The following is a 107,187-nucleotide window of genomic DNA, read 5'->3' on the forward strand; positions in this document are numbered from 1 at the left end:
CGGCGGCGGCGCGGCGACGAAAGCCATCATCGTCGCCGGCGTCGGCAGCGCGTCGACCGCCATCAGCGGCACGATCACGAAGGCGCCGATCGCCACGACATGCGCGATGATCGACAGTGGCAGTGTGTACCACTTCCGTGCGCCCACCTGAATGGACGGGTTCGCGATTTCCCCAAACATCACCGGAGCCTTCTTCGGCGGTGCACCCTTTTTGGATGCAGCAGCGCCTGGTGGTGATGCCTTCGACGGCGGATTCGTTCTCTGCTGTGTATCAGCCACGGAAACGCCCTCCTGACCTGCTCAACGCACCTACGCCGATTTCCAAGGCGGCGATTATAGCAGGCCGATTGCCGGTGTCAACGACGCGGAACTCCTCATCCGCGCGTTCATTCTTCTTCGACACCGGCCAGCAAAAAATGGCCCCTCCACTAGTCGCCGTCACGTCCGCTACTGCATCCAGGCGACGACGAGGGGAGCAAAAATGACGGCCACGATCGTCATCAACTTGATCAGGATGTTGAGGCTCGGCCCCGACGTGTCCTTGAACGGATCGCCTACCGTGTCGCCGATGACGGCCGCCTTGTGCGGGTCGGAGCCCTTGCCGCCATGGTGGCCTTCCTCGATGTACTTCTTGGCGTTGTCCCAGACGCCGCCGGCGTTGGCCATCATCAGCGCCATCAGGACGCCGGTCACAAGCGCTCCCGCCAGCAGGCCGCCCAGCCCCGATATCCCGAGCAGGAAGCCCGCCGCGACCGGCGCGAGAACGGCAATCAGTCCCGGTATGACCATCTCCCGGATGGCGGACCGGGTCGAGATCTCGACGCAGCGCGCCGAGTCCGGCTCCGCATCCCCCGTCAGAAGGCCCTCGATCTCTCGGAACTGCCGACGCACCTCGCCGATCATGTCGTTCGCGGAGCGCCCCACCGCGTTCATGGTGAGCGCCGAGAAAAGGAAGGGCAGCATCCCGCCCAACAGCATGCCCAACAGGACGTTCGGGTTGTCCAGCGCGAGGCTTAGCAGGCGCGGCTCGAACGCCCCCGCGCCTCCTGCCGCCGCCACCGCACTGTCCGCCGTAGCGCGGAACGTACTGAAGAGCGCGAGCGCCGTCAGGGCGGCCGAACCGATGGCAAAGCCCTTGCCCATGGCTGCAGTGGTGTTGCCCACCGCGTCGAGTGCATCGGTCCGATCGCGGACGTACCCCTCGCAACCGCTCATCTCCGCAATCCCGCCCGCGTTGTCAGCCACGGGACCGTAGGCGTCAACGCCCAGGCTGATTCCGAGCGTGGAGAGCATGCCGACCGCCGCGATGGCGATGCCGTACAGCTCCGCCTGCGCGAAGCTGAACCAGATGGCGAGGCAGATCACGACGATCGGCAGCGCGCAGGACATCATCCCGACCCCGAGGCCGGCGATGATGTTGGTGGCCGGACCGGTCTCCGACTGCTGCGCGATCCGGTGGGCAGGCGCCTTGTCCTTGCCGGTGTAGTACTCGGTGATCTGTCCGATCAGTACGCCCGCCACTACGCCCGCCACCACGCACCAGACGATGGCCCACGGCATTTCGAACAGGGCGACCAGCACCATGGCGGCCACGATGACGATCGCGGAGGCGGCGATCAGTCCGTTGTGCAGCGCACTGCCGATCTTCGCCTCGTCGTTCGTCCTGACGGCGAACGTGCCCAGTATCGACGCGACGATACCGGCGCCCGCGAGCAGGATCGGGAACACTACCAGGTGCCCCTGCAGTGTTGCGAACGATCCCTCGTCGATGCCCCAGAGGGCACTGGCGGAAGCCGCGCTGAGCGCCCAGGCGAGCGCGATCGACGAAATAATGCTGCCGACGTACGACTCGAACAGGTCGGCCCCCATGCCTGCCACATCGCCGACGTTGTCACCGACGTTGTCCGCGATCGTGGCGGGGTTGCGCGGATCGTCCTCCGGGATACCCGCCTCCACCTTGCCGGAGAGATCCCCGGCCACGTCCGCCGCCTTCGTATAGATACCGCCGCCGACGCGCGCGAAGAGCGCGATGGACGACGCCCCCAGAGAGAAGCCGAAGAGCGATTCGACGGCGCTCGCGCCCGCACCTCCGAGGCCACCGTAGGCGTAGTAGAGCCCGGAGATACCGAGCGTGCCGAGCGCGACCACGGTCAACCCCATCACGGCGCCGGAAGAGAACGCCACCTGCAACGCCGACGCAAGACTCTCGGTCGCGGCATGCGTGGTGCGCACTGCCGCGCTGGTGGCCGTCCGCATCCCGACCCAGCCAGCCGATGCCGACAGCACGGCGCCGAGCAGGAACGCAATTCCGGTCAGCAGCGAATTCCCGGGCAGGAACAACACGAGCACCACGAACATCAACGCCACGAAGCCAGCCAGGACGGTGTATTCCGTCCGCAGGAAGGCCATGGCGCCGCTCCGGATCAGAGCGGCGATCCGCTGCATCCGATCCGTGCCGGGTTCGTGACTGTTGATCCGCCGAATCAGGAACAGGGCAAACAGGGCCGCGACCATCGGCGCACCCCACCCGAGCGCAAAGTACAACTGTTGTTCCATTTCTCCCTCAACGGGCACGGCAGGCGCCTTCCGCCTACGCGCAAACCCCGGAACCTAACTTGCCGCGGCGAAACGTGTCAAGGATCGACGGACGATTCCGATCCGCCGCCGCCCAGCTTCTCCCGCTCGGTTCTGAGTCGTTCGCCCAACGCCATCCCGCCGGTCAGGAATACCTGCAGCCCTTCCTGCACGGTGAGCGACGGGAAAGAGACGACCGACCGGGGATAGATGTGGATGTCGCCGAAATAGACGTGGTTCGTCGGCACGTAGACGGCTACATGCGTCCACGAGTCCCAGTCGTCGCCAGTCGCCTGTGAACCGGCGGCGGCCGGCGCCTCGTCTCCCTCCAGGCGGAACTCCTTCGTGAGGAAACCGAGCACCAGTCCCCGTTTCGGATCGTCCACCAGTACTACCCGCTTGAAGCCGACCTGGCTCTCCGGCGAGAACGCGGTGACGAGTTGCTTGACCGTAGCGTAGACCGTGCCGAAGAGCGGCAGCCGGAGCAGCCACTCTTCGCCCCTGCTCAGAAGCCGCCCGAGGATTACGTTGGTCGCCAGGGCTCCCACCAGGACCACAAGGGCCGCGAGAGTCAGCAGCCCCAGTCCCGGAATCTCACGTCCCAGCCAGCCGGAATAGATAGGCCCCATCACACCGTCGATCAGGCCGAACAGCCAGATGAACGCCGCCACGCTGATCGCGATCGGCACGATCACGACGATCCCGGTGATCAGGTTCCGCCGCAGCCACTGCATCGGTGGATGACCTCCAACGGTTTCAACAACGCCAAGTCAAGCCTCAGAACAGCCCCCGCACCAGCATGCCCCCCGCCAGCGCCAACCGATAGAACGCGAAGGGATCCAGGGAGTGCCGCACGACATAGCGCAGGAAGTACTTTATCGCGAGGTACCCGACGACCGCCGAGACGACGAAGCCGACAGCCATTGCCGCATCGCCGCCCGGGGGCATCCCCTCGCGTGAGAGTGCGGCCGCTTCGCGCGCCCCCGCCGCCAGGATTGCGGGAATGCCAAGCAGGAACGCAAAGCGGGCGGCGGACGCCCGCCCCAGGCCGAGGAACATCGCCACTACCAGCACGGCGCCGGATCGTGACACGCCCGGCACCAGCGCCGCCGCCTGGGCCATGCCGAGGACGATGGCCTCCCCCGCGGTGATGTCGGTCTCCTCCCGCCCGCCCGCAGCCACGCGTTCCACCAACAGCATGGCCCCGGCCCCGACGGCGAGTGCGGCGGCGGCCACCTCCAGGTTCCTGAGCGACATGGCGATCCAGTCCGCCGCGGAAAGACCCACGATCCCCACCGGCACCGTGCCGATGGCGATAGCTCGAAGGAGCGTGCTGGCGCCTCCGCGGTCCAGCCAGGTCCCGGGTGCAAGGGCGGCGCGAATCAGCGCGGAAACGTCCGTGCGGAAGTAGGTCAGCACTGCGGCCAGGGTGCCCAGATGCACCGCTACGTCGAACGCCAGTCCAAAGCGGGGGTCGACGGTCCAGCCGAAGACGCTGCGTGCCAGCAGCAGGTGCGCCGAGCTTGAAATCGGCAGGAACTCGGTCAACCCCTGGAGGATCCCGAGGAGCGCTGCCTCCAGCGCGGTCACTTAGGAGCAACGCCGTTCAGACGGGATGCATCGCCGCTCGAACGTAGCGGGGGTTTCACCACGGGCTGCTAGGACGCTCGCGCCTTGCGGCGCCGCCGGGACGAGCGTGTCGGGGACGCCGCAGGCGCTCCCTGCGCGGCGGGCGTCGCGCCCGCCTGCCGCGCCCGGGCGGCGCGCCGCTCGGTGATCGCGATGGCGATGATCGAAGCGACGAAGATCGTGGAGTAGGTCCCGCTCACCACGCCAACGAGCATCGTGAAGGCGAAGCCGCGCAGAACCTCGCCTCCAAGGACGTACAGCGCCAGCACCGCCCCGCCGGTCGTCCCTGACGTGATTATCGTGCGCACAAGCGTCTGGTTGATGCTGGTGTTCACCAGGTGAGGGAACGCGTCGCGCCGCATGACGCGGAGGTTCTCGCGCACCCGGTCGAAGACAACGATGGAGTCGTTCACCGAGTACCCGGTAATGGTCAGCATGGCAGCGACGACGTTGAGCGACAGTTCGTAGTCGAACACCGCCAGCATCGCCAGCGTGATCGCGATATCGTGGGCGACCGCGACCACCGCGCCGACCGCGAACGAGAAGCGGAAGCGGAGCCCGATGTAGACGAGGATTCCCGCCATCGCGAAGACGAACGCGTTTACGCCGCGGCGCTGGAGCTCCTCACCGATAATCGGCCCCACCAGCTCCTGGCTGATCACCTGGAACTCGCCCAGCGGGCTCGCCCGGAGCTCGGCCGCCACCGCGTTCGCCCCTTCCTCGAGACTTGCGCCCGATTCGGGGCCGGAAATCGGCAGGCGGACCAGCACCTGGTTGTCGCCCGGGACGCCGTACTGCTGAACGACTTTTTCCTCGATGCTGGCGAGCGCGTCACGTACCGCCCCCTCGCCGGTCGGCTGCTCGAACTGAAGCACCAGCAGCGAGCCGCCGGAAAAGTCGATGCCGAGGGGCAGGCCACCCCTGGCGACCGCCACCGCTGCGCCTACCGCAATTACGACCGCCGACAGCGCGAACGCCGCCCAGCGCAGGCGAACGAAATCGATGTGGGGGACCTTGAGAAGAGGCATCGTACTGCAGCGGCCTCAGATACTGAGCGTCGCCGCCCGGCGGCGCGACAGGATGGTCTCGAAGAGCGTCCGCGATACGAAGACGGCCGTGAATACGTTGGAGACGAGTCCGAAGAAGAGCGTGGTCGCGAATCCCCGGATAGGTCCCGATCCGAACTGGAAGAGGAACGCCGCCGCGATCAGGGATGCGACATGCGTGTCGATGATCGTGAGCAGCACCCGGTCGAAACCGGCCGCCATGGCCGCCTTGACCGTCTTGGCGGTGCCGAGCTCTTCCTTGATCCGTTCAAAGATGAGGACGTTCGAGTCCACCCCGATGCCGATCGTCAGGATCAGGCCAGCAATGCCCGGCAGCGTCAACACGGCGTCGATGTAGGCCATGCAGGCCATCAGGATCAGCAGGTTCAGCACGACGCCGACGACGGCGTTGATGCCCGCCAGACGATAGAACAGCAGCATGAAGATCGCGACCAGGATCAGGCCTGCAATCGACGCGGCTACGCCTGCGCGGATCGAGTCGGCTCCCAACGTGGGCCCGACGGTCCGCTCTTCGAGGTAGGTGAGCGATGCCGGCAGCGCCCCGGATCGGAGCGTGATCTGCAGATCCTCCGCCTCCTGCTGGGTGACGCCGGTGATCTGTCCGCTGTCGGTGATGCGCCCCTGGATGACGGGGGCCGTCCGAACCTGTTCGTCAAGGATGATCGCCAGTTGGCGACCGATGTTGGCGCTGGTGGTCTCCCCCATCCTGGCCGCACCCTCGCGGTTGAGCGTGAAGGTGACTGCGGGCTGGTTGAACTCGTCGAGCGACGGCCGCGCGTTCCGCAGGTCGCGTCCGCTCACCGCCGCGACCCGTCGCACGAGGTAGTAGAAGGGTTCGGTCCCACCGGTCCCTGACGGGCCCGTCAGAACTTCCATGTCGGGCGGGACGACGCCGTTCCGCGCCGCCAGCAGCGCATCGCGCGACGCCGCGGGGCCCTCTTCCACCATCTTCAGTTCCAGCAGCGACGTCGACCGGATGAGCGACTTGGCTCGGGCCACGTCCGAGACACCCGGCAACTGCACCAGGATCTGATCGCCGCCGATGCCGTGCGGCGCGACTATGGGTTCGCTGACGCCCAGTTCATTCACGCGCCGCTCGATCGTCTCGAGCGCCTGCCGCACCGCTTCCTCCCGAAGCGACGAGACGATGGGAACTCGCATCCGGAACGTATAGCTGCCGCCGGCGCCCGGCTCGCGGTCGTACGAGACGGACAATCGCTCGTCGGAGATCGTTCGGAATTCGGCGTCCCGCGGGGTCGGTACTCCCTCGACGCGAATGGTGGTCGGATCGGTCGCGATCGCCGTCACCGTGTCCATGCCCTGGAGCGACAACTGCTCGGCCAACTGCTCGGCCGCGGTCTCCGATTCCACCTGCAGCGCGTCATCGGTCTGCACCCGCAGCACCAGGTGGGCGCCACCCTGCAGATCCAGCCCCAGGCGGATCTTCTCGTCCGCCGGATAGACTCCCCACGCCGCCAGTCCGGTGATGGCGACAATGAACAGCAGCTTCCACTGCAGGTTCCTCTGCATGGCGGTCTCCTTCGGTGCGGCGCCGTCCCCGCGCTACGACGCGCTCCCGTCCTGCACCACCGGCTCCTGGCCCTGGTACCCGCCGATGGCGCTACGCGAGACTTCTATCCGCACCCGGTCAGCGATCTCCACCTGTACCGACTTGTCGTTCAGCTTCGTGATCGACCCGTAGATGCCGCTCGTCGTCACGATACGGTCTCCCACCTTCAGTTCCGACTGGAACTCGCGGATCTTGTTCTGCCGCCTCCGCATCGGCATCCAGATAACCACGTAGAAGATCCCGAGAATGAGGATTAGCGGCAGAAACTGCACGAGCAGGCTAGGTTGCTGGCCGGCCGGCGGCTGCGCCATGGCGAACAGCGTCACGATGTCGTCAAGGATCAACATGGATGATTGCGATGCCTGAATTCGGACCTACTGGAGCATGCCCGCGTACGCCGACGGCCCGCCGGCGTACGCGTGATGGAAGGCTTGCCGGAACCGTTCGAACCTGCCCGACCGGATAGCGTCCCTGATCCGTTCCATGGTGTCAAGGTAGAAGTGTAGATTATGCACAGTGTTGAGAACAGCACCGGTCATCTCGCCGGCCACCCGCAGGTGCCGAAGGTAGGCGCGCGAGAAACCGCGGCACGTGTAGCAGCCGCACTCCGCATCGACCGGCCGGTCATCTTCCGCGAACGACGCGCCCTTTATCGAAATCGGACCAGTCCGTGTGAACAGCTGGCCGTTGCGTCCGTTCCGGGTTGGCAGGACGCAGTCGAAGAGATCGACCCCGCGCGCAACGCTTTCCACCAGGTCGGGCGGGGTGCCCACTCCCATCAGATAGCGGGGACGGTCCTCGGGGAGGCACGTCGTCGTCGCTGCGGTCATGCCGTACATCGTGTCAATCGGCTCACCGACGCTCAACCCGCCGATCGCGTACGCGTCGAAGTCCAACGCCACGGTGGCGCGCGCGCTCTCCTCACGCAGCGCCCGGAACATACCCCCCTGCACGATCCCGAACTGCGCCTGGCCGCGCGTCGTCATCATCGCGCCGGCGCCAGCCGGCGAGCCCCGCAATCGTGCGTGCCTCTCGCGTGACCGTTCCGCCCAGCGCAGGGTCCGTTCCATCGACTCCCGAGCCACGGACTCCGTAACCGGCCAGGGCGTGCACTCGTCGAACGCCATCGCGATGTCGCTACCGAGGCGGGCCTGAATGTCGGCCACCGATTCCGGCGTCAGCGTCTGCTCGCTGCCGTCGAGATGAGAACGGAACCGGACACCCTGCTCGTCGATTACCCGTCGCGCCGCCAGGCTGAACACCTGATAGCCGCCGCTGTCGGTGAGGATCGGGCGGTTCCACCCCATGAAGCGGTGCAGGCCGCCCTGGCGTGCAATCAGCTCGTCGCCCGGCCGCAGGTGGAGGTGATACGTGTTGGCCAGAATGATCCCGGCGTCCAGATCGTCCAGATCGCGAGGCGTCAGCCCCTTCACCGCTCCGGCGGTTCCGACGGGCATGAACGCCGGGGTGTCGATGGCACCGTGCGGCGTCGTCATCCGCCCGCAGCGCGCCGCCCCGTCGGTTGCCGTCACCCGGAAGCCGAAAGCGCCGTCACCCACATCGCGACTCACGAGCGCGTATACTACAGGTCACCTGTGCAGCGCCTGCGCGTTGGCGTGATCTACGGCGGACGGTCGAGCGAGCATGAGGTTTCCCTGGCGTCGGCCGCATCCATTTTCAGTCAGCTCGATCCCGCGCGCTACGATCCGGTTGCCGTCTATATCGATCGCACCGGCGGCTGGACAGTGCCCGAAGAGCCGCCCGCCACGCGATCGGCCGGCACGGTGATCCGAACCGCGCGAGCCGGCGGGCCGGCGCGGGGGAACGACGCGCGGGACCGGGAAGGCTCCATCCTCGCGGAACTCGACCTCGACGTCGTCTTCCCTATCGTCCATGGCCCGGGAGGCGAGGACGGCACCCTGCAGGGGCTGCTCGAGACGCTCGATCTGCCCTACGTAGGCGCGGGAGTGCTCGGCTCGGCCGTAGCCATGGACAAGTCGGTCTCCAAGGTGTTGCTCGCGGCGCACGGCCTTCCGGTGGTGCCGTACGAAGTGGTTCTCGGGGTCGACTGGGACGCCGATCCGGACGCCGTCGTAGCGCGCCTCGAAGCCGCCCTCGACTACCCGCTTTTCGTCAAGCCGGCCAACCTCGGATCGAGCATCGGCGTCTCCAGAGCGCGGGATGCGACGGAACTGCGCGCGGCAATCGCGGATGCCTACGGGTACGACGACACGCTCGTGATAGAAACCGCCGTGCCTGACCCGCGCGAGATCGAGTGTTCGGTGATGGGCAACCACATGCCCGAAGCGTCGATGCCGGGCGAAGTTATCCCGGCCGGTGACTTCTACGACTACGAGGCCAAGTACCTCGACGACCGCTCACAGGTCATCGCCCCGGCGCAGTTGAGCGATGGCCGGATCTCGGAGATTCGGGCGATGGCGGTGGCAGCCTTCCGCGCACTCGGCCTCGCCGGCATGGCGCGAGTCGACTTTCTGCTCGACGAAACGGCGGGGCGGCTGTACGTGAACGAGGCGAACACGCTGCCCGGATTTACTACCATCAGTCAGTACCCCAGAATGTGGGAAGCTTCCGGCGTCGCGTACCCCGAACTGCTCAATCGACTGATCGGTTTTGCCCTCGACCGGCACGCGCGCCGGCGCCGACCCGGCCGCGCTCCCGCCCGCAGCGTGGGTCCGACTTAGCCCAACGGGCCTGCGCGGCCCGCGAAGACCGAGTCAGAAGCCGGCGGATTGGTTAGACTGACAGACCGTGCCAAAGATCCTGGTAGACCGGCACACCGAAACCCACGAAGCGCCTTTCCAAGCGACCCTTCAAATCAGGCCAACGGCACGCGTCGACCTTATCGACGTTCGGGGCAAGTTGCGTGACGAGTTCGGGAGCGAGTTCACGCGCTACCCGAAGGCCTTCTACATTTCAGACCACACGACGGCCGGTTATCTGGATCAGCGCCTGGCAAAGGCGCTCGATCATGACAGCAGCAACATTCAGGACTACCTCGAGGTCTTTCGCAAGTTGTTTCCGGCCGGTGCCGACTACACTCACGACAAGCTGCACCTCCGAACGGAGTTGTCGGAAGAACAGCGCGCCGTCGAGCCACTTAACGCCGACTCCCACCTGGCATTCATGGGAAGCGGCATGCGCAGCGCCACGTCGTACGAGCTGCACGGCGACGAACCGGTCTGGTTCGTAGAGCTGGATGGGGTCCACGTCGGTGGAACGCGCTACCGGCGCACGACGGTAGTCGCCTACAACGGCGAGGAAGACGTGGCGCAGAGCCAGGTGCAGGTGCCGGCATCGTCGCACTCCATCGATGCGCAGAACCTCCGCGACCCGCAACTCGGCTTGATCGCGCAGCTCGAAAAGCTGGCCCGAAAGCACCAGGTGTCTTTCGGTCGCTTCGATGTTTCTCTCGCCATGGAGGAGAACGAAGCAGGCCTGACCGTCAACGAGTACGAGACCCTGCTCATGGCCCACGACCTGCGTGACGTTCTGAAGAACCCGCTTCGGTTCGTGGCGCAGATAGGCAAGGAGGCGCTCCAGGCGCCCCGGGCCATACCTGCCAAGGCTCTCAACTACGCGCAGTACGACGCGGTGCAGGTGTTCAACCGGCTCATGGACCAGATCGGCGCCCGCCGTTCATTCGTTGAGCGGGTCGTGAACCGTGCGCTGGCCCTTCCCGTCTCGCACTTTCTGCGGATGAAGCGCGGCATCAGCCTCCCGGTCCTGGACCGGAAGGGCACGGGGGCGGGAGAGATTGGCTGGGGCGTCTACCAGAGCCCGATTCTCGTGCAGTGGAAGGGCGCCAGCGCCTCCACCCGAACCCTGAACGTGCGGCTGGTCAGGTTCGTCTAGTCGAAGCCATCCGCTGGGTCGGCGGAATCGTCCTCGGCGCCGCGGAACGGCTGCACTCCGTCCCACACCAGCACGCGGTCCATCCGATCGCCCTCTTCGATGGCGTCCGCCGCTTCCATTCCGGCAACCACGGTGCCAAGCACGGTGTAGCGGCCGTCGAACTGCGGCTGCGGCGACAACGTGATGAAGAACCGGCTTCCCCCGGTATCCACCGCCTCGCGCGCGATCCCGACCGTGCCCCGCAGGAACGGCCGCTGATTCAGTTCGTCGCGCAAGGTGTAGCCCGGACCGCCCGAGCCGTCACCTCGGGGATCGCCAGCATAGGCTACCTGGTGCCGCTCGACGCGATGAAACGTCAGGCCATCGTAGTAGCCATCCCGCGCGAGGGTCATGAAGCTCTCGGCCGCGAGCGGCGCGTCGAGAACCGCCAGCTCGATCTCGATCGTGCCGTGGCGTGTCTCGACGTAGACGTGCGGCGACACCTCGGGCGAAACGAGATGGGGAGCCGAGTAGTCCACCCGGCGCAGGCCGGGCGCAGGCCGGATCGCCGACTGGTGATCGCCGGTCGGATCCAGGCCTTCGAGTCCGGCCGCCGCGGCGACGCGGACCGCCCAGTCGCGGTCGGCAAGCGCCTTCCGCAGGGTTGCGACGGCACCTTCGCCGCCGCAGAGTCCGATGGCCCGAGCGATCGCCGCGCGCGCGACGTACGACGGATTCGATTCCGCCGCGGCGTACGCCTCCGCCAGCGCGCCGGCTGATCCCGCCGGACAACGCGCCCCGAGCAGGCGCGCCGCGGCCGCCCGAACCGTAACGTCCTCCGCCTGGAGCCGATCGATCAGCAACCCAGGCAGGTCAGGTGGATCGATCGCGGCCAGCGCCTCCAGCACCGACCGGACCACGCGCGCATCGTCGTCCTCCAGCATCGACCAGAGGCGCGGGATTGCCCCCGCCGGATCGACGTGGCGCAGGGCGTCCGCGAGCGCCTGCCGGACGCGCCAGTCGGAATCCGTGCCAAGTCCCGAGAGGACGAAAACGAACGACTGGGGGTCGGCAGCCGCCAGGGCGCGGACCGACGCTGCCCTGAGGTAGGGGGACGGATGGCCCAGAAGCTCGATGAACACCTCGATGGACGCCGTGGCGCCATGTCGGGCAAGCGCGTCTATCGCCGCGCGACGTAGCGGCTCGTCCAGGCGCCGGATCCGGACGAACCGGTCGAGCGCCTCGATCGCGTCGGGATGATCGATCGCACCCAGGGCGCGGACCGCGGCGGTAACCACCCTATGATCGCGCCGGTCGAGATCGAGCAGCTCGACGAGCGGCTCGATCGCCTCCGGATCACCCAAGGCGCCCAGTCCGTCGGCCGCCAGGGCCACACCGTGGCTTCCCACAACGCCCGAGAGCGTGGCCAGCGGCGACAGGGCGCGGTTGTCCCCGGTCCGGCCGAGCGCGTAGCTGACCGGCCACCACCACAGAACGGGCTGCTCCGCGTCGCCGATTACCGCGTCGGCAAGGGGCTCGTACGCGCCGAGCTCACCCAAGGCATAGAGTCCGCTGCGAAACGCCTCCACTTCGTCCGAGTGTGGATAGGCAAGGTCTTCCGGGTCCATCCCGAACGCGCCAGTGACGTACCGGCCCACCATCGCCCCGACCGCGGGCGCCGTGGCCGCGGCGCCGATCCTGGCGAGCGCGCGGGCGGCGCGCCCCTGCACCTTCGCCGAGACGTCACGCAGACTCTCTACGAGAGCATCGGTCGCGGTCGGATCGCCGATCAGCCCAAGCGCGAACGCAGCCATCTGCCGCACCTCCGGCTCACGATCGGCAAGACGCGCGATGAGGGGCTCCACCCCTTCGGCCTGGCCGACCCGGCCGACGGCGAGCGCGGCCCGACGGCGAACGTACGGCTCCGGCGCCTCCAGCAGCGCAAACAGGCTGGGCCGCAGCGGCGGTGGCGCGGGCGGCACCGCAGGAACTTGCGCTGCCCCTGAGTCCCCGTTGCCTTCGCCCTGGGGTCCCGGATCGGCCGGCGGTTCCGGCGGAGGCGGATCCTCGAGGCGGCGCTCGTCCTCCAGGCGGAGGATCCAGGCAACTTGGTCGGAGACGGAGGGCGGAGCGACTATTACCGGGGCGTCCCGCGTTGCACATGACGCCGTCCCGAGGGCGATCAGGATCGGAGGAAAGAGCTTCGCGCGGAGGATGAGCGACGCGCGCAACAGGAGGGATGCACGTCGGTCCCGGGACATCGCGGGCGCATGATAGCATGCGGTTTTGGCCCCGCCGGACGATCCTGTCGGCCGTCTCTTCGACCTCGAGCGTTTCGGCATCAAGCTGGGACTCGACAACATCCGAACGCTCGCGCGGGCGCTCGATCACCCGGAGCGGAGCTTCTCCTGCATCGTTGTGGCGGGCACCAATGGCAAGGGCTCGGTGGCGGCAGCGATTGAGCGCGGACTGCGGGCGGCGGGTTATCGGACCGGACTCTATACCTCACCGCATCTGAACGAACTGGCGGAACGGTTCGCCGTCGACGGCGAGCCCGTAGACGATGACGCGCTCGCCACCGAGGCGCTGACCGTCGTCGATACGGCCGATGCCCTGCAGGCGTCAGGCCGTCTGCCGCATCCTCCCACGTTCTTCGAAGCGACCACCGCGCTCGCGCTCGCGCTTTTCCGCCGGCGAAACGTCCAGGCCGCGGTTCTCGAAGTCGGACTCGGTGGACGCTTCGACGCGACGAATATCGTCACACCGGCGGCGGTCGCCATTCCCTCCATCGACATCGACCACCAACAGCACCTGGGGGAAACGATCGAGGCGATCGCCACGGAGAAAGCCGGTGTCATCAAGCCGGGATCTCTGGTGGTGACCGGAGAGACGAAGCCGGTAGCCAGAAGGGTTGTGGACGGCGCGGCGGCCAAATGCGGCGCACGCGTCATCGACATCGACGACGGCGTCACCGTGCGTTGGACCATCGACGATGCCGGCCTGACCCGCGTCTCTCGGCTCGCGACCCCGCTCGGCGACTACGGTCCGCTAACCCTCGCGCTTCGTGGCCGCCACCAGGTGCGCAACGGGCTGGTCGCCGTCCGCCTGCTCGAAGAACTGGGCGCGGCGGGCCTCCAGGTTTCGCGCGACGCGATCCTGTCGGCGCTCACGGACGTTCGCTGCCGGGGACGGCTCGAGCTGGTCGACGCCGCGCCCGGCCGTCGCGTGCTTCTCGATCCGGCGCACAACGTTGCCGCTGCCACGGCGCTGGCGGACTACGTGAGGACCCTGGCTCCGGCCGGGCTTCCGGCCGTCTTCGGCGCGCTCGCCGACAAGGACGTGATCGGCATGCTGCGCGCCCTGGGCCCGGTCGTGACCCGAGTCATCTGCGCCCCCATCGACAGTCCACGAGCCCGGTCCGTGGACGACCTGCAGGCCGCCGCCCGCACTGCCTGCCCCGACCTTCCGGTGAGCTCGGCGAACACGCCCGACGCCGCCCTCGATCAGGCGTGGCGCGATGGTCCACTCGCACTGGCCACCGGCTCGATGTACCTGGTAGGAGCGCTTCTGCCGAGGCTGACCCCGCGGGGCGAAGGGCCACGCGCGTGATACTGCGCGGGTACAATCGAGTGCAGTGGGCACAGTCCATCGACCAGCGTTCCTCGCGGCCGTAGCGGCTGTTCTCCTGCTTCCGGCGAGCGCCGCGGCGCAGCTCTTTCCGAACCTGCCGTTCGACTATCGCCAAGGGCACTACGAGGTGGTGAGCGGTTCACACCTCCGGCTCAGCGGCGATGTCCAAATCAACGGCGAGACGTTCGATCTCTCCGCCGACCAGGTCGACATCTACATCGACACCGAGGAAACCGGATCGGAGGGCGACGCCGTCGCGGAGGGCGAACCCGGCAGCGACGCGGAGGCGGATTCCGAAGGGCAGGACGAGGACGGCGGGGCGGGCAACCGCGAACCCGAGGACGACGCGGAAGAGGACGCCGAGCCTGTCGATCCCCTCGCCAACATCACCGCGCGACTCGTTGCCAGTGGCAGCGTCGTCTACAGCGGGCTCGACGCCCGCATTGCGGCCGACCGTCTGGAGTACCGGACGAAGGACCAGACGGCCGTATTCGAGAACGCCAGCGGATCGATCAACCTGGCCGACGAGGTGGACCGAAGCATGTTCGGGACGCAGGAACCCGACATGCTCTTCTACGGCCAGCGCATCGAGCGGCTCGCACCCCGCACCTACCGGATCACGAAGGGGGCGTTCACCAGTTGCGTGCAGCCGACCCCCCGGTGGGAACTTGTCTCCAGCTCGTTCACGATCAACCTCGACAGTTACGTCATGCTCCGGAACGCGGTGCTCAAGGTGAAGGGCGTGCCGGTCTTCTACATTCCGGCCCTTCCCTATCCCATCCCGGAGGAGGGGCGCGCGACCGGCCTCCTGATGCCCACCTGGGGCAATTCCTCCTACCACGGCAGCAGCCTCAGCAACGCGTTCTTCCTGGCTCTCGGCCGCAGCCAGGACGTCACGCTGTACAACGACTGGTACACGTCGCTCGGCGGAATGGGGTCGGCGGCGGAGTATCGCTACACGCGGGGGGGCGGGTCGCAGGGGAACGCACGGATCCACTACCTCAACGAGCACGAGGCGGAAGTCACGGGGCGGGGCGGCACGTTCACCCGGCAGGCGCGCAAGAGCTACCGCCTCACGGGTCAGACGCGGCAGGCGTTGCCGGCCGGATGGATGGCGCGTGGCCAGCTCAACTACTTTTCCAACATCGACGTGCAACAGACGTACAACCACAACGTGTTCGACGCGTCCAACAGCTCGCGCAGCATGTCCGGCAACGCGAGCGGCCAGATCGGCCGTTACCAGGTAAGCGGCACGTTCGACCGGAGCGAGACGTTCTTCGGCGGGACGCACTCGGCCGTCTACGGCGGGGGACCGCGCGTCACGGTTGGCCAGGGCAAGACGGAAATCCCCGGCACCCCCCTCTACTACTCGCTCGACACGGAGTACGTCCGGCTGCTCCGAGCCTCGCGGATCCGGGGCGCGACGGGCACGGACGTCGTCGACTCCGGGTTGAACCGGCTCGACGTCAACCCGACCATCCAGTTCCCGTTCACGCAGTGGCCCTTCCTTACATTCGACTCGAGCGCGCAGTTTCGCTGGACCTACTGGGACGAGAGCCTGGAGGACCGGCGGCAGGTGCCGGTGGGCGTCGGCCGCTCCTACTTCGAACTGGCGAGCACGGTGACCGGCCCGTCTTTCGTCAAGATCTGGGACACGCCGGGCAGCGGCTACTCCGAACGGATGAAGCACCTGATCGAGCCGTGGTGGGGCATCCGCCGCGTCAGCCCGATCGACGAGTTCGACAGGATCGTCCGGATTGAGGGTATCGACTCGATCGTCGGCGACATCTGGCAGTACCAGTACGGGCTGGACACGCGGCTGTTCGCGCGCGTGTACGAAGGTGGGCGGGGCGAGTCGGTAGCGCGCGAGATCCTGTCGGCGTCGATCACGCAGAGCTACTACACGGATGAGAACGCCTCGCAGTACGATCGGAACTTCCGGACCAGCTTCACCGGCGCCAGTCCGACCCACTGGTCGCCAATGTCGTTCGTGGTCCGGGCGGATCCGACCCGCGAGATAGGCGCGACGATGCGCGCCGAAGTCGATCCCACCTACCGGACGCTACGGTCCATTTCGGCCGAGGGGAGCTACGAACGGGGAGGCTGGTTCGAGGTGCGCGGCGGCTGGAGCCAACGTCGGTTCATCGCGCAGCTCCCCGGTTTCAACGACAAGAGCCGGCTGGATCACTACCTCAACGCGTACACGTCGCTGCGAACGCCGAACAACGTGGTGGGAGGGCTCTACTCGTTCAACTACGACTTCCGGCGCGGACACCACCTGATGCAGCGGCTGCTCGTCTACTACAACGCGCAGTGCTGCAATATCAGCTTCGAGTACCAGGTGTACAACTTCGAGGGGCTGGGCGCCCGCGCCTTCCTGCCGAACGACCGCCGAGTCAACGTCTCTTTCACCCTCGCCGGCCTCGGCCGCTTCGCCAACGTCTTCGGGGCCCTCGGGAGCGGCGTCAACTAAGTCAACCAGGAGCCGGGTCGCAGCGCGGGCAGCGACGGCTGCCGAATCGCCGCTCCGCAACCGAATCGATGCCCCACCGCGTTCTCGTCACCGGCGCCGCGGGTTTCGTCGGCCAGCACCTGGTCGCCGCCCTGCGGGCCGACGACGTCGTCGCACCGGTCACGGCCTGGCGACGCGCGGACGTCGACCTCGTCGAGGCCGGCGTCGTCCATCGCGCGGTCGCGGCGCTACGGCCCACCCACGTCTACCACTGCGCGGGCGCCGCCAGCACGGCGAACTCCTGGCGGACACGCGCCGCGACGCTCCGAACCAACGTCATCGGCACGCAACACCTGCTTGACGCGCTGCAGGCGCACGCGCCCGGCGCCCGCGTGCTGATCCCCGGATCCGCTTTCGTTTATCACCCGAAACCGACGGCCCTCACCGAGGACGATGCGCTCGGTCCAATCAACCCGTACGGGGTGAGCAAACTGGCGCAGGAAATGCTGGCGCGTCGCGTAGCCACCGCCGACGGGCTCGACATTATTCTGACCCGATCGTTCACCCACATCGGTCCGGGCCAGGGCACCGGATACGCCGCGTCCAGCTTTGCCAGTCGGATCGCGCGGATCGAGACGGGCGGCGTCGAGCCGGTCATCGACGTGGGCGCGCTCGACGCCCGTCGCGACATTCTGGACGTCCGCGACACGGTTGCCGCCTACCGGGCGCTGATGAACCGGGGCCGGGGCGGAACCGTCTACAACGTCTGTTCCAGCACGGCGCATCCCATGCAGACGGTGCTCGACCGGCTGCTGGCGCTCTCGGACCGTCCGATCGGTGTCCGGGTAGACGCCGCCCGCCTGCGGCCAAGCGACTACCCGCTCCTGCTGGGTGACAACGCACGGCTGACCGGCGCCACCGGCTGGCGCCCCACCGTCAGCCTCGACGAGGCGCTCGCCCGCCTGCTCGACGACTGGAGGGCGAGAGTGCGGAAAGAAGTAGCCTAGCAGCTAGGGAGCCTGGCGCCGGCGCGCCCGCAAGGGCGCGCTAGATCGTATTCAGCAGGGCCTGGACGCGCTGCTCAGTCGGCGGGTGCGTGCTGAAGAGAGACATCATTCCGCTCCCGCCGAAGGGCTTCATGATGAACATGTGCGCCGTTGCCGGGTTGGCGTCGAGCGGGACGCGCCGCGACGCCGCCTCGATCTTCTTCAGCGCGTTGACCAGACCGTAGGGACTCCCGACGATCTGTGCCGCAGCGCGATCCGCCGCGAATTCCCTCGACCGGGAAATCGCGGACTGAATCAGGGCCGCCGCAAGCGGCGCCACGATGATGGTGGCGAGCAACGCCAGGGGGTTCCCTCCCCGATCGTCCCGCCCCCCGAAACCGCCGAAGATCGCGGCCCATTGCGCCATGTTCGCGATCATCATGATCGTCGCCGCGATCGTCGCCGCGATGGAGCTGATCAGGATGTCGCGATGCTTGACGTGGGCCAGCTCGTGAGCCATGACCCCTTCAATCTCCGCATCGCTCAACACGCGCAACAGGCCTTCGGTCGCCGCCACCGCCGCGTGCTTCGGGTTGCGGCCGGTAGCGAAGGCGTTCGGCGAACCGTCCGGGATGACGTACACCTTCGGCATCGGCAATTCCGCGCGCTGCACCAGCCGGGACGTGATGCGATGGAGCTTGTGATCCGGTCCCACTTCGCTCGCGCGGTACATCCGGAGGACCACCTTGTCGGACCACCAGTACGACCCGAAGTTCATGACGACGGCGAACACGAAGGCGATCACCAGCCCGGTCGATCCGCCGAACCATTGCCCGATTACCAGCAGCAGGCCGCTCAGCAACCCGAGCAGCAGCGCCGTCTTGAGTGCGTTTCCCATTGCTTGCTTCTCCTGACTCGATCTTATCAGTCCGGCCGCTGGCGGCCCTTCATCAAGCCGACTCACCGCTCCCGACGCCGGACGGGGCGTCACCACAGGTTCCCAGACGATCGATCAGGCCGGCGACCAGCGCCGCCCGCCACGTCAGTTCAGCCGTCAGGAGGTGCTCGTCGAGCGCGTGCGCGCCGTCTCCCACGGCACCAAGGCCGTCCAGGGTCGGCACACCGAGAGCACCGGTGAAGTTGCCGTCGGATCCGCCGCCGGTCGTCCCCTCGCCCAGTTCCCGCCCCAGCTCGGCGGCAATGGCGCGGGCCGTCACATACAGTCGGGCGACGGCCGGCGTACGCTCGAACGGTGGCCGGTTGAAGCCGCCAGTCACCTCGAGCGCAGCGCCCTCGATGGTCGGCCGCAGCCCCTGCATCGCCTCCTCGATCCGGTGCGCGTCAGCCATCGTCCCGGCCCGCACATCGACGACCGCACGTGCGGAGTCCGCGACGACGTTGGGCCGACTGCCCCCCTCGACGATTCCCACGTTCAGGGTCACTCCGCGCTCAGGGCTGCGCAGCGCACCGATCGCGCCGATCTGAGCCGCCAGCTCGTCGATCGCGCTGGCGCCGCGCGAGGGGTCGATGCCGGCGTGCGCTGCAACGCCCTGGATGCGGAGCTCGAACTCGCCGCAGCCCTTCCTGCCGGTCTTGACGGCGCCGCCCGGCAGTCCCGGTTCGAGAACCAGCACGGCCCCGCACGGCCGGGCCTGATCTTCCACCAGGGTGCGCGACGTAGCGCTCCCCCGTTCCTCGTCCGCGGTCAGGAGCATGGTGACGCGACGTTCAGCGAGTCGCCCCGTCGCCGCCAGCGCGCGCAGGGCAAGCAGGCCGATCCCGATACCCCCTTTCATGTCGTACACACCCGGACCGTGCAACCGCCCCTCCACCTCGCGAATCGGCATCCGCTTCAGTTGCCCCACCGGCCAGACGGTGTCGAAGTGCCCCAGAAGCAGCATCCGATCGCCTGAGCCGCCGCCGAATCCGGCAACCAGGTGGTCGCCGCAGCCCTGCGAACGAACCAGCTCGACCTCTCCTCCCTGTTGCCGCACGAGCGCCGAGATCAGGTCGCCGCAGCGGTTGGCGGCGTCACGGTCGGTGGTGGGTGACTCGGCGGCGACGAGCGCGACAATCGTCTCCATCAACCAGTCGTAATGGGCGTCGCAGAACTGCCTGATGTCTCGCATTTAGGGCATAATACGTCTGTGACGCACGTCGATGCGGCGTCTCGGATTCTTCCCGCGCTGGGAGTAGCGCTCCTCGCCCTGATCGTCGTTGCGGACGCGGCCGAAGCGCAGCGGCGGCCGCTGGCGCCCCGCCCCTTTCCGACGGTCGGGGAGCCGGAACCCGAAGCGGCTACGTCACCCCAGGGAGCCGTAGCCTCCACCACCACGGCGCCGGCGCAACCATCAGGACTCGACGGTTCCCCGTCGGCGGCCGACGCGGCGATGTCCGGTCCGGAAGAACCCACCGAGGCGGAGCTCGGCGTGAACATCTTTCCGAGCGCACGGTACATTACGTCGTACGACGCGGGAAGGGGCCAGCGCTTCCACCTCTTCGGCGCCACCGTACCGTTCGTGGACCTCGTGGATTACTACTCCGTCATCCTTGACGAACGGGGTCGCCGCGTCTACGACCGTCCCGCGATTCACCAGTTCGAGACGGCCCGGTTTCGGGATCGGGAAATGGACTACCGCCCGAGCGTGACGATCAAGGACTACACTTGGAACGGGTCGCCCGGCTATCTGAACCCAGCGCCGGGCTCGGACCCTCCGGCGTTCCCGACGATCATTCAGATCACGACCCTTCCGAACTCGCCGGCCGCCACGGATCGACGCTAGCCGAGGAGCTTGCGAGCGCGTCCGCCAGGGTGCGCTGTTGCGCCAGCGAGACTTCCAGCGCGCCGGTAAGGGCGCGCGCACCGCGTCTACTTGGTCGGGACGTAGATTTCGCGCGCCTTGCGGAACTCCGTTGACTTCTCGTCGAAGCCCGCCTGCACCGCTGCCTGTTCATCGAGGTCCCGCTCGGCCGCGAAGTCGCGAATCTGCTGCGTGATCTCCATGCTGCAGAACTTGGGACCGCACATGGAGCAGAAGTGCGCTACTTTCGCGCCCTCGGCGGGGAGGGTCTCGTCATGGAACGCGCGCGCCGTGACGGGGTCGAGCGCCAGGTTGAACTGATCCTCCCAGCGGAACTCGAAACGCGCTTTCGACAGCGCGTCGTCCCACGCCTGCGCGCGCGGGTGGCCCTTGGCCAGATCGGCGGCGTGGGCAGCGATCTTGTAAGCAATGACTCCCGCCTTGACGTCGTCCCGGTTCGGCAGTCCAAGGTGTTCCTTCGGGGTGACGTAGCACAGCATCGCCGTTCCGTACCAGCCGATCATCGCGGCCCCGATCGCCGACGTGAGATGGTCATAGCCGGGCGCGATGTCGGTGGTGAGGGGACCGAGAGTGTAGAACGGCGCTTCGTCGCACCACGCCAACTGCTTCTCCATGTTCTCCCGGATCAGGTGCATGGGAACGTGGCCCGGCCCCTCATTCATCACCTGCACGTCATGCTCCCAGGCAATGCGCGTCAGCTCTCCCTGCGTTTGCAGCTCGGCAAACTGCGCCTCGTCGTTCGCGTCGGCGATCGACCCGGGACGCAGCCCGTCACCCAGCGAAAAGGAGACATCGTACGCCTGCATGATTTCGCAGATTTCACGGAAGTGCGTGTAGGCGAAGTTCTCCTGATGGTGCGCCAGGCACCACTTCGCATGGATCGACCCGCCGCGCGACACGATGCCGGTCACGCGCCTCCCCGTCATCGGGATGTAGCGGAGCAGAACGCCGGCATGGACGGTGAAGTAGTCGACGCCCTGCTCGGCCTGCTCGATCAGCGTGTCGCGGTAGATCTCCCACGTCAGCTCCTCGGGCCTCCCCCCGACCTTCTCCAGCGCCTGATAGATCGGCACCGTACCGACCGGCACTGGTGCGTTCCGAAGAATCCACTCGCGCGTCTCGTGGATGTCGGGACCGGTCGACAGATCCATGATCGTGTCGGCGCCCCAGAGCGTCGCCCACCGAAGTTTCTCCACCTCTTCCTCGATCGACGAACTGACGGCGGAGTTGCCGATGTTGGCGTTGATCTTCACCAGGAAGTTCCGGCCGATCGCCATGGGCTCGAGTTCCGGGTGATTGACGTTCGCCGGGATGATCGCTCGCCCGCGCGCCACTTCCGCGCGGACGAAATCGGGATCGAATCCCTCCCGCAACGCCACGAACTCCATCTCGGGCGTCACCTCGCCGCGGCGCGCGTAGCGCATCTGAGTGACAGCGTGCCGGCCGCGCAGGACGGGACGATGGAGCGACGCCGGTATCTCCACCGATCCCGGCGTCCGCTCCGTCCGCGCCGTTTCGGCCACGTCGCCGCGCGCCAGAATCCAGTCGCGACGAAGCGGCGAGAGACCGGCACGGACGTCGGCGTCGTGCGGGCCGCTCGTGTCGTAGACGCGGAGTGGCGGTTCGTCACCGCTCAGCGCGATCTCGCGCATCGGGACGCTTACCCGCTCACCTTCGGCATGCACCTTTCGCGAATTCGGGAATGCGTCGGCGAAACGGGCCGCGACGTCGGCCGTAATTGCAGAGGGAACGGCGGGGCTCGCCATGGTGTCTTGCTCCTCCGTCCGCGCGCGCTGGCACTTCCTGGCGAAAGCAGGGGCCGGCCAGGGGCGAAACTGCGTCGAATATAGCACGCGCCTCCCGGGGGCGCAGCCGGCGAGCGAGATAGTACAATCGCTGTATGCGCGTGGCGCTGGGGGCCGATCATGCCGGGGTTGCGCTCAAGGATCAGGTTCGGCGGGCATTTGGTCCGAACGGCGATGAGCACGCGGAAGACATCGCCGTCGATGTAATCGACCTCGGTGTCCACTCGACGGATCCCGCCGACTACCCCGACGTGGCCCGGAAGGTGGCGGCCGGCGTCGCGAGCGGTGCGTACGACCGGGGCATCCTGATTTGCGGCAGCGGCGTCGGCATGTCCATCGCCGCCAACAAGGTGCCGGGCATCCGCGCCGCGCTGGTCCACACGGTCGAAAGCGCCAGGCTTTGCCGCGAGCACAACAACGCGAACATCCTGGCGCTCGCCGGCCGATCGCTGGCCGGGAACGACGCCCTGACGATCATCAAGGCGTTCCTCGATACGCCCTTCGCCGGCGGACGCCATCAACGCCGGGTCGACAAGATAGCGGCGATCGAACGTCGCTCCTCACCATGACCGACACGCTTGACGCCCTCGACATCACTGCTCCACTCGCCGCGCGCGACCCGGAGATCGCCGCTGCAATCACCGACGAGGTCAACCGGCAGAACGACGGCCTTGAACTGATCGCCTCGGAGAACTTCACCAGCGCGGCGGTCATGGAGGCGATGGGCTCCGTCCTTACCAACAAGTACGCCGAGGGCTACCCGGGGAGACGCTACTACGGGGGCTGCGAGTTCGTGGATGTCGCTGAATCCCTCGCCATCGCCCGGGCCAGGGCGCTCTTCGGCGCCGAGCATGCCAACGTGCAGCCGCACTCCGGCGCGCAGGCGAACATGGCGGCCTACTTCGCGCTCATCAAGCCGGGCGACACCGTGCTTGGCATGAACCTCGCGCACGGCGGGCACCTCACGCATGGCCATCCGCTCAACTTCTCCGGCCAGCTCTACACCATCGTGCCGTACGGCGTGCGGCGCGACGACGAGCGGATCGATTACGAGGCCCTCGAGAAGCTCGCCCGCGAGAACAAACCGCAGATGATCATGGTAGGCGCCTCCGCCTACCCACGCGTTATCGACTTCGCGCGAATCGCGGCGGTCGCCTCGGACGTTGGCGCCACGGTAGTGACCGACATGGCGCACATCGCCGGCCTCGTCGCCACCGGCCTTCACCCGAGCCCGGTGCCGCACTCCGACGTCGTCACCACGACCACGCACAAGACGCTCCGCGGTCCGCGCGGCGGGCTGATCCTCTGCCGGGACACGCACCGTCCCGCGATCAACCGGGCGCTGTTCCCCGGGGTGCAGGGCGGGCCGCTCATGCACGTGATCGCCGCCAAGGCAGTTTGTTTCCGGGAAGCCGCGGAGCCGGCATTCGCGGACTACCAGCGGCACGTAGTGCGCAACGCGGCCCGCCTGGCGGACGCCCTCGCGGCGCAGGGCTTCCGAATTGTCAGCGGCGGTACGGACAACCACCTGCTGCTGGTCGATGTCTATTCGCGCGGCCTGACCGGGAAGGTGTCGGAGGAGGCCCTCGGCCGGGCCGGAATCACGGTCAACAAGAACGCGATCCCGTTCGACGAGCAGCCACCGATGGTGGCAAGCGGCATCCGGTTGGGAACCCCCGCGCTCACGACCCGAGGCATGACGGAGCCGGAAATGGAAACGGTCGCGGAGCTGATCGGCCGCGTGCTTGCCGATCCCGAGGACGAGCGCGCCGTCCGCATGGTCCGGACCGAGGTGGAAGCGCTATGCCAGAGGTTCCCCCTGTACCCGACGACGGCGTCGAGCCCGAGCGGGAACTGACGGTCGAACCGGACGCCGACGCTCAGCCCGACCCCTGGGCGGACGCGGAGTTCGAGATCCAAATCGACAGTGATCTCGATTCCGATCCCGGCTTCGATCCTGACGCCGGCCGTGCCGAGGGAGCGGGGGACGCCGCGACGGATCTGCCGCGGCGGGTGATCGAAGCGCTGGCTGACGACGGGCCCCTCGCCCGCGCCATGCCGGGCTTCGAACCGAGGCCAAGCCAGCGCCGGATGGCGGGCGCGGTCGCGAACCTGCTCCGAACCGGCGGCGTGCTGCTCGCCGAGGCGGGAACCGGCACCGGCAAGACCCTCGCCTACCTGGTGCCGGCCATCCTGAGCGGGGAACGCGTGGTGATCTCGACCGGCACCCGCAATCTGCAGGATCAGATCTTCTACAAGGACCTGCCCGAACTGCGCGACGCGCTCGGGATCGACTTCAGCGCCACCTACATGAAGGGACGCGGCAACTACCTGTGCCTGCACCGCTTCGAAGCGGCGCGGACGGAGGCGCAGATCCGGCTGCTGCCCGCCGCGGAAAACGACATGCTCGAGCGGATCGCCGAGTGGGCCGGGCAGACCGAGACCGGCGATCGGGCGGAAATCGAGGACCTGCCGGACGACCTGCCGATCTGGAACGACTTCGCCGCAACGTCCGAGAACTGCATCGGGATGGACTGCCCTCGGTACCGCGACTGCTTCATCACGACGATGCGGCAACGGGCGGCCGAGTCGGACCTCGTGATCGTCAACCACCACCTGCTCTGCGCCGACGCCGCGGTGCGCCACCTGGCTGCCGGCGCCGGCAGCGTCATCCCGGATTGTGCGACCGTCGTGATTGACGAAGCTCACCAGTTGGAGGACGTCGCGACGCAGTCGTTCGCGAACACCATCAGCAACTTCAAGCTGGCCGAGCTCGACGCCGATGGCCGGCGGCTGGCGTCGGGCGCAACCGCCGGGGCGACGCACGCACCCTCCCCCGGGGACGGGACCGACGGCGAACGGACGGCGACCGCCGACGCCCTGAGCGACGCGGACGCTCGCGAGCTGCACCGGCGGCTCGACACCGTCAGGGCCGACGCGCGCAATTTCTTTGCCCTGCTCGAACCGCTCGCTCCGGGCCACGACCGCATCCGGGTTACCGCCGACATGCTCGCCCCGGCCACCGAAGCCGGCCGGATGCTCGCCCGCGGTCTTGGCGATCTGGCCGACATGCTGTCGAAGGCGGCCGCGCCGACGGAGGATGCCGAGCTCGCCAACCTCGGACGCCGGGCCGATGGACTCCGCGAGCAGGTCGAATTCCTCGTGGCGGCGGACGATCCGCGCTTCGTCTACTACCTCGAACGGCGTCGCCGCGGCATCTTCCTGCGCGCCGCACCGATCGATGTTTCCGACATCATCCGGGAACTGCTGATAGAACGGATGCGTGCGGCGCTCTTTACCTCGGCCACGCTGACCGTGGATGAATCGTTCGGGTACGTTCGTGGCCGCCTCGGCATCGATGACGCGACCGAGCTGCAGGTGCCCTCCGAGTTCGACTATCGTCGCCAGGCGGTGCTGTACCTGCCGCGCCGCATGCCGCCGCCGGGCGACCGTGGCTTTGCGGAAGCGGTTGCCCGCGAAGTTCGGGAGTTGCTGGACGTTACCGCCGGGCGCGCCTTCGTGCTCTTCACCAGTTATGCCAACCTGGAGGCGGTCCGCGCCCGGATGGAGCCGGCTTCCCGATATCCGCTCCTCGTGCAGGGAACCGCGCCTCGCAGCGTCCTCCTGCGCGAGTTCCGAGCGACTCCGAACGCCGTGCTGCTTGCCACGTCGAGTTTCTGGCAAGGAGTGGACGTCGTTGGCGACGCCCTGAGCTGCGTCGTGATCGACAAGCTGCCGTTCGCCTCCCCCGGAGATCCGCTCGTCGCCGCGCGAGTGGAACAGATCAACGACGATGGCGGGAACGCGTTCGCCGACTATCAGGTGCCGCTCGCCATCCTGACGCTGTTGCAGGGCCTGGGGCGCCTGATCCGTCATCGGACGGACCGCGGGGTTCTCGCCCTTCTCGATCCCCGTCTCCGGACCCGGGGCTACGGCCGGCGCTTTCTGAAGTCGCTCCCCCCGGCCCGAGTGACGCACGACCTGGCCGACGTAGACCGCTTCCTGAACAGCGATAGACTGGAACCATGATCCGATGCAACGGCGCGGCGCTCGCCGTCCTCCTCTGGGCCGGCGCGGCGCTCGCCCAGGCGACGGGCGCTGTCCAGGGCGCCGTGGCCGACGCCGATGGCGCTTCGATCGAGGGCGCGTTGGTGATCCTCCTCCCGATGCGCGAGGGGAGTGAAGCGATCGAACTCGAAACCGGAGCGGACGGCCGGTTCGCTCACCCCGACGTCCCGTCCGGGTTCTATACCGTCACCGCGGCCTTGGGGGATCAGCGGAGCGAGGTCTATCGAATCCAGGTTCGCGACGGCCGCGTGGCGGACATCCGCTTCATCCTAGAAGCGGGACGTAGCGCCACGCCCTGGCTCGGCGCCGGCGGCGACGAGTCGGAACTCGATTCGCTCTTCGATGCGGGCGTCGCCGCGAACCGGAATGGCGCGTACGCCGAGGCGATCACCTACTTCAATCTCGGCGCGCAGCTCTTTCCCGGTTGCGTCGAGTGCTATTACAACGCCGGCGTCGCGCACGGCGCCCTCGAGCAATGGGACGAAGCCGAGCGTGCTTTCCACGGCGCCCTCTCGGTGCAGCCCGAATACACCGCCGCGTACTACGGCCTGTCGGACATCTACGGGAAGTCGGGGCGGCCGGAAGACGCGATCGCCGCCCGCGAAGAGGCCACCCGGCTGACGCTCGCCGCCATCGCCACGAACCGGGAGCAGGCCTCCGACGCGGTGGAGTTGGGCATCGTGTTACGTGAGGCTGGTAACCTGGAAGGCGCCCGGGCGCGCTTCGAGGAGGCGACCACCCACGACCCACAATACGCGCCGGCGTACTACTGGCTCGGCGTTACGCTCTCCGACCTGAGCGACCCTGCCGCCTCCACCGCGGCCCTCTACCGCTACCTCGCCCTCGACGAGACCGGCGAGTACGCCGACGACGCACGGTCCCGCCTAGCCGCCCTGGATCCCTAGGAGCCCGTGCTGAGCACGCCGCCGTCCACGGATCGGCTCGCCGCGAACATCCGTTCCGTCCGGGACCGTATCACACGCGCCGCGCGCGCCGACGGCCGTGACGCCGGAGACGTTCGGCTCGTTGCCGTCTCGAAGACCTTCCCGCTGGAGGCGATCGCCGCGGCCGCCGCCGGCGGGCTCGAAGACTTCGGGGAGAACCGCGTGCAGGAGGCGCTCGCCAAGATGGACCGGGCCTCCGACCCGTTGCCGATCCGCTGGCACCTTATCGGTCACCTGCAGTCGAACAAGGCACGCCAGGCAGCGGCCAGGTTCGACTGGATTCACTCGGTCGACAGCTTGAAGCTGCTTCGCCGCCTCGACGCCGCCGCCCTCGATGCCGGCACGCGACCAAAGCTCCTGATCCAGGCCGATCTGGCGGGTGAAGCGAAGAAACACGGCGCGGGCGCAGACGAAGTGCAGCGCCTCTTCGACGCCGCCGCGGACTGCCGCGCCGTGGACGTGCGCGGCCTGATGCTGATGCCTCCCTGGAACGCCGATCCGGAGCAGACCCGCCCGTACTTTCGCCGCCTCCGCGAATTGCGCGACACCTTGCGGCACAAGTGTGTGCCGGAACCTGCCCTCGCGGAACTCTCCATGGGCATGAGTCACGACTTCGAGGTCGCCATCGCCGAGGGCGCGACGATGGTCCGCGTCGGCACCGCTCTGTTTGGGCGACGGACGCCGCCCGTGTGACGGGCGGGCCGCCTGCGGCGCGAGCGCCTAGCAGCCCGTGGTGAAGCTGCTAGAAGGCCATGTGCAACTGGCCCATCACCTGCCGCTTCAGGACGTCGCCGAAGATGTGTTGCTGGATTTCCTGATTCAGCAGGTTCGTCACCTGGATCCTCGGGTTGAACCGACCCTCCGCAAAACTGAGGCCGACGCTGGCGTTCACCATCGTGAACGGCTCGGTCCAGCCGTGGAAGTCCGGCCCCAGCACGTCGGACCAGAACGCCCCGGTCGTGTGATTCACGGTGAGGCTGGCCGACAGCCGGTCGTTGCGGGCGTCGATGCCGGCGTTGAAGCGGTGCGCCGAGGGGATGTTGTAGGCGTTCGGATCCCAGTCGCGAACCTCCGGATCCGCCTGCCAGGAATAATTGACGTAGGTGTTGACCCGATTCGTTACCGCGGCGTTCATCCCCAGCTCGAGCCCCTTGTTCCGGATGAACCCCCGGTTGACGTAGGTGAGCTCCGCCGGCAGCCGGCCGCCGAAGATGGCCAGCAAATCGACCAGGACGGCCGGATTCTGCGCCACCGCACTCAGGAACGGCGCGAGGTGCGGCGGCAAGGCGCCGGGCGGCAGCACGGCCGGCAACGTGGCGGCAAAGTGCCGCAGTCCGGCAAGACTGCTGTTCCAGTTGTCCGGCGGGTTCGCCGTCGAATAGTACGACAGCTCCGTAAAGTCGATGCTGTCGGTGATGTCGTTGACGTAGAAGGCCGCCGTTACCCCGACACGATTGCCGATGCCGCCGGCGTAGGCCAGCTCGTACGCGGTCAGGTTCTCGGCCCCGAGCGGCCGATTAAGGGCGTGGGACCCGGCGGCGTGCAACGGCAGGAGATAGTCGATCGTGCCTGGCAGCGGAATCGGCAACTGCGCGGCCGCCGGTCCCAGCACGGCGCCGACCAGATCCCCCAGTGGCAGGTGGACCGGCTGCAGGATATTCACGTCGAGGAAGCTGTCGGTGAGCGAGGGAGCGCGGAAGGCCTTGTTGTACGAGACCCGGATGGAGTGATCGTTCGCCGGCTTGAAGATGAACGTCGTCCGGGGCGAGAATCGGACGTCATCCAGCGTGCTGACCCGGTCCGCGCGTCCACCGATGATCCAGCGGAACCGGTCGTGGAGGAAGATCTCGTCCTGGATGTAGAACCCCTGCTCGTTCCGGCCGTCCCCGGCCGGCCCCAGATCGAAGCGCATGGTGATCTGCCGGACGTTTCCGCCGTAGCTCAGGATGTTCCGCGTGCCGATCACGGTGGTGTTCGAGAAGCTGAGGTCCATCGTGTTCGAGAGCATCTCTCCGTCGATCAGCCCGTTGGCATCCTGAACCAGCAGGGTCCGGAAGGGCGAGTAGCTGGAATTGACGAAGCCGCCTATCTCGAAGTTGTTTCGCTGGTACTGCAGCCGGCTGTACGCCATCCGTGTGCCCGGCCTCAATTCGAACGGGCCGATGCCGGTGTGGAGGGTGCCCTGACTGCCACCGTAGCCGGCGCTGACTCTGATGTGGCTCACGCCGTCAGGCGCGTCCCAGTCGCCGCGAAAGTCGAATTTCGGCGTCCGGCTGTCGAGCGCGCCAACGGTGGGATAGAGTTGCGTCCGGCCGGTAATGTTCGGAACCTCACCGACCGGCCGGGCGAACGCGGCTGACTCCGTGTAACCGACGGACATCTTGTAGGCGAAGCTATCGGTCGGTGCGGCCGCGTGGGTCCCCATCACCGAAAAGGTAGACCCCGGTTCCATCTCGTGGCCGGGGAGGCTCCGGTCGAATGTCCCGAAGTTGATGTCGAGCGTCGTCCCCAGCATGTCGCGCGGCCGCTTCGTGATCAGGTTGACGACGCCGGACATCGCATTGGCCCCCCATACGGCGGAGGCGGGGCCACGCACCACCTCCACCCGCTCGATGTTGTCCGGGGTGATGGGAAGCACGTCCCAGGCAACAAAGCCATAGAAGTCCTGGTAGACCGTCCGGCCATCTATCATCACGATCTGCGACGGGGAGAGCGTGCCCGTGGCGCCCCGGCTCGTAACGTTGAAGTCGCGGTTCGACGTCTGGATGACGTTGACGCCAGGCACCTGGCGGACCAGTTCGCCGATGCTCATGACGGACTGCGCCTCGATCGCCTCCGCTCCGATCACGGTCACCGTTGCCGGCGCGTTGATGATCTCCTGCTCGACGCGGGACGCGGTCACGACGACGGTTTCCGCGAACGTGACCGGCTCTTCCCCGGCTTGTTCCTCCGTCTGGTCCTGGTTGGTCTGTTGCGCCGCCGTGCACAGGGCCGGGAGGAGCAGCATGGTGGCCACGGCGCCAACGAGCAGGGATCTCGGATGTGAGGTTTCGGGCACGAGCACCTCCTCAAGGAACCGCTGGACGGCTCCAATATGCCTTGTCCAACACCCTCACGATCATATTAGGACGAATCGGACTCGTGGGATAGCCCGATGGCAGGCTACACCGTCCGGTGGCGAAGCTCCCCCGCGCCGCGGATGGCGCGCTCCACGTGTTCGCGCGTGTTGTAGACGTGCGGGCAGAGGCGAAGGCCTCCGGTCGCCGCTCCGGCCACGCCATGCCGCTCATACAGGGCGGTAACCAGCGCACCGCGCCGCGCGGAGTCGACCGCGGCAATCGCGACGCCGCCGCTCAACTCGGGCGCCGCCGGCGTGATCAGCTCGAAACCGGCTTCCCGCAACCCGGCCTTCAGCAGCGTCGCCAGCTCAACCACCCGCGCTTCGATACGCGCCATTCCGAGACGGTCCTGGAACGCGACGGTGGTGCCGACGGCGGCCAGCGCCGCGTCGTCGCGCTGCCCCAGCGACTCGAACTTGCGGGCGCCGCGCGGCCTCGGGGCCACGTCGTTGCCCCAGCTTGGGGCGACGACGCCTGGCCAGACGTCTTCGACCCGATCGGCCCGGACGTAGAGCAGTCCCACCTCCTTCGGTCCGAGAAACCACTTGTGCGCGCTGCCGGTATAGGAATCGCAGCCGAGGTCCCGCAGGTTCACGTCAAGCGCGCCCCAGCTCTGCGCGCCATCGACGTGCACGTGAATCCCGCGGCGGTGAGCCACCTCGCACAACTCCCGCACGGGAAGCCGCACGCCGCTCACGTTGGATACGTGCGTCAGGGCCAGGACCCGCGTTCGGGGCGAGAGCGCGCGCTGGAACACCGTCACCAGCTCGTCGACCCCGGACGGCGCCGCCGGGGTCGTCACCCGCGTCACCCCGAATCCGTAGCGGGCGGCCCGGACCTCCCAGGCGACGTTGTTGGTGGGGTGATTCTGGTCCCAGACGACGACCTCGTCCCCGGCGTCGAGCGGCAGCCCGGCGTTGATGACGTTGTTCGCCTCGCTCGTATTGCGCACTAGTGCGATCTCGTCCGCGGTGACGCCGAGCTGGCTCGCGACCGCCTCGCGCGACGCCTCGAGCAGCGGCCCGAACTTCGCGCGGTTCGGGAACGAGCAATCGACGTCGATGTCGCGCGTCAGCTCGCTCACCCGATCGGCCACGACGCGGGGCGATGGGCAGAGGTTGGCCGCGTTCATCGGGATGTGTTCGTCGCGGAACGCGAACTGCCGCCGGACCTCCTCCCAGAGCCCCTCCGGCGCGGGGCCGCCATGCGACGGCTGGGCGCCCGCCGGACGACCGGAGAGGAGCGGACGGACGACGCCGGCCGCCGCCAGCGTCCGCAGGAACCGCCGCCGGGTGGTATTGACTGTCATGGCGGACCTCCAGGTATGGCGCCTCCCGCTATCGGGCGATCGTCGCTCCGGCCAGCTCGGCTATGGCGGCCAGCGTCGTCTGCGCCGCGTTCAGTCCGAGCCGGAAGTCGTCATCGGTGAACGTGACGTAGAGGTCGGTCGGCTGATGCCAATGAGGATTCCAGCCGGCTCCGATGTGCATGCCGCGCTCGTTCTCCCGCAGGCTGATGGATGGCGTGACGTTCATGAACGGGGTCGAGTCGGTGTTGGTCATGTGGGGGCCGACGGTCGCCGGATAGTCCGTCGCGTAGGCATCGTTGGCCGCCTTGAACCGGAACGCCAGGTCGCGCGACTCGTCGGCCAGATCCGAGTTCGACTGGAATTCGATGTTGACGTCCGCCTCAGGCCGCTGATCCCGGCTGACCACGCCGTCCGGTCCCGGCGCCCCGTGGTCGAACAGCATCATGTCGTGCTGGATCATCCCGAGCCAGCGCGGCTCCGGAAAACGGCCCGACCCGGGCGGGTCTTCCAGGCCCTGCCGCTCGCGTCGCTGCTCGACGTAGGCGCGGCTGCCGTTGAGTCCGGTTTCTTCGTCGTTCCAGAGGGCAAAGCGTATTGATACGTCGGTCCGCACGTCCGGCGCGCTCAAGATACGGGCCAGCTCCATCACCAGCGCCGTCCCCGACGCGTCGTCGTCGGCCGCCTCGCCGAACCCGTGCCCGTCCATGTGCGCGCCGAGGATGTACATCTCGTCGGGCCGCGTGGCGCCCACCTTGGTGCAATACACCTGCGATCGCTCGCCGTTGGTCGGCTCCTCCAGGTTAAGCGCGCGCAGTGCTTCGTCCGGCTGCATCAGCGGATCGCGAACGACCCCGGTGCGCGCCCGGTAGCCGAAGATGGAGCTTCCGCCCGGACCACTTCCGTTGCGTCCGATACGTCCGCCGGTCGGCGTCGGTTCGGTCGGATTCAACGAGTCCCGCCCGGCGCCGCCGCGTCTGGCGCCGCCCTCCCGCGGCGGGGGATCGTAGGTGTAGTGCAGCCGCTCGGTGGGACAACCGGCCGCCTCAAGCTGCGCCTCTATCCAGTCGACGGCGTCTCGGTTGCGTTGCGTTCCCTGCCGCCGGTCGCCGAACTGCGTCAGGCCCTTGATGACTGCCTTGTAGCGTTCCAGATCGAGCCGGCCGACAAGCACGGCGATGGGGTCGTCCGCGCCGTCGGACGAACCCGTGAGCCGCTGCTCCGCGACGACGCTCCGGTCACTTGCCGCGATGGCCAGCGCCACCACGACGGCCAATCCTGCCACGGTCGCACGCATCGGCCTACCCCCTTGTGATTGCGTCCCGCCAGCCGGGTCAGCGCACCTGGTGAAGCATGCGATCCCACCGCGTGCGCGCGAAGAAGCCGACCGCTCCCGACGCGGCGCGCCGGACCGCGGCGCCGAGGCCCGGCTCCGGGATCACGACCGGCGGCCCGGCGTCGTACGACCAGTAGATCACCACCGCCTTGCCCTTGAGGTGACCGGCCGGCAACGGCCCCCAGAACCGGCTGTCCTCGGAGTCGTCGCGGTTGTCACCCATGGCAAAGTAGTGCCCGTCCGGAATCTGGACCGGACCGTGATTGTCGCGGCCGCCCACCGCTTCCTCACCGGACCGGAGGCTCCGCTCATGCTCCGGGAGGTACGGCTCGTCGAGAGCCACGCCGTCGATGTAGACCCGCTTGTCTCGCACTTCGAGGGTTTCCCCCGGGAGACCGATGATCCGCTTGATGAAGTCGCGCTCCGGATCGAGCGGGAACTTGAAGACGACGATGTCGCCGCGCTCGACATCCGTCTTCGGCAGCATGGCCTGCTCCGCGCCGGCCAGCGTCGGGCCGAAGACGAACTTGTTCACGAGGATGTAGTCCCCCACCAGCAGGTTGTGTTCCATCGACCCGGTCGGAATGGTGTACGCCTGCACCACCCAGGTGCGGACGAAGAGGGCCAGAATCACCGCGATGACGATCGCCTCGAGGTACTCCCGCGCCGTCGACTTCCGGAACGGCGGCGTCCCCTCCAAAGCCAACGCTTCACGGCCCGCGCGAACGCGCTCGCGGCCCGCGCCGGGAGCCGGCTCCTTCCGCCTTGCGCCGCGTGTCGCGCCTCGTCTCGCCATCACCTGTTGGCCCGGCTGGTCTTGCCGGCGGCCTGTTCGTCGTCGCCGACGCGGAGCACGGCGAGAAACGCCTCCTGGGGAATCTCGACGCTGCCCACCCGCTTCATCCGGCGCTTCCCTTCCTTCTGCTTCTCCAGCAGCTTCCGCTTGCGCGTGATGTCGCCGCCGTAGCACTTCGCGAGGACGTTCTTCCGGAGCGGCCGGACCGTGTCGCGCGCGATGATGCTGGTTCCGATCGCCGCCTGAATCGCGACTTCGAACATCTGGCGCGGTATCAGCTTGCGCATCCGGGTGACCAACGCCCTGCCGCGCGCGTAGGCGTTCTCGCGGTGGACGATGATCGACAGTGCGTCAACCGGATCCCCGTTGACGAGCAGATCCAGCTTCACGAGCGGCGACGTCCAGTACCCGCTCACATGATAGTCGAGCGACGCATAGCCCCGGGAGATGGTCTTCAGCCGGTCGTAGAAGTCGAGGACCACCTCGTTGAAGGGCAGCTCGTAGGTGATCATGACCCGGTGCGCGGCGTGGTACTCAAGGCCGCGCTGCACGCCCCGCTTCTCCTGGCAGAGCTTCAGGATGGCTCCCACATGGTCCGCCGGCGTCAGGATCATCGCCGTGATCACCGGCTCCTCGACCACCTCAATCCGCCCCGCGTCGGGGAGCTTGGCCGGAGAGTCGATCTCGATCACTTCGCCGTCGGTAGTCGTGACCCGGTAGAGGACGCCGGGAGCCGTCGTCACCAGGTCCATGTCGAACTCGCGCTCCAGGCGCTCCTGCACGATCTCCATGTGCAACAGACCGAGGAAGCCGCAGCGGAAGCCGAAGCCGAGGGCGACGGAGGTCTCCGGCTCGAAGAAGAAGGAGGCGTCGTTGAGCCGCAGCTTCTCGAGCGCTTCGCGCAGGTCGGCGTACTCGTGGCTCTCCACCGGGTAGAGGCCGGCGAACACCATCGGCTTCATCTCGCGGAAGCCCGGGAAGGGGTCCGCGGTCGGGAAGGCCGCCTCGGTCACGGTGTCGCCGATTCGCGCGTCGGAGACGTTCTTGACGTTGGCGATGATGAAACCTACCTCGCCGACCCCGAGCGCGTCCACTCCCTGGGGCTTCGGGGAAAAGACTCCGACCTGCTCCACTTCGCAGTCGTGCGCCGCGGCCATGAAGCGGACCTTCATGCCGGGGCGGACCGCACCGTCGACGACGCGTACCAGGATGATGACGCCACGGTAGGCGTCGTACCACGAATCGAAGATGAGCGCCTTGAGCGGCCCCTCCGGATCACCGGCCGGGGGCGGCACCTGCCGGACCACCGCCTCGAGGATCTCCCTGGTCCCGAGACCCTCCTTCGCGCTCGCCAGGAGCGCCGTCGATGGATCGAGACCGACCAGATCCTCGATCTGCAGCGCCGCCTCGTCCGGCAGGGCGCCCGGCAGATCCACCTTGTTGATGACCGGAACGATCTCCAGGTCGTGATCGACGGCCAGGTACGCGTTCGCGACCGTCTGCGCCTCCACGCCCTGCGAGGCGTCGACGAGCAGCAATGCCCCCTCGCACGCGGCGAGGGCGCGGGCCACCTCGTACGAGAAGTCGACATGACCCGGTGTGTCGATCAGATTGAGAATGTAGGTCTCGTCGTCCGCCGCCACGTAGCTGAGGCGCACCGCATGCGCCTTGATCGTGATCCCGCGCTCGCGCTCCAGGTCCATCGAATCGAGCACCTGGGCTTCCATCTCGCGCGGACGAAGCGCGCCCGTCAGCTCGAGGAATCTATCCGCGAGGGTCGACTTCCCATGGTCTATGTGCGCAATGATGGAGAAATTGCGGATCTGGCGGTGGTTCATGGGGGCGGGCCGAACGGCCGCACCAATTATACGCGCCGGCCGAGCGGCACGAACGGCTGCGGCGGCTTGGCCCCGGTGTAGTCGGCGCGGGGGCGGATCAGGCGGTTGTTGGCGTACTGCTCGAGGACATGCGCCGTCCAGCCGGCGATTCGGCTGACCGCGAAGATCGGCGTGAAGAGCCCGATCGGGATGCCCAGCATGTGGTACGTCGAGGCGGAATAGAAGTCGACGTTGGCGTCGATCCGGCGCACTTCCTTCATCACCCGCTCTATCGTCCGGGACATGCCGAACCACCGTGTCTCCGTCTGCCTGGACAGCGTCTCGGACATCTGCCGAAGATGGGTGGCTCGGGGATCCTCGGTGCGATAGACCCGGTGGCCGAAACCGGGCACCTTCTGTTTCTTCGCCAGCATGCCGCGAATGGTGCGTTCCACCACGTCGTCCGGTGCGTCTTCGCCCAGATCGAGCAGCATCCGCATCACCTCGGCGTTCGCACCACCGTGCAACGGACCCTTCAGCGCTCCGATTCCGGCGACCGCGGTCGAGTAGACATCGCTCAGCGTCGCACCGGTGACGCGCGCCGCGAAGGTCGAGGCATTCAGCTCGTGGTCGGCGTGGAGAATCAGCGCGACGTCCAGCGCCCGCGCGGCTTCGCGCGTCGGCCGCTCGCCGTTCAGCATCAGCAGGACGTTCGCGGCATGGTCGAGCGCAGGGTCGGGAGCGACCGGTCCGCCGCCGGCGGCAAGGCGGCCCCAGGTGGCGACCAGGCTGCCCACCTGGGCGGTCAGCCGGACGGCGGTGCGGTACGCGGTGTCGGGATCCTGCACCGCGGCGCCGGTCCGCGCATCCGCCTGCGGATCGATCAGCGCGAGGGCGGAGACGAGCGTGCGAAGCGCGTCCATCGCATCGCCCGGCGGCAACGTCCGCACGAGACGGAGCATCGCCTCCGGCAACGGACGGGCGGCGGCGAGGTCCGACCGGAGGTCCCCCAGTTCGGCGCGCGTTGGAAGGCGACGGTGCCAGAGAAGATGACAGACCTCCTCGAAGGTCGCCTCGCGCGCCAGATCGTGGATGTCGTAACCGCAGTACGACAGCAGGCCCTGCTCGCCGTCGATATGGCAGATCGACGACGTCGTGGCGACAACACCCTCCAGACCTCCCTTTGCCGCCATCACGACGCCTCTTCCGCCCAATGGGAGGAGTGCCGCGCGCCGGCATGCTGAAGGTCTGCCCGTGTCCGCCCACGCCGCCGCCGGGAGCGCCAGTGAGCCCAGGTCTCCGCCAGTGACGCGCACGCGGCGTACAGGAAGCCGAACAGAAAGAAGGCGATGAACGGCGTCACCATGTACGCGCCGGCGGTGAACGCGCGAAGCAGGGCGACGGCGAACCAGACGCCGAAGGCCAGCTCCACCAGTGGCTGCCACGACGACACCAGGCGATAGCGGCCGTCGGCCGGACGGGTGGCGCGCGAGGACGTTGCGGCCGTCAGTCCATACTTCGGCGTGCGGCGGAACTCACCGGTGCGGCCGGCCAGCGCCTCGAGGACGGCAACCGCGTTGTTGACCGACAGGCCAAGCCCCAGCGCGATAGCCGCCGGCAGATCCCGCAGCCGGGCTCGCCAGCCGACTCCCAGCGCCCGTTGGCTGACGCCGTAGAAGCCGGACACGGAAACGGCGGCGGACGCGAAGAACACCGCGTCGATCCAGAGCGTGCGGGGATCGCCGCCGGCGCCGGTCCGGGCCGCGATCGCGGGAACCACCAGGAGCGAAAGGGCGAGCAACAGCAGGTAGTTGAGATTCGCGGTCAGGTGGAGCGCCGCCTCCAGCTTGACGCGGAACGGTAGGCGGGCGCGCAGCACCGCCGGCAGCAGCTTGCGGCACGACTGCATGGATCCCTTGGCCCAGCGGTGCTGCTGCGACTTGAAGGCGTTCATCTCCACCGGCAGTTCCGCGGGAACCACGACGTCCTGGAGGAAGACGAATCGCCAGCCCGCGAGCTGTGCGCGGTAGCTCAGGTCGAGATCCTCCGTCAGGGTGTCCGCCTGCCAGTTGCCTGCGCCCCGGATGGCGGCGCGCCGCCAGATGCCCGCCGTGCCGTTGAAGTTGAAGAAACAACTGCCGCGGTACCGGCCGCCATGCTCCAGGACGAAGTGGCCATCGAGCAGCAGCGCCTGCACGCGCGTCAGCAGCGAATAGTCGCGGTTCGCGTGGCCCCAGCGCGCCTGGACCATCCCCACCCGCGGGTCGGCGAAGGGAACGATGGCGCGCTCGAGAAAGTCCGCCGGCGGCATGAAGTCCGCGTCGAAGAGCGCGACCAGGTCACCCGTCGCGGTGCGCAGCCCCTCCCGCAGGGCGCCCGCCTTGAAGCCGTCCCGCGAGGTTCGGTGGAGGTACCGGATCGCCACGCCTCGAGAGCGCCATGCCCGGACGGCGCGCGACGCGATGTCCCGCGTCTCGTCGGTGGAATCGTCGAGCACCTGCACCTCGAACCGGTCGCGTGGGTACCGGATCCGGGCAACCGCGGCGATGAGGCGCTCCGCGACGTGCCGTTCGTTGTAGAGCGGCAACTGGACCGTTACGCGCGGCAAGGCGCCGTGAGCGCCATGCTGCCGCCTCGCGCGCCGCCGGCCTCGGAGATAAGACCAGACGAGCAGACTGCGGTGCGCGCCGTACACGCTCAGTCCGCAAAGGGTTGCGAAGTACAAGACGAGGATGATCCCGTCCGCCGAGGCCATGTGGCCGCCACGGTACCTGTCGGCTGGCCGGTCCGTCAAACTCGCGGGCGGCGGACAAACCTCAAGAAACTAAGGCTTGACTCCAAGCAGGATCACCTGCGCGACGGAGTAGTGCCGGGAGTGCGTCAGCGTGAGGAGCGCACCGCTTCCCCCAAGTTCATCGAATCGCCGTCGTGCGCCGCCGTGCAGCGCCAGCGTGGGAGGGCCGCCGTGCCGGACCACTTCGATGTCGCGCCAGAGAACGCCACGCGCCCGGCCGGTGCCGAGCGCCTTCATGGCCGCCTCCTTGGCCGAGAACCGCGCCGCGAAGTGGGGCGCGGGCGCGCGGCGCTTCCGGCAGTAGGCCGCTTCGGCGTCGGTGAAGATCCGCCCAACGAAGCGGTCGCCGTAGCGCCGCAGGAGCTCTTCGACGCGCCCCACCTCCTCGATGTCGATCCCGATGCCGATGATGCCGGCCGCGCCAGACGCCGGCTCCCGGCGGGCGGCGGGAGCAGCGCGTCCTGACGGCGCGCCGTCCAGGGCCTGGTTGGCGAGCCGGTCCGCCCTGACGTTCTGTTCCCGCGGAACATGTTCGTACTTCACGGAATCGAACCGTGCCGCGGTGGCGGACGCCCGGGTGTGAAGCGCCCGCAGCGCCGGCGCACGGACGCGGTAGGCGCCGGTCATCTGCCTTACCAGCAACTCGGAGTCGGAACGGATCAGCACGTCGCGATGACGCTCTGCCGCGAGGTAGTCCAGCGCGGCAAGAAGTCCGCGGTACTCGGCGACGTTGTTGGTCGTTGCTCCGATCACCTCGTGCAGCTCGGTGACGAGGCTGCCGTCTTCCGACTCGATCCGCACCCCGTAGGCAGCCGGGCCTGGATTGCCACGCGCCGCGCCGTCGATCCAGGCGATGGTGCGCGGTGCGATTGGCAGGCGGGCAGTCACGACGCGGTCGCGGCCGGAAAGTAGAGGATGCGCTGGCAGCTCTCGCACCGGATCAGCGCATCGTTGCGCCGCACTTCGTTCAGGAGCTGGGGCCGAAGCCGGACCTGGCAGGCGTCGCAGCGTCCATTACGCACCGCGCTGACCGCCAACCCATTTCGGTGGCTCGCCACGCTCTCGAACAGCGCAAGGACCGACGGCTTGAGTTCGACGACAAGCGTTGCCCGCTCCCCGGCCTTCTGTTCCACCTCCGCCTGTAGCCGGTCGCGCTCCGCTTCGAGCGCCTGCCGCGCCTCGGCCACTTCCGCCTCGGCGGTCGTCAGCGCGGCGCGGGCGGCATCCGCCGCGGCCACAAGCTCGTCCGCCTCGATCATCATTTCCAGCAGTCGATCCTCGTGGTTTTGCTTGTCGGCCTCGCCATGGGCGATTTCCAGCTGCACGGCGTGGAATTCCTTGTTGGTCTTCACCGCCATCAACTGGTCCTTGAAGCGCGTAAGCCGCCCCTCGACCTCGGCCAGCTCCTTCTCGATGCCGACGCGGGCGGTCTTCTGATCGGCTTGCCGCGTCTCGGCCTCGTCGACGGCAGCGCGGCACGTCTGCAACTGCTGGTCGAGCGCGGCGAGCTGTTCGGGGAAGTGGCCGATCGACTGTCGCGCGGCGGCGACGTCGAGATCAATCTGTTGGAGGCGGATCAGCCGTTCGAGGTCTGGGTGCATGAGAGAGTGGTGGGCCCGCCAGGATTCGAACCTGGGACCACCCGGTTATGAGCCGGTGGCTCTGACCGCTGAGCTACGGGCCCATACAGCATTATGACGTCCCTCCCTCGAGGAACGCGCGAAGCTTCCGGCTGCGCGACGGATTCCGGAGCTTCCGGAGCGCTTTCGCTTCGATCTGGCGAATCCGCTCGCGGGTGACGGCGAAGCTCTGGCCCACTTCCTCGAGCGTATGTTCACTTCCGTCGCCGACGCCGAAGCGCATCTTGATTACCTTCTCCTCGCGCGGCGTCAACGACTTGAGCACCGAGGCGGTCTGCTCCTTCAGGTTCCTGTCGATGACGGCGTCGGCGGGATTGACGGCGTGGCGATCCTCGATGAAGTCGCCGAGGTGGCTGTCTTCCTCTTCCCCGACCGGCGTCTCGAGCGATATTGGCTCCTGCGCGATCTTCTGAACGCGGCGGACGCGGGCGGCGGGTATATCGAGCCGTTCGGCCAGTTCTTCTATGGTCGGTTCCCGTCCGTACTCCTGCACCAGCGAGCGCTGTGTCCGGATCAGCTTGTTGATGGTTTCGATCATGTGGACTGGAATCCGGATGGTCCGGGCCTGGTCGGCAATCGCGCGGGTGATCGCCTGCCGGATCCACCAGGTGGCGTACGTGGAGAACTTGTAGCCGCGGCGGTACTCGAACTTGTCGACCGCCTTCATCAACCCGATGTTGCCCTCCTGGATCAGATCGAGGAACTGCAGCCCGCGGTTCGTGTACTTCTTCGCTATGGAGACCACCAGGCGGAGGTTTGCCTCGACCAGCTCCGTCTTGGCCCGTTCTGCGAGCATCTCGCCGCGCCTGATGACCCGGAGAGACTGGCCGCGCGTTCTCGTCGTCTCGCCGAGCTGCGCGGACCGTTCGCGGATGTTCGTGCGGAGCTCGCGTTGCCGGCGCCCAAGCGCCCGCCGCTCACTCTCCGGGAGGCGCGCGGCGTTCGACCGGCGAAGACGCCGGTTGACGGTCTTCAATTCCTGCTGATCCCGCCGCATCTCGGCGGCCGTTGCCTTGAACAGGACGATCCAGTCGCCGATGACCGACTCGGTGAACTCGATGCGGCGCACAAGACGCGAGAGCGCGACCCGGGCGCGCAGCAGCCGCTGTCGCGTCTGGTTCCGCAGCGCGCGATTCTGCCGCGAGACCTTGGCGAGCCGCGTCCGCTTCCGCTTCAGTTCGGCATTCGCGGCGCGGATCGCGTCGACGTCGCCGAGGAACTGCTCGCCACACTCGCCGATCCGGTCGGTGGCAGCCGTCTCGTCGTGCAGCACGATCAGTTCGCGGAGCGTCCGGTCGCCCCGGCGCAGTTCCTCCCCGAACCGAATCACGTCCGCGGCGACGGCCGGCGACCGGGAGATCACCTTGAGCACCAGCAGCTTGCCCCGCTCGATCCGCTTCGCGATGGCCACCTCGCCCTCGCGGGTGAGGAGCGGAACGGTTCCCATCTCCCGCAGGTACATGCGGACCGGATCGCCTGTCTTCTCCACCACGCCGGGCGTCAGGTCGAGCGCGCCGTCGGTCCGGCCGTCGGGAGAGCGGTCCGCCTGGGCCCGCTTCGCCTCTACATACTTCTCCTCGGACTCGACTACGTCGATTCCGGCCGCGTTGAGGGCAGTGAACAGCTCGTCCAGATCGTCGGACGTAACTTCGGGGGGAAGCAACTCGTTGATCTCCTCGAAGAGCAGGAACCCGCGTTCCTTTCCGACGACGACCAGCTGCTGGATCTCGTCGTACTTCTCTTCGATCGACAACGGCTCGTTCGGCATACCGTTACCTCGCGCGATCCGCGCGGACGCCGCGCGCCGGTACGATTCGCAGGCCCAGATTGTAGCCAATCAGCTGCATCGTCAAGTCCCGTGCCCCAACCATATGTCGCGCCGGGCGCTCCTGTCACTTGATGGCAGGTCCGTTCCGGTGTCGAGCGCGGCGAGCTGGCGCTGCAGGTCCAGCTTCCGGGCGAGGAGCGCGTCATCGATCGCGCCGGGTGCGCCGTCGCGCTGACGACGATCGATCTCATCCTGAACTTCGGCCAGGTCGCGTTTGTGCCGCCGCCGCCGCAGCTCGTCGCCGCAGTCCTCGACGCCGGCCGGCGCCATCTCGATCGCCGCTATTGCCCTGACGAGCGCCGTCTCCTCCTCCGTCAGCCGCTCCAGCATCGCTTCGGGCATCCCCTCCGCCGGGACGCCGGCGAGGCCGTGCGCCATTTCCAGGATCGAGGCGGTCCGGAGGCCTTTGAAGTGCGCGGGCTCGAGCCGCAGAAGGACCTGCTGGGCCTCTTCCGTCTGGTGCATGACGGCCCAGATCAAGCCCTTCTCGGACTCCTGGGGGTCGGGCGCCGCTGTTCCTTCCGGCGAGGTTTCCGGGGATTTCGGGCGCCCCCCGGCGATCTCCTGCCGGATGGCGTCGCGCACCACCGCCTCGGTGGCGCCAGCGCGGTGGGCAATCCTGTCAGCGAACTGGTCGCGCGCGACGACGTCCGGAATCCGCGCGGCGATGGCTCGCATTTCGTTTACAAACCCGGTGCGCTGACTCTCGCGGGTCAGGTCGCGCGAACTCGCGGCGCGCTCGAGGACGTAGTCGAGATACGGCGTCGATCGCTTGAGCCGATCGACGTAGTACGCCGCGCCATGCTGACGAATTGCCGTGTCGGGATCCTGGCCGTCCGGCAATCGGACGACGTTCACCTGGAAACCGGCGGCAATGAGCAGTTCACCGGAACGGGCTGACGCGCCCACCCCGGCCGCATCGGGATCGAAACTGAGGAGCACCTTCGTGCAGAAGCGGCGGAGGAGCTTGGCCTGCCGCTCGGTCAGCGCCGTGCCGCACGTGGCCACCACCGGCGCGATTTCCGCCTGGAGCGCCTGCGCAAGGTCGAAGTAGCCCTCGACCAGGATCGCGAAGCCGCGCTGACGAATCGCACGTTTCGCCAGGTGCAGGCCGTAGAGAGTGCGACCCTTCGTATAGAGCGCGGTCTCGGGCGAGTTGATGTACTTCACCTGCTGATCGCCGCCCAGCGCGCGGCCGCCGAAGGCAATGACCGATCCCGTCTCGCGGCAGATCGGGATGATCAGCCGCTGGCGGAATCGGTCGATGGGCGGCCGGCCGTCGGACTCGGTCACGAGGCCGCTCTTGCGGAGCAGCTCGATGGGCTGCCCCGCGTCGAGCAAATGGCCGGTCAGGCCGTCGCGGCGGGGCGGCGTGCAGCCGAGACCGAGCCGGTCGGTCGTATCGGGAGCGATGCCGCGCTGCTCCAGGTACGCCCGGGCGCCGGCGCCGGAAGGCGCGGCCAGCTGTTCGCGGAAATACGCCGCAGCCAATTCATGCACCTTGACCAGCGCTTCCCGCTCCGCCTCGGCGGCCCGGTCACGTTCCGGGTCGTCGGTCTCGGGAAGCTGCACGCCCACGCGCTGGGCAAGCGCCTTTACCGCTTCCGGAAAACTCAGTTTCTCGTACAGCTCGATGAACTTCAGGACATCGCCGCCGGTCGAGCAGCCGAAGCAATGAAAGAACCCCTTGTCGGGGTTGACGTGAAAGCTCGGGGTCTTCTCGTTGTGAAACGGGCAGAGCCCCTTGTAGCTGTTTCCCGCCTTCCTCAGCGGCACGACGTCCTGGATCACCCGCACGATGTCGGCTTGCATCTTCAGATCCGCGATGAAGCCGGAGGGGTAGCGCGCCACAGGCTGCTAGTCCTTCAACGCGATCACGGTAACGCCGCTCCCGCCATGCTCCGGCGCGGCGGCGGAGTATTTCTCGACCAGAGGGTGATCGGTCAGGAACTCGGCAATCGCGCGGCGGAGCTGTCCGGTGCCGTGGCCATGAACGATGCGCAGTTCGCGGCGCTCGTGGAGCATCGCGCGGTCGACGTACTTCTCGACGCGGGCCAGCGCCTCGTCGACCCGGAAACCGATCAGGTTCAGCTCCAGGGGCGGCGCGCTCTCTTCCGCGACGTTCACTGTGACGCCGCCGCGGCTGACCGACCGTGACCCGGCGCCGCGGGCGGCCGAGTCGGCGGCTGCCGGTCCGACCGGGCGGAGGTCGCGCACGCGGACATGGATCCGCTTGCCGAGCGCTTCTACTTCGGCGTCGTTGCCGTTGATGGTCGCCAGAATGCCGTCGAGACCAAGGCCGGCTACCTGCACGCGGGTTCCCGGTACCGGGGGCGCCGCGTTCGGCGGTGGTTCCGACGTCGCGACGCGCGACCCGCCAGCGATCGTATCGAGCGCGTCCACCGCGTGTTTCTTGAGCGCGCCGGTATGCCCGGTGGACACGGGCGGCGCCGACCGGTCCTTGCGCGCCACGCGCTTTTCGAGCGCCTCGCTGCGCTTCCGCAAATCGCCCACGATCGCATCGATGTCCCGGCGCGCCTTGCGGAGTTCCGCGTCGACCCCGCTCCGCAGCCGCTCCCTGGCGGTCGCTTCCCTCTCCTTCAACGCCAGTGCAGAGGCAGCGAGCTGCTCACGCTCGTGCTCCAGTACGCGCCGTTCGGCAGCCAGCGCGTCGCGCTCCTTGGACACTTGCGCCAGATCCCTTTCGACCTGCGCCAGGTGGTCGGCCAACTGGGCCTCGCGCGCGCTCCGGCGCGCGCGTGCGTCCTCGATGATCGATCGGGTGACGCCGAGGCGGGTCGCGATCTCCAGGGCGAGGCTCCGGCCCGGCGAGCCGTAGGTCAGCCGGTATGTCGGAGCGTACGTTTCCGGGTCGAAGCCGAAACCGGCGCCGACGACCCCCTCGGTGGTTGCCGCATACGACTTCAGCATGTCGTCGTGGGTCGTCGCCAGCACAAGCGCGCCGCGCTGGCGGAAGTGATCGACGATCGCCGCTCCGAGCGCGCCGCCCTCCAGCGGATCGGTCCCGGCCCCCACTTCATCGAGCAGCACCAGCGCGGGCGTACGCAGCCGCGCATCCATCGCGACAATGTGCGCAACGTGGCCGGAAAAGGTGGAGAGACTGTTTGCGATCGACTGCTCGTCGCCAATGTCGGCGAAGAGCGACCGGAAAACCGGAAGGGACGCGCCTCGCGCCGCGGGGACGTGCAGGCCGGCCTGCGCCATTAACGCAAGCAGGCCTGCCGTCTTGAGCGCCACCGTCTTGCCGCCGGTGTTTGGACCGGTCACCATCAGCGCCCCGGTCGGCGGCGTCAGCAGGATGTCTACCGGCACCGGTCCGCCGGGGGCGGCCGGCCCTTCCCGGGAGGCGCTCGGTTCCTCATCGGAACGGCCCGGCTCTTCGTGAGAGCCGGCCAGCTCCTCGCGGGAGCTGTCAGCCTCCGCCGCGTCCACGGAAGAGGCCGCAGCAGGCGCTGCCGTTCCTGCCCGATCCACGACCGCCGGCATCAGAAGCGGATGCCGGGCCGCCGGCAACTCGATCCGCAGGTCGGCACTGAGCTTCGGCTCAACGCCGTCAATCAGTCGCGAGAATCGTGCCCGCGCCTGCATCAGGTCCAGCTCCGCGACCGACTGCAGCGTTCGGCGCAACTCGAGAGGCCGGGTTCGGAACGCGTTCGACAGGTCGAGCAGGATTCGGTGCACCTCCTGCCGCTCTTCCTCCTCGAGGGCGACGATCTCGTTGTTGATCTCGACGGTGCTGAGCGGTTCCAGAAAGAGGCTGGCGCCGCTGCCGGAACTGCCATGGACGATGCCCGGAATCGCACTTCGGTGTTCGGCGCGGACTAGCAGGACGAATCGGCCGGCCCGTTCCGTGACCACTTGTTCCTGCAGGTACTTCGCCGTCTCGCGTCCGCGCAGATAGGACTCCAGGGTGCCGCGCAGCCGCTGGCGCAGCCGCTGCAACTGCTGCCGGATGGCCGCCAGGCGCGGCGTCGCGTCGTCGGCGACTTCCCCCTCCGGCGTGATGCGGCGCTGGATGTTCGCCGTCTCGCGGTCAAACTCCGCCAGGCCGTCGGCCGCTGCCTGGAGCACTGGCCACCGGCCCGGTCCGTCCGCCGCACCGGCCGCCGTCCGGATTGCCTTCGCCGTCGCCGTGACGGAACGCAGAAATCTGGCGAGTCCCAACAACTGCACGGCGTCGAGTGGACGGCCATCGATGGCGAGAACAGAGATCGTCGCTTCCAGATCGTCCGGCGCCTCAAGCGGGAGCGGGTGACTCACGTCGAGGTAGGTAGCGATCTCGGTCGTCGCCCGAAGCGTTTCGGCGACCGCCGCCAGGTCGGTCTTCGGCGCCAGGCGGCCTACTGCGGTCCGGCCGATGGGTGTCAGCGCGAAGCTCCGAACCGCGGCGACGACACGGTCGAACTCCAGTGTCCGGAGCGTTGCGTCGTCCGTCGGCAGGGATGGCATGGTGCTGACTCAGCCTATCCCAACCGGTGGTCAGGTGTGCTCGCGCGCCCTTGCGGGCGCGCGAGCTCCTAGTCGAGGTGATTGATCAGATGCGCCATGACGGCGGCGCCGAGACCGTTGTCGATGTTGACGACGGCGACGCCCGAGGCGCAAGAGTTCAGCATGCCGAGCAGGGCGGCGAGGCCACCGAAGCTGGCCCCGTAGCCGACGCTGGTGGGGACCGCGATGACCGGGGTTCGAACCAGGCCGCCGACAACGCTGGGTAACGCACCCTCCATCCCGGCGACTACAACCGCGACGCGGGCCGCATCGAGGCGCTCGCGCTCGGCGAGCAACCGGTGCAGCCCGGCCACCCCGACGTCGTACAGGGCGTCGACGCGGTTGCCGAGGGTCTCCGCTGCGACGCGAGCCTCTTCGGCAACCGGCAGGTCCGAGGTGCCGGCCGCGGCCACCAGGATCGCGCCGCGTCCGGCCGGTGGGTTCGGGGCCGGCCGCGCGATGATCCGCGCCGTCTCGTGCCACTGCGCATCCGGAACCATCGCGCGTACCGCATCGAACGCCTCGATGGTGGTGCGGGTGACGAGCAGCGGATCGCCGGCGGCGACGATCCGCTCCGCGATGGCGCCGATCTGCGATGGCGTCTTTCCCGCGCCGTAGACAACCTCGGGGAATCCCTGCCGGGCGGCGCGGTGATGGTCGACCCGCGCGAAGCCGAGATCCTCGAACGGCGCGCGGCGAATGGCGTCCATCAGGCGGTCTTCCGCCTCGCGGGCATCAATCGCGCCCGTCGCGAGGGCGTCGATTACCTCGCGTACGTCGTCCTGCGTCACGCGCGAATTGTGGCACAGCCCTCCTGGATGGCGCCTTGCCGGCTAGGAGCTTGCGCCGTAGAAGTTCCGCGCCAGTGGTGCGCCGGCGTCCACGCCGGCATTTGCTGTTCTTATGCCGGCCTGGAGGCCGGCGCACCGTTTCTTATGCCGGCCTGGAGGCCGGCGCACCGTTTCTCATGCCGGCCTGGAGGCCGGCGCACCGTTTCTCATGCCGGCCTGCTCGTGCGCTACTCCCCCGCCGAGCGGAGAAACGCGGGGAGACGATCGTCGATGACGCCAAGCCCTTCCTTGCCCTCGCCGACGTCGAGGTCGATGTCGGCGGCGGGTTCACCGGACTTCGCGGCCTCCGCATCGGAAGCGATAGGCAAGTCGATGGTCGGCCGGCGCGCGATCGAGAAGTTCGTCAGCGCACGCGCCTTGGCAATCGCCTGATCGGCCGCGGATTCCTCCAGCGAAACGGGAGCGGGGTGGTCCGAAACATCCGCGTCCGCGACTTCAGCCCCCGCCCCTTCCGCCTCGACGACCTCGCCTACGGACTCCGTCGACATCGAACCGGCGACGGCGACCGCCCGCGCCGCCTCCTCCTCTTCCTGATCCTGCCGGGCGACGTAGGCGTTCAGGTCGTTCGGCGTCGGCGCGGCCGAGGCGGCGACGGCAACGGCTTCCGGCTCGACCTCCGCGGGTTTCGCCTGGTCGAACTCGGTGGCGATCACGGTGATCTTCACTTCTTCTCCCAGAGAGGGATCGACCACCGCGCCAAAGATGATGTTCGCATCCTCGTGAGCCACCTCCTGCACCGTGGTGGTCGCCTCGCTCACCTCGATCATCGACAGGTCCTTCCCGCCGGTAACGTTGACGATGACGCTGCGCGCTCCTTCCAGGCCGGCGCGCTCGAGCAGCGGACTGGAAACCGCGCGCGTTGCGGCATCCACAGCGCGGGACTCCCCCGTTGCGGTGCCGGTCCCCATGATGGCGGGCCCCTTGGCGGCCATCGTGGTCTTCAGGTCGGCGAAGTCGAGGTTGATCAATCCCGGCACGATGACCAGGTCCGCGATCCCCCGGATCGCCTGCACGAGCACGTCATCGACACACTCGAACGCCTGCATCAGCGGCATCGTCCGATCGATGGTGCCGAGCAGCCGGTCATTCGGAATCGTGATCACCGAATCGGCCGCCGCGTGCACTCTCGTGAGCCCTTGTTGGGCGCGCCGCGCGCGAACCCGCCCCTCGAAGGTGAACGGCATGGTCACCGCCGCGACCGTCAGCGCACCCAGTTCGGAGGCAAGCGAAGTCACGATTGGGGCCGCTCCGGTTCCGGTGCCGCCACCCAGGCCAGCCGTGATGAAGATCATGTCGGCGCCGGCCAGCGCGCTGAGCAGCTGCTCGGTATCTTCCAGGGCCGCCCGCTCCCCGATCTCGGGGTCGGCGCCCGCTCCCAGGCCGTTCGTCAGCTTCGACCCGATCTGCAAACGGATCGGCGCGCTGTTTTGTTCCAGCGCCTGCTTGTCCGTGTTGACGACTATCAGGTCGACGGTTCCGCCGCCAAGCCCGGCCTTCGACATCCGGTCGACGGCATTGTTGCCGCCTCCCCCGACGCCGACGACCTTGATGCGGGCCCCGGTTCCGGAAACATCCTCCAGCGTGATGCGAAGCGCGCGCTCCGCAGAGGTTTCTGGTTGGTTCATGAAAAATACTCCTTGAAGAATCCGCGCAGGCGGCCCGCTACCCGGCGGAGACCACCGGACGACCGTTCCCGATCCAAGGCGCGGTGTCGGTGTGCATACATGACGAGTCCCACCGCGGTGGCGAACGAGGGACTGCTGACGTGGTCGGTCAATCCACCGACGCCCATCGGCGTCCCGCGGCGGATTGGCAGGTTGAAGATCTGATCGGCAATCTCCGGCAGGCCGTCCAGCACGGATCCCCCGCCGGTCAACACGAGGCCGGAGTGGAGCGAGCTCTCGTAGCCTCCCGCCCGGAGGTCGTCCCACAACTTGTGGAAGATCTCCTCCGCGCGGGGCTGCAGGACTTCGGCGAGCAGGCGTCGCTTCAGCACGCGGGGCTGGCGGCCGCCCACGCTGGCAATCTCGATGGACTCTTCATCCTCAACCAGAGACGCGAACGCGCAGCCGCTTCGGCGCTTGGTCTTCTCGGCCTCCGGGATCGGCATGCGCAGCTGGACCGCCGCGTCGTTCGTGAAGTGGTCGCCGCCGATCCCGATGGCGCCGGTGTGCCAGACGCTGCCCCGCTCGAACACGGCGAAGTCGGTTGTGCCGGCGCCGATGTCGACCAGGGCGACGCCGAGTTCCTTCTCGTCCGTGGTCAGGACCGCTTCGGTTGCGGCCAGTGGACCAAGCACGGTACCCGCCACCGTCACCCCGGCCCGGTTGACGCAGGCGATCAGGTTCTGCATCGTCGAGGTGTTTCCGGTGATGACGTGGACGTTCACCTCCAGCCGGGCGCCGGTCATTCCCACCGGTGAACTGACGCCATCGTGCTCATCCACCATGTAATCCTGGGGCAGGATGTGCATCAGTTGCCGCCCGTGCGGCAGTTGGGCCCTGGCGTGGGCCGACTCGATGGCTCGCCGGACGTCCGTCCGGTCGATCTCGCGGTTCTTGCCGGCTACCGCCACCACGCCGCGGCTGTTGAACGCACGGGCGTGCTCACCGGAAAGCGCGACCCAGACCGTGTCGATCTCCACGCCCGCGGTCAGCTCGGCCTCCTCGATCGCACGCTTGATCGCTTCGACCGCCGCCTCGAGATTGACGACGACGCCGCGGCGGATGCTGTTGGATGCAGCAGCGACACCAATGCCGATGATGTCGAGGCTGTCGTCCTCCATCACCTCGCCGACGACAGCGGCAATCTTCGACGTCCCCACGTCGAGTCCCACCAGATACTGATCCCTACGTGCCACGATGCCTCCGTCGGCCGCAACCCGCGCGGCCCGCCGTTGCCGTCTTCCCCACTGCCGGTCCAGTCATGGCCGGGTCTTCCTCAACATCGCTAGCGCCGGTCAGGCGACATCCCGTCCAGTGCCGCAGGCCGGACGAACACCTGCCGGCCGAACCGCATGTCGACCGCGTCGACCGACGAAACGCCGCGACGAATGGCTCCTGCAACATCGATGTACGCCCGAAGCCGCTCCGCGAAGGCTGTCTCTCCGAGGTGGATCAAGGCGGGGTCGCCGCTCAGCAACACCACCGCGTCGTGCGGGTCGGTGACTTCGATCTGCGAAACACGCGCCGCGAGGGCGGGGTCGGCCGCCAACTCCGCGACGACACGCGCCGCGAGGGCGGTTCGCCTGTCGCGCACCACGCCGTCGTCCGTTTCGGCCGGGGCGGGCAGTCCGTCGACGATCGGCAGATCAATCTCCGCATAGCGAGGTCCGAACTGATCGATGAGATACCCGTCCGCATCCATCAGGTAGAGCCGCTCGCCGAAGCGGGCCAACGCGACGGGGCTGCGCTCGATCACCCGCACCTTGACGGTCGAGGGAAAAACCCGCCGCAGGGCCGCCTCACGGATCCAGCCGGAACCGAGCAGGGCGGCGCGGGCGCCGTCGAGGTTCGCGTCGAGAAGGTTCTCGCCACGGAGCGGCGCAAGCAAGCCAAGCAACTCCCCCTGTGACATCCGCGCGTGTCCGCTAACGGCAATCGTCTCGATGGCCAACGCGTCAGCATGACGCGCCGCGTACGCCAGCGGGGCCGCGCTCGCCGCGAGGGCCAGACCGACGAGCGTCCGGTGCAGCCACCTGCGACGCCGGCGAGCGGGCCGCGAGCGTCCCTGCACGCGGCGTGGTCCCCGCTTCGGCGTCGGACCCCCGGCGCGGCCCGCCGCAGGGCGCGGAGTCATCGCGTCCTCCTGTCCAGCGCGGCCTTTATCCGCGGACGGAGCCCACCAATGGGGCCGGCGCCCAGGATCACGACGGTGTCGCCATCTCCCGCCGCCGCCGCGACCCGCGCCGCCGCGTCTTCATGGTCCGCTGCGACGGCGATGGGAATGTCCGCGTGCCGCCGTACGGCCCGCGCCACGGCGTTCGCATCGACGCCTTCGATCGGGCGCTCGCTGGCGGCGTGCAGCCCGGTCAGGACGACGTGGTCGGCGAGGGCGAGCGCGGCGCCGAAGCGGTCGAGCAGCCGCGCGGTCCGGCTGTAGCGGTGCGGTTCGAAGACAAGAATCAGCCGGCGCGGATTCCGGAGACGCGCCGTCTCCACCACGGCGGCGATTTCGGTCGGATGGTGGCCGTAGTCGTCAATCAGTTCGACGCCACCCGGAGCGTGGAACGTTTCGAAACGGCGTCCGACGCCGGTGAACCTCGCGAGCGTGGCCGCGGCATCACCCGGCGCGACACCCATGGTCATCGCCGCGGCGACTGCGGCGAGCGCATCCAGCAAGTTGTGCCGCCCCGGCACCGGCAGTTCCAGGTCATGAGCTTCGCCTCCGGCCAGGACTTCGCAGCGTGTGCCTTCGGGGCCGTATACGGGGGCGCGGGCGCGGACGTGCGCCGTCTCCGAAGCGATGCCGAACCCGCCGGTCGTCGCTCGGGCGTCGCCGTACCGATCGAGTATCGCCTGGAGACGGGGATCGTCGGCGCACCAGACCACCTTTCCACCGCCCGAAAGGACGCGCCGGACAAAGGCGCCGAAAGCCTCTTCGAGGCCGCTCATCCCGTCATACGCCTCGAGGTGCTCGTCGTCCACGTTCGTCAGGACCGCCACCTGCGGGGCCAGCGCCAGAAACGACCGGTCACTCTCGTCCGCCTCGAGCACCATTACCTCGCCGGTCCCCTGGCGGACGTTGCCGCCGAAGGGGCGGACCACGCCGCCAACCACGACCGTCGGGTCAAGCCCCGCCCTTTCGAGCACGAGCCCAAGCATCGACGTGGTCGTGGTCTTGCCGTGGGATCCGACGACCGCGAGCGCCCGCTTCGTCCGGGCCAGCTCCGCCAGCATCGCGCCGCGGCTCACGACCGGGATGCCGCGGCGCCGCGCCTCGATCAGCTCCGGATTGTCCCCAGGAACGGCGGAAGAGAGGACCACCAGGTCCGGCGCGGCCGGCAGATCGAGATGCGACGCGTCATGACCCACGGCGATCGGCAGGCCGGCGGCACGCAGCCGTTCCACCGCGGCGGAAGCGACCAGATCCGAGCCGCTCACCTCGTACCCCTGGCCGTCAAGCAACGCCGCAATGCCGCTCATCCCCACCCCGCCGATGCCGACCATGTGAACCCGCTTGACTCCTTCGAGCACACGTGACGTCCCTTCACACGCTCGCCAGTGGTCATCCACCCGCCGTGGCGAGCCCCATCAGCTCTTCCGCCCGCAGCACGATGCGGTCCGCCGCATCGGGACGCGCCAACCGCCTTGCCGCCTCGCTCATGGACCGCCGTCTCGCCGTGTCCGTGGCCAACGCCGCCATTCGTTCGGCAAGCAGGGAATCCAGCTCCGCCTCCTCTATCGTCTCGGCCGCCCCCGCCTCGGAGAAGATTGCGGCGTTCCGCCGCTGGTGATCGCCGGCGGATACCGGCAGCGGCACCACGATCGCCGGCAGACCCGCGGCCGCCACTTCGGCAAGCGTGGTCGCGCCGGCCCGGCAGGCAATCAGGTCCGCCGCCGCCATCTCGTCCGCCATTGCATCGAAGAAGGGCTCGACGCGCGCGTCTATTCCCGCCCGCCGGTAGCCGTCACGCACGTGTTCGCAGTCGCGCTCTCCCGTCTGATGCGTCACGTCCATACCTCCCGGTACGGCGGCGGCGACGGCAGGTGCGGCTGCGAGCATGGCCACGTTCAATTGGTGCGCCCCCTGCGATCCACCGACGACCAGGAGGCGCGGACGCGCATGCGCGCGGGCCGCCCGTCCTGCGCCCGCCTCGAAGAACGCGGCGCGGACGGGGTTGCCGGTCACGAACGCCTTCGCGCCGAAGCGCGCCGCGGCCGATGCGAAAGAGACCGCCGCCGCCCGCACCACCGGGGCAAGCATCCGGTTCGTCACTCCAGGCACTGCGTTCTGCTCCATCAGCATCGTCGGCCGGCCGCTGAGCGCCGCGGAAAGAACGAGTGGGCCGGCGCTGTAGCCTCCCAGGCCGATCACCAGGTCGGGCCGGGCGTGCCGCAACAGCCGGATCGCATCGGTGAACGAGCCGGGAAGCTGAGCAAGCCCCCGGAGCACTCCCGGCAGCGATTTCCCCACCAGCCCCGCGCTCCTCACCACGACGAACGCAAACCCCTCCCGCGCGAGCGCGTTGGCCTCGACGCCACGCCCCGTCCCCGCAAACACGACGGAAGCCTCCGGATGCCGCGTTACGAGCGCTCGCGCCACCGCGATCCCGGGAAACAGGTGGCCGCCGGTTCCGCCTCCCGCAAACATCACCGTCATGTCCTGGCCGACGCGTGTTGCGACACGTTCAGCAGTATTCCCATTCCGACGAGTCCGATCAGCAACGACGACCCGCCCGCACTGACGAACGGCAGCGGGATGCCCGTCGTCGGCACGAGTCCGAGCACGACGCTGACGTTGAGGAAAGCCTGCAGCGCGACCATCGTCGTGAGGCCGATGGCGAGGAAGGCGCCGAACCGATCGGGTGCGTGCGTCGCCACCAGAAGCCCGCGCCAGGTAATCACCGCAAAACAGACGAGGATGACCGTGGCGCCCAGCAGGCCGGTCTCCTCGGCAATCACCGCGTAGATGAAGTCGGTGTGGGGCTCCGGCAGGTAGAAGAGCTTCTGCACTCCCCGCATGAGGCCCTTCCCGAAGATGCCGCCGGTCCCGACCGCTATGAGTGACTGGACTACCTGGAATCCGCCGCCCAGCGGGTCGGCCCACGGATCGAGGAAGGCGAGGACACGCGCCCGCCGGTACGGCACCTGCCAGACAAGCGCGTGGAGCAGCGGCGCCGCGAGCAGCGCCAACCCGATGAGGTACCGGTAGTGCAGCCCGGCGGCGAACACCATGACGCCCAGGATTACCAGGATCGCCATCACCGTTCCGAAGTCCGGCTGCAGCAGAATCAACACCGCCGCCGCGCCAAGAGCGCCTGCAAGGGGGAGTGTCGCCCGGAGCGATGAATTGACCCGCGCCATCTCGCGATCGAGTTGCGCCGCGGCGAAGATGATCAGGGTCAGCTTCGCCAGTTCTGACGGCTGCACGCCGAAGCCCGCGATGCCGAACCACCGGCGCGTGCCATTGATCGGCGCGGAAAAGAGAACCGCGACCAGCGCTAGCGCGGTAATCCCCAGCCCGGCCCAGAGCACGTACGGGTGCTTCAGCTCGCGATAGTCGAGCCGCATCACGAGCAGGAGCAGCAGGCCGCCGGCCACCACCCAGGTCGCCTGACGGAAAACGAAGAAGTCCGCCTGCTCGAACCGTTCCATGGCGAGCATCGCTGAAGCGCTGTAGACCATCACGACACTCGCCCCCAGGAGCACGAGCGTCGCAATGAAAAGGGGCTTGTCCGATTTCAGCTTTCGCGCCATACTCGCCGTCCGCTTCGTCGCCCGATCCGCGCTACAGGCGCGGAGCGCTCAACCCGATACAGTTGGGTGCCGGAGCGGTCAGCAGTCATCAGTCGGACCGGGGAGGAGACACCGACCTCGCAGACGAGGGTTGGTCTGCGTTCCCAGCAGCCGGCTCTCCGCCGCGCGAACCGACTGATGACTGCTCATCACTCCAGTGCTTGCACTGCCTCCCTGAATGCCGCCCCCCGCGCGGCGTAGTTGACGAACATGTCCAGGCTGGCGCACGCGGGCGCCAGCAACACGGTTCCCCCGGGGCGCGTTTCGGCCGACGCGGCCCCGACCGCCTCGGCCATGGTGTCCGCCTCGCGCACCGTCACGTCCGGGTCAAGCGCGGCGCGAATTCGATCGCGCGCTTCGCCGATCACCACCACCGTGGCGCCACGATCGACGAGCGCGGAACGGAGATCTTCGAAGCGCCCGCCCTTGAAGCGCCCGCCCAGGATGACGGTCAACCCGGGACCGAAACACTCGATCGCGGCGCGCGCCGCCACCAGGTTGGTCGCCTTCGAGTCGTTGACGTAGCGAACCCCGTTCACCTCCCGCACGAACTCGAGCGTGTGAGGCAGCCCGGTGAAGGACTCCACCGCGCGCGTCATCGCTTCGGCGGCCACGCCGGCAGCGGATCCAACCGCCGCGGCGGCGGCGACATCGCTCAGCAGGTGCCGGCCCGGCACGCGGATCGCGGTCCTCGGGATCAGGCGTTCTTCGCCAGCCACCGACCGCCGGGTGATCCACTCGTCGGTGACCTGAACGCCGTCAGCCAGCGGCGCGTCGATCGCGAAGCGGAGCGCGCGGGCCTGCCCCTTCCGCGCCAGCTCCAGCACCGCCGGATCATCCGCGTTGATCACCATGGCGTCGTCACTGGTTTGATTGGCGAAGATGCGTCCCTTCGCCTCGGCGTACTCCGCGAAGCTGGCGTGGCGGTCGAGATGGTCCGGCGACAGGTTCAGGCAGACGGCGATCCAGGGCCGGAAGGTGTCGGTAAGCTCCAGTTGAAAGCTGCTCGCCTCGACGACGTGAACCGCATCCGGCGTCGACGCCTCGACCTGGCTGCTCAGGGCGACGCCGATGTTGCCCCCCACGACCGCGCGCCGTCCGTCCGCGTCGAGCATGCGCCCGGTCAGCACTACCGTGGTCGACTTCCCCTTGGTGCCAGTCACCGCGACGATGCGCCCCCGGAGCCATCTGGCCGCCAGCTCCAGTTCACTCATGACCGGAATGCCCCGCGCGCGCGCCGCCGCCACTTCGGGCAGACGAGGCGAGACCCCCGGGCTCAGCACGATCAGATCGGCGGCAGCGAAAGTCTCCGGACGGTGCCCCCCCAGTTCCAGCGTTACACCCGCTGCCAGCAGTTCCGTCGCGGCTTCCGGCGTGTCGGCAAGGCGTTCGCTGAGCGTGACGCGCGCGCCGCGCCGGGCGAGGAGCCCGGCCGCCGCCACGCCGCTGCGGCCGGCGCCCACCACGACGGCCTCCGCTCCCGTCACCGAGTAGCCGCGCGCTCGGTCCCCGTTCATCGCAGTTTCAGCGTCGTCAGGCTGAAGAGCGCAAAGACGATCGCCAGGATCAGGAAGCGACTGATGATCTTCGGCTCGCTCCAGCCGATCTGTTCGAAGTGGTGATGAATTGGCGCCATCTTGAAGATGCGCCGACGGGTCAGCTTGTAGGAGCCGACCTGCAGGATGACGGACACGGCTTCGATGACGAAGACGGCGCCGACGATCGGGAGCAGCAGTTCCTGCTTGATCAGCAGCGCGACCGTACCCAGCGCGCCGCCTAGGGCGAGCGATCCGACGTCGCCCATGATCATGTCGGCGGGGTACGAGTTGTACCAGAGGAACCCGAGTCCGGCCCCGACGAGGGAGCCGCAGAAGATCGTCAGCTCGCCGGCGGGCGGGAAGCGGACGAGCAGCAGGAACTCGGCGATCTCGGCATGGCCGCTGACGTAGGTGAGCGCCGTAAACGCGCCCGCCGCCACGGTGAAGATGCTGATCGCCAGGCCGTCGAGCCCGTCCGTCAGGTTGACCGCGTTCGACGCGAATACCAGTACGAGCATTGCGAACGGGACGTAGAGCCAGCCGATGTCGGGCGTGAACTGCTTGAAGAACGGGAAGAGTATCTCGGTGCTGTAGACCCCGGCGGCGGAGAGCTGCAGCAGAGCGACACCGACCCCGGCCCCCACCGCCCCCTGGAGCACGAGCTTCCCGCGCGCGGAGAGCCCGCGATGGGAGCCTACCCGCACCTTCAGCAGGTCGTCGGCAAGACCGATCGCCCCGAACGCCGCGGTCGCGATGAACGCGATCCGGACATAGACGTTCGTCAGATCGGCCCAAAGCAGCGTGGGGACGAACGCGGCGGTCAGGATCAGCAGCCCGCCCATGGTCGGGATCCCCTGCTTCTGCTGATGCGTCGCCGGTCCGTCGTCCCGAATCGGCTGCCGCGCGCCGAGGGCGCGAAGCCAGCGGATCGTGACCGGGCCGAACGCGAGCGTCACCACAAACGCCGTGATGCTGGCCGCGGCGGTCCGGAAGGTAATGTACTGGACGACGTTCAACGCCCCGAACTGCTCGTGCAGCGGGAAGAGAAGGTGGTACAGCATCAGGCCCATACCTCCTTCAACCGGTCCGCCACCACCTCCGTGCGCGTCCCGCGCGACCCCTTGACCAGCACCAGATCGCCGGGCCGGATTCGCTCGATCGCCACGTCCGCGGCCGCGTCGCTGTCGGCACAAACGGCAGCGGCGGCGGCGGGCAAGCCTGCCGCCCGCGCGCCGTCGGTCAGCGCCGCCGCATCGTCGCTCCCCACCGCGATGACCAGGTCGAAACCGGCCTCTCTGGCAGCCCGACCGCTCTCACGGTGCAATTCCGACGCGCGGTCGCCCAGCTCGCGCATCTCGCCCAGAACGGCGACACGGCGCGCGTGAGCAGTCTCCCGGCCGAGCGACGCAAGGATCTGGGCGAGCGCGGCCGGATTGGAGTTGTAGGAATCGTCGACCAGCGTGATCCCGTCCCGCAGGCGAATGACCTCGCCGCGACGGGGCGGCGGTCCGAACGCTGCGGCGGTCTCCACCATCGCGTCCAGCCGCACACCGAAGCGGAGCGCGACAGCGATCGCGGCGAGGACGTTCGCGACATGCCCCGCGCCGACAAGGCGCGAGCGAACCGTGGCGTCGCCCGCCGGGGTGCGGACTTCCGTCGACCAGCCGTCGAGCCCGCGATCGGCCACCGCCGTTGCGCAAACGTCGGCAGCGGTCGCCGTCCCGACGCCGAAGGTCGTCACACCGCCCGGGAAACCGGCGATCCGGGCCATCGCGCGCGGGTCGCCCGCGTTCGTCACCAGGTGATCTTCCGGCCCCGCCCCTTCGAGAATCTCCGCTTTCGCATCGGCAATGGCCTCGATCGACGGGAAGGACTCCGCGTGCACCTCGCGCACATTGGTCCAGACACGGACATTCGGCTCCGCGATGCCGACCAGCGTCCGGATCTCGCCCGCGTGGTTCATTCCCAGTTCCATCACCGCCACGGGGGCGCCATGACGCAGTTCGAGCAGCGAGAGCGGGAGGCCGATATGGTTGTTCAGGTTCCCCGGATTCCGCACGACGCTATGGCGGGTCGCAAGAAACGCCGCGGTCAGCTCCTTGGTCGTCGTTTTTCCGACACTCCCGGTAATCGCCACGACCTGGGCGCCGGACCGCCGCCGGATGTGGCGTGCGATCGACTGGAGTGCCTCGGTGGTGTCGTCGACGACGATCACCACCGGGGCCACTCCCGTCCCGCTGGACCCGGGCAACGCTTTGCGGTCGCTCGCGATCACACCCGCCGCTCCTTGCTGTAGCGCGTCGGCGATGAAACCGTGACCGTCGAACCGTTCGCCGCGAATCGCGACGAACCAGTCGCCGCGCCGAATCCGGCGGCTGTCAATGGAGAAGCCTTCCACGGTGCGCTCCGGCCGACCGGACACGAGGACTCCCCCGGCCGCCGCCGCCAGCTCATCCGCCCGAAGCCGCACCGGCTCCCCACGTGCCACTCTCCCGTCACGCCTCGCTCCTGCCCCGGCGGTTGCCGAACGCGCGCCTGGATGGCGCACCTCGCTCGGCTAGCGCCGCGCGGGCCACGGCAGCATCGTTGAACGGCAGCACGTCCGGCCCAATGACCTGTGCCCGTTCATGGCCCTTGCCGGCAATTACGACCATGTCGCCCGGCGCAGCCTCGCCGATCGCCTCGGCAATCGCGCGAGCACGATCCGGGATCGTCCGATAGTCGACAACGTCGCTGCCGCCGGTGATGCCCGTTTCGATCTCCCTGATGATCGCGACCGGATCCTCCGAGCGGGGGTTGTCGGAGGTGACGATCACGAGGTCGCTCCACCGTGCCGCGGCCGCTCCCATCAGCGGGCGCTTTGTCGCGTCGCGATCACCGCCGCAGCCGAATACGGTGATTACGCGCCGGGTCGCGAGGGGACGGAGCGTTTCGAGGAGGCGGCGGAGAGCATCGTCGGTGTGGGCGAAGTCGACGATCACGTCGATGTCGTCGGCCGGCGTCGACACCTGTTCCATTCGGCCCGGCACCCCCTCGACCGCCTCGAGTCCTGCCTCGATCGCGGCGGACGGCAGGTCCAGCGCGACGCCGGCGGCGGCCGCCGCCAACAGGTTGCCGGCGTTCGTTCGACCCACGAGGGACGAGCGGATGTCGAGGGATCCGCGCGGCGTAGCGGCGGCGATCCGCGTTCCGTCAACCCCGGTGTCCAGCCGCGCGGCGGTGACGTCGGCCGGTGTGTCGAGAGCGTAAGTAAACGGCCGGCGCACGGTCTCGGCGAGGCGTGCGCCGTAGGGATCGTCGACGTTGACGATGGCGTGCGCACGATCCGTCAACAACTCGAAGAGCCGCCGCTTGGCGGCGAAGTACGACTCCATTCCGCCGTGGAAGTCGAGGTGATCGCGCGTCAGATTGGTGAAGACGCCTGCGTCGAACCGCACATGGTCCACGCGGTGCAGGGCGAGCGCATGGGACGAGGTTTCGAGCACGCAGGCGCGCGCCCCCGCGTTGCGCATGGCGCGAAGCATCGCGTGCAGGTCCGGCGCTTCGGGAGTAGTGTGAACCGCCGGCTGTTCATCTTCCGCGTCGTTCCGCGCGATTCGGTTCGAAACGGTACAGACCCGGCCCGACGGAATGGCCGCCTGCTCGAGGATGGATTCGATCAGGTAAGTCGTCGTGGTCTTGCCGTTGGTCCCGGTCACCCCGACTACCAGGAGCTCGCCGCTTGGGTCGCCCTGAAACGCAGCGGCGAGGGTGGACATCGCGATCCGCGCATTCGGGACAGCCAGCCAGGAAATCGGCAGGTCAGCCGGCGGCGGCGACTCTGCCACGACGAAGGCCGCGCCCCGAGCCGCCGCGTCGGCTGCGAACTGTCCGCCGTCGTACCGGGCACCCGGCACGGCGACGAAAACGGACCCCGCGGTGACGCGGCGCGAGTCGTAGCAGACATCCGCGACAGGCGCCTCGAGCAGCGCGGCATCGAGGGGGGGCGACGCGCCGCCCGGCGCGATCCCCGCACGCGCCAGCAGCATGGCGACGGTCACGAAACCTCCCGTCATCACGGTTCCACGAGTGGTGGATCCGACGGCGCCGGCGCGTGGCGATCGAGCCACACGATTGCGTCGTCGCCCGCCTCGATAGCAGCGCCGGCCATCGGATCATGTCCTGCCACGACACCGTCCCCGACGATGCGGGCACGCAGATCGAGCCGCGCAAGCGTCTCGACCACCTCGCGCGCACTCAGTCCGCGCAGATCGGGCATCCAGCGGCCAGTGGAAACGGGCCGGGGTGGGCCGGCGGCTGCCAGCGCCGGCTGGCGGTCGACCGCGGCCGCATCGGCCACCACGACCGGAGGCGCGCTATCGCCCGTCGCCGGCACCTCCAGGCGCCGGAACGCCTCCGAAGCGACCCGCCGAAAGATCGGCGCCGCCACCGCGCCACCGGTGTAGACCCGCTGCAGCACGCCGTTGATGACGGCGGAGCGGGGCGTGTCGATCATGACCAGCATCACGAAACGCGGATCCCCGACGGGCGCGAACCCGACGAACGACGCGTTGTGGTCGTAGTGCGAGTACACGCCGTCAATCAGCTTCTCCGCCGTGCCGGTCTTGCCGGCGATCGAGTAGCCCGCCACCCGCGCGTTGCGCGCCGTGCCACGCTCGACCACCTGCGTCATGATGTCGGTCAGCTCGCCCGCCGTCTGTCGCGCGATCGCACGGCGTATCACGCGACGTTCGCGCTCCTCACGACCATCGGACCGGATGACGGCGCGGACCAGCCGCGGCGCGATCAGTTCGCCGCCGTTCGCCACCGCGGCCACCGCGGCAGCCACCTGCAGCGGCGTCACCGCGACCTGGTAGCCCATCGCGATCGATGCGATGGCGCGCTGGGTGAGCGACTCCGCCGTCCAGACCAGACCGGAGCTCTCCGAGGGAAGGTCGGGTGATAGCGCCTGCCCGAAGCCGAAACGTCGGACGAAACGGCTGAGCCGCTCCGGCCCGAGCCGCAGCCCCACCTGGATCGCACCGACGTTGCTCGACCGGACAATCACGTCGTTGAACGTGAGCGGCCCCATCCTTCTGAAGTCGGGGATCCGGTCGCCGCCGACGACTATGTATCCGGCACTCACGTCGAACACCTCGTCGCGATCGACGACCCGCTCCTCGATTGCGGCGGAGGCGGTGACGACCTTGAACGTGGAGCCCGGTTCGTAGAGATCCTGCACCGCGCGATTGCGTCGCCGCTCCGGCGTTGCGCCCGCGAAAGCGTTCGGGTTGAACGTCGGCTCGCTCGCGAGCGCGAGGATGTCGCCGTTACGCGGGTCAAGCATGACCACCGCGCCGGCGTCCGCATTGTGCCTCTCGATGCCGGCGCGCAGTTCGCGCTCGGCAATGTGCTGCAGCTGTGCGTCGATCGTCAGCTCGATCGTGGCCCCGACGGTAGGAGGACGCTCAATCCGGCTGAACGCCTGCCGGCGTGCGTCGGTTTGCACCAGCACTTGGCCGGTGTCGCCACTGATCTCGCTGTCGTATGTCGATTCGATTCCGCTGAGCCCCTGGTTGTCCGTTCCGACATAGCCGAGCACGTGTGCGGCGAGCGTGCCGTTGGGGTAGTAACGACGATTCTCGGTCAGGAAACCGACGCCGCTCAGGCCAAGTTCAGCGACGCGGCGCGCCTCGTCAGGCGTCACGCGCCGCTTGACATAGGCGAACGCGTTGCGGCGACTGAGCCGTTCAGCGATGCCGCCGCGCTGCTCGCGCGCGCAGTCGTCCAGCGCGCCACACAGCGCGGCGGCGGCCTCCACCGGATTCTCCACCTCGGCCGGGACCGCGTAGATGGTGTCGGCGTCGACGCTGTAGGCAAGCACGCGTCCGTGCCGATCGACGATTTCCCCCCGTTTCGGATGGAGCTCGATCACGCGCTGATGCTGGTTGCGGGCCCGCTCCGCCAGGAAGTTGCGCTCAACTACCTGGAGGTGGACCAAACGCGCCTCTATTCCCGCAATCCAGATTGCGAAGCCGCAGCCGGCGACGATTACCCGCCGGCGCAACTTCAGGCGCCAGTCGAACTGCGGCGGACCGGAAGCGCGTTGCGGACCGCGCCGGAGCACACGGTCGAACCACATGCGGAACCGGTCGCGGCGTTCAGTTTGTCTGCGCATCGGCCGACTCCCGTGCCCCCGAATCGTCTCGCCGCTCGATCACTATCGCCTGGTCCGGCGCCGGCGCCACGAGATCCAACTGCTCGGTTGCGATGCGTTCAATCCGGCCAGGCGCCCGCAGGGTCTCGATCTCGAGGCGGAGATGCCGGTTGGTCTCCAGCTCGCGCGCCTGCTCCTGACGCAGCCGTTCCACTTCATAGCCATGCTGCAGCAACTGGAAATGCTGCCAACCGGTGACCAGAAGCAGGATCACGAAGGGAAGCACCACCAGGAACAGGCGCTGGAATTCACGCTGCCGCTCCGCATCCACCTCCCGATGAATCCGGGTGTTGCGGATCTCCTGCGTGTAGAGGTCCTTCAGGAAATCTTCCTGCTTCATGCGGACCTCTCGGCGGCGCGCAGCTTCGCGCTGCGGGCGCGTGGGTTGCGCGACCGTTCGCCTTCGGACGGACGGAGCGGACGCCTGGTCAGGACACGGACGGCCGATGAGGAAGGGCCGTTCAGGCCTTCGCGTTCGAGGCGCCGAAACGTCTGCTTGACGACTCGGTCTTCCAGTGAATGGAAGGTGATCACCGCCAGTCGCGCGCCGGCGCGGAGACGGCGGCAGACCGATTCGATCCAGGCGTCGATACCCTCCAATTCCCGGTTCACCCAGATCCGGAGCGCCTGGAAGGTGCGCGTCGCAGGGTGGATCCGCCAGCGGCCAGGGCGTCCCACCGCGCGGCGGACGGCGTCCGCCAACTGGCCGGTCGAGGCTATCGGCTCCCGTTCACGGACGGCTGCGAGGCTGCGCGCGATCCGCCGCGCGTGGCGATCCTCGCCGTATCGATAGATGACGTCCGCCAGCTCCGGTTCCGGCACGTCGCGCAGCAGTTCCGCCGCCGTCGGCCCGGTCGTGCGGTCCATCCGCATGTCCAGTGGCTCGTCACGCCGGAAGCTGAAACCGCGCGGACCGTCGAGCTGCATCGACGAGACTCCCAGATCGGCCAGCGCGCCGCCATCGATCGATCCGATACCGCGTGCGTCGAGGGTGGCATCAAGCGTCCGGAAGTCGGCGTGCGCCAGATCGACACGGTCGGCGAACGGTCGCAGCGTGTCGCGGGCGAGTGGCAACGCCTCGGCATCGCGGTCGATGCCCAGGAGTCGATCCGCCCCCGCTTCCAGAAGGGCGCGCGCGTGACCGCCGGCGCCGACCGTGCAGTCGACGAACAAGCCGCCACGGGCCGGATCGAGCAGCGTGACCACCTCGGCCGCCATTACCGGGGCGTGCGACATCGGCGCATTGCGGGGCGTCCGTTCGGTGCCAGCCATCGTCCTTCCGCCGGTCCTTCTTCTCGTGTCAGATCCCGTAGTCGGCCAATGCGCTCAAGTCGTCGTCGGTCAGCGGCTCCTGCTTCAACTTCTTCGCGAACCGGGCCTGGTTCCACACCTCCAGGTGATCGAGTTTCCCGAAGACCCGTGTTTCTCCCACCATTTCCGCCGCCTCGCGCAGATGGCCATGGATCGACACCCGCCCCTGCTGGTCGAACGACGCCTCCTGGCCGTAGAAACTGACGCGGTCGATGTAACGCTGGCGAGCGGGTAGCGTCGCCGGCACCTCCCGCAGCCGTTCTTCAAGGGCGGTCCAGACCGGCATCGGGTAGATCAGGACAGACCCACCGGTCAGACTGGTGACGTAGAGGGCATCACCGTACTGAGCGGTAATCGCCGTCCGGAAGGCGGTCGGCACCTTGAGTCGACCCTTGTCGTCGATCCGAGCGGAGATGCTCCCCCTCAGCACCTGGTTGCCCTCATTCCCGTTGCCGCCACGTGCTGCCTCGGACGGCTACATCACTCCACACCACTCCACTTCAATCCACTCGTATCGTAGGTTACCCCCGTCGCGATGTCAACGGAAGATGTGTTGCGAAGCGGGAATCCGGTTTTGCAGCTAGTGGACGCGATCGTCCCAGTTGCGCCCGCCGCCGCGGCCCTCGTAGACGTCGAAGCGCTTCCGGAGACGGCCCATCTTCCACTTGAACCAGCGGTACTTGATGTCGGCGACGACGCCGAGCCGGCCGAAGCCGACGCGCCGGTTCGGACCGCGCGAGCTGAGCTGGAGGTAGAAGTACCCGACGACGAGACCGCCGAGATGCGCGATGTGCGCGACGCCGCCGCCGCGTGGCACGGAAAGGAAGGCTATCGCGCCGATGATCATCACGAAGTACTTCGCCGGGACCGGGAAGAGGAAGAACATCAGGATCGGCGTCTCGGGGTAGTAGAGCGCGAACGCCATCAGCAGACCGTAGATGGCGCCCGACGCGCCAATCGTTACCGCCAGGTAGGTGGCGTCGGCAAAACCGAACGGCAGCAGGGCGACGGCGATCGTGGCGAAGCCCGCCCCGATGCCGGTGACGAAGTAGTACCGGAAGAAAAGCCGCGATCCCCACAACCGCTCGAGCTGCACCCCGAACATCCAGAGCACCAGCATGTTCAGCAGGATGTGGCCGAAACCGCCGTGCAGGAACATGTAGGTGAACGGCTGCCAAAGCCAGAATCGCGTCAGGACCGCGGCGGGCCGCAGGCCGAAGTACTGCGTGAAGAACGCCCCGAGCGGAGGCACGAGCGCCATCGCCAGGAAGACCCCGACGTTGGTCCAGAGGAGAAGCTTGACGGCCGGCGTCATCATCCCCGGCCCGAACGTGTACCCGCCGCCGTAGTCGAACCTTCGCATCGCGCTCATCGTACCAGTACGCCTATCCCCGCGTGCCTCCCGGGTCGATTCCTGCCGCCGGAGCTTGCGCGCCCACCGGGGCGCGCGGGCGCGCTAGCGCAGTCGGGCCGTCACCTGCTCGATGGCGAGGTCGACCTCCCGGATCCGCAGCACGCGCGCCGCCACGAACAGCACCGCGACGCCCGCCGTGATGGACGCCGTCACGCGCGCAAGGCGCAGGGGCAGCCCGACCCCCTCCCACGTCGCGGCCAGCCAGCCGTGCAGCCACCACGCTGCCAGACCCATCGCCGCCGACGCCACGGTTATCTTCACCAGCATCAGAAAGACACGAGGCAGATCGAGTCCATCCAGCCGTCGCCGCAGGAGGACCAACAAAGTCGCCGCGTTCACCAGGGCCGCGATGGACGTCCCGAGGGCCAGACCGCGGTACCCCATCACCTGTACCAGGATCAGGTTCAACACGATGTTCAGGACGACCGCCCCCACGCTGACAGCGGCCGGGATGCGGCTGTTGCCGAGCGCATAGAAGCAGGGAACCGCGATCCGGACCGCCGAGTAGCCGGCGAGCCCCGGCGCATAGAAGATCAGCGCCGCCGCGGTCGCCACGCTGTCGGCCGGAGTGAAGCTCCCCCGCTCGAAGATCAACTCGACCGCGGGTTGGCCCAGCGCGATGAGGCCTATCGTGGCCGGCACGCTCACCACCAGCATCAGCCGGAGCGCACGCGACACCGCGGCCCGTATCTCGTGCGGCTCGTTCCGCGCCGCGTGCCGCGAGACGACGGGCAGGTTCGCCGCCGCGATCGAGACGCCGAACAGGCCGATCGGGAGGTACATCACGCGGAAGGCATAGCCGAGCCACGACACGGCTCCGGTCCCCTGTCCGGTGGCCAGCACCATGTTGACCAGCAGGTTGATCTGTACCGCCGCGCCGGCCAACGTGCCGGGGCCCATCAGCCGGAGCACCTGTTGCAGGCCGGGATCCTTCGGATTGAGCGACGCCTCGTACCGGAACCCCTCCCGGAAGAGAAAGGGCGCCTGTAGCGCCACCTGCCCGATGCCTCCCAGGAGCGCGCCGATCGCTATCGCGACTATCGGATCGAGCCCGAGCCCCGGCATCAGCGGGACCAGCAGGGCGCCCGACGCAATGATGCCGACGTTGTACATCGCGGGAGAAAGCGCCGGCGCGAAGAACCGGTTGAGCGAGTTGAGCATCCCCATCAGCGCCGCGGCGATCGCGACCAGCGTCAGGAAGGGAAACAGGATCCGCGTCAGGAGCACGGTCAGCTCCAGCTTGCCCGGCACCTCCGCGTACGACCCGGCGAGCAGGCGTACGAGCGGCTCGGCGAAGACCATGCCGGCCAGGACAATGACGCCGGTGATTACGATGAGGGCATTCAGAAGCTGCGCGCCCAGCCGCCACGCCGCCGCGCGGCCGTCATGGGTCAGCTTGCGCATGAACGCCGGCACGAACGCCGCGCTCATCGCCCCCTCGGCGAAGAGATCGCGCATCAGGTTCGGAATGCGCGTCGCCACGTTGAAGGCGTCCATCGCATTGCCCGCACCGAACAGATAGGCGAGCACTTGGTCGCGCACGAGGCCGAGGATCCGGCTCGTGAGGGTGGCGGCGCCGACCACGCCGGCCGACTTCGCAAGGCGGGCAGACGGAGACGACTTACCGCCGGCCGGGTCCGGCCCGGTGGGCGTGCCCGCGGCAGGAGGCGCGCCGGCGCCGGATCCGGTCATACGGCGAAGCGGACGTTGATCACGTCGCCGTCCCGCACGACGTAGTCCTTCCCCTCGAGCCTGACCTCGGCCTGCCGGCGGCAGTCGGCGAACGTGCCCCGTTCGATCAGGCGGTCGTGATCGACCACCTCGGCCCGGATGAAGCCGCGCGCCAGATCGGTGTGGATCTCGCCCGCCGCCTCCTGTGCGCCGGTCCCCGCCGGGATCGACCAGGCGCGGCATTCATCCTCGCCGACCGTAAAGAAACTGATGTAGCCGAGCAGGTCGTAGGTCGCGCGAATCACGCGGTCCAGCCCCGGCTCGGAGAGATTGAGATCGGCCAGGAACACGGCGGCATCGTCCGGGTCGAGCTGCGCAATCTCCAGTTCGATCTTCGCGCAGACGCTGAGGGCGTGAATCGAGGGAGCCGCAACAAAACCGCCCAGTCCGGCGACCGACACCGCTTCGCCGGTCGCGCGGGCGACATCCGCCTCGTCGACGTTGAACACCAGCAGCAGCGGCTTCTCGGAAAGGAACTGAAAGCCGCGCAGGCGCCGCGCATCGTTCGCATCGAGCTGCAGGGTGCGCAGCGGCGTTCCCGCTTCGAGCGCCTCTACGCAGCGCTGGAGCACGGCCAACTCCGCTTCTCCCTCCCGGGCCTGCTTCAGTGCTCCCTTCTTCCTGTCCTGCTCCAGCCGTCCGATCCGCTTTTCCGCCACCGCGAGGTCGGCCAGAATCAGCTCGTCCTCCATCGCCCGCGTGTCACGCCCAGGATCCACCGAGCCGGCCGGATGCGGTACCGCGTCATCATGAAAGGCACGGACGACATGCAGTAGTGCGTCGGCCGTGCGGTACGGCGTGACGTCCACCAGCGCACCCGCTCCGGCGCCACCGTCCGCGCCGCGCCGCGCCGCCATATCAGCGAATGTCACCGCCGCCGGCGTTCGCTTCTTCGGCGAGTACAGGGCGGCCAGCCGATCGAGCCGCGTGTCCGGCACATGCGCCTGGCCAATGCTCGCGTCGTTGCGACCTCCCGCACGGCCCTCGTGTCCCCGCGTCAACAGGTGAAAAAGCGTCGTCTTGCCGGATGAGGCGAAGCCGATCAGTCCCGCGCGCAGCATGTCGCCGGAGAGTGTCGCACACTCACTCGCCCACCGGAGAGCCCGCCGGCACTCGGCGGGACGCGAGCCAGTCCTCGCGGATCGGACTGAACGTCTCCAGCGTGAAGGTGTCGTCGAGCGCCTCTGCCTGATGAGCGGCTCCGGGCGAGATTCGCAGCACCTCCCCCTCCCGCACTACGACCTCGGCGCCATCGACCACCACCCGAAGGGCGCCTTGCAGGACGTACTGCAGTTGCTCGCTCTCGTGTCGATGGAGCGGGACCAGAGCGCCTCGCTTCAGGTAGACCTGCGCCAGCATCTGCCGCTCGCCGGCGACGATCTTGCGCGAAACCAGCTCGGTCACCTTGTCCAGAGCGATCTCGTCCCAGCGATGGACGACGGGGGCGACAGGCATCAGGCGTCCTCCGGTTGGGGAAACAGGACCGGTCCCTATAACTCTATGATAGCAAACAGTTTGCGGTGACTGGAGATAGATCCTCGACGGCAGTTGCCACGCCGCCACCGTGATATAGTGTGAGTGTGCTCGTCATGCCATCAGGCTGGCCGGCGCCCGGCGCTTCCGCTCTCCCCGGAGGCTCCGGAGCATGAAGCAGCCGGGCATTGCCAACGGGGCTTCGGCCAGCGCTCGAACCGCGGCGGCGCATCGGACGGCGGGACTGACACGCGAACAGTTGCATCGCTTCTACCGGACGATGCTGCTCGCGCGGCGTCTTGACGACCGGGAGCTGCAACTCAAGAACCAGAGCCTCAGCTACTTCCAGATCAGCGGCGCCGGCCACGAGGCGGTGCAGGTGGCGGCGGGGCTGGCGCTCCGGCCGGGCCACGACTGGGTCTTCCCCTACTACCGCGACCGGGCGCTCTGCCTGGCGCTTGGCCTGACCGCCGAGGAGATGCTGCTCAGCGCGGTGGGCGCCCGGCACGAGCCATTCTCCGGCGGCCGGCAGATGCCTACCCACTGGAGTTCGCCCCGCCTGCAGATCGTCTCGCCGTCGAGTTGCTGCACGACGCAATGCCTGCACGCGGTCGGCGCGGCAGAGGCGGGCGACCTGCGGCAGCGGGTGTCCGGCCTCGAAACGCTCGTAGACGGCGTGGACGACGAGGTGGTGCTGGTGTCGATGGGAGACGGCCAGACGAGCGGCGGCGAGTTCTGGGAGTCACTCAACACCGCCTGCAACCGCAACCTGCCAGTCGTCTACCTGGTGGAGGACAACGGCTACGCGATCTCCGTGCCGGTCGAGGTGCAGACAGCGGGCGGTGACATCTCGGGCCTCGTCGAGTCGTTCCCCGGCCTTCACGTCGTGCGCGTGGACGGCACCGACGGCATCGCCAGCTACGACGCGATGGCCGAGGCGGTCGCCTGGGCTCGCGCCCGTTCCGGTCCCGCCTTCGTGCATGCGCATGTCGTCCGTCCGTACTCCCATTCGATGTCGGACGACGAGCGCAACTACAAGATCGAGGAGGAACGCGCGGCGGAGGCGGCGCGTGACCCACTGCGCCGGTTCGCGCAGTTCCTTCGCGAGGGCGGCCACGCGAACGAAGCGGAGCTCGCCGCCATTGCCGACGATGTCGCGCGCGAGATTCAGCAGGCGACGGATCGGGCCATCGCAGCCCCCAAGCCGGAGGTCGGTGAAGCCACGCTGTACGTCTATTCCCCGGACATCGATCCCACGTCCGCGACGTTCGAGTCCACGCCCGCCGGAGGCGGAGACGCGACCGGCGCGGCCGACGTGGAAGGGCCTAAGGCGGACACGCTGGTCACCGCCATTAACCGGACCCTGCGGGACGAAATGGGTCGAGATCCGCGGATCGTGATCTTCGGCGAGGACGTCGCGGACGCCAGCCGCGCCGAGATCCTGTCGGAAGTGCCCGGCAAGGGCGGCGTGTTCAAGGCGACCCTCGGCCTGCAGCGTGCGTACGGTTCGGACCGCGTCTTCAACTCGCCGCTCGCCGAGGCGAACATCGTCGGACGCGCGATCGGCATGGCCATCCGCGGATTGAAGCCGGTGGTGGAGATTCAGTTCTTCGACTACATCTGGCCGGCCATGATGCAGATCCGGGACGAGCTGACCATGCTCCGCTACCGGTCGAACAATGCCTGGTCGTGCCCTGTCGTGATCCGGGCGCCCATCGGCGGCTACCTCAGGGGGGGCGCCCTGTACCACAGCCAGTCGGGCGAGAGCATCTTCGCCCATTGCCCCGGCCTGCGGATCGCCTTCCCGTCGGACGCGGAGGATGCGGCCGGCCTGCTGCGCACCGCGATCCGGTGTGACGATCCGGTCCTTTTCCTGGAGCACAAGCACCTTTACCGCCAGACCTACAACAAAGGCGTCTACCCGGGCGCGGACTACACGCTGCCGTTCGGCCGCGCGGCGGTCCGCCGCGATGGGGCCGACGTCACGGTCATCACCTGGGGCGCCCTGGTGCAACGCACCCTGTTGGCCGCACAACGGGCAAGCCAGGAGGGAATCGATGTCCGCGTGATCGACCTGCGGACTATCGCGCCGTACGACTGGGACGGCATCGCCGAGGCGGTGCGCGCGACCAGCCGCGTCGTCATCGCCCACGAGGATCAGCTCACCTGCGGTTTCGGCGGCGAGTTGGCGGCGCGGATCGCGGACGAGTTGTTCGATCAGCTCGACGCGCCGATCAAGCGCGTCGCCGCGCTCGACTGCCCCGTCGCGTACGCCCCCGTTCTCGAGGAGGCGATCCTCCCGCAGGCGTCCGACATCCTCGACGCCGTGCGTGAGGTAGCGGGCTACTGATCCGACCCTCTAATCGCCGCTCGACTGTAGCGGGGGTTTCACCACGGGCTGCCAGATTCTGGGTTCCGCTCGCCATCGCGCTGCTCGCCGCAGGCGCACCCGGCGCACAGCAGGTCGAACGCCTCCGATCCTCGGGCGGCCTGCCGGCGCACGTCGTGGGCACGTTCCGCGAGCCTTCCGTGTATCAGGAGTCGGACGACGGATCCGCTTACGTCTTCGACCGGCGCGGCCATTCCGTCTACCGCCTCGCACCCGGCGCCGACTCGGCGGAGCAACTCGTGCAGATAGGCCCGGAAGAGGGGCGAATCATCTCGGCGAGCACGCTCGACCTGGGCGCGGGCGGCCGATTCGTCGTCGCCGACGCGCCGGAGGGGCGGGAGCGGGTGCAACTGTTCGAGAACGACGGGACGCGCCTCGGCAGCTTCCGGATTCCGGGCCGGGCGGCGCCCCGCCTGACGCTGGGCGACTGGGTGCTCAACGGAATCGGCTCGCTCGAGTTCACCGGCCGCGCGATCCTGATCAATCAGGCGGAGAGCGGCGGTTTGATCACGCTCTACAGCCTGAACGGCTACCCGTACCAGACCATCGGATTGTTCCGGGCCACCGGCCACGAGTCGGAGCGGGACCTGCACATCGCGCTCAACAGCGGAATCCCGCTCGCCGACCCCGCGACCGGCGGCTACTACTTCGTCTTCCAGGGGGGGCGGCCCGCGTTCCGGAAGTACGACCGCGACGGAGCGCTGGTGTTCGAGCGCGTCGTGCAGGGTCCGGAAGTCGACCCGATCGCCAACAACCTGCCGGCCATCTGGCCCGAACGGACCGACGAACGGGGCCGCACCCTGCCGGTCGTCCCGCCGAACGTCCGGACCGCGGCGCTCGACCAGCGCGGCAACCTCTGGATCGCGCTGTCCGTGCCCTACCTCTACGTCTACAACCCGGACGGTGAGAAGATCCGGACGGTCCAACTGGAGGCGGCCGGGCTGGTGCTCCCGTCGAGCCTCCACTTCCCGGACGAGACGCGCCTCCTGGTGGCGCCCGGCTGCTACGAGTTCACCGTCTGGTGAATGGCGGTGGGCGTTCGACGAGCCCCTGGCTACTGAATCCGCCGTGACTCGACCTGCTTGAGGGCGTCGTCTATCAGGGATTCGTTGTCGGCCCGGGTGAGGTTGCGCCGGATGAGCTTGGAGGCGATGGCCAGGGATAGGTCTACCGCTTCCTCCCGGATCTGGGCAACCGCCCGGTCACGCTCGAGCTGAATCTGCCGCTGGGCGTTTCCGACTATCGACTGCGCCTCGCTTCGGGCCTGCGCCTTCATCTCTTCGCGCAGCCTCCTGCCGTCGGCGCGGGCTTCGACCAGGATGGCGTCCGCCTCAATGCGCGCCTGGCCGATCAGCGCCTCCGCCTTCTCCTGCACCTCCGCCAGTTCGCGTTTGGCGGTCTCGGCGTCGTCGAGCGACTTCCGGATGCTCTCCTGCCGCTCCTCCAGCGCGTTGAGGAGCGGCCTCCACGCGAACTTCCTGAGCAGCGTGAAGAGGGTCAGGAAGACCGCGATCGCCCAGAAGTACAACCCGGGTTCGATGCGGACCAGGTCCATGAGGGTTCCCTACTGGAGCAGGACGATGACGAGAATGAAGACCTCGGCGAGGATCGCGACGCCTTCGAGCAGGAAGAGCGGCAGGTTGACCGCGCCAGTGATCTGTGCGGCGGCGCTGGGCTGCCGCGCTATGCCTTCGGCGGCGGCGGCGGCGAAACGGCCGATCCCGAGGCCCGCGCCAATAACGATCAGTCCGAGCCCCAGCGCCGCGCCGACGATGTACAAGCCTTCCATCCGTGTAACCCTCCGTTTCGTTTGTGTTTGTGTCTTGCGATCAGTGATGCACGTTGATGGCCATGCCGATGAACACGGCCGTGAGCAGGGTGAAGACGTATGCCTGCACCAGGATGACGATGATCTCGAGCGCGCTGATACCTACCGCCAGCGGCAGCGAGACCGCCACGCCAACGCCGACGCCGGCGGCCGCGCCGAAGAGTTCCGAGAAGATGAAGACGAAGCCGAGGATCGAGAGAATGGCGATGTGTCCGCCCGTCATGTTGGCGGCAAGCCGCATCGTCAGCGCGAACGGCTTGACGAACATGCCCATCACTTCGATCGGGATCAGAAGGATGTAGAGCGGCCACGCGAGGCCGTGCGGCACCAGATTGACCCAGTGCTTGACGAAGCCGTGCGCAAGCGTACCGGCGACGATGATGGAGAAGAAGGTGACCGTGGCAAGTCCCGCGGTGACGTTGAAGTTGGCCGTCGCGGTGGTGCCGCCGTGGATGATGTTCTTGACCACCGAGTGCTCGCCGGTGTGGAGCACGTAGTGGTCTAGCAGGCCGACCACCTCGAACATCGGGATCAGCCCGACCGCGTTCGCTACCAGGATGAAGCAGAAGAAAGTGAGAACCAGCGGCGCCCACGTCTTGACGTACTTGGCGCCGACGTTGGGGAGGACTATCGAGTCGCGAATGAACACGACGACGAACTCGAGCGCGTTCATGAAGCCGGCCGGAATCATTCGGTCCTGCCGCAGGTAGCGGCGGACGGTTGTCGTAATCAGAAGGAAGACGGCCGTCGCGACGAGCAGCAGCATGAAGACGTGCTTCGTGATCGAGAAATCGATACCGAAGACCGGCGGCAGGTGCAGGATGGGATGCTCGAGCGATCCGTTCGCGACGTGCGAGATGATCACCTCGCCGGCGTCGAATCCCTCGGCTGCGTGCTCCGCCGCCGGATCGACAGCGTGGTCGTCGTGTTCAGGCTGAAGCATCGTTTCCGGGGGTCAGTTCGAGAACAGCCGCTGCAGGTGCACGGCCTCGGCCAGGTGGAAAGCAACGAATGAAACAGTGAAGCTGCCGATGAACCAGATCGGATCGAGCGTCAGCACGGCGATCGCCAGCGCGACATAGGCGCCGAACGCCACGATCTTGCCAAGGAACAGTCGGAGCATCAATCTGGATACGCGCTCGGGGCTTTGCCGGTAGGCCCGATCCATCGCCACCAGCGAACCGGTGGCGACGACGAGCGGTCCCAACATGCCGAGCAGCACCGCCGGAGCCGCGGCGGGGACGGCCAGGGCCACGATGGAGCCGGCGGCAACGACAAGCGCGCCGGTGATCCAGGTTGTCCGCATCTCCATCATTCCGTGTCGGGTCGCGCGTTAACCGTGCCGCCGTCCGCCAACGCCTACCGGCGCCAGACCACCTTCGCCATCTCGTAGAAACCGACCACAAGTCCCGCCAGCAGCCCGACCAGCAAACCCCACGGTTCCGTGCCCTGCCAGCGGTCCAACGCGTAGCCGGAACCGCCGAGAAACAGAATCGCCCCGATCAACGTGTAACTGGCCGCTGCCGCCGGTCCTGCCCTGCGGATGTTCTCTTGCAGGAAACGGAAGGAACGCGCCAGGTACGGGTCTCGCTCGTCGGGCATGCGAACGCTCGCCAGTGGCGCGTGTCCGAGCCGTCCGGTTCGCCGGTTAGCATCCGGCCAGCCCCGGACGGCCCCCTCCCGAAGCAAAACAAACGATGAATCTTACCAAGCGGGTACGGCCGGGGCAAGAACTGCGGTTCCGGCACGCGGGTACCCCGGTCGACCGCTCTCCGGTTCGGGGGGCGAACTGCGGGCCGCGCCAAAACACACCAAAAAAACATATGTAGCTGCTGGTTTTGTGGGTATAAAAACAGTCTACCCAGCCCAGCCAGCGATCTAGTTCACCCGAACCTCGTCAACGGTGTCGGCGCCCGGACATGAGGCGCGACACCAAGCGCCGTGGCGCCATCCCTACGCACGATTATCGTCTTCTCGACGATCTGAGTGCCGGCCTGGAGGCCGGCGCACCAGGGCCGGCGCACCAAGGAGGCGGACGCGCCGACGGGATCAGTTGCCGGGCGCGCCGGGGAACGAGGCCGCCGACATGTCGATGGCGACCATCGCGCTGTCGAAGAGCTGATTGGGCAGGACACCGAAGAGGAGCGAGCCGATGACCGCGATGACAAGCGCGGTCGCGATGGCGGGCGTCATGCTGATCGGGGAGCCGAACTGCTCGTCCTTGAGCCACATGAAGACGACGATGCGGTAGTAGTAGTAGAGCGAGATGACGCTGTTGACGACAAAGATGACGGCGAGCCAGACGAGGCCCGACTCGATCGCGGCGCTGAAGAGCCAGAGCTTGCCCATGAAACCGGCGGTGGGCGGGATGCCGCCGAGCGACAGCATGAAGATCAGCATCGCGACGGCGGCGAGCGGTTGGCGGATGTAGAGGCCGCTCAGGTCCTTCAGTTCGTCTCCCACCACGTCCTTCCGGCGGAGCATGGTGATCACGGCGAACGCGCCGAGCTGCATGAAGATGTAGACGAAGAGGTAGACCATCGCCGCGGCGACGCCGCGGCCGGTGCCAGCCACGAGCCCGATCAGCACGTAGCCGGCGTGGGCGATCGACGAGTAGGCCAGCATCCGCTTCGTGTTGGTCTGGGTGATGGCGGCGATGTTGCCGACGGTCATCGTGATCGCGGCCAGCACCCAGAAGATCAGTTGCCAGTCGGCGGCAAGAGCCGGCAAGCCCTCGACGAAGATCCGGATCAGCATCGCGAACGAGGCCGCTTTCGAACCGACCGACAGGAACGCGGTCACCGGCGTCGGCGATCCCTCGTAGACATCGGGCGCCCACATGTGGAACGGGACGGCGGCGATCTTGAAGCCCATGCCGGCCGCCACCAGGATGATCGCCAGCGTGAGCAGCAGCGAGCTGCCCGAATCGGCGACCGACTCGGCGATGCCCGCCAGGTTGGTGGTGCCGGTCGCGCCGTAGAGCAGCGACATCCCGTAGAGAAGGATGCCGAGCGAGAAGGCGCCCAGCAGGAAGTACTTCACCGCCGCCTCGTTCGACCGCTGGCTCGGTTTCAGGAAGCCGGCCAGGATGTAGAACGAGATCGCCATCGTCTCGAGGCCGATGAAAAGCGTGATCAGATCGATCCCGCACGCCATGAACATCATGCCGAGCGTGGCGCAGAGAATCAGGAAGCAGTACTCGCCGGCGCGCACCCCCTCGACCTTCAGGTAAGGCGCCGACATCAGGACCGTCAGCACCGCCGACAGGATGAAGATCGTCTTGAAGAACGCGGCGAAGCCGTCAATCGCCAGGAGGCCCGCCGACACCGTCAGATCGACGCCGGCGAACGCCAGGACGACTCCGCCGGTCACCACCAGCGTCACCAGCGTGGCGCCGAGGATGGCCCGGTCCCCCTTCGGGAACAGGACGTCGACCACGAGCACGATGAGCGCGCCCGCCGTCAGCAGGATCTCCGGCAGGATGTAGTAGAAGTCGGCGGCGGTGAATCCGGCTGGCATTCAGGTTCCTGTTGGCGGCTAGCAGCTAGTTCCCCGCCGCGTCAGCCGCGGCCGGGCCGGCATCGACCTCCACCTCGACCGCTCCGTCGTCCGCCTCGCGCAGCGCGAACCGCGGCGTGTAGTCGCCGTCCACCCGCATCATCACCTTGTCGACCGAGGTTTCGAGCCGGTCAAGGAACGGCTTCGGGTAGAGGCCAATCCAGACGGCCAGAATCAGCAACGGCACGAACGTCGCGAATTCGCGCAGGGTGAGATCGGGCAGCCCCTCGTTCTTCGGGTTGTCCACGGTTCCGAACATCGTCCGCTGGTAGAGCCAGAGCATGTAGGCGGCGCCCAGCACGATGCCGCTCGCGGCAAAGAACGCCCAGACCTTCGAAACGACGAAGATCCCCTGCAGGATCAGCAGCTCGCCGATGAAGCCGTTCAGCGTCGGCAATCCGATCGACGACATCGTCATCACCAGGAAGACCGCCGCGTAGATCGGCATGACCTTCGACAGCCCGCCGTACTCCGCGATGAGCCGGGTGTGCCGCCGCTCGTAGACGATGCCGACGATGAGGAACAGCGCCCCGGTCGAAATGCCGTGGTTGAGCTGCTGCACGATGCTGCCGGTGATGCCGACCGGCGTCAGCGCGAACATGCCGAGCATCACCATCCCCATGTGGCTGACGCTCGAGTACGCCACCAGGCGTTTCCAGTCGCGCTGCGCCATGGCGACCAGCGCGCCGTACACGATCCCGATGATCGACAGGAGCACGACCGCCGGCACGAATGCCGCCGACCCCTCGGGCAGGATCGGCAGGCTGAAGCGAATGAAGCCGTAGGTCCCCATCTTCAGCAGGACCGCGGCCAGGATGACCGACCCTGCCGTCGGCGCGTCGGTGTGCGCGTCGGGCAGCCAGGTGTGGAACGGGAACATCGGCACCTTGACCGCGAACCCGAGGAAGAACGCGAGGAAGATCCACCACTGCAGGTCGTACGGGATGTTCAGCTCGTGGAACACCGTCACGTCGAACGTGTACACCCCGGTGATCGAGTGCTGGTAGAAGTAGACGGCCAGGATGCCGAGCAGCATGATGACGCTGCCGACCAGCGTGAAGAGGAAGAACTTGATCGCCGAGTAGAGCCGGTTGTCGCTGCCCCAGATGCCGATGAGGAAGTACATCGGCACCAGCATCACTTCCCAGAAGAGGAAGAAGAGCAGGAAGTCGAGCGCGACGAAGGCGCCGATCATCCCGGTCTGCAACATCAGCAGGAAGAAGTAGTACTCCTTCACTCGCATCGTGATGGCGGTCCACGACGACAGGACCGCTATGACACCCATCATCGTCGTCATCAGGATCAGCAGCACGCTGAAGCCGTCGACGCCGAGGCTGTAGGAAGCGCCGATGGACGGAATCCACTCCAGCTGCTCGCGGAACTGCCACTCGGGATTCGAGCCGTCGTACCAGAACCAGAGCGGGAGCGACACCAGGAAACCGGCGCCGGCCGTGATGTTGGCGATCCAGCGGATCAGGTTCCCGTTCTGCTGGCTGACGAACAGCAGGATGATCGCGCCGACCAGCGGCGTGAACAGGATCAGCGACAGCAGCGGGAAGTCGAGGACGTTATTCATGACACTGCACTCGTGGCCAGGCTAGCGGGCAAACAGGTACCACGTGATGAAAGCGAACACCCCGACCAGCGTGGCGAACGCGTAGTTCTGAATCAAACCGGTCTGCACGCGGCGGAACACGTAGCTGGCTTCCCCGCAGACCCAGGCGGTCAGGTTGACCAGGCCGTCGACGACATACTTGTCGAGGACATGGGATACCCATGACCCCATGATGGTGGTCCAGCCGGTACCGTTCACCGCACCGTCCACCACCCGTTTGTCGACCGTCCACAGGCCGCCCGCGCTCCCCATGGTGCCGCGCACGACCGTCGCGTCGTACAGCTCGTCGACGTAGTACTTGTTGGTCAGGACGCGGTGGGCGCCGGCGAACGAAGCAGCCATCTGCTCCGACCTCTCCGGCTGCTGCACATAGTTGCGGTGCGCAAACCAGATGCCGCCGACCGCCAGCAGCACCGAGAACGCCATCAACGCCCACTCGATTTCGTAGTGGTGCTCCTCCTCGGCGGCATGCAGCGCTCCGGGCACGGTGAAGCTCGGCTCGAGGAAATGCTCGATCATGTTGCTGCCGCCGAGCGCCGCCGGGACGCCGACGAAACCGGCGATGACCGCGCCGACCGCGAGCACGATCAGCGGCCAGGTCATCACGCGAGGCGACTCGTGCGGCCCGTGCCAGGCATGGCCGTGCCCGCCGTCGTCCCCGTGCCCGTGGGCGTCGCCGTGGTGGTCTCCGCCATGCGCATCGGGAGCCGGGCCACGGTAGGCGCCGAAGAACGTCATGTTGATCAGCCGGAACATGTAGAACGCCGTCATCAGGGCGGTCAGGGCGCCGAGGCCCCAGAGAACCGGGCTGTGCAGGAACGTCCGGTAGAGGATCTCGTCCTTGCTGAAGAATCCCGACAGCGGCGGGATGCCGGCGATGGCCACTGCGCCGATCGTCATCGTCCAGAAGGTGATCGGCATCTTCGACTTCAGGCCGCCCATCCTCCGCATGTCCTGCTCCTCGTTCATCCCGTGGATGACCGAGCCGCTGCCGAGGAAGAGGAGCGCCTTGAAGAAGGCGTGCGTCATCAGGTGGAAGGCGCCCGCCGCGAACGCGCCGACCCCGGTTGCGAGGAACATGTAGCCGAGCTGCGACACCGTGGAGTACGCCAGCACCCGCTTGATGTCGGTCTGGACGAGGCCGATCGTCGCCGCCATCAACGCCGTCAGCACGCCGACCACCGCGACGATCAGCATCACCATCGGCGCTTGCTCGAACAGCACGGCGTTGCGGCAGACCATGTAGACGCCCGCCGTCACCATCGTCGCGGCATGGATCAGGGCGGAGACCGGCGTCGGGCCTTCCATCGCATCGGGCAGCCAGACGTACAGCGGAATCTGCGCGCTCTTTCCTGCGGCCCCGATGAAGAGCAGGATGCAGATGAGCGACAGGACGCCGAAGCCGACCGCGGCGGTCTCGACCGGCATCGCCGAGGCGGCCTCCGCCACCGCGCGGAAGTCGAGCGTCCCGAACGTGAAGAAGACCAGGAAGATACCGAGGATGAAGCCCCAGTCGCCGATGCGGTTGACGATGAACGCCTTCTTGCCGGCATCCGACGCGCTCTTCTTCGTGTACCAGTAGCCGATCAGCAGGTAGGAGCAGAGCCCCACCCCTTCCCAGCCGACGAACATCACCAGGAAGTTGCTCCCCAGCACCAGCGTCAGCATGAAGAAGCAGAAGAGATTCAGGTAGCAGAAGAAGCGCGCCACGCCGCCCCGCGGCTCGTGGTCGATGTAGCCGACGGAGTAGATGTGAATGAGGAATCCGATGCCGGTCACGACCAGCAGCATCATCCCGCTGAGGGGGTCGAGGGTGAACGCCCAGGGCACCTCGAACGAGCCCATGCCGCCTACCGTCTCGAGCGGGATTGGCGGGATCCAGTGCGCCACCTCGACCTTGTGGTAGCGGTCGGGATCGCCCAGCAGTTGCGCGAACGCGTTGATGCTCAGGACGAGCGCGCCCGCCATCGTCGTGACGGCGAGCATGCCGGCGGTCTTCTTGCTGAAATAGCGGATCCCGATCAGGCCGTTGACGGCGGCGCCGATTCCGGGCAGGAGCGGGATCAACCAGATGAGGTCCATGAAACTACCGTGCTACCACCGCATCAACTGAATCTCGTCGATGTTGACGGTCTCCTTGTTGCGGTAGAACGCGATGATGATGCCGAGGCCCACCGCCGCCTCGGCCGCCGCCACCGCGATGACGAAGACGACGAATACCTGCCCGGCCAGATCCTGCAGCTGGTGCGCGAGCGCGATCAGGTTGATGTTGACCGCGTTCAGGATCAACTCGATCGACATGAAGATGATGATGACGTTGCGGCGCACCAGAACGCCGATGACGCCGATCATGAACAGCGCCGCCGCGAGCAGGCTGTAGTGGAGCGGCGTAACCTCGAGCAGGCCCATCGCTATTCTCCGCTCCCCTCGTCCGCTCCCCGCATCTCGCCGAGGTGGCGCTTCGAGAGCACGATGGCTCCGATCATCGCCACGAGCAGCAGCATCGACGCCAGCTCGAACGGAATCAGGTAGTTGGTGTAGAGCACCCAGCCGAGCTGCTCGGTGTTGCCGGTTGCGAACGGCGTGTCGGAGCCGAGACCGCCCGACGCCGCCGACGCTCCCATCCCCCGATAGGCCACCACCACCGCGATGCCGACCAGCTCGGCCAGTACCGCGCCGGCCAGGATCAGGCCGGTACGGGCGGCGCGCCGCGGGTCGGAGTAGCGCTCCGGCTCCTTCTTCAGGTTGACGAGCATGACGACGAACAGGTAGAGAACGACGATCCCGCCGGCGTACACCAGCACCTGGATCACCGCCACGTACTCCGCCGCGAGCGTCACGTAGAGGACCCCCACGAGGAGGAAGTTCATCACCAGGAACAGCACGCTGTGGACCGCGCTCCGGGCGGAAACCACCCCGATCCCCAAGCCGAGAATCAACGCCGCGAGCAGCCAGAAGACCAGCGCGTCAGCCATCGTCTACAGCAGTACCTTCAGCACGCCGGTCACCACCAGGTTGGCGATCGCCACCGGGATCAGCACTTTCCAGCCGAGCGCCATCAACTGGTCGTAGCGGAAGCGCGGAAGCGTAGCCCGGATCCAGATGAAGACGTAGAGGGAAAGGAAGACTTTCCCGGTGAACCAGATCCAGGGGGGCACGAAGTCGAGGAAGGCCAGCGCCTCGATGCTGGGAAACGGCCGGAGCCAGCCCCCGAAGAACATGATGACCACGATCGCGGAGATGACGATGATGTTGGCGTATTCCGCCAGGAAGAAGAGCGCGAACCGCATCCCGCTGTACTCGGTGTGGAACCCGCCGGTCAGTTCCGTCTCCGCCTCCGGCAGGTCGAACGGCGCGCGGTTGGTCTCGGCGAGGCCGCCGATGAAGACCAGCACCAGGGCCACCGGCTGGATGAAGGCGAACCACAGCCCGCCGTCGCGCTGCGCCTCGACGATGTCGACGAGGTTGAGCGTGCCCGTGGTCAGGACCACGCTCACGAGCGTCATCACCACCGCGATCTCGTAGCTGATGAGCTGCGCCGAGGCCCGCAGGCTGGCCAGCAGCGGGTACTTGGAATTCGACGCCCAGCCGCCCAGGATGATCCCGTAGACGCCGATCGACGTCACCGCGATGATGAACAGCAGGCCGATGTTGACGTCACTGATGTAGTAGAGCGGGTCCGGCCCGAACGGCACCACCGAGAACACCACCAGCGCGGGCACCAGACTCAGGATCGGGGCCAGGGTGAAGACGTAGCGATCCACCTTCCGCGGGGTGATGTCCTCCTTGAGGATCAGCTTGATCGGGTCGGCGATCGCCTGCAGGATGCCGTACGGCCCGACGCGCATCGGACCGAGCCGCGACTGCGCCCAGGCGATCACCTTCCGCTCCATCAGCACCAGGAAGGTGACCGCGACCAGCACCGCGTTCAGCAGCACGGCGATCTTGAGCAACGGGACGACGACGCTCTCGAGGAAGTTCATGGCGTTCGCCGGGCGGCCAGCCGACCTACCGGTCCACCTCCCCCAGAACGATGTCGATGGTGCCGATCAGCGCCACGACGTCCGCGACCATGTGCCCCACCACCAGGCGCCGGAGCCCCTGCAGGTTGCAGAACGACGGCGGCCGGACGCGGAATCGGTACGGGTTGGTCGACTTCCCATCGCTCACGATGAAGTAACCCAACTCGCCCTTGGGCGATTCGATCGCGTGGTAGGTCTCGCCGGCGGCCGGCTTCAGCAGTCGTGGCACCTTGCCGACGAACGGTCCCTCCGGTATCCCCTCGATCGCCTGGCGGATGATCCGGATCGACTCGCGGAACTCGTCCATCCGGATCAGATAGCGGTCGTAGGTGTCGCCGTTCGTGCCGATCGGGATGTTGAAGTCGAATTCGTCGTACGCCGCGTACGGCTCGTCCTTCCGTACGTCGCGCAGCACGCCGGATCCTCGAAGCGGCGGGCCGCACAGCCCGAGCCCGATCGCTTCGTCGGCCGGGATGACGCCGACGTTGCGCGTCCGCTTCAGCCAGATCCGGTTGTTGGTCAGCAGCGTCTCGTAGTCGTTCAGCTTCCCTTCCATCAGGTCGCAGAAGGCGAGCACCTTCTGATCCCAGCCGGGCGGGATGTCGAGCGGCAGACCGCCTACGCGCATCGAGTTGTAGGTGAGGCGGGCGCCGCAGAACTCTTCGAACAGGTCGAGCACGAACTCCCGCTCGCGAAACGCATACAGCAGGACGGTCATCGCGCCGATGTCCATCGCGTGCGTTCCCAGCCAGAGGCAGTGGCTTGCGATCCGCTGCAGCTCCGCCAGGATGGTCCGGACGTAGCGGGCCCGACGCGGCACCTCGACCTGCATCAGCTTCTCGACCGCCTCGCAGTAGCCGAGGTTGTTGGTGGCGGCGGCGACGTAGTCCATCCGATCGGTGAGCAGGATGATCTGCGTCCAGTCGCGATTCTCCGACAGCTTCTCGATGCCGCGGTGGATATAGCCGATGACGCAGTCGGCGTCTATCACCTTCTCGCCGTCGAGCTTCAGCACCACGCGCAGCACGCCGTGCGTGCTGGGGTGCTGCGGTCCCATGTTGATGACGAGTTCGTCGGTGTCGAACTGCGTCGCCGAGGCGCGCGGGGGGGCGAGCGTTGTCGCCATCGGATCGGCCACGCTATTCGATCTCCTCGTCGGCGGCGCCCACCACCGCTTCGTCCGGCAGGTTCCGGACCCGAAGCCAGTCCTGCGGGTTCTCCATCAACAGCTCGCCCGGACCCTCCAGCGGATAGTCCTTCCGCTGCGGGTGGCCCTGCCACTCGTCCGGCATCAGGATCCGGCGCAGGTCGGGATGATTCACGATGTTCACGCCGAACTGATCCCACACTTCGCGCTCCAGCCAGTTCGCCGCCGTCCAGAGGCACGTGACCGATTCGATCGGATCGTCCTCGCCGGCCCGCACCTTCACGCGCAGACGGTGGCGATGGCGGGTGGAGTACAGGCAGTAGATCACGTCGAAGCGCTGCTCCCGCGGCGGCCAATCGACCGCCGTGACGTCCGAGCAGTAATCGAACGTGGTTGCGGGATCGTCACGCAGGAAGCGCATTACGTCGAGCAGGCGATCGGCGGCAACGATGACCGTCCAGTCACCCACCCAAAAGGAAACCTGCGAAACGGCGCCCGGCACCCCTTCTTGTAGCGCCGTAACCGCCGGCGGCAACGCCATCCCGTCGGGGGGCGCCTGGTCCTCGGGGCCCTTGGGAGGCTCCGGCGGAGCTTTCGGCTTCGGCTTCGGCCGCGGCCGGGCAGCGGCCCCCGGTGCGGGCCGGGGCAAGGGCTTCGGCTGCGGGGCGGTTCCCGTCTCGGCTCCGGGCGCGGGCCGCGCCGGCGCTCCGCCTTCCGGCCCCTGCGGCTTGCTCTCGTCCGTCATGGAAGTCGTTTGCCGGCCCTGCCGTCAGGCCCAGTCGAGCGCGCCCTTGCGCCAGGCGTACACGTAGCCGATCACCAGGATGAAGAGGAAGACCAGCATCTCGATCAGGCCGAAGAGCGCCAGCTCGTCCATGACGACCGCCCAGGGAAACATGAAGACCGTCTCGACGTCGAAGATGACGAAGAGCATCGCCACCAGGTAGTACCGCACGCTGTATCGATCGCGCGCGTCGGTGAGCGGCTCGATCCCGCACTCGTACGGCTCCAGCTTCACTTTGTTGAAACCGCTCGAATGGACCAGTTTCGAGATCATCAGGGTGAAGATCGCGAACCCGATCGCGACGAGAATGAACAGGAGAATCGGTATGTAGGCGTCGAGCATCTTCGGTTCGGGAGCGCGCGCGTGCGGGCCGGAAAACCGCGCAGATTCTATATACTCGCATCAGGTTTGACAACCCATGGCGCACTACCGCGCGGCGTGCGCGCTGGTCCTCGTGCTGACGGCAGGCGCGTCGGTCGCCGCCCAGCCCACGTCCGCCCCGACTGAGCGGCAGATCTTGGTTTCGGTCCTCGACGACGACGGGGCACCGGTTCCCGATCTCACGACGACGGATTTCGAGATCCGCGAGGACGACGTGCCTCGCGAGGTACTCCGCGTCGAGCCGGCGGGTGACGGCCGGCACGTCATCCTTCTTGCCGACACCAGCCAGGCAGCCGTCCGCGCCACCTCCCACATCCGGAGCGGCCTCGAGGCGTTCGTGGACGGGATGCATGGCGACAACGAGATCGCACTCGTCACGTTCGGCGGGGCGCCCCGCATCCTGGTCCCCGCCACCCGGGACCTGGAGCGGCTCCTCGAGGGCATCGGCGAGGTGTTTCCGCGGCAGGGCGAAGCAGCGTACCTTCTCGACGCCATAGACCAAGTGGCGGACGGGATCGTTCAGCGCGCGCCCGAGCGTCCGGTCATCGTCGCGGTGGCGAGCGACGGGATCGACTACAGCAATCGGAACGCCCGCCAGACGCTGGACGCGGTGAAGGAGAGCGGCGCTTCCGTCTACATCTTCTCCCTCATCGATCGGCGAAACACGCGAGCCAACTTCGGGGCGTTCGGCAACGTCGATCGGCAGCAGATCATCGAGCGCGACATGCTGCTTGAGCAGGGACCTTCGGAGAGCGGCGGGCGCCACCGGGAGCTTCTGGCCAGCTCCGCCCTCGAACGCGCGATGGACGAACTCGTGGCGGAGTTGCGAGGTCAGTACCTGGTCACCTACTCCCGGCCCGGCGCTCTCATCCCGCCCGAGACGGTCTCCGTCGACGTCAACCGCCCCGACATGGACGCGCGCGGCACCCCGCTCCGGACACAGGGAGAACGGCCGTGATCCGGGTCAAGCGGGCGATAATCGCCGGAGTCGGCGCCTCACTGCTCGCAATCACCGCGTCCGCCCAGCCGCCCGACACGCGAAGTCCGACGTTCCGGGCCGGCGTCGACGTGGTTTCGCTCAGCATTACCGTCACCGACGGTGACGGCCGGTTCGTGACCGACCTGGAACAGGCCGATTTCCTCGTTTACGAAGATGGCGTGCAACAGGACATCACCTTCTTCACGAAGACCCAGTTGCCCATCGCGCTGGCGCTGCTGATGGACACCAGCGCCAGCATGGACGAGCGGATGACCACCGCGCAGGAGGCCGCGATCGGGTTCGCGGAGCGGCTCCGGACCGAAGACCTCGCGGAGGTCGTCGACTTCGACAGCCGCGTCGATATCCTCCAGACGTTCACCAACGACATCGAGCTGCTCGAGACCGCGATCCGCCAGACCACCGCGGGCGGCTCGACATCGCTGTACAACGCGCTCTACATCGCCTTGCGGGAAATGGCCAAGGCTCCGCTGCAGGAGGCCGACCTGCGTCGGGAGGCAATCGTCGTTCTCTCGGACGGAGAAGACACGTCCAGCCTCGTCACGTTCGATGAAGTGCTCGAGCTGGCGAAGCGCTCCGAAACCGCCATCTACTCGATCGGTCTGCAGTCGGAGGAGAGCCGGACCCGCCGCGGATTCCGCGAGGCGGACTTCGTTCTTCGCCAGTTGGCCCAGGAAACGGGTGGCCGCGCCTTCTTTCCGGAGAAGGTGGAGGAGCTGACGGCCATCTATCAACAGATTTCCGAGGAGCTGTCAAGCCAGTACGCGGTCGGCTACATCTCGGCCAATCCGCTCCGCAACGGCGCCTGGCGTCGCATCATCGTCCGCGCCGATCGGGAGCACGTCACGGCACGAACCAAGCAGGGCTACTACGGACCGAGCGGCCGACGATGAACGCGATTCCCCTTCTCCTTTACGCCATGGCCGGCGTCGCCTACGCCATACATTTCTGGCAGCGCAGCGCCCGGTCCGGGCAACTGGCCACGCTGGCCCTCGGCGCCGGGTCGCTCGTCCACACCTTCATCATCGGCATGCAGACGATGCAGGTAGGACATGTCCCGCTGGCCGGCACCACCGGCGCCATTTCGGCATTCGTCTGGGTGCTGGGGCTCGCCTATCTCTACACCGAGATGACGACCGGCGAGCGCGCAATGGGACTGTTCATCGCGCCGCTGCTGGTCGCGCTGCAACTGATTCCGGCGATCGGCAACAGCGTCTCGGCGCGTCCCCCGGTGCTGGAGAGTCGCTGGTTCGAAACGCACGTCTCGTCGCTGCTGATGGCGTACGCCGCGTTCGCCCTCGCCTGCGTCATCAGCGTCACGTACCTGCTGCTCTTCAAGGAACTGAAGGGGAAACACCTGGGCGTCTTCTACGCGCGGCTGCCCTCGCTCGACAACCTGGATCGCATGAACAGCCGCGCCGTCGCCATCGGCTGGATCTTCCTGACCGTCGGCCTCACCGTCGGCGGGGTCTGGCTGCTGCAGGTGGGGTCGGCGACGGCGGACCCGCGCGTGCAGGCAATGTCGCTGTTCGACCCGAAGATCTTCATAGTCCTGGTCTGCTGGGGCGTGTATACGTTCGAGTTGTACGCGCGCCGCGCAATCGGCTGGGGAGGGCGGCGGGCAGCGTTGCTGTCGGCGATCGGCTTCGCCATCCTGATGCTCAATTTCGTGCCGATCGGGTACTTCGGCACCGAGAGCCACAACTTCTACACGCTCGACTGACGGGACGGCAGGCGGACGGATGCACCTGTTCCTTCTCGGCGCGAGCCACCACAGCGCACCGGTCGATCTGCGGGAGCGGATCGACTTCGAGCGGCGCGGGATGACCGACGCGCTGGCCGGCATTGCCGGACTCGACGGCATCGGCGAAGTGGTCGTGCTTGCCACCTGCAACCGTTCCGAGATCTACACGGTGTGCGACGACGCGGAAGCGGCGCGCGACCGGCTTACGTCGTTCATGAGTTCGTTCCACGACGTACCGGAGCCGGAACTTGCCCCGCACCTCTACGGCCGGAACCAGGGCGATGCGGCGCGGCACCTGTTCCGCGTCGTCTCGGGGCTCGACTCCCTGGTGGTCGGCGAACCGCAGATCGCCGGGCAGGTTAAGGACGCCTTCGGCGCCGCGTCGGAGTGGGGCTTCACCGGCGCGTTGCTGAACCGGCTGTTCCACCATGCCTTCGCCGCCGGCAAGAGGGTCCGCGCGGAAACCGGCCTGGGCGAGGGCGCGGTGTCCGTCAGCTACGCGGCGATCTCGCTCGCGCGCAAGATTTTCGGCACGCTCGCCGGGCGCCGGACCCTGGTGGTGGGGGCCGGCGAGATGGCCGAGCTGACGGCGACGCACCTGCAGTCGCAGGACGTGGGGCGGATCGGCGTCGCCAACCGGACCGCGGCCCATGCCCAGACGCTTGCCGCGAAAGTGAACGGCGTTGCCGTGCCATGGGAGTCGATTACCGACGAGCTGGCGGCGACGGACATCGTCGTCACCGCCACCGGTTCGTCGAAGTGGATGCTGACGCGCGAGCACGTCGCTGACGCTATGTGGCCGCGGCGCGACCGGCCGCTCTTCATCATCGACATCGGCCTGCCGCGCGACGTCGAGCCGGCCGCGAGCGAACTGGAGCAGGTCTTCCTCTACAACATCGACGACCTCCAGGCGATCGTGCGCGAGAATCTGGCCCGCCGGCAGTCGCAGGTGGACCGCGGCGAGCAGATGGTGCGCGAGGAGGCGGACGCCTACATGCGCTGGCTCCGGTCGCGCGGCGCGATTCCAACTGTCGTGGCGCTGCGTGAGCACTTCGAGCGGACGCGGCAGGACGAACTCGAGCGCCTTGCGCCGAAGCTCGCACCGCTGTCTCCCGAAGCGCGGGCTCGAGTCGACGAGGTGACGCGCCTGCTGGTCGAGCGGCTGCTGTCGTCTCCGACCGAGCGGCTGAAGGATGCGCCGGACGACGAGGCGGCCGCCACCGATGCGGACACCCTCAACCGCCTCTTCCGCCTGCGCGACCAGCCGGTGCGCCGCCGGTGAGCAGGCTGCGAATCGGTACGCGCGGCAGCCCGCTGGCGCTCTGGCAGGCCAACCGTATCGCCGCCGCCATCGCCGCGTGCGGCGGCCCGCCCACGGAGCTCGTCGTCATCCGGACAAGCGGCGACCGGCCATCGGAACGGCCGCTTGCCGAGGAAGGCGGCAAGCGCCTCTTCGTCAAGGAGATCGAGGAGGCACTGCTGGACGGACGGGTGGATCTTGCCGTCCACAGCGCGAAGGACCTGCCGGCCGACCGTCTGCCCGGCCTGACCGTCGCCGCCGTGCTGGAGCGGGGGGATCCTCACGACGGCATCGTCCTGAACGCGGATCGCCCAGCCGGCGGTTCCGCCGACGGCATTCTCCGCGCCGGCGGAATCCGGGTCGGGACCGGCAGCATCCGGCGCACGGCGCAGCTCCGTCACGCGTATCCGGAACTCGACATTCTGCCGATCCGCGGCAACGTCGGCACCCGGCTCCGGAAGCTGGACGACGGCCAGTACGACGCCCTCATCCTCGCCGCGGCCGGCCTCGAGCGTCTCGACCTCGCTCATCGGATTGCCGCGCACCTGCCGTTCGACCTCTGTCTGCCGGCTCCCGGACAGGGAATCCTCGCCGCCGAGTACCGCGGCGACGACACGGCGACCCGCGACGTCGTCGCGACTCTCGCCGATGCGGAAACCGTGGCCGCCCTTACCGCCGAAAGAACGCTGGTCGAGGCGCTTGGCGCCGACTGCCGCACTCCGCTTGGGGCGATGGCCGCGGTCGAAGGAGACAGTCTCCGGCTACGGGCAATCGTCGCCGCCCCCGATGGCTCGCACCTGATACGCCAGGCCGGGACCGGCTCCCTCGACGATGCCGCCGGGCTGGGCGCCCGGGTCGCCCGCGCGCTCCTTGAAGGCGGCGCCGGGCGCCTCCTCCGCCCTCTCGCCGGCCGGCGCGTGCTCATCACGCGCCCGCACCATCAGGCGGCCGATTTCGCCGACGCGCTCCGCGTCCTGGGCGCCGAGCCGGTGATCGTCCCCATGATCCGGATTGTCGCCCCGGATGATGATCGCCCCCTCGCCCAGGCGTGCGCCGACGCCGCCTCGTTCGACTGGATCGTCTTTACGTCGGCCAACGGCGTCGAGGCGATGCTGTCGAGGCTTCCGGGCCGCGACCGGCGGCTGGGCGACGCAAGGATCGTCGCGGTCGGCCCCGCCACCGCGGCGCGGCTCGCCCATCACGGCATCCGCACCGACGTCATTCCGAAGCAACACCGGGCCGAAGCCGCCGCCGAGGAACTGATACACAACTACGATCTCGGCGGCGCGCGTATCCTCCTCCCCCGCGCCAGCCTCGCGACGCGGGAACTCCCTGACGCGCTGCGCGAGGCCGGCGCCACGGTCACCGACGTGACGGCCTATCGGACGATGGCGGTGACGGACACCGGAGATACGAATCTCGCCGACATGCTCGCCCGGGGCGCGCTGCACGTCGTCACGTTCACCAGCCCCTCCGCCGTCCGGACGTTCGTCACGCTCCTCGGAGGATCCGATCGGGCCGGCAAGCTCCTGGCCGGCGTCGCGGTCGCGTCCATCGGACCCGTCACGACGGCGGCGCTCGAGGAATCGGGCCTCCGGGCGGACATAGTGCCCGAGACGGCGACCGTTCCCGCCCTCGCGGAAGCGATCGCCCGGCGCACCTGACGGTTGCGCAGCCTCCCGTGGCGCAACCCTGCGCAGCACCGGGAGCGGCGAGGGTTTCACCGCAGGCTGGTAGAGTAGGCAGCGTGGCGGATACCGTCCGGGTGGCGGCGACGCTCGACCTTGCCCGCCGGCCGCGCCGGCTGCGGCGGTCGGCAGCAATGCGCGACCTCGTGCGGGAGACGCGCCTCTCACCGGCCAACCTGATCTACCCGCTCTTCGTCTGCGAGGGCGAAGGGGTCCGGCGCGAGGTCCCTTCGATGCCGGGCGTCCATCAGCTTTCCGTCGACGAGGCGGTGGCGGAAGCCGCCGCCGCGACCGCGGAGGGCATTCGCGGCGTCCTACTGTTCGGGCTTCCAGCCGCCAAGGATCTCGCAGGCACGGCCGCGGATGACGACGCGGCGCCGGTGCAGGCGGCGGTCCGGGCCATCAAGCAAGCCACACCCGGCCTGCTCGTGACCACCGACGTCTGCCTCTGCGAGTACACGTCGCACGGCCACTGCGGGATCCTGGAAGGTGAGACCATCCTCAACGACGCCACCGTCGAACGTCTCGCCAGCGTCGCCGTCTCGCACGCCCGCGCCGGCGCCGACATCGTCGCACCCTCCGACATGATGGACGGCCGGGTGGGTGCGATCCGCGAGGCCCTCGACGATCCCGAACACGACGGCCGCTATGCCGACGTGGCGATCATGTCCTACGCCGCCAAGTACTGCTCGGCCTTCTACGGCCCGTTCCGGGACGCCGCCGATTCGGCGCCGGCGTTCGGCGACCGCCGGACCCACCAGATGGACCCGGCGAACGCCGCCGAGGCACTCCGGGAAGTGGAACTGGACATCGAAGAGGGCGCCGACATCGTGATGGTGAAGCCGGCGGTCCACTATCTCGACGTCATTGCGCGCGTGAAGGCGACGTTCAACGTGCCGCTCGCCGCCTACCACGTCAGCGGCGAGTACGCGATGCTCAAGGCGGCGGCGCGAAACGGCTGGATCGACGAGCCGCGGGCGATGATGGAGACGCTGACCGCCATCCGGCGCGCCGGCGCGGACATCGTGATCACCTACTACGCGCGCGAAGCCGCGCGAAGTCTGGCCTGACGCCGCTTACCGGCCGATTCCGGCCCCGGCGCCGTTCAGTCGATGATGATGGGATCGCCTTCGTTGTCGAGGTCGATCGCCAGCGCGTCGGATCCCGCCGGGTACTCGTTGACTTCCAGGATGAACGCGATGATGTCGTTCAGCTCGTCCGAGGTCAGCCGTCCGGGCGCGTCCTGCGGCATGGTGGCGTTGGTGAAGTCGGCGAACTCGAAGAGCGTTTCGCCGCTCCAGCCGCCGACGAAGTCAGGGCCGACCAGCCCCGGCGCCATCTCGCCCCCCATCAGGTTGGAAGCGTGGCACGCCGAGCAGTGCTCCCGATACGACTCGCGTCCGCTCGACGCCTGCGCCGCCGTATAGACTCCGTCGCTGATCGTCCGTTCCTGGGCGCCAGCCGGCGTCAATCCCAGTGCCGCCGCCAGGAGAACCGCCAAACTCAGCGCGAATGCGAACTGACCCATCGAACGTGTCATAGCCCTATAGCCCTCGCTGCCTCATTACAAACCCCTATTTTGCCACAGCTGGCTCCGGAAGCGCCTTTTCCAGGAGCAGCTCGAAGTCCTGACCGATGTCGAACGGGGGCGGCAGGGCGTCGAACCACTTGAGGGCCCGGCGGTACCGCCAGTAGGGCCGCCAGCCGCGGACGGCGCGGTGACGGCGGGCGATCTCGGCATCGACACGCGCGGCCGTCTCCTCGTCGGCATGCGCGTCCGGCTCGGCATCGGAGACCGCCTCGCGCGACGCCCCGGATGCGCCGGACGCCGCGTCCGCCGCCAGCGACGCACGCGAGGCAAGCGGCGCGCGGCTGCGCCACCCGGGAACGACGCCCAGGGCCCGAAGCCCGCGGCGGAGACCGATAGCCCGGATTCGGAGGAGGCGAAAGCCGGTTTCCTCCAGCATCCGAATCAACTGCGGGCGTGTGAAGAACGACAGGTGGCCTTGTCCCAGAAGCGGCAATTCGTCCTGTCCCGCGGCGGTGGCGGCGCGCTGAAGCAATCGGACGTCCGCCTCGCCGTTGGGCGTAATCAGCCGCAGCCGGCCGCCGGGGCGCAGAATGCGCAACGTCTCCTGCAAGTGGCGGCGCGGGTGCGTCACATGCTCCAGCAGGTCCTTCTGAACGACGTAGTCGAACGACGCCGGGGCGAACGCGGCGTCCTCCAGCGTGCCATGGTGCACCGTCGCGCCGAAACGGTCGCGTGCATACCAGGCGCCGAAACGGGATACCTCTACTCCTTCGACCCGCCAGTCGCTGCAGCGCGCGAGGGCCGCGAGGAGAAAGCCGAGCGCGCTCCCCACCTCGAGCAGGCGTCCCCCGTCGGGGCGGAGAGCCCGCAGCTCCCGCGCAAGAAAGAAGGCGTCGCGCTCATAGCGCTGGCGCTGGCGCGCGTACTCCGCAAAGCCGTGGGCGGAGGACGTGTCGAAGTAGTCCGCGCCGTATAGCGCGTCGAGCGCGGCGGGAGGGAGGCGGGGCCGGACCTGCCGGAAGCCGCAGCGCCCGCAGGCGTGGATCCAGGCTGGCCCCACCCCCGGAAGGCCCGCTTCGACAAGCGGCGTCATCGATCCAAACGCGCCGCAGATGTCGCACGGATCGTCGTCGCTTCGGGACGCGACGGGACGGTTCATGGGGCGGCATCATATCGGGGACGCCGTGATATGGTTCGCTCCCGATGCCCGCGACCCAATCCGATCGCCTGTTCGAGCAGGCCCGGACCGTCCTCCCCGGTGGCGTCAGCAGTCCGGTCCGCGCGTTCGCGTCGGTCGGCGGGCGGCCACCCTTCATCGAACGCGCCCGCGGCGCGCGTATCACCGATGTCGACGGCAACCGCTACGTCGACTTCGTCATGTCGTGGGGGCCGCTCATTCATGGCCATGCCCCTTCCGACCTGACTCGCGCGCTTCGCGCCGCCACCGCCCGCGGCACGAGCTTCGGCGCGCCGACGGCACTCGAGGTCGAACTGGGGCGGCTGGTCTGCCGCCTCGTGCCGTCGGTAGAACGCGTGCGGTTCGTCAATTCGGGGACGGAGGCGACGATGAGCGCGGTCCGCGTTGCGCGGGCGGCGACCGGTCGCGACCGGATCGTGAAGTTCGCCGGCTGCTACCACGGCCACGCCGACAGCTTCCTGGTCGCGGCCGGCTCCGGCGCGATGACGCTCGGTGTGCCGACCAGCCCGGGGGTGGCGCAGGCCACCGCGGCCGACACGCTGATCGCCCGCTACAACGACATCGGGTCGGTCGAACGTCTCGCCAGGCGGCATCGCGGGAACGTCGCCGCGGTGATCGTCGAGCCGATTGCCGGCAACATGGGCGTCGTGCCGCCTGCGGCCGGCTTCCTCCCGGCGCTCCGTCAGCTGTGCGACGCGGACGGCATCCTCCTCATCTTCGATGAGGTGATCTCCGGCTTCCGCGCGTCGACGGGCGGCGCGCAGGAGGTGTACGGCGTCCTGCCCGACCTCACCTGCCTCGGGAAGATCATCGGCGGCGGCCTGCCGGTCGGCGCCTACGGCGGGCGGGCCGAACTGATGGACCGGGTCGCGCCTGCGGGTCCGGTCTACCAGGCGGGCACCCTCTCCGGGAATCCGCTAGCCATGACCGCCGGCATCTGGGCGCTCGAGAGACTGTCCGCCGATCTCTACCGAAGTCTCGCCCGTCTGGGTGAACGACTGGCGGATGGCCTGCGTGACGCCGCACGCCAAGCGGGCGTGGCGCTGACGGTGAACGTCGCCGGCTCGGTGCTCACCCCCTTCTTTAACCCGGGTCCGGTCACGGATGATGTCTCGGCCACCGCGTCCGACACCGGCGCCTACGCCGCCTTCCATCAGGGCATGCTGGCGCGGGGGGTTTACGGGCCTCCGTCCCAGTTCGAGGGCTGGTTCCTGTCCGCCGCGCACACCCAACGTGACATCGATCGCACCATCCGGCTGGCACATTCAGTTATTAAGAATATCGCCAGAAGTTCTTAATATGAACCAAGGGTAACCGGGCATTATATTAAGCTAGGTGCTGTATTCGTTAATACAAAGCACTCTTGGGCCGATCCGTGCCGTCCCGGGCGCCAGCGCGTATCGTCCAGACGGCGCTATCATGCAGAATTGACGTGATGACCGACGTACGCATGCACAGGACGAGCCCAGTTCCGGTCGGCGGGCTCACCATCGGGGGCGGCGCGCCGGTCGCCGTGCAGTCGATGACGATGACCGACACCGCCGACGCGGCGGCGACGGCACGGCAGTGCATCGAGCTGGCGGAGGCGGGTTCCGAGCTCGTGCGGGTAACCGTCAATCAGGACCCGGCGGCCCGCGCCGTGCCGGAGATCAAGCAGCGGATGCTCGACGCCGGGGTCACGGCCCCGCTCATCGGCGATTTCCACTACAACGGCCACCAGCTTCTGACGCGCCACCCCGACTGCGCCGCAGCGCTCGACAAGTACCGGATCAACCCGGGCAACGTCGGCACCGGCGAACGGCGGGACGAGCGGTTTCAGACGATCTGCGGCGTCGCCGCCACGCACGGCAAGCCGGTCCGGATCGGCGTTAACGGCGGCTCGCTCAATCAGGAACTGGTCATGGAGCGAATGCAGGCGAACACCGACCAGGACCTGGGGATGACGTCGGAAGCGATCATCAACGAGTGCATGGTGATCTCCGCCGTCGAGTCGACCGCTCTGGCGCTGGAAAGCGGCCTGACCGAACACCAGATCATCATCTCGACCAAGGTGTCGCGCCCGCGCGATCTCGTGGCGGTCTATCGGGCCCTTGCCCGGCAGACGACGCAGCCATTGCATCTCGGCCTGACCGAGGCGGGCATGGGGACGAAGGGTCTCGTCTGGTCGGCGTCCGCGATGGGAATCCTGCTCAACGAGGGGATCGGCGACACGATCCGCGTTTCTCTGACGCCGCGGCCCGACGGCGACCGGCGCGAGGAAGTCTACGCGGCATGCGAGCTGCTGCAGGCGCTCGGCCTCCGGTCGTTCGCGCCGAGCATCACCGCCTGCCCCGGCTGCGGGCGCACGACGAGCACGACGTTCCAGGAACTGGCCGAACGCATCGAGGCGTACGTCCGCGACATGATGCCGGTATGGAAGCGGACCTATGACGGCGTCGAAGAGATGACGGTCGCCGTGATGGGCTGCGTGGTCAATGGCCCGGGAGAGTCGAAGGCCGCGAACATCGGAATCAGCCTGCCGGGAACGGGGGAGGCGCCCACCTGCCCCGTCTATATTGACGGCAAGCACGCCACGACGCTGCGCGGTTCGTACGATGAGCTGTCGGAAGCCTTCCGCCAGTTGATAGACGACTACGTCGAAGCGCACTACGCCCGAAAACTGGCGGCTACGGCCCGGTGACCGGCAGCGCGCCAGGCGCGGCGGACCGCGCCGCCGCGGCGACGTCGACCGGAACCGCGATCCGTCTGGTCGCGATAGACATCGACGGCACCCTGCTCGACGGGCGCGGCAACCTGCCTGACCGGAACCGTGACGCCGTCCATCGCGCCGCGCGCGCCGGCATCCACGTGGCGCTCGCGACCGGCCGCGCGTTCCACCATGCCAGTCCGATCGCCCGTGCGCTGTGGGACGAGACGCTGCCGGCGGATGGACTGACCATCCTCGTGAGCAACGGCGCCCTCGTCAAGCAGCTCGACGGCGCGACGATAGCCAGCCGGCTGCTGCCGCGCGAGATCGCGCGCGGCATCATCGCGGCAATGCGTCCGCGGCACCGGGGCGTCGCCGTCATCTTCGACCGGAGCGACGCCCGTCAGTACGTCTGCGACGGCATCGACTGGAGCCACCCGCGGCGCCATTGGTACTACCAGCGAAACCGTGCCTGGATCACGAAGGCGGAGCCGATCGAAGAGGCGCTGACCGAGGATCCGGTGCAGGTCGCCTACACCGGCAGCGTTGCGCAGATGCGCGCCCTCGCTGACGCCGTGCGCACGCTTCCGGAAGCGGACCGCGTCACAATCACGCTGACCGAGTACGCCGCGCACGACTTCTCCCTGCTCGACATCATCACGGCGGGGGCATCCAAGGGCGCCGCCCTCGCCGCGGTGGCCGGCCGCCTGCGGATCGGCCCCGCCAACGTGATGGCGGTAGGCGACAACCTGAACGACCGGGAGATGCTGATGTTCGCCGGCGCCCCGGTGGTGATGGGCAACGCGGTCGCCCCGCTCCTGGCCCTGGGCTGGCCGGTCACCGGCACGCACGACGACTGCGGACTCGCGCAGGCTCTCGACACGCTGCCTGGCGCCTGATCCTGGACGGAAGGCAGCGGGCGGCGAGGCGATGACGCCGTTGCCGAAGCGCTCAGCGCCAGGGCATGAACGCCTCGATCCACTCGATGCGCGTCAGATCGTTGTAGATCACCGTCACCATCAGCATCATCAGGACGACAAAGCCGGCGAGCAGCATTCGTTCCTTGACGCGGATGCTGAAGTCTCGGCGGCTGACCCCCTCCATCGCCATGATGAAGATGTGGCCGCCATCGAGAATGGGGATCGGCAGGAGGTTGAGAATCCCCAGGTTGAGCGAGATCATCGCCATCAGGCTGAACAGCGCCACCCAGCCCACCTGGGCGGCGCCGCCGGAAAGCTGGGCAATCCCGACCGGGCCCACCAGTTGCCGCGGCGACGTCTCGGCCGTCAGTAGACCGGCCAGCGTCTGGAAGATCAGCCCGGACCATTCGTAGTTCCGCTCCAGGCTCATCGAGAATGCCTCGAAGAACCCGGGCTCGACGACCTGCAGCTCGTAGGGAGAGAAACCGACGCCGATCATGGCGCGGTCACCCTGCATTTCCGGGGTCACCCGCACCTGCTCGGTCCGATCGCCGCGCCGGATCGTCAACGCGAGCGGCCTGTCGGCGCTGCTGCTGATCCGGTCGACGAAATCGCCGCCCGCCACGTCCGCGCCGTCGATCGCAACGATGAGGTCCCCCACCTGCAGGCCGGCGCGGTCAGCTGGATCACCGGGCGTGACGCTGATGATCTGCGGGCGCATCTCCGGACCGACGCCGAGGTCGCCCATCTCGAACTCGGTCCGCGCCGCCGGCACGACGTCCAGGGTCCGCTCGCGGCCGAGAGTGTCCCGCACGACGACGGCGATCTCCCGTTCGGCGCGTGGCATCACGGCCACGAACAGGTCATCCCAGGTTTCCACCGCGCGACCGGCTACGCTGACGATCTGCTCGCCGACCCGGATGCCGGCGCGGGCCGCGGGTGAATCGTCGACGACGCGCCCCACCACCGGTGGCTCCTGCTCGTACGCGGGCACCTCCGCGCCCTGGTAGAGCACGCCCCACATCACCAGGACGGCCAGAATCAGGTTCATGGCCGGTCCCGCAATCAGGATCAGGAAGCGTTCCCACTTCGTCTTCGACATGAACTCGTCGTCGCCGCCGGTGCGCGCCTCACCCAGACTCTCGCCCGCCATCTTCACGTAGCCGCCGAGCGGAATGGCGCTGATGCAGTACTCGGTGTCGCCCCGTTTTGCGTTGACGATCTTCGGCCCGAACCCGAGAGAGAAGGTGAGCACGCGTACGCCGAGCCGCCGTGCGACGACAAAGTGCCCCAGTTCGTGGACAAAGACGAGCACGCCGAGTACGAAGAGAAACGCGAGCAAGCTGGTCATGTGCTTGTCTCGATTGTATCGCCCTTCCGATCCATTGATCCTCTAGACGGCGGCAGCCGCGGCGGCGTTCCGAGCCCAGGCGTCGAGGTCGCGGACGTCAGCCAGCGTCGCCGGGGGAGCGCCGGATCGGCCGACGGCGCGGTCGAGCGCGGTTTCGATGACGCGCGGGATTCCGGTGAACGGCAGGCGCCGCGCCAGAAACGCCGCCACCGCCACTTCGTTGGCGGCGTTCAGCACTACCGGCAGAGCCGCCCCGCCGGCGAGGGCCTGGTGCGCGAGGCGAAGGCACGGGAACCGGTCCGGGTCGGGCGGGAGGAACTCCAGCCGCCCCGCCGCCGCCAGATCGAGTGGCGGCAGGGGCGCGTTCCACCGTTCGGGGTACGAAAAGGCGTACTGAATCGGCAAGCGCATGTCGGTGACCCCCAACTGCGCCAGGAACGAGCCGTCCCGAAACTCCACCAGTGAGTGGACGATCGACTGCGGATGGACGACGACGGCCAGCTGATCGGCGGCGGCGCCGAACAGCCAGCGCGCCTCGATCAGCTCCAGCCCCTTGTTCATGAGCGTCGCCGAGTCGACCGTGATCTTCGGCCCCATCGTCCAGGTGGGATGCTGCAGCGCATCCTCCGGCGTGACGTGCTCCAGTTCGGCGGCCGCACGCTTCCGGAACGGGCCGCCCGACGCGGTCAGGATGTAGCGAACGACGTCGTCGCGCGGGCGCCCGTCCACACACTGATGGATCGCGTTGTGCTCGCTGTCTACCGGCAACAGGCTGACGCCGTGCCGCTCGGCGGCGTCGACCATCAACGAGCCCGCCATAACGAGCACTTCCTTGTTGGCGAGGGCAATGGTCTTGCCCGCTTCGATCGCCGCCAGCGTAGCCCCGAGCGCCGCGGTGCCGGACGAAGCGCACAGGACCAGGTCGACGTCCGGGTGCGTTGCGACCGCGGTCAGGCCGTCTTCGCCGAAACCGGCCACAACGCCGTCCGCCAGTGAGCCGGAGGCGCGGAGGCGATCGAGCGCCTCGCGCGTCGCAAGCGAGACGACGCGCGGCCGCACTTCCGCCAACTGGGCGGCGAACCGGTCGACGTTGCCGCCCGCCGCCAGGCCGACGACACGCAACCGATCGGGATGCGACGCGACGACAGCCAGGGCGCTGCGCCCGATCGATCCGGTGGAGCCGAGAATCGCGATTCGCTTCACTGGCGTGTCATCCTGCGCCCATGACCAGGCCATAGTAGACCGGCGCGGCGAACAGCATCGCGTCGATCCGGTCGAGCACGCCACCATGACCCGGGATCAACCCGGAGGCGTCCTTCAGGCCGGATGCCCGCTTCAGGTGCGACTCGAACAGGTCGCCGGCGATACCGACCAGGGCCAGCGTCGCACCGAATGCCACGCGTTGCGCCGGCGGCAGCGCCGGCATCCACCAGGCGCCGACGACGGCGAATGCTCCTGCCCCGGCCACCACGCCGCAGAGCGCGCCCTCCACCGTCTTCTTCGGACTGACCACCGGAGCGAGCGGGCGGCGGCCCATCGTGCGGCCACCGTAGTACTGCGCGGTATCGCTCGCCGCGATCGTCGCCAGCAGCAGCAGCAGGGTCTCCCGCCCCGACTCCAGGAAGACTGCAACGAGCGCTCCGAGCGGCAGCCCGAGATAGAGGAGGGCGAATCCTGCGGCGCCGACCGCCGCCAGCGCGCCGTCGCGGCGCTTTTCGGCGAGTGCCGTCAGCGCGATGACCAGGCCGCCGGTCATGGCGACGAAGGGCAGCGCGCCCGGGGCGAGGCCAACCGACGCCGCCGTCGCAACCGTCGCCGCGCCGCTCGGGACCGCGTTGAAAACCACGCCCGCCGAGCGTGCGAGCCGCGCGTACTCCACGAACGCCAGCAGCAGGAACACGCCCGCCAGCACGACCGTGACGGCGGAAGGCAGGAACCAGATGACGCCGACAATGATCGACACCAGCGCGGCGGCGCTGAGAAGTCGCGTCACGGTGGCGGGCTACTGGCCGACCGCGGCCAGTTCTTCCGTGATGCCGCCGTAGCGGCGGTTGCGCCTCTGGTAGTCGACAAGCGCTTCGAGAAAGTGGCGCGCCCGGAAGTCGGGCCAGTACGTGTCGGTCACCCAGATCTCGGTGTAGGCGATCTGCCAGAGGAGGAAGTTGCTGACGCGCATTTCGCCGCTCGTGCGGATGAGCAGGTCCGGATCGGGCTGTCCCGCCGTGTAAAGCAAACCGGCGAAGCGCGTCTCGTCCAGTTCCTCCGGATCGATGCCCGCGTGGATCGCGCGCCGCGCCGCGCTGACGATCTCCGCCCTTCCGCCGTAGTTGAGCGCGATGTTGAAAACCAGTCCCGTATTCCCGCCGGTCTCGTCCTGCGCCGCATCCAACTCGTCGCAGACATCGGAGGGGAGCTCCGCCCGGCTGCCAATCAATCGAAACCGGATGTTGTTGTTCATCAACGTGGCGAGTTCCAACCGCAGGTATCGCTTCAGGAGCCCCATCAGCGCCGTCACTTCCGCGGGCGGACGCTTCCAGTTCTCTACCGAAAAGGCATAGAGCGTCAGCGCACGGAGACCAAGCCGCGCGGAGAGCTCGACCGTCTCCCGCACCGCTTCGATTCCCGCGAGGTGTCCCTCCACGCGCGGGAGGCTGCGCTGCGCCGCCCACCGGCCGTTGCCGTCCATGATTACCGCGACGTGCGCCGGTAATCGTTCGAAATCGATCAACTCCGCCTGGTGAGCTTCCACGGACCCTTCCCGGGTCCAGGCAAGAACGTCGTCACGACCCATCGTGCCGGTAATGATAATCAAATCTCCACAGGAGACCGGGCCGGGACGCACCCGCGGCTCGATGTAGCGGGGTTCACCGCGGCCTCCCATAGTCGACCGAGACCAGGAACAGCCCGTGAGGCGGCGCGGTGGGACCCGCCCGCGCCCGGTCGCGGGACGCAAGAACGCCGGCCATGTTACCGGCCTCGCGGCGTCCGGACCCGACGTCCACAAGCGTGCCGACCATGATCCGCACCATGTGGCGGAGGAATCCGTCACCCGTTATCGTGATCGTCAGTCCGGGCGTGTCGAGGAACGATGTCGGTGCTTGCGGTTCGATGATCACGGAGTGGACCGTCCGGACGGTCGACCCCGCGCCGGCGTCCGCCGCCTGGAACGCCGCGAAGTCCCGTTCGCCGGTGAGCGACTCCGCCGCGATACGCATCGGGTCGAGGCCGAGCGGATCGGTGACTCGCCAGGCATAGCGGCTCAGGAAGGGATCGGCGACCCGCCCCGTCTCGATCTGGTAGCGGTACGTCTTCTGCTTCGCGCCGAACCGGGCATGGAACCGGTCGGCCGCCTCCTCCGCGCGGCGCAAGCGGATGGCAGCGGGAAGCTTGGCGTTGAGAGCCCGGACCAGCGCGTCGGTATCGATACGATGCGCCAGCCGCACGCTCGCCACCTGTCCCAGCGCGTGGACGCCGGCGTCGGTGCGTCCGGCGCCGTTCACCGTCACCGGCCGCCCCTCGATTTCGGCCAGGGCACGTTCGAGCTCGCCCTGAATCGACCGCCCGTCGTCCTGCCGTTGCCAACCTACGTAGTCCGTCCCGTCGTACGACAGCGTCAGCTTGAGCGTCCGCATCCGGTCGACCTGGCAGCCCCCGTCAAGCCCGCTACGTTCGATCCGCCCAGCGCTGCTGCAGTTCCCAGAGCTTCGCAAACTTCAGAAAGACGTAGTAGCTGTTCAGCATCGAGACGAGCAGGCCGGTCGCGCCGTCCCGGACACCGGCGCGGAGGAGGTAGTTGCGGATGAACGCGGCGGGCGCCTGCAGCGCAAGGTCGGAAACAACGGCGCGGCGCCCGTCCTTGCGCATCTGTTGCGCCGCGAGGGTCGTGTACCGGTCGATCGTCCGCAGGTGATGGGCGATGTCGCGGTACGGATGATGTTCCAGCTCACTCCGCAGGCGGCCCGCCGGGCTATCCAGCGCCACCGACTCGTGGACCAGAACGTCCCTCCAGCGCGCGTGGCGGCGATCGTAGAGGCGCAGCTGCGGATCCGGGTACCAGTCGGTGCTCCGGATCCAGCGGCCCAGGTAGCGGGTGACGCGCGGTATGCGGTAACCATGCAGCTGCGGAGGGGCGGCGAGCATGGCGCGGATCTCCTCCGCGAGGGCCGGTGTGACCCGTTCGTCGGCATCGAGCGACAGGATCCAGTCGTTCGCCGCAAGCGTCGTCGCGTGGTTCTTCTGTGCGGCGTAGCCTTCCCACGGATGCGTCTCGACGCGGGCGCCCGCCTCGCGGGCCATGCGGACGGTCTCGTCGGTGCTGCCGGAATCGACGACGACGCGCTCGTCCGCCCAGGCGACCGACGCGAGCGCATCCCGGATGTTGGCCGCCTCGTCCCGGGTGATGATGACGACCGACAGGGAGGGCATCGGCGCGCGTCAGTATACTTGCCGTCCGATGCAGCCGAGCGAGGTGCTCCAACGGTTTCGGGACGCCGGGGCGCTGCTCGAGGGGCACTTCGAGCTCACCTCCGGCCTTCACAGCCCCGGCTATCTGCAGTGCGCGCTGGTCCTGCAACACCCGGCGCAGGCGGCGGCGCTCGGCGCCGCAATTGCCGGGCAAGTGTGCGATCTTGCCCCCTCCGTCGTACTGTCGCCGGCCCTCGGAGGCGTCGTCATCGGCCAGGAGGTGGCGCGCGCGCTGGGCGTCCGCGCCATCTTCGCCGAGCGGCAGGGGCGGGCACTGACCCTCCGGCGCGGTTTCATGCTCGGCGGCGGCGAGCGTGTGCTGGTCGTGGAGGACGTCGTCACGACAGGGGGTTCGACGCGGGAGACGATCGACGTCGCCCGCGCGGCGGGGGCCGATGTCGTGGGCGCCGCCGCCATCATCGACCGTAGCGGCGCCAACGCCAGCTTCGACGTGCCCTTCCGTGCTCTGGCCACGGTTGCCTACCCCACCCTGAAGCCGTCTGACTGTCCCCAGTGCGCCGCGGGCAACCCTGCCGTCAAACCGGGCTCGCGTCCCCGTTGATGGTATCGCTCCATCTCGACACCGGCCGGACCTGGCGCGGCGGCCAGCAACAGGTATTGCTGACGGTGCTGGGCCTGCGCCGCCTCGGCCAGCGGGCGTTGCTGGCGGCGCATCCCGAGGGGGAGCTCATGAAGCGCGCGGGGGCCGCCGGGGTGGACGACGTGTTTCCTGTCGCCCCCCGGACGGAGATGGATCTCGGCACCGGGTGGAAGCTTGCGGGGTTGCTGCGCGAGACGCAGCCGGACGTGATCCATGCGCATGACGCCCACGCTGTCGCGGCGGCGGCGCTTGCGATGTCGATCGCCCGCGGCCGGGCATCGGCGGTGCGCGAGCGCGAGGCCGCGACAGGAAGCATTCGCATGCGCGGGCTGACCGCGCTGCTGGCGTCGCGGCGGGTCGACTTCCCGATTCGGCGAAACGCTTTTTCGCGGTGGAAGTACCAGCAGGTGGATCGGTTCATCTGCGCGTCGCGGGCAATCCAGGCGATCCTCATGCGCGGCGGCGTGCACGGCGACCGGACCGTCGTCGTGTACGAGGGCGTAGACGTGGAGCGCATCGCCGCCGCTCCGCCCCTCGACGTCCGCCGCGCGTTCCAGTTGCCGGCCGGATGCCCGGTCGTCGGGAACGTGGGAGCCCTGGTGCCGCACAAGGGACAACACGACCTCGTGGACGCGGCGGCGGTCGTGGTGCGCGACGTGCCGGACGTCCGCGTCCTGATTGTCGGCGAAGGCGAACTGCGCGGCGAGCTCGAGCGGCGGATCCGGCGCCACCACCTGGAAGCGCACGTCATCCTGACCGGATTCCGCGACAACATTCCCTCCCTGCTGCGCGGGCTCGACCTGTTCGTCATGAGCTCGGTGACGGAAGGGCTTGGAACGTCGGTGCTCGATGCGATGTCCGCGGGGCTGCCGGTTGTCGGGACGCGCGCGGGCGGGATTCCCGAGAGCATCGTCGACGAAGAAACCGGCCTGCTCGTACCGGTGCGCGATCCTGCGGCCCTCGCACGGGCGATGACGCGGATGCTGCTCGACGGCGGCGCACGGCGTGCGTTCGGCGAAGCGGGGCAGCGGCGCGCGAGAGAGAAGTTCACCGCCGACCGGATGGTGAACGAAACCGCTGCAGCCTACGCCGCCGCGGCCGGCACCAGCCGTTCAGCGGACAGTCCGCGCTCCCGCGCGGTTCCCTGAAGCCGCAGCGGTCGAGCATGCCGATGTGGCAGAGCGCGAAGTCGTACTTCACCGGGTCGTCAGGATCGAGGCGACGGAGCGACGCCGTAATCTCGCGCGCCATCGGAAGCCCCGGGCTCCGGTAGCGGGTCAGACCCAGGCACTGTCCCACCCGGATGACGTGGACGTCGAGCGGAACGATCAACTGCGCCGGCCGGACACCGCTCCAGGCGCCCACGTCGAGCCGGTCACGCCGCACCATCCACCGGAGATAGAGATTGAAGCGCTTGCACGCGCTCCCCTTCGACGGGCGCGGAAAGAAATAGCCGACGCCGCGCCGGGGCGCGGCGTCGCCGGGGGAAAGCGCGCCGACGCTGTGGCCTCCCGTGCGCGCGCCGTAGACATCGTCGAGGCCGTCGGTCGCCAGCGCGCGCTCCGAGAAGCGATCGATGGCGCCGGCAACGTCCTCCGCGTTCGGGTCATGCCCCTCCAGAAAGCACGATTCGATCGAGCCGTGCGTCTCGATCATCCGCCGGAGGATCCAGAGAAGCGCGACCAGGTCGGTTCCACGCGCCCAGCGGTGCGTGATGGCTCCCACCGTTTCGGCGTCACGCCAGGGATCGAACCGTCGCACGAAGCGGCCGGGCGACCGCCCCATCGCCCCGAGCAACGCGTCGACCGACCGCAGCACGCTCGATACGCGACCGAACGCGAGCGCGGCGGCGCAATAGCCGGCCACCTCGAGGTCGCGCGAGGTGTGATAGCGGCGGACCCGGTGGATTGGGTCAGCGATGTCGGCGCGGCCGTCGAACTGCCGGTAGAGGCGGTCAAGCGCAGGCCGCGCCTCCGGCGGAAGGCCGCGCAGCGGGGACCGGCCCCGCCCGCGGGTCACTGCTCGGGCCAGGCGATGGCGGCGGCGCCCGGTGCGGCGTCGTTCGAGTAGACCACCCGTCCGCCCACGACGGCGGCGGCGACGGCTCCCCGCAACCGCCAGCCGTCGAACGGTGTGTTGCGCGCCTTGGAGCGGAATCTGTCGGCCGAGACTTCGATCTCCGTGTCCGGCGCCAGGATCGTGATGTCGGCGGGCGACCCCGTCGCCAGACTGCCACCCGGAATCCCCAGGATGCGCGCCGGATTGCAGGTATAGAGCTCCACCATCCGCCCGAGCGGGACGACGCCGCGGTGCACCAGCCGGTCGAGCGAGAGCGACACCGCGGTTTCAAGACCGATGATGCCGAACGGCGCGTGCTCGAACTCGCGCGCCTTCTCGTCGGCATGGTGCGGCGCATGATCGGTGGCGATCGCGTCGATGGTCCCGTCGGCGAGGCCGGCCAGCATCGCGTCGCGATCGCTGGCGGCGCGGAGCGGCGGGTTCATCTTGTAGTTGGTGTCGTAGCGAAGATCTTCGTCAGTGAGGATGAAGTGGTGCGGGGTGACCTCGCACGTCACGGGGACGTCGCGGTCCTTTCCGTCGCGGATCGCCCGGAGCGACGCCGCGGCGCTCATGTGGGCGACGTGATACGGGCCGCCGGTCAGGCCGCTCAGGCTGACGTCCCTCGCCACCATGATCGATTCCGTTTCCGCCGGCTGACCTCGCAACCCGAGTTGGGCCGCGCGGAATCCCTCGTGCACGCTGCAGCCGTCGGCCAGCGACGGATCCTCGCAGTGGTTGATGACCGGCAGGCCGACCATCGCGGCGTACTCCAGGGCGCGGCGCATCATCAGGGCGCTCGAGACGGGATGTCCGTCATCGCTGATGCCGACACAGCCGGCGTCCCTCAGGGCGGCCACCTCGGTCATCTGTTCGCCGGCGGAGCCGACCGACACGGCGCCAATCGGATAGACGCGAGCCAGGCGCGCTTCGGTCGCCTTGCGGAGGATCTCCTCCGTAACGCCGGCGTGGTCGTTCACCGGATCCGTGTTCGGCATGCACGCGACCGCGGTGAAGCCTCCCGCCACGGCGGCGGCCGCGCCGGTCGCCACGGTTTCCTTGTGCGTCTGCCCCGGCTCGCGGAGATGGACATGCATGTCGATGAAACCGGGACAGACGACGAGGCCGGCCGGCACCTCCACGACGGTAGCGCCCTCGACCGGAAGCAGATCGGCCCCGACCGCGGCGACGACGCCGTCTGCAATCAGGATGTCGGCCCTGCCGTTGATCGCCTGGGAAGGATCGACGACGTGTCCGCCTCGCAGAAGGAGCGCCCCGTCGCCATCCGGGCGGCCGGGCACCGTCACGACTCTCCTCCGCCGATTGCTCCACCCGCCAGCAGGTAGAGCACTGCCATTCGGACGGCGACGCCGTTCGCCACCTGATCGAGGATGACCGAGAAGGGTCCGTCCGCCACGTCGGAGGCTATTTCGACTCCCCGGTTCATCGGTCCGGGGTGCATCACGATGACGTCCGGCCTGGCCCGCGCTAGCCGTGCCGCGGTCATGCCGAACAGGGCGAAGTACTCCCGCAACGACGGAAAGAAATGCCCGCGCATTCGCTCGAGCTGGACGCGCAGCAGCATCACCACATCGGCGTCCTCCACCGCCTCGTCGACGGACGTCGTGGCATGGACGCCAAACCGGGCGGCGGCGGGCAACATCAACGAGCGCGGCCCGCAGACCGTCACCTCGGCGCCGAGCGCGGTGAGCGCGAGGACATTCGACCGAAGCACGCGGCTGTGCAGCAGGTCGCCGACGATAGCCACCCTCAGTCCGTCAATGTGTCCCTTCCGCTCGCGGATGGTAAACGCGTCGAGCAGCGCCTGGGTCGGATGTTCGTGCATTCCGTCACCCGCGTTGACGACGCGCGCATCGCACGTCTCGGCCAGCAACTGGCACGCTCCCGATGCGCCGTGGCGGACCACGATCATCGCCGGGTCCATCGCCTGCAGGTTGCGCGCCGTATCCGCCAGCGTTTCCCCCTTGAGCAGGCTGGAGGATCCGCCGGCGATGCCCACCGAATCCGCGCTCAACCGTTTCTCCGCGATTTCGAACGACATGCGGGTACGCGTGCTCGGCTCGAGAAACAGATTGACAACGGTGACGCCACGCAGCGCCGGCACCTTCTTGATGCGGCGCGTGCCCACTTCCTTCATCGCCTCGGCGGAATCGAGAATCAGCCGCAGCTCGTCACGGGTCAGGTCGGCGATGCTCAACAGGTGCTTCGACTGGAGTCGGCCGGCGGATCCGATCGGGGCGCCCGGCACCTGCTCCGTCGGCGACGTGAGATCGAGGAGGCCACCCCCGCCCGACCCCCCCCCCCCCCACGAACGCGGAGCGCAAGCATTAAAGAAAGAAACTGAAACCCGCCCCACCGAGATCTAGTGGGATAAAAGGGTGTCAGAGAG

89 protein-coding genes, 1 tRNA gene and 2 pseudogenes are annotated in these 107,187 nt (G+C 68.1%); 24 read left to right on the top strand and 68 right to left on the bottom strand.

Going from position 1 to position 107,187, the window contains the following annotated elements; translation table 11 throughout:
- Nucleotides 1–447 precede the first annotated feature (447 nt).
- From F4Y45_03320 to tgt, 7 genes are all read right to left on the bottom strand, one after another.
- Nucleotides 448–2,556, bottom strand: a complete 2,109-nt coding sequence (locus tag F4Y45_03320) for a sodium-translocating pyrophosphatase (GenBank protein ID MXY23539.1) — start codon at nucleotides 2,554–2,556, stop codon at nucleotides 448–450.
- Nucleotides 2,557–2,633: 77 nt separating this feature from the next.
- Nucleotides 2,634–3,308, bottom strand: a complete 675-nt coding sequence (locus F4Y45_03325) for a DUF502 domain-containing protein (GenBank protein MXY23540.1) — start codon at nucleotides 3,306–3,308, stop codon at nucleotides 2,634–2,636.
- A gap of 43 nt (nucleotides 3,309–3,351) precedes the next feature.
- On the bottom strand, nucleotides 3,352–4,164 hold the full coding sequence (locus tag F4Y45_03330) for an undecaprenyl-diphosphate phosphatase (protein MXY23541.1): 813 nt from the start codon (nucleotides 4,162–4,164) through the stop codon (nucleotides 3,352–3,354).
- Between the two features lie 68 nt (nucleotides 4,165–4,232).
- Nucleotides 4,233–5,231 carry a protein translocase subunit SecF gene (gene secF, locus F4Y45_03335; GenBank protein ID MXY23542.1) on the bottom strand — a complete coding sequence of 333 codons (999 nt, stop codon included), beginning with the start codon at nucleotides 5,229–5,231 and terminating at the stop codon, nucleotides 4,233–4,235.
- A gap of 15 nt (nucleotides 5,232–5,246) precedes the next feature.
- Nucleotides 5,247–6,800, bottom strand: coding sequence for a protein translocase subunit SecD (gene secD, locus F4Y45_03340; protein MXY23543.1), 1,554 nt, complete (start codon nucleotides 6,798–6,800; stop codon nucleotides 5,247–5,249).
- A gap of 33 nt (nucleotides 6,801–6,833) precedes the next feature.
- On the bottom strand, nucleotides 6,834–7,187 hold the full coding sequence (yajC, locus tag F4Y45_03345; protein MXY23544.1) for a preprotein translocase subunit YajC: 354 nt from the start codon (nucleotides 7,185–7,187) through the stop codon (nucleotides 6,834–6,836).
- 27 nt (nucleotides 7,188–7,214) lie between these two features.
- Nucleotides 7,215–8,399 carry a tRNA guanosine(34) transglycosylase Tgt gene (gene tgt / locus F4Y45_03350; GenBank protein MXY23545.1) on the bottom strand — a complete coding sequence of 395 codons (1,185 nt, stop codon included), beginning with the start codon at nucleotides 8,397–8,399 and terminating at the stop codon, nucleotides 7,215–7,217.
- Between the two features lie 36 nt (nucleotides 8,400–8,435).
- Here tgt and F4Y45_03355 point away from each other — a divergent pair, with 36 nt between their 5' ends.
- Entirely contained in the window at nucleotides 8,436–9,542 is a 1,107-nt protein-coding gene (locus tag F4Y45_03355; GenBank protein ID MXY23546.1) for a D-alanine--D-alanine ligase, read from the top strand.
- Between the two features lie 67 nt (nucleotides 9,543–9,609).
- Nucleotides 9,610–10,713 carry a hypothetical protein gene (locus tag F4Y45_03360; GenBank protein ID MXY23547.1) on the top strand — a complete coding sequence of 368 codons (1,104 nt, stop codon included), beginning with the start codon at nucleotides 9,610–9,612 and terminating at the stop codon, nucleotides 10,711–10,713.
- On the opposite strand, the gene F4Y45_03365 is transcribed toward F4Y45_03360, so the two are convergent.
- The gene (locus F4Y45_03365) at nucleotides 10,710–13,055 is read right to left on the bottom strand and encodes a hypothetical protein (GenBank protein MXY23548.1); all 2,346 of its coding nucleotides are present in this window, start codon (nucleotides 13,053–13,055) and stop codon (nucleotides 10,710–10,712) included. The genes F4Y45_03360 and F4Y45_03365 overlap by 4 nt on opposite strands.
- Between F4Y45_03365 and F4Y45_03370 the strand changes: the two genes are divergently transcribed.
- From F4Y45_03370 to F4Y45_03380, 3 genes are all read left to right on the top strand, one after another.
- Nucleotides 12,979–14,301, top strand: a complete 1,323-nt coding sequence (locus tag F4Y45_03370; protein ID MXY23549.1) for a bifunctional folylpolyglutamate synthase/dihydrofolate synthase — start codon at nucleotides 12,979–12,981, stop codon at nucleotides 14,299–14,301. The genes F4Y45_03365 and F4Y45_03370 overlap by 77 nt on opposite strands.
- A 25-nt stretch (nucleotides 14,302–14,326) precedes the next feature.
- Complete coding sequence (locus F4Y45_03375) at nucleotides 14,327–16,795, top strand: hypothetical protein (protein MXY23550.1); 2,469 nt, start codon at nucleotides 14,327–14,329, stop codon at nucleotides 16,793–16,795.
- A gap of 68 nt (nucleotides 16,796–16,863) precedes the next feature.
- Nucleotides 16,864–17,781, top strand: a complete 918-nt coding sequence (locus F4Y45_03380) for an NAD-dependent epimerase/dehydratase family protein (GenBank protein MXY23551.1) — start codon at nucleotides 16,864–16,866, stop codon at nucleotides 17,779–17,781.
- A gap of 40 nt (nucleotides 17,782–17,821) precedes the next feature.
- Here F4Y45_03380 and htpX read toward each other — a convergent pair whose 3' ends face one another.
- Together htpX and F4Y45_03390 are read right to left on the bottom strand one after the other, a co-directional pair.
- Nucleotides 17,822–18,658: a zinc metalloprotease HtpX gene (gene htpX, locus F4Y45_03385; protein MXY23552.1), complete on the bottom strand. Its 837-nt coding sequence runs from the start codon at nucleotides 18,656–18,658 to the stop codon at nucleotides 17,822–17,824.
- Nucleotides 18,659–18,710: 52 nt separating this feature from the next.
- Complete coding sequence (locus F4Y45_03390; protein ID MXY23553.1) at nucleotides 18,711–19,889, bottom strand: M20 family metallopeptidase; 1,179 nt, start codon at nucleotides 19,887–19,889, stop codon at nucleotides 18,711–18,713.
- Nucleotides 19,890–19,907: 18 nt separating this feature from the next.
- On the opposite strand from F4Y45_03390, the gene F4Y45_03395 reads away from it, so the two are divergent.
- Complete coding sequence (locus F4Y45_03395; protein MXY23554.1) at nucleotides 19,908–20,543, top strand: hypothetical protein; 636 nt, start codon at nucleotides 19,908–19,910, stop codon at nucleotides 20,541–20,543.
- An 86-nt stretch (nucleotides 20,544–20,629) separates the two neighbouring features.
- On the opposite strand, the gene thiC is transcribed toward F4Y45_03395, so the two are convergent.
- Nucleotides 20,630–22,348 carry a phosphomethylpyrimidine synthase ThiC gene (gene thiC / locus F4Y45_03400; GenBank protein MXY23555.1) on the bottom strand — a complete coding sequence of 573 codons (1,719 nt, stop codon included), beginning with the start codon at nucleotides 22,346–22,348 and terminating at the stop codon, nucleotides 20,630–20,632.
- 134 nt (nucleotides 22,349–22,482) lie between these two features.
- Here thiC and rpiB point away from each other — a divergent pair, with 134 nt between their 5' ends.
- The 5 genes from rpiB to F4Y45_03425 are packed head-to-tail and all read left to right on the top strand — an operon-like array spanning nucleotide 22,483 to nucleotide 28,092.
- A complete protein-coding gene (gene rpiB / locus F4Y45_03405; protein MXY23556.1) occupies nucleotides 22,483–22,956 on the top strand; it encodes a ribose 5-phosphate isomerase B in 474 nt (157 codons plus the stop codon).
- Nucleotides 22,953–24,245 carry a serine hydroxymethyltransferase gene (locus F4Y45_03410; protein MXY23557.1) on the top strand — a complete coding sequence of 431 codons (1,293 nt, stop codon included), beginning with the start codon at nucleotides 22,953–22,955 and terminating at the stop codon, nucleotides 24,243–24,245. Before rpiB ends, F4Y45_03410 begins: the two co-directional genes overlap by 4 nt.
- Entirely contained in the window at nucleotides 24,191–26,416 is a 2,226-nt protein-coding gene (locus F4Y45_03415) for an ATP-dependent DNA helicase (protein ID MXY23558.1), read from the top strand. The genes F4Y45_03410 and F4Y45_03415 overlap by 55 nt, the downstream gene beginning before the upstream one ends.
- Nucleotides 26,413–27,360: a tetratricopeptide repeat protein gene (locus F4Y45_03420; protein MXY23559.1), complete on the top strand. Its 948-nt coding sequence runs from the start codon at nucleotides 26,413–26,415 to the stop codon at nucleotides 27,358–27,360. The genes F4Y45_03415 and F4Y45_03420 overlap by 4 nt, the downstream gene beginning before the upstream one ends.
- Before the next feature lie 9 nt (nucleotides 27,361–27,369).
- A complete protein-coding gene (locus F4Y45_03425) occupies nucleotides 27,370–28,092 on the top strand; it encodes a YggS family pyridoxal phosphate-dependent enzyme (GenBank protein ID MXY23560.1) in 723 nt (240 codons plus the stop codon).
- A gap of 49 nt (nucleotides 28,093–28,141) precedes the next feature.
- Here the strand turns inward: F4Y45_03425 and F4Y45_03430 are convergent, their stop codons facing one another.
- The 32 genes and pseudogenes from F4Y45_03430 to F4Y45_03585 form a co-directional block, all read right to left on the bottom strand.
- Entirely contained in the window at nucleotides 28,142–30,457 is a 2,316-nt protein-coding gene (locus tag F4Y45_03430; protein MXY23561.1) for a TonB-dependent receptor, read from the bottom strand.
- A gap of 104 nt (nucleotides 30,458–30,561) precedes the next feature.
- Nucleotides 30,562–31,827, bottom strand: coding sequence for an aminotransferase class V-fold PLP-dependent enzyme (locus F4Y45_03435; protein MXY23562.1), 1,266 nt, complete (start codon nucleotides 31,825–31,827; stop codon nucleotides 30,562–30,564).
- A 28-nt stretch (nucleotides 31,828–31,855) separates the two neighbouring features.
- On the bottom strand, nucleotides 31,856–33,121 hold the full coding sequence (locus F4Y45_03440; protein MXY23563.1) for a Zn-dependent exopeptidase M28: 1,266 nt from the start codon (nucleotides 33,119–33,121) through the stop codon (nucleotides 31,856–31,858).
- 37 nt (nucleotides 33,122–33,158) lie between these two features.
- Nucleotides 33,159–33,956, bottom strand: a complete 798-nt coding sequence (gene lepB / locus F4Y45_03445) for a signal peptidase I (protein MXY23564.1) — start codon at nucleotides 33,954–33,956, stop codon at nucleotides 33,159–33,161.
- Nucleotides 33,956–35,794 (bottom strand): elongation factor 4, encoded by a 1,839-nt coding sequence (lepA, locus tag F4Y45_03450; GenBank protein ID MXY23565.1) that lies wholly within the window; start codon nucleotides 35,792–35,794, stop codon nucleotides 33,956–33,958. Before lepA ends, lepB begins: the two co-directional genes overlap by 1 nt.
- A 26-nt stretch (nucleotides 35,795–35,820) precedes the next feature.
- Complete coding sequence (locus F4Y45_03455; protein MXY23566.1) at nucleotides 35,821–36,966, bottom strand: citrate synthase; 1,146 nt, start codon at nucleotides 36,964–36,966, stop codon at nucleotides 35,821–35,823.
- The gene (locus F4Y45_03460; GenBank protein MXY23567.1) at nucleotides 36,966–38,528 is read right to left on the bottom strand and encodes a glycosyltransferase; all 1,563 of its coding nucleotides are present in this window, start codon (nucleotides 38,526–38,528) and stop codon (nucleotides 36,966–36,968) included. The genes F4Y45_03455 and F4Y45_03460 overlap by 1 nt, the downstream gene beginning before the upstream one ends.
- Nucleotides 38,529–38,597: 69 nt before the next feature.
- Nucleotides 38,598–39,455, bottom strand: a complete 858-nt coding sequence (gene acpS, locus F4Y45_03465) for a holo-[acyl-carrier-protein] synthase (protein ID MXY23568.1) — start codon at nucleotides 39,453–39,455, stop codon at nucleotides 38,598–38,600.
- Complete coding sequence (locus tag F4Y45_03470; GenBank protein ID MXY23569.1) at nucleotides 39,452–40,168, bottom strand: hypothetical protein; 717 nt, start codon at nucleotides 40,166–40,168, stop codon at nucleotides 39,452–39,454. Before F4Y45_03470 ends, acpS begins: the two co-directional genes overlap by 4 nt.
- Nucleotides 40,169–40,175: 7 nt before the next feature.
- Nucleotides 40,176–40,251, bottom strand: a tRNA-Ile gene (locus F4Y45_03475).
- 8 nt (nucleotides 40,252–40,259) lie between these two features.
- Nucleotides 40,260–41,960 (bottom strand): RNA polymerase sigma factor RpoD, encoded by a 1,701-nt coding sequence (gene rpoD, locus F4Y45_03480; protein ID MXY23570.1) that lies wholly within the window; start codon nucleotides 41,958–41,960, stop codon nucleotides 40,260–40,262.
- A gap of 96 nt (nucleotides 41,961–42,056) precedes the next feature.
- Nucleotides 42,057–43,886: a DNA primase gene (gene dnaG, locus F4Y45_03485; protein MXY23571.1), complete on the bottom strand. Its 1,830-nt coding sequence runs from the start codon at nucleotides 43,884–43,886 to the stop codon at nucleotides 42,057–42,059.
- A gap of 6 nt (nucleotides 43,887–43,892) precedes the next feature.
- The gene (locus F4Y45_03490) at nucleotides 43,893–46,505 is read right to left on the bottom strand and encodes a hypothetical protein (protein ID MXY23572.1); all 2,613 of its coding nucleotides are present in this window, start codon (nucleotides 46,503–46,505) and stop codon (nucleotides 43,893–43,895) included.
- 68 nt (nucleotides 46,506–46,573) lie between these two features.
- Nucleotides 46,574–47,335 carry a nickel pincer cofactor biosynthesis protein LarB gene (gene larB, locus F4Y45_03495; GenBank protein ID MXY23573.1) on the bottom strand — a complete coding sequence of 254 codons (762 nt, stop codon included), beginning with the start codon at nucleotides 47,333–47,335 and terminating at the stop codon, nucleotides 46,574–46,576.
- A 686-nt stretch (nucleotides 47,336–48,021) separates the two neighbouring features.
- Nucleotides 48,022–49,020, bottom strand: a pseudogene (ftsZ, locus tag F4Y45_03500) (cell division protein FtsZ).
- Nucleotides 49,017–50,258 carry a cell division protein FtsA gene (ftsA, locus tag F4Y45_03505; protein ID MXY23574.1) on the bottom strand — a complete coding sequence of 414 codons (1,242 nt, stop codon included), beginning with the start codon at nucleotides 50,256–50,258 and terminating at the stop codon, nucleotides 49,017–49,019. Before ftsA ends, ftsZ begins: the two are co-directional and overlap by 4 nt.
- Before the next feature lie 86 nt (nucleotides 50,259–50,344).
- Complete coding sequence (locus tag F4Y45_03510; GenBank protein MXY23575.1) at nucleotides 50,345–51,193, bottom strand: FtsQ-type POTRA domain-containing protein; 849 nt, start codon at nucleotides 51,191–51,193, stop codon at nucleotides 50,345–50,347.
- Nucleotides 51,190–52,590 (bottom strand): UDP-N-acetylmuramate--L-alanine ligase, encoded by a 1,401-nt coding sequence (locus F4Y45_03515; protein ID MXY23576.1) that lies wholly within the window; start codon nucleotides 52,588–52,590, stop codon nucleotides 51,190–51,192. The genes F4Y45_03510 and F4Y45_03515 overlap by 4 nt, the downstream gene beginning before the upstream one ends.
- Nucleotides 52,591–52,621: 31 nt before the next feature.
- On the bottom strand, nucleotides 52,622–53,716 hold the full coding sequence (gene murG, locus F4Y45_03520; protein ID MXY23577.1) for an undecaprenyldiphospho-muramoylpentapeptide beta-N-acetylglucosaminyltransferase: 1,095 nt from the start codon (nucleotides 53,714–53,716) through the stop codon (nucleotides 52,622–52,624).
- Entirely contained in the window at nucleotides 53,713–54,813 is a 1,101-nt protein-coding gene (ftsW, locus tag F4Y45_03525) for a putative lipid II flippase FtsW (GenBank protein ID MXY23578.1), read from the bottom strand. The genes murG and ftsW overlap by 4 nt, the downstream gene beginning before the upstream one ends.
- A gap of 188 nt (nucleotides 54,814–55,001) precedes the next feature.
- A complete protein-coding gene (gene murD, locus F4Y45_03530; GenBank protein ID MXY23579.1) occupies nucleotides 55,002–56,369 on the bottom strand; it encodes a UDP-N-acetylmuramoyl-L-alanine--D-glutamate ligase in 1,368 nt (455 codons plus the stop codon).
- Entirely contained in the window at nucleotides 56,366–57,451 is a 1,086-nt protein-coding gene (locus F4Y45_03535) for a phospho-N-acetylmuramoyl-pentapeptide-transferase (protein ID MXY23580.1), read from the bottom strand. Before F4Y45_03535 ends, murD begins: the two co-directional genes overlap by 4 nt.
- Nucleotides 57,451–58,938, bottom strand: a complete 1,488-nt coding sequence (locus F4Y45_03540) for a UDP-N-acetylmuramoyl-tripeptide--D-alanyl-D-alanine ligase (GenBank protein MXY23581.1) — start codon at nucleotides 58,936–58,938, stop codon at nucleotides 57,451–57,453. Before F4Y45_03540 ends, F4Y45_03535 begins: the two co-directional genes overlap by 1 nt.
- Nucleotides 58,886–60,445: a UDP-N-acetylmuramoyl-L-alanyl-D-glutamate--2,6-diaminopimelate ligase gene (locus F4Y45_03545; protein ID MXY23582.1), complete on the bottom strand. Its 1,560-nt coding sequence runs from the start codon at nucleotides 60,443–60,445 to the stop codon at nucleotides 58,886–58,888. Before F4Y45_03545 ends, F4Y45_03540 begins: the two co-directional genes overlap by 53 nt.
- Nucleotides 60,445–62,547: a transpeptidase family protein gene (locus F4Y45_03550; protein ID MXY23583.1), complete on the bottom strand. Its 2,103-nt coding sequence runs from the start codon at nucleotides 62,545–62,547 to the stop codon at nucleotides 60,445–60,447. The genes F4Y45_03545 and F4Y45_03550 overlap by 1 nt, the downstream gene beginning before the upstream one ends.
- On the bottom strand, nucleotides 62,531–62,926 hold the full coding sequence (locus F4Y45_03555; GenBank protein MXY23584.1) for a hypothetical protein: 396 nt from the start codon (nucleotides 62,924–62,926) through the stop codon (nucleotides 62,531–62,533). Before F4Y45_03555 ends, F4Y45_03550 begins: the two co-directional genes overlap by 17 nt.
- A complete protein-coding gene (rsmH, locus tag F4Y45_03560) occupies nucleotides 62,923–63,822 on the bottom strand; it encodes a 16S rRNA (cytosine(1402)-N(4))-methyltransferase RsmH (GenBank protein MXY23585.1) in 900 nt (299 codons plus the stop codon). Before rsmH ends, F4Y45_03555 begins: the two co-directional genes overlap by 4 nt.
- Before the next feature lie 64 nt (nucleotides 63,823–63,886).
- Nucleotides 63,887–64,327, bottom strand: coding sequence for a division/cell wall cluster transcriptional repressor MraZ (locus tag F4Y45_03565; protein MXY23586.1), 441 nt, complete (start codon nucleotides 64,325–64,327; stop codon nucleotides 63,887–63,889).
- Between the two features lie 150 nt (nucleotides 64,328–64,477).
- Nucleotides 64,478–65,269 carry a rhomboid family intramembrane serine protease gene (locus tag F4Y45_03570; GenBank protein MXY23587.1) on the bottom strand — a complete coding sequence of 264 codons (792 nt, stop codon included), beginning with the start codon at nucleotides 65,267–65,269 and terminating at the stop codon, nucleotides 64,478–64,480.
- An 84-nt stretch (nucleotides 65,270–65,353) separates the two neighbouring features.
- Nucleotides 65,354–67,003 (bottom strand): murein biosynthesis integral membrane protein MurJ, encoded by a 1,650-nt coding sequence (gene murJ / locus F4Y45_03575; protein MXY23588.1) that lies wholly within the window; start codon nucleotides 67,001–67,003, stop codon nucleotides 65,354–65,356.
- Complete coding sequence (gene ychF, locus F4Y45_03580) at nucleotides 67,000–68,103, bottom strand: redox-regulated ATPase YchF (GenBank protein ID MXY23589.1); 1,104 nt, start codon at nucleotides 68,101–68,103, stop codon at nucleotides 67,000–67,002. Before ychF ends, murJ begins: the two co-directional genes overlap by 4 nt.
- A gap of 22 nt (nucleotides 68,104–68,125) precedes the next feature.
- Nucleotides 68,126–68,497, bottom strand: a complete 372-nt coding sequence (locus tag F4Y45_03585) for a cupin domain-containing protein (protein ID MXY23590.1) — start codon at nucleotides 68,495–68,497, stop codon at nucleotides 68,126–68,128.
- 298 nt (nucleotides 68,498–68,795) lie between these two features.
- Between F4Y45_03585 and F4Y45_03590 the strand changes: the two genes are divergently transcribed.
- Nucleotides 68,796–70,865, top strand: coding sequence for a dehydrogenase (locus F4Y45_03590; GenBank protein ID MXY23591.1), 2,070 nt, complete (start codon nucleotides 68,796–68,798; stop codon nucleotides 70,863–70,865).
- 179 nt (nucleotides 70,866–71,044) lie between these two features.
- Nucleotides 71,045–71,929: a hypothetical protein gene (locus tag F4Y45_03595; GenBank protein ID MXY23592.1), complete on the top strand. Its 885-nt coding sequence runs from the start codon at nucleotides 71,045–71,047 to the stop codon at nucleotides 71,927–71,929.
- Between the two features lie 29 nt (nucleotides 71,930–71,958).
- On the opposite strand, the gene atpF is transcribed toward F4Y45_03595, so the two are convergent.
- The 14 genes from atpF to F4Y45_03665 form a co-directional block, all read right to left on the bottom strand.
- Nucleotides 71,959–72,459, bottom strand: coding sequence for a F0F1 ATP synthase subunit B (gene atpF / locus F4Y45_03600; GenBank protein MXY23593.1), 501 nt, complete (start codon nucleotides 72,457–72,459; stop codon nucleotides 71,959–71,961).
- Between the two features lie 9 nt (nucleotides 72,460–72,468).
- Nucleotides 72,469–72,693 carry an ATP synthase F0 subunit C gene (locus F4Y45_03605; protein ID MXY23594.1) on the bottom strand — a complete coding sequence of 75 codons (225 nt, stop codon included), beginning with the start codon at nucleotides 72,691–72,693 and terminating at the stop codon, nucleotides 72,469–72,471.
- Nucleotides 72,694–72,733: 40 nt separating this feature from the next.
- Nucleotides 72,734–73,675: a F0F1 ATP synthase subunit A gene (gene atpB / locus F4Y45_03610; protein ID MXY23595.1), complete on the bottom strand. Its 942-nt coding sequence runs from the start codon at nucleotides 73,673–73,675 to the stop codon at nucleotides 72,734–72,736.
- A 12-nt stretch (nucleotides 73,676–73,687) separates the two neighbouring features.
- On the bottom strand, nucleotides 73,688–74,038 hold the full coding sequence (locus tag F4Y45_03615) for a hypothetical protein (GenBank protein ID MXY23596.1): 351 nt from the start codon (nucleotides 74,036–74,038) through the stop codon (nucleotides 73,688–73,690).
- A gap of 53 nt (nucleotides 74,039–74,091) precedes the next feature.
- Nucleotides 74,092–74,334: a hypothetical protein gene (locus tag F4Y45_03620; GenBank protein ID MXY23597.1), complete on the bottom strand. Its 243-nt coding sequence runs from the start codon at nucleotides 74,332–74,334 to the stop codon at nucleotides 74,092–74,094.
- A gap of 447 nt (nucleotides 74,335–74,781) precedes the next feature.
- Nucleotides 74,782–76,251 carry an NADH-quinone oxidoreductase subunit N gene (locus F4Y45_03625; GenBank protein MXY23598.1) on the bottom strand — a complete coding sequence of 490 codons (1,470 nt, stop codon included), beginning with the start codon at nucleotides 76,249–76,251 and terminating at the stop codon, nucleotides 74,782–74,784.
- Between the two features lie 25 nt (nucleotides 76,252–76,276).
- Complete coding sequence (locus F4Y45_03630; GenBank protein ID MXY23599.1) at nucleotides 76,277–77,866, bottom strand: NADH-quinone oxidoreductase subunit M; 1,590 nt, start codon at nucleotides 77,864–77,866, stop codon at nucleotides 76,277–76,279.
- Nucleotides 77,867–77,887: 21 nt separating this feature from the next.
- On the bottom strand, nucleotides 77,888–79,987 hold the full coding sequence (gene nuoL, locus F4Y45_03635) for an NADH-quinone oxidoreductase subunit L (GenBank protein MXY23600.1): 2,100 nt from the start codon (nucleotides 79,985–79,987) through the stop codon (nucleotides 77,888–77,890).
- Between the two features lie 12 nt (nucleotides 79,988–79,999).
- Nucleotides 80,000–80,308, bottom strand: coding sequence for an NADH-quinone oxidoreductase subunit NuoK (gene nuoK, locus F4Y45_03640; protein MXY23601.1), 309 nt, complete (start codon nucleotides 80,306–80,308; stop codon nucleotides 80,000–80,002).
- 8 nt (nucleotides 80,309–80,316) lie between these two features.
- Entirely contained in the window at nucleotides 80,317–80,880 is a 564-nt protein-coding gene (locus tag F4Y45_03645; protein MXY23602.1) for an NADH-quinone oxidoreductase subunit J, read from the bottom strand.
- A 3-nt stretch (nucleotides 80,881–80,883) separates the two neighbouring features.
- Nucleotides 80,884–81,888, bottom strand: a complete 1,005-nt coding sequence (gene nuoH, locus F4Y45_03650; protein ID MXY23603.1) for an NADH-quinone oxidoreductase subunit NuoH — start codon at nucleotides 81,886–81,888, stop codon at nucleotides 80,884–80,886.
- 25 nt (nucleotides 81,889–81,913) lie between these two features.
- Complete coding sequence (locus F4Y45_03655) at nucleotides 81,914–83,053, bottom strand: NADH-quinone oxidoreductase subunit D (protein ID MXY23604.1); 1,140 nt, start codon at nucleotides 83,051–83,053, stop codon at nucleotides 81,914–81,916.
- Nucleotides 83,054–83,066: 13 nt separating this feature from the next.
- Nucleotides 83,067–83,615, bottom strand: a complete 549-nt coding sequence (locus F4Y45_03660; GenBank protein MXY23605.1) for an NADH-quinone oxidoreductase subunit C — start codon at nucleotides 83,613–83,615, stop codon at nucleotides 83,067–83,069.
- A 228-nt stretch (nucleotides 83,616–83,843) separates the two neighbouring features.
- Entirely contained in the window at nucleotides 83,844–84,200 is a 357-nt protein-coding gene (locus F4Y45_03665) for an NADH-quinone oxidoreductase subunit A (GenBank protein ID MXY23606.1), read from the bottom strand.
- Nucleotides 84,201–84,276: 76 nt separating this feature from the next.
- Between F4Y45_03665 and F4Y45_03670 the strand changes: the two genes are divergently transcribed.
- From F4Y45_03670 to hemB, 6 genes and pseudogenes are all read left to right on the top strand, one after another.
- On the top strand, nucleotides 84,277–85,197 hold the full coding sequence (locus F4Y45_03670) for a VWA domain-containing protein (protein MXY23607.1): 921 nt from the start codon (nucleotides 84,277–84,279) through the stop codon (nucleotides 85,195–85,197).
- On the top strand, nucleotides 85,194–86,129 hold the full coding sequence (locus tag F4Y45_03675; GenBank protein ID MXY23608.1) for a VWA domain-containing protein: 936 nt from the start codon (nucleotides 85,194–85,196) through the stop codon (nucleotides 86,127–86,129). The genes F4Y45_03670 and F4Y45_03675 overlap by 4 nt, the downstream gene beginning before the upstream one ends.
- Nucleotides 86,126–86,959, top strand: coding sequence for a hypothetical protein (locus F4Y45_03680; GenBank protein ID MXY23609.1), 834 nt, complete (start codon nucleotides 86,126–86,128; stop codon nucleotides 86,957–86,959). Before F4Y45_03675 ends, F4Y45_03680 begins: the two co-directional genes overlap by 4 nt.
- 19 nt (nucleotides 86,960–86,978) lie before the next feature.
- Nucleotides 86,979–88,262: a glutamyl-tRNA reductase gene (locus F4Y45_03685; GenBank protein ID MXY23610.1), complete on the top strand. Its 1,284-nt coding sequence runs from the start codon at nucleotides 86,979–86,981 to the stop codon at nucleotides 88,260–88,262.
- Nucleotides 88,259–89,176 (top strand): annotated as a pseudogene (gene hemC / locus F4Y45_03690) (hydroxymethylbilane synthase). The gene F4Y45_03685 and the pseudogene hemC overlap by 4 nt, the downstream one beginning before the upstream one ends.
- A gap of 926 nt (nucleotides 89,177–90,102) precedes the next feature.
- Nucleotides 90,103–91,038, top strand: coding sequence for a porphobilinogen synthase (gene hemB, locus F4Y45_03695; protein MXY23611.1), 936 nt, complete (start codon nucleotides 90,103–90,105; stop codon nucleotides 91,036–91,038).
- A gap of 35 nt (nucleotides 91,039–91,073) precedes the next feature.
- Here the strand turns inward: hemB and F4Y45_03700 are convergent, their stop codons facing one another.
- The gene (locus tag F4Y45_03700) at nucleotides 91,074–91,508 is read right to left on the bottom strand and encodes a cytochrome c (protein ID MXY23612.1); all 435 of its coding nucleotides are present in this window, start codon (nucleotides 91,506–91,508) and stop codon (nucleotides 91,074–91,076) included.
- 34 nt (nucleotides 91,509–91,542) lie between these two features.
- Nucleotides 91,543–92,658, bottom strand: a complete 1,116-nt coding sequence (locus F4Y45_03705; GenBank protein MXY23613.1) for a class I SAM-dependent methyltransferase — start codon at nucleotides 92,656–92,658, stop codon at nucleotides 91,543–91,545.
- Nucleotides 92,659–92,702: 44 nt separating this feature from the next.
- Here F4Y45_03705 and hemL point away from each other — a divergent pair, with 44 nt between their 5' ends.
- From hemL to F4Y45_03720, 3 genes are all read left to right on the top strand, one after another.
- The gene (hemL, locus tag F4Y45_03710) at nucleotides 92,703–93,995 is read left to right on the top strand and encodes a glutamate-1-semialdehyde-2,1-aminomutase (protein MXY23614.1); all 1,293 of its coding nucleotides are present in this window, start codon (nucleotides 92,703–92,705) and stop codon (nucleotides 93,993–93,995) included.
- Nucleotides 93,996–94,132: 137 nt separating this feature from the next.
- Nucleotides 94,133–95,377, top strand: a complete 1,245-nt coding sequence (ispG, locus tag F4Y45_03715; GenBank protein ID MXY23615.1) for a flavodoxin-dependent (E)-4-hydroxy-3-methylbut-2-enyl-diphosphate synthase — start codon at nucleotides 94,133–94,135, stop codon at nucleotides 95,375–95,377.
- Nucleotides 95,374–96,282 carry an HAD-IIB family hydrolase gene (locus F4Y45_03720; protein MXY23616.1) on the top strand — a complete coding sequence of 303 codons (909 nt, stop codon included), beginning with the start codon at nucleotides 95,374–95,376 and terminating at the stop codon, nucleotides 96,280–96,282. Before ispG ends, F4Y45_03720 begins: the two co-directional genes overlap by 4 nt.
- A gap of 52 nt (nucleotides 96,283–96,334) precedes the next feature.
- Here the strand turns inward: F4Y45_03720 and rseP are convergent, their stop codons facing one another.
- The 6 genes from rseP to F4Y45_03750 form a co-directional block, all read right to left on the bottom strand.
- Nucleotides 96,335–97,654: an RIP metalloprotease RseP gene (gene rseP, locus F4Y45_03725; protein ID MXY23617.1), complete on the bottom strand. Its 1,320-nt coding sequence runs from the start codon at nucleotides 97,652–97,654 to the stop codon at nucleotides 96,335–96,337.
- Between the two features lie 42 nt (nucleotides 97,655–97,696).
- Nucleotides 97,697–98,890 carry a 1-deoxy-D-xylulose-5-phosphate reductoisomerase gene (locus tag F4Y45_03730; GenBank protein MXY23618.1) on the bottom strand — a complete coding sequence of 398 codons (1,194 nt, stop codon included), beginning with the start codon at nucleotides 98,888–98,890 and terminating at the stop codon, nucleotides 97,697–97,699.
- Nucleotides 98,865–99,647 carry a hypothetical protein gene (locus F4Y45_03735; GenBank protein ID MXY23619.1) on the bottom strand — a complete coding sequence of 261 codons (783 nt, stop codon included), beginning with the start codon at nucleotides 99,645–99,647 and terminating at the stop codon, nucleotides 98,865–98,867. Before F4Y45_03735 ends, F4Y45_03730 begins: the two co-directional genes overlap by 26 nt.
- Nucleotides 99,648–99,656: 9 nt before the next feature.
- The gene (locus F4Y45_03740; protein MXY23620.1) at nucleotides 99,657–100,445 is read right to left on the bottom strand and encodes an isoprenyl transferase; all 789 of its coding nucleotides are present in this window, start codon (nucleotides 100,443–100,445) and stop codon (nucleotides 99,657–99,659) included.
- 73 nt (nucleotides 100,446–100,518) lie between these two features.
- Nucleotides 100,519–101,286, bottom strand: a complete 768-nt coding sequence (gene truA, locus F4Y45_03745; GenBank protein ID MXY23621.1) for a tRNA pseudouridine(38-40) synthase TruA — start codon at nucleotides 101,284–101,286, stop codon at nucleotides 100,519–100,521.
- A gap of 31 nt (nucleotides 101,287–101,317) precedes the next feature.
- Nucleotides 101,318–102,079, bottom strand: a complete 762-nt coding sequence (locus F4Y45_03750; GenBank protein MXY23622.1) for a glycosyltransferase family 2 protein — start codon at nucleotides 102,077–102,079, stop codon at nucleotides 101,318–101,320.
- Nucleotides 102,080–102,107: 28 nt separating this feature from the next.
- Here F4Y45_03750 and F4Y45_03755 point away from each other — a divergent pair, with 28 nt between their 5' ends.
- Nucleotides 102,108–102,680, top strand: coding sequence for an orotate phosphoribosyltransferase (locus tag F4Y45_03755; GenBank protein MXY23623.1), 573 nt, complete (start codon nucleotides 102,108–102,110; stop codon nucleotides 102,678–102,680).
- Nucleotides 102,680–103,867, top strand: coding sequence for a glycosyltransferase (locus tag F4Y45_03760; protein MXY23624.1), 1,188 nt, complete (start codon nucleotides 102,680–102,682; stop codon nucleotides 103,865–103,867). Before F4Y45_03755 ends, F4Y45_03760 begins: the two co-directional genes overlap by 1 nt.
- On the opposite strand, the gene F4Y45_03765 is transcribed toward F4Y45_03760, so the two are convergent.
- Genes F4Y45_03765 through F4Y45_03775 form a run of 3 tightly spaced genes read right to left on the bottom strand, consistent with a single transcriptional unit; the run spans nucleotide 103,767 to nucleotide 107,031 of the window.
- Nucleotides 103,767–104,876, bottom strand: coding sequence for a TIGR02757 family protein (locus F4Y45_03765; protein MXY23625.1), 1,110 nt, complete (start codon nucleotides 104,874–104,876; stop codon nucleotides 103,767–103,769). The genes F4Y45_03760 and F4Y45_03765 overlap by 101 nt on opposite strands.
- Nucleotides 104,735–106,078, bottom strand: coding sequence for a dihydroorotase (locus F4Y45_03770; GenBank protein MXY23626.1), 1,344 nt, complete (start codon nucleotides 106,076–106,078; stop codon nucleotides 104,735–104,737). The genes F4Y45_03765 and F4Y45_03770 overlap by 142 nt, the downstream gene beginning before the upstream one ends.
- Before the next feature lie 2 nt (nucleotides 106,079–106,080).
- Nucleotides 106,081–107,031 carry an aspartate carbamoyltransferase catalytic subunit gene (locus F4Y45_03775; protein MXY23627.1) on the bottom strand — a complete coding sequence of 317 codons (951 nt, stop codon included), beginning with the start codon at nucleotides 107,029–107,031 and terminating at the stop codon, nucleotides 106,081–106,083.
- Nucleotides 107,032–107,187: the final 156 nt, after the last annotated feature.

It is taken from the genome of Acidobacteriota bacterium (assembly GCA_009838525.1).
GTDB lineage: Bacteria > Acidobacteriota > Vicinamibacteria > Vicinamibacterales > UBA8438 > VXRJ01.

What these genes read in the sequence shown, in the direction of transcription:
- F4Y45_03460 (MXY23567.1), bottom strand. Translation starts at nt 38,528, where the DNA reads ATGGCCTCGGCGGACGGGATCATCCTCGTCTTGTACTTCGCAACCCTT.
- F4Y45_03655 (MXY23604.1), bottom strand. Translation starts at nt 83,053, where the DNA reads ATGGCGACAACGCTCGCCCCCCCGCGCGCCTCGGCGACGCAGTTCGAC.
- F4Y45_03555 (MXY23584.1), bottom strand. Translation starts at nt 62,926, where the DNA reads ATGAAGCAGGAAGATTTCCTGAAGGACCTCTACACGCAGGAGATCCGC.
- atpB (MXY23595.1), bottom strand. Translation starts at nt 73,675, where the DNA reads ATGCTTCAGCCTGAACACGACGACCACGCTGTCGATCCGGCGGCGGAG.
- hemB (MXY23611.1), top strand. Translation starts at nt 90,103, where the DNA reads ATGCGCGACCTCGTGCGGGAGACGCGCCTCTCACCGGCCAACCTGATC.
- rpiB (MXY23556.1), top strand. Translation starts at nt 22,483, where the DNA reads ATGCGCGTGGCGCTGGGGGCCGATCATGCCGGGGTTGCGCTCAAGGAT.
- F4Y45_03410 (MXY23557.1), top strand. Translation starts at nt 22,953, where the DNA reads ATGACCGACACGCTTGACGCCCTCGACATCACTGCTCCACTCGCCGCG.
- F4Y45_03760 (MXY23624.1), top strand. Translation starts at nt 102,680, where the DNA reads ATGGTATCGCTCCATCTCGACACCGGCCGGACCTGGCGCGGCGGCCAG.
- nuoL (MXY23600.1), bottom strand. Translation starts at nt 79,987, where the DNA reads ATGGACCTCATCTGGTTGATCCCGCTCCTGCCCGGAATCGGCGCCGCC.
- atpF (MXY23593.1), bottom strand. Translation starts at nt 72,459, where the DNA reads ATGGACCTGGTCCGCATCGAACCCGGGTTGTACTTCTGGGCGATCGCG.
- F4Y45_03740 (MXY23620.1), bottom strand. Translation starts at nt 100,445, where the DNA reads ATGGGTCGTGACGACGTTCTTGCCTGGACCCGGGAAGGGTCCGTGGAA.
- F4Y45_03550 (MXY23583.1), bottom strand. Translation starts at nt 62,547, where the DNA reads ATGCGCAGACAAACTGAACGCCGCGACCGGTTCCGCATGTGGTTCGAC.
- yajC (MXY23544.1), bottom strand. Translation starts at nt 7,187, where the DNA reads ATGTTGATCCTTGACGACATCGTGACGCTGTTCGCCATGGCGCAGCCG.
- htpX (MXY23552.1), bottom strand. Translation starts at nt 18,658, where the DNA reads ATGGGAAACGCACTCAAGACGGCGCTGCTGCTCGGGTTGCTGAGCGGC.
- F4Y45_03620 (MXY23597.1), bottom strand. Translation starts at nt 74,334, where the DNA reads ATGCCCGACGAGCGAGACCCGTACCTGGCGCGTTCCTTCCGTTTCCTG.
- murG (MXY23577.1), bottom strand. Translation starts at nt 53,716, where the DNA reads ATGACGGTGATGTTTGCGGGAGGCGGAACCGGCGGCCACCTGTTTCCC.
- F4Y45_03325 (MXY23540.1), bottom strand. Translation starts at nt 3,308, where the DNA reads ATGCAGTGGCTGCGGCGGAACCTGATCACCGGGATCGTCGTGATCGTG.
- F4Y45_03705 (MXY23613.1), bottom strand. Translation starts at nt 92,658, where the DNA reads ATGAACCGTCCCGTCGCGTCCCGAAGCGACGACGATCCGTGCGACATC.
- F4Y45_03455 (MXY23566.1), bottom strand. Translation starts at nt 36,966, where the DNA reads ATGGCGGCAAAGGGAGGTCTGGAGGGTGTTGTCGCCACGACGTCGTCG.
- F4Y45_03470 (MXY23569.1), bottom strand. Translation starts at nt 40,168, where the DNA reads ATGCACCCAGACCTCGAACGGCTGATCCGCCTCCAACAGATTGATCTC.
- F4Y45_03510 (MXY23575.1), bottom strand. Translation starts at nt 51,193, where the DNA reads ATGACTCCGCGCCCTGCGGCGGGCCGCGCCGGGGGTCCGACGCCGAAG.
- F4Y45_03630 (MXY23599.1), bottom strand. Translation starts at nt 77,866, where the DNA reads ATGAATAACGTCCTCGACTTCCCGCTGCTGTCGCTGATCCTGTTCACG.
- F4Y45_03320 (MXY23539.1), bottom strand. Translation starts at nt 2,556, where the DNA reads ATGGAACAACAGTTGTACTTTGCGCTCGGGTGGGGTGCGCCGATGGTC.
- ychF (MXY23589.1), bottom strand. Translation starts at nt 68,103, where the DNA reads ATGCTGCGCGCGGGACTGATCGGCTTCGCCTCATCCGGCAAGACGACG.
- ispG (MXY23615.1), top strand. Translation starts at nt 94,133, where the DNA reads ATGACCGACGTACGCATGCACAGGACGAGCCCAGTTCCGGTCGGCGGG.
- F4Y45_03605 (MXY23594.1), bottom strand. Translation starts at nt 72,693, where the DNA reads ATGGAAGGCTTGTACATCGTCGGCGCGGCGCTGGGGCTCGGACTGATC.
- F4Y45_03680 (MXY23609.1), top strand. Translation starts at nt 86,126, where the DNA reads ATGAACGCGATTCCCCTTCTCCTTTACGCCATGGCCGGCGTCGCCTAC.
- F4Y45_03435 (MXY23562.1), bottom strand. Translation starts at nt 31,827, where the DNA reads ATGACAGTCAATACCACCCGGCGGCGGTTCCTGCGGACGCTGGCGGCG.
- F4Y45_03665 (MXY23606.1), bottom strand. Translation starts at nt 84,200, where the DNA reads ATGCTCGACGCCTACATACCGATTCTCCTGTTCATTCTCGTCGCGATC.
- F4Y45_03440 (MXY23563.1), bottom strand. Translation starts at nt 33,121, where the DNA reads ATGCGTGCGACCGTGGCAGGATTGGCCGTCGTGGTGGCGCTGGCCATC.
- nuoH (MXY23603.1), bottom strand. Translation starts at nt 81,888, where the DNA reads ATGAACTTCCTCGAGAGCGTCGTCGTCCCGTTGCTCAAGATCGCCGTG.
- hemL (MXY23614.1), top strand. Translation starts at nt 92,703, where the DNA reads ATGCCCGCGACCCAATCCGATCGCCTGTTCGAGCAGGCCCGGACCGTC.
- F4Y45_03700 (MXY23612.1), bottom strand. Translation starts at nt 91,508, where the DNA reads ATGACACGTTCGATGGGTCAGTTCGCATTCGCGCTGAGTTTGGCGGTT.
- F4Y45_03570 (MXY23587.1), bottom strand. Translation starts at nt 65,269, where the DNA reads ATGAGCGCGATGCGAAGGTTCGACTACGGCGGCGGGTACACGTTCGGG.
- F4Y45_03390 (MXY23553.1), bottom strand. Translation starts at nt 19,889, where the DNA reads ATGCGAGACATCAGGCAGTTCTGCGACGCCCATTACGACTGGTTGATG.
- ftsW (MXY23578.1), bottom strand. Translation starts at nt 54,813, where the DNA reads ATGGCGCGAAAGCTGAAATCGGACAAGCCCCTTTTCATTGCGACGCTC.
- F4Y45_03545 (MXY23582.1), bottom strand. Translation starts at nt 60,445, where the DNA reads ATGACGGGAGGTTTCGTGACCGTCGCCATGCTGCTGGCGCGTGCGGGG.
- F4Y45_03365 (MXY23548.1), bottom strand. Translation starts at nt 13,055, where the DNA reads ATGTTGTCGAGTCCCAGCTTGATGCCGAAACGCTCGAGGTCGAAGAGA.
- F4Y45_03730 (MXY23618.1), bottom strand. Translation starts at nt 98,890, where the DNA reads ATGGCCTGGTCATGGGCGCAGGATGACACGCCAGTGAAGCGAATCGCG.
- F4Y45_03420 (MXY23559.1), top strand. Translation starts at nt 26,413, where the DNA reads ATGATCCGATGCAACGGCGCGGCGCTCGCCGTCCTCCTCTGGGCCGGC.
- F4Y45_03625 (MXY23598.1), bottom strand. Translation starts at nt 76,251, where the DNA reads ATGCCAGCCGGATTCACCGCCGCCGACTTCTACTACATCCTGCCGGAG.
- murD (MXY23579.1), bottom strand. Translation starts at nt 56,369, where the DNA reads ATGAACGGGGACCGAGCGCGCGGCTACTCGGTGACGGGAGCGGAGGCC.
- thiC (MXY23555.1), bottom strand. Translation starts at nt 22,348, where the DNA reads ATGGCGAGCCCCGCCGTTCCCTCTGCAATTACGGCCGACGTCGCGGCC.
- F4Y45_03380 (MXY23551.1), top strand. Translation starts at nt 16,864, where the DNA reads ATGCCCCACCGCGTTCTCGTCACCGGCGCCGCGGGTTTCGTCGGCCAG.
- lepA (MXY23565.1), bottom strand. Translation starts at nt 35,794, where the DNA reads ATGAACCACCGCCAGATCCGCAATTTCTCCATCATTGCGCACATAGAC.
- secD (MXY23543.1), bottom strand. Translation starts at nt 6,800, where the DNA reads ATGCAGAGGAACCTGCAGTGGAAGCTGCTGTTCATTGTCGCCATCACC.
- murJ (MXY23588.1), bottom strand. Translation starts at nt 67,003, where the DNA reads ATGACCGGATCCGGCGCCGGCGCGCCTCCTGCCGCGGGCACGCCCACC.
- F4Y45_03660 (MXY23605.1), bottom strand. Translation starts at nt 83,615, where the DNA reads ATGGCGTTGCCGCCGGCGGTTACGGCGCTACAAGAAGGGGTGCCGGGC.
- F4Y45_03685 (MXY23610.1), top strand. Translation starts at nt 86,979, where the DNA reads ATGCACCTGTTCCTTCTCGGCGCGAGCCACCACAGCGCACCGGTCGAT.
- F4Y45_03535 (MXY23580.1), bottom strand. Translation starts at nt 57,451, where the DNA reads ATGCTGTACCACCTTCTCTTCCCGCTGCACGAGCAGTTCGGGGCGTTG.
- F4Y45_03670 (MXY23607.1), top strand. Translation starts at nt 84,277, where the DNA reads ATGGCGCACTACCGCGCGGCGTGCGCGCTGGTCCTCGTGCTGACGGCA.
- truA (MXY23621.1), bottom strand. Translation starts at nt 101,286, where the DNA reads ATGCGGACGCTCAAGCTGACGCTGTCGTACGACGGGACGGACTACGTA.
- F4Y45_03645 (MXY23602.1), bottom strand. Translation starts at nt 80,880, where the DNA reads ATGGCTGACGCGCTGGTCTTCTGGCTGCTCGCGGCGTTGATTCTCGGC.
- rsmH (MXY23585.1), bottom strand. Translation starts at nt 63,822, where the DNA reads ATGTCGCACGCCCCGGTAATGGCGGCCGAGGTGGTCACGCTGCTCGAT.
- F4Y45_03415 (MXY23558.1), top strand. Translation starts at nt 24,191, where the DNA reads ATGCCAGAGGTTCCCCCTGTACCCGACGACGGCGTCGAGCCCGAGCGG.
- F4Y45_03490 (MXY23572.1), bottom strand. Translation starts at nt 46,505, where the DNA reads ATGCCATCCCTGCCGACGGACGACGCAACGCTCCGGACACTGGAGTTC.
- F4Y45_03590 (MXY23591.1), top strand. Translation starts at nt 68,796, where the DNA reads ATGCTGCTCGCGCGGCGTCTTGACGACCGGGAGCTGCAACTCAAGAAC.
- F4Y45_03750 (MXY23622.1), bottom strand. Translation starts at nt 102,079, where the DNA reads ATGCCCTCCCTGTCGGTCGTCATCATCACCCGGGACGAGGCGGCCAAC.
- F4Y45_03755 (MXY23623.1), top strand. Translation starts at nt 102,108, where the DNA reads ATGCAGCCGAGCGAGGTGCTCCAACGGTTTCGGGACGCCGGGGCGCTG.
- F4Y45_03585 (MXY23590.1), bottom strand. Translation starts at nt 68,497, where the DNA reads ATGCCTGTCGCCCCCGTCGTCCATCGCTGGGACGAGATCGCTCTGGAC.
- rseP (MXY23617.1), bottom strand. Translation starts at nt 97,654, where the DNA reads ATGACCAGCTTGCTCGCGTTTCTCTTCGTACTCGGCGTGCTCGTCTTT.
- F4Y45_03615 (MXY23596.1), bottom strand. Translation starts at nt 74,038, where the DNA reads ATGCGGACAACCTGGATCACCGGCGCGCTTGTCGTTGCCGCCGGCTCC.
- lepB (MXY23564.1), bottom strand. Translation starts at nt 33,956, where the DNA reads ATGGCGAGACGAGGCGCGACACGCGGCGCAAGGCGGAAGGAGCCGGCT.
- secF (MXY23542.1), bottom strand. Translation starts at nt 5,231, where the DNA reads ATGCCTCTTCTCAAGGTCCCCCACATCGATTTCGTTCGCCTGCGCTGG.